Annotated in this window: 65 protein-coding genes; 28 read left to right on the top strand and 37 right to left on the bottom strand. The window is 49.9% G+C overall.

All coding sequences use genetic code 11. The features are described from left to right. From VFS25_RS04345 to VFS25_RS04335, 3 genes are all read right to left on the bottom strand, one after another. Positions 1-394: hypothetical protein (locus tag VFS25_RS04345; protein WP_326460894.1), on the bottom strand; the 394-nt coding region annotated here is incomplete at its 3' end. A 49-nt stretch (positions 395-443) separates the two neighbouring features. Next, complete coding sequence (locus tag VFS25_RS04340) at positions 444-677, bottom strand: helix-turn-helix transcriptional regulator (RefSeq protein ID WP_326460893.1); 234 nt, start codon at positions 675-677, stop codon at positions 444-446. Between the two features lie 391 nt (positions 678-1,068). Next, positions 1,069-1,248 (bottom strand): hypothetical protein, encoded by a 180-nt coding sequence (locus tag VFS25_RS04335; RefSeq protein WP_326460892.1) that lies wholly within the window; start codon positions 1,246-1,248, stop codon positions 1,069-1,071. 234 nt (positions 1,249-1,482) lie between these two features. Between VFS25_RS04335 and VFS25_RS04330 the strand changes: the two genes are divergently transcribed. Further along, positions 1,483-2,121, top strand: a complete 639-nt coding sequence (locus tag VFS25_RS04330) for a 4'-phosphopantetheinyl transferase family protein (RefSeq protein WP_326460891.1) — start codon at positions 1,483-1,485, stop codon at positions 2,119-2,121. 361 nt (positions 2,122-2,482) lie between these two features. Here VFS25_RS04330 and VFS25_RS04325 read toward each other — a convergent pair whose 3' ends face one another. The 3 genes from VFS25_RS04325 to VFS25_RS04315 all read right to left on the bottom strand — a co-directional run bounded on the left by VFS25_RS04325 (position 2,483) and on the right by VFS25_RS04315 (position 4,612). Beyond that, the gene (locus tag VFS25_RS04325) at positions 2,483-3,109 is read right to left on the bottom strand and encodes a response regulator transcription factor (RefSeq protein ID WP_326460890.1); all 627 of its coding nucleotides are present in this window, start codon (positions 3,107-3,109) and stop codon (positions 2,483-2,485) included. A 55-nt stretch (positions 3,110-3,164) separates the two neighbouring features. Then, positions 3,165-4,358: a lanthionine synthetase C family protein gene (locus tag VFS25_RS04320; RefSeq protein WP_326460889.1), complete on the bottom strand. Its 1,194-nt coding sequence runs from the start codon at positions 4,356-4,358 to the stop codon at positions 3,165-3,167. A gap of 80 nt (positions 4,359-4,438) precedes the next feature. Further along, entirely contained in the window at positions 4,439-4,612 is a 174-nt protein-coding gene (locus VFS25_RS04315; RefSeq protein WP_326460888.1) for a class I lanthipeptide, read from the bottom strand. Positions 4,613-4,825: 213 nt separating this feature from the next. On the opposite strand from VFS25_RS04315, the gene VFS25_RS04310 reads away from it, so the two are divergent. Both VFS25_RS04310 and VFS25_RS04305 read left to right on the top strand, forming a co-directional pair. Next, a complete protein-coding gene (locus VFS25_RS04310) occupies positions 4,826-7,033 on the top strand; it encodes a peptidase domain-containing ABC transporter (protein WP_326460887.1) in 2,208 nt (735 codons plus the stop codon). Between the two features lie 15 nt (positions 7,034-7,048). Beyond that, positions 7,049-8,326 carry an HlyD family secretion protein gene (locus VFS25_RS04305; RefSeq protein ID WP_326460886.1) on the top strand — a complete coding sequence of 426 codons (1,278 nt, stop codon included), beginning with the start codon at positions 7,049-7,051 and terminating at the stop codon, positions 8,324-8,326. On the opposite strand, the gene VFS25_RS04300 is transcribed toward VFS25_RS04305, so the two are convergent. Both VFS25_RS04300 and VFS25_RS04295 read right to left on the bottom strand, forming a co-directional pair. Next, on the bottom strand, positions 8,299-9,171 hold the full coding sequence (locus VFS25_RS04300) for a sugar phosphate isomerase/epimerase (protein ID WP_326460885.1): 873 nt from the start codon (positions 9,169-9,171) through the stop codon (positions 8,299-8,301). The two genes, VFS25_RS04305 and VFS25_RS04300, sit on opposite strands and share 28 nt — an antisense overlap. Before the next feature lie 128 nt (positions 9,172-9,299). Further along, positions 9,300-9,953 carry an NAD(P)-dependent oxidoreductase gene (locus VFS25_RS04295; protein WP_326460884.1) on the bottom strand — a complete coding sequence of 218 codons (654 nt, stop codon included), beginning with the start codon at positions 9,951-9,953 and terminating at the stop codon, positions 9,300-9,302. An 834-nt stretch (positions 9,954-10,787) separates the two neighbouring features. On the opposite strand from VFS25_RS04295, the gene VFS25_RS04290 reads away from it, so the two are divergent. After that, positions 10,788-12,512 carry a hybrid sensor histidine kinase/response regulator gene (locus VFS25_RS04290; protein WP_326460883.1) on the top strand — a complete coding sequence of 575 codons (1,725 nt, stop codon included), beginning with the start codon at positions 10,788-10,790 and terminating at the stop codon, positions 12,510-12,512. On the opposite strand, the gene VFS25_RS04285 is transcribed toward VFS25_RS04290, so the two are convergent. Beyond that, the gene (locus VFS25_RS04285; protein ID WP_326460882.1) at positions 12,500-13,630 is read right to left on the bottom strand and encodes a terpene synthase family protein; all 1,131 of its coding nucleotides are present in this window, start codon (positions 13,628-13,630) and stop codon (positions 12,500-12,502) included. The two genes, VFS25_RS04290 and VFS25_RS04285, sit on opposite strands and share 13 nt — an antisense overlap. A gap of 190 nt (positions 13,631-13,820) precedes the next feature. Here VFS25_RS04285 and VFS25_RS04280 point away from each other — a divergent pair, with 190 nt between their 5' ends. After that, the gene (locus VFS25_RS04280) at positions 13,821-15,089 is read left to right on the top strand and encodes a sorbosone dehydrogenase family protein (RefSeq protein WP_326460881.1); all 1,269 of its coding nucleotides are present in this window, start codon (positions 13,821-13,823) and stop codon (positions 15,087-15,089) included. Between the two features lies 1 nt (position 15,090). On the opposite strand, the gene VFS25_RS04275 is transcribed toward VFS25_RS04280, so the two are convergent. The 6 genes from VFS25_RS04275 to VFS25_RS04250 form a co-directional block, all read right to left on the bottom strand. Continuing rightward, positions 15,091-15,735, bottom strand: coding sequence for a hypothetical protein (locus tag VFS25_RS04275; RefSeq protein WP_326460880.1), 645 nt, complete (start codon positions 15,733-15,735; stop codon positions 15,091-15,093). Positions 15,736-15,925: 190 nt separating this feature from the next. Then, positions 15,926-16,960, bottom strand: coding sequence for an arabinan endo-1,5-alpha-L-arabinosidase (locus VFS25_RS04270; protein WP_326460879.1), 1,035 nt, complete (start codon positions 16,958-16,960; stop codon positions 15,926-15,928). A gap of 110 nt (positions 16,961-17,070) precedes the next feature. Then, a complete protein-coding gene (locus tag VFS25_RS04265) occupies positions 17,071-18,141 on the bottom strand; it encodes an aldose epimerase family protein (RefSeq protein ID WP_414647699.1) in 1,071 nt (356 codons plus the stop codon). Positions 18,142-18,158: 17 nt separating this feature from the next. Continuing rightward, the gene (locus tag VFS25_RS04260; RefSeq protein WP_326460878.1) at positions 18,159-20,378 is read right to left on the bottom strand and encodes a hypothetical protein; all 2,220 of its coding nucleotides are present in this window, start codon (positions 20,376-20,378) and stop codon (positions 18,159-18,161) included. 24 nt (positions 20,379-20,402) lie between these two features. Then, positions 20,403-21,926 carry a RagB/SusD family nutrient uptake outer membrane protein gene (locus tag VFS25_RS04255; protein WP_326460877.1) on the bottom strand — a complete coding sequence of 508 codons (1,524 nt, stop codon included), beginning with the start codon at positions 21,924-21,926 and terminating at the stop codon, positions 20,403-20,405. An 18-nt stretch (positions 21,927-21,944) separates the two neighbouring features. After that, positions 21,945-24,983 (bottom strand): SusC/RagA family TonB-linked outer membrane protein, encoded by a 3,039-nt coding sequence (locus VFS25_RS04250; protein ID WP_326460876.1) that lies wholly within the window; start codon positions 24,981-24,983, stop codon positions 21,945-21,947. Between the two features lie 167 nt (positions 24,984-25,150). Between VFS25_RS04250 and VFS25_RS04245 the strand changes: the two genes are divergently transcribed. After that, positions 25,151-26,056: an AraC family transcriptional regulator gene (locus VFS25_RS04245; protein ID WP_326460875.1), complete on the top strand. Its 906-nt coding sequence runs from the start codon at positions 25,151-25,153 to the stop codon at positions 26,054-26,056. A gap of 30 nt (positions 26,057-26,086) precedes the next feature. Here VFS25_RS04245 and VFS25_RS04240 read toward each other — a convergent pair whose 3' ends face one another. The 10 genes from VFS25_RS04240 to VFS25_RS04195 form a co-directional block, all read right to left on the bottom strand. Then, the gene (locus VFS25_RS04240) at positions 26,087-26,884 is read right to left on the bottom strand and encodes an SDR family oxidoreductase (RefSeq protein WP_326460874.1); all 798 of its coding nucleotides are present in this window, start codon (positions 26,882-26,884) and stop codon (positions 26,087-26,089) included. Positions 26,885-27,086: 202 nt separating this feature from the next. Then, positions 27,087-28,733, bottom strand: coding sequence for a sodium:solute symporter (locus VFS25_RS04235; protein WP_326460873.1), 1,647 nt, complete (start codon positions 28,731-28,733; stop codon positions 27,087-27,089). Then, positions 28,730-29,959, bottom strand: a complete 1,230-nt coding sequence (locus VFS25_RS04230; protein ID WP_326460872.1) for an enolase C-terminal domain-like protein — start codon at positions 29,957-29,959, stop codon at positions 28,730-28,732. The genes VFS25_RS04235 and VFS25_RS04230 overlap by 4 nt, the downstream gene beginning before the upstream one ends. Positions 29,960-30,058: 99 nt before the next feature. Further along, positions 30,059-30,958 (bottom strand): AraC family transcriptional regulator, encoded by a 900-nt coding sequence (locus tag VFS25_RS04225; RefSeq protein ID WP_326460871.1) that lies wholly within the window; start codon positions 30,956-30,958, stop codon positions 30,059-30,061. A gap of 24 nt (positions 30,959-30,982) precedes the next feature. After that, positions 30,983-32,185, bottom strand: a complete 1,203-nt coding sequence (locus tag VFS25_RS04220; RefSeq protein ID WP_326460870.1) for an SGNH/GDSL hydrolase family protein — start codon at positions 32,183-32,185, stop codon at positions 30,983-30,985. Positions 32,186-32,188: 3 nt separating this feature from the next. After that, a complete protein-coding gene (locus tag VFS25_RS04215; protein WP_326460869.1) occupies positions 32,189-34,306 on the bottom strand; it encodes an alpha-galactosidase in 2,118 nt (705 codons plus the stop codon). Between the two features lie 117 nt (positions 34,307-34,423). Then, the gene (locus tag VFS25_RS04210) at positions 34,424-36,769 is read right to left on the bottom strand and encodes a glycoside hydrolase family 95 protein (RefSeq protein WP_326460868.1); all 2,346 of its coding nucleotides are present in this window, start codon (positions 36,767-36,769) and stop codon (positions 34,424-34,426) included. A gap of 148 nt (positions 36,770-36,917) precedes the next feature. Next, positions 36,918-38,435 (bottom strand): RagB/SusD family nutrient uptake outer membrane protein, encoded by a 1,518-nt coding sequence (locus tag VFS25_RS04205; RefSeq protein WP_326460867.1) that lies wholly within the window; start codon positions 38,433-38,435, stop codon positions 36,918-36,920. A 4-nt stretch (positions 38,436-38,439) separates the two neighbouring features. Continuing rightward, on the bottom strand, positions 38,440-41,553 hold the full coding sequence (locus VFS25_RS04200) for a TonB-dependent receptor (protein ID WP_326460866.1): 3,114 nt from the start codon (positions 41,551-41,553) through the stop codon (positions 38,440-38,442). Positions 41,554-41,865: 312 nt separating this feature from the next. Further along, positions 41,866-42,828, bottom strand: a complete 963-nt coding sequence (locus tag VFS25_RS04195) for a zinc-dependent alcohol dehydrogenase family protein (RefSeq protein WP_326460865.1) — start codon at positions 42,826-42,828, stop codon at positions 41,866-41,868. Between the two features lie 197 nt (positions 42,829-43,025). Between VFS25_RS04195 and VFS25_RS04190 the strand changes: the two genes are divergently transcribed. The 3 genes from VFS25_RS04190 to VFS25_RS04180 are packed head-to-tail and all read left to right on the top strand — an operon-like array spanning position 43,026 to position 44,769. After that, the gene (locus VFS25_RS04190) at positions 43,026-43,961 is read left to right on the top strand and encodes an AraC family transcriptional regulator (RefSeq protein ID WP_326460864.1); all 936 of its coding nucleotides are present in this window, start codon (positions 43,026-43,028) and stop codon (positions 43,959-43,961) included. Positions 43,962-43,993: 32 nt separating this feature from the next. After that, positions 43,994-44,458, top strand: a complete 465-nt coding sequence (locus tag VFS25_RS04185; RefSeq protein WP_326460863.1) for a hypothetical protein — start codon at positions 43,994-43,996, stop codon at positions 44,456-44,458. A gap of 2 nt (positions 44,459-44,460) precedes the next feature. Beyond that, on the top strand, positions 44,461-44,769 hold the full coding sequence (locus tag VFS25_RS04180; RefSeq protein WP_326460862.1) for a DUF3817 domain-containing protein: 309 nt from the start codon (positions 44,461-44,463) through the stop codon (positions 44,767-44,769). Between the two features lie 15 nt (positions 44,770-44,784). Here the strand turns inward: VFS25_RS04180 and VFS25_RS04175 are convergent, their stop codons facing one another. Then, entirely contained in the window at positions 44,785-45,678 is an 894-nt protein-coding gene (locus VFS25_RS04175) for a PfkB family carbohydrate kinase (protein WP_326460861.1), read from the bottom strand. Positions 45,679-45,864: 186 nt separating this feature from the next. Between VFS25_RS04175 and VFS25_RS04170 the strand changes: the two genes are divergently transcribed. Further along, on the top strand, positions 45,865-48,252 hold the full coding sequence (locus VFS25_RS04170) for a CehA/McbA family metallohydrolase (protein WP_326460860.1): 2,388 nt from the start codon (positions 45,865-45,867) through the stop codon (positions 48,250-48,252). A gap of 7 nt (positions 48,253-48,259) precedes the next feature. On the opposite strand, the gene VFS25_RS04165 is transcribed toward VFS25_RS04170, so the two are convergent. After that, positions 48,260-48,685 carry a VOC family protein gene (locus tag VFS25_RS04165; RefSeq protein WP_326460859.1) on the bottom strand — a complete coding sequence of 142 codons (426 nt, stop codon included), beginning with the start codon at positions 48,683-48,685 and terminating at the stop codon, positions 48,260-48,262. Between the two features lie 125 nt (positions 48,686-48,810). Beyond that, complete coding sequence (locus VFS25_RS04160) at positions 48,811-49,581, bottom strand: DeoR/GlpR family DNA-binding transcription regulator (RefSeq protein ID WP_326460858.1); 771 nt, start codon at positions 49,579-49,581, stop codon at positions 48,811-48,813. 353 nt (positions 49,582-49,934) lie between these two features. On the opposite strand from VFS25_RS04160, the gene VFS25_RS04155 reads away from it, so the two are divergent. The 12 genes from VFS25_RS04155 to VFS25_RS04100 all read left to right on the top strand — a co-directional run bounded on the left by VFS25_RS04155 (position 49,935) and on the right by VFS25_RS04100 (position 70,238). Then, entirely contained in the window at positions 49,935-51,527 is a 1,593-nt protein-coding gene (locus VFS25_RS04155) for a glycerol-3-phosphate dehydrogenase/oxidase (RefSeq protein ID WP_326460857.1), read from the top strand. Between the two features lie 57 nt (positions 51,528-51,584). After that, the gene (gene glpK / locus VFS25_RS04150; RefSeq protein ID WP_326460856.1) at positions 51,585-53,081 is read left to right on the top strand and encodes a glycerol kinase GlpK; all 1,497 of its coding nucleotides are present in this window, start codon (positions 51,585-51,587) and stop codon (positions 53,079-53,081) included. A gap of 35 nt (positions 53,082-53,116) precedes the next feature. Further along, positions 53,117-53,845: an MIP/aquaporin family protein gene (locus VFS25_RS04145; RefSeq protein WP_326460855.1), complete on the top strand. Its 729-nt coding sequence runs from the start codon at positions 53,117-53,119 to the stop codon at positions 53,843-53,845. Positions 53,846-54,027: 182 nt separating this feature from the next. Beyond that, the gene (locus VFS25_RS04140) at positions 54,028-54,963 is read left to right on the top strand and encodes a glycerophosphodiester phosphodiesterase family protein (protein ID WP_326460854.1); all 936 of its coding nucleotides are present in this window, start codon (positions 54,028-54,030) and stop codon (positions 54,961-54,963) included. A 287-nt stretch (positions 54,964-55,250) separates the two neighbouring features. Further along, positions 55,251-58,244, top strand: a complete 2,994-nt coding sequence (locus tag VFS25_RS04135) for a TonB-dependent receptor (RefSeq protein WP_326460853.1) — start codon at positions 55,251-55,253, stop codon at positions 58,242-58,244. A 21-nt stretch (positions 58,245-58,265) separates the two neighbouring features. Continuing rightward, positions 58,266-59,834, top strand: a complete 1,569-nt coding sequence (locus tag VFS25_RS04130) for a RagB/SusD family nutrient uptake outer membrane protein (protein ID WP_326460852.1) — start codon at positions 58,266-58,268, stop codon at positions 59,832-59,834. Positions 59,835-60,000: 166 nt separating this feature from the next. Beyond that, a complete protein-coding gene (pafA, locus tag VFS25_RS04125; RefSeq protein ID WP_326460851.1) occupies positions 60,001-61,638 on the top strand; it encodes an alkaline phosphatase PafA in 1,638 nt (545 codons plus the stop codon). A 151-nt stretch (positions 61,639-61,789) separates the two neighbouring features. Next, positions 61,790-62,350, top strand: coding sequence for an RNA polymerase sigma factor (locus VFS25_RS04120; RefSeq protein ID WP_326460850.1), 561 nt, complete (start codon positions 61,790-61,792; stop codon positions 62,348-62,350). A gap of 115 nt (positions 62,351-62,465) precedes the next feature. Beyond that, on the top strand, positions 62,466-63,662 hold the full coding sequence (locus tag VFS25_RS04115; RefSeq protein ID WP_326460849.1) for a FecR family protein: 1,197 nt from the start codon (positions 62,466-62,468) through the stop codon (positions 63,660-63,662). Positions 63,663-63,817: 155 nt separating this feature from the next. After that, complete coding sequence (locus tag VFS25_RS04110; RefSeq protein ID WP_326460848.1) at positions 63,818-67,468, top strand: SusC/RagA family TonB-linked outer membrane protein; 3,651 nt, start codon at positions 63,818-63,820, stop codon at positions 67,466-67,468. A gap of 34 nt (positions 67,469-67,502) precedes the next feature. Continuing rightward, positions 67,503-68,939, top strand: coding sequence for a RagB/SusD family nutrient uptake outer membrane protein (locus VFS25_RS04105; protein ID WP_326460847.1), 1,437 nt, complete (start codon positions 67,503-67,505; stop codon positions 68,937-68,939). Between the two features lie 30 nt (positions 68,940-68,969). Beyond that, entirely contained in the window at positions 68,970-70,238 is a 1,269-nt protein-coding gene (locus tag VFS25_RS04100) for a TlpA disulfide reductase family protein (protein WP_326460846.1), read from the top strand. Positions 70,239-70,349: 111 nt separating this feature from the next. Here VFS25_RS04100 and VFS25_RS04095 read toward each other — a convergent pair whose 3' ends face one another. From VFS25_RS04095 to VFS25_RS04080, 4 genes are all read right to left on the bottom strand, one after another. Beyond that, entirely contained in the window at positions 70,350-70,772 is a 423-nt protein-coding gene (locus VFS25_RS04095; protein WP_326460845.1) for a VOC family protein, read from the bottom strand. 33 nt (positions 70,773-70,805) lie between these two features. Then, a complete protein-coding gene (locus VFS25_RS04090; RefSeq protein ID WP_326460844.1) occupies positions 70,806-71,348 on the bottom strand; it encodes an SRPBCC family protein in 543 nt (180 codons plus the stop codon). Positions 71,349-71,388: 40 nt separating this feature from the next. Continuing rightward, positions 71,389-71,964 (bottom strand): dihydrofolate reductase family protein, encoded by a 576-nt coding sequence (locus VFS25_RS04085; protein ID WP_326460843.1) that lies wholly within the window; start codon positions 71,962-71,964, stop codon positions 71,389-71,391. A 293-nt stretch (positions 71,965-72,257) separates the two neighbouring features. After that, a complete protein-coding gene (locus VFS25_RS04080) occupies positions 72,258-72,674 on the bottom strand; it encodes a VOC family protein (protein WP_326460842.1) in 417 nt (138 codons plus the stop codon). 110 nt (positions 72,675-72,784) lie between these two features. Here VFS25_RS04080 and VFS25_RS04075 point away from each other — a divergent pair, with 110 nt between their 5' ends. Beyond that, positions 72,785-73,024, top strand: a complete 240-nt coding sequence (locus VFS25_RS04075; RefSeq protein WP_326460841.1) for a hypothetical protein — start codon at positions 72,785-72,787, stop codon at positions 73,022-73,024. A 178-nt stretch (positions 73,025-73,202) separates the two neighbouring features. Here the strand turns inward: VFS25_RS04075 and VFS25_RS04070 are convergent, their stop codons facing one another. Genes VFS25_RS04070 through VFS25_RS04055 form a run of 4 tightly spaced genes read right to left on the bottom strand, consistent with a single transcriptional unit; the run spans position 73,203 to position 80,244 of the window. Next, positions 73,203-73,616 (bottom strand): response regulator, encoded by a 414-nt coding sequence (locus tag VFS25_RS04070; protein WP_326460840.1) that lies wholly within the window; start codon positions 73,614-73,616, stop codon positions 73,203-73,205. A gap of 9 nt (positions 73,617-73,625) precedes the next feature. Next, positions 73,626-78,101, bottom strand: a complete 4,476-nt coding sequence (locus VFS25_RS04065) for a chemotaxis protein CheB (protein ID WP_326460839.1) — start codon at positions 78,099-78,101, stop codon at positions 73,626-73,628. A gap of 12 nt (positions 78,102-78,113) precedes the next feature. Then, complete coding sequence (locus tag VFS25_RS04060; RefSeq protein WP_326460838.1) at positions 78,114-79,637, bottom strand: GAF domain-containing protein; 1,524 nt, start codon at positions 79,635-79,637, stop codon at positions 78,114-78,116. After that, positions 79,615-80,244: a biliverdin-producing heme oxygenase gene (locus VFS25_RS04055; RefSeq protein ID WP_326460837.1), complete on the bottom strand. Its 630-nt coding sequence runs from the start codon at positions 80,242-80,244 to the stop codon at positions 79,615-79,617. The genes VFS25_RS04060 and VFS25_RS04055 overlap by 23 nt, the downstream gene beginning before the upstream one ends. Before the next feature lie 69 nt (positions 80,245-80,313). On the opposite strand from VFS25_RS04055, the gene VFS25_RS04050 reads away from it, so the two are divergent. The 5 genes from VFS25_RS04050 to VFS25_RS04030 all read left to right on the top strand — a co-directional run bounded on the left by VFS25_RS04050 (position 80,314) and on the right by VFS25_RS04030 (position 84,126). Next, positions 80,314-80,727, top strand: coding sequence for a c-type cytochrome (locus tag VFS25_RS04050; protein ID WP_326460836.1), 414 nt, complete (start codon positions 80,314-80,316; stop codon positions 80,725-80,727). Positions 80,728-80,897: 170 nt separating this feature from the next. Further along, on the top strand, positions 80,898-81,305 hold the full coding sequence (locus VFS25_RS04045) for a Plug domain-containing protein (RefSeq protein ID WP_326460835.1): 408 nt from the start codon (positions 80,898-80,900) through the stop codon (positions 81,303-81,305). 461 nt (positions 81,306-81,766) lie between these two features. Next, positions 81,767-82,531 (top strand): helix-turn-helix domain-containing protein, encoded by a 765-nt coding sequence (locus VFS25_RS04040; RefSeq protein ID WP_326460834.1) that lies wholly within the window; start codon positions 81,767-81,769, stop codon positions 82,529-82,531. A 154-nt stretch (positions 82,532-82,685) separates the two neighbouring features. Further along, positions 82,686-83,480 (top strand): DUF1398 domain-containing protein, encoded by a 795-nt coding sequence (locus VFS25_RS04035; RefSeq protein ID WP_326460833.1) that lies wholly within the window; start codon positions 82,686-82,688, stop codon positions 83,478-83,480. 145 nt (positions 83,481-83,625) lie between these two features. Continuing rightward, positions 83,626-84,126: a molybdopterin-dependent oxidoreductase gene (locus VFS25_RS04030; RefSeq protein ID WP_326460832.1), complete on the top strand. Its 501-nt coding sequence runs from the start codon at positions 83,626-83,628 to the stop codon at positions 84,124-84,126. A 65-nt stretch (positions 84,127-84,191) separates the two neighbouring features. On the opposite strand, the gene VFS25_RS04025 is transcribed toward VFS25_RS04030, so the two are convergent. After that, positions 84,192-84,589 (bottom strand): hypothetical protein (locus tag VFS25_RS04025; protein ID WP_326460831.1); only part of this gene is annotated, 398 nt, incomplete at its 5' end.

The raw sequence follows: 84,589 nt of genomic DNA, 5'->3' as shown, positions 1-84,589 counted from the left end.
GCCCGCTGCTGCTGCCTGCAGTAAGTATTTCCAGGTCATGAATATATTTATTGCGCTGCTCCAGCTCCCAGGAGTTCTGCTGCAGCCTGCTGTTGCTCACAGCTTCCTGCAGGCGCAGTATCTCCTGTCCTTTCCGTACCTTTTGCCCGTCTGTTGCCAGCACACTGTCAATGGTGCCGGCTACCAGGTTACGCAGCTCATGCTTTTCCGCTACCGGGCGTACCAGCCCGGCGGCTCTTACAGCAACATCTACTTTAATAAAAGGCAGGGCTGCCACAGCCAGCATTACGGCTATCAGCACCGTGGTGTACAGCAGCTGGGTGCGCACTTTTACCTTGGGCAGCCAGGTATAGGTGGAATATTGCATCATCTCCATAGGGAACAGCCGGGACATAGTTTGTTTTTTATGGTTAAGATATACCGGAACAGTATGGCGCTGCAGGCTAGTTTATTTCTATTTTGCCCAGCAGCTCTGCGGGATTAATGTCCAGTATACGGGCTACATCACAAAGCCGGTCAATAGAGATGGATATTTTACCGGTTTCCAGCTTGCTGTATGCATTCTGGGATATATCCAGGTGTGCCGCCATATACTCCTGGGAATATTCTTTCCTTCTTCGTAAATGTTTGATCAGGATGGCCACCTGCCGGGTGCATCTTAATTTTCTGCCTTCCATATATAGTGTTGGTTAATAGGAATAAGGATAGCTGGTAATGCTACCGTATATTAAGCCTTTGCTTAAAAATACGTACGGGTAAACGATCCTGCCGGATTGCTTAAAGGCAAATTTCAGCAAGCTTACCTTGCAGGCAGCTATTACCAACACTCCCGGGAAGGAACAGAAAAGCGCCCCGTTCCATTTACGGGAGCGGGACGCTTTAAACCTTTTGGCTAAGGATGTTAGCGTGAATATTTATACCGGTTGTATCAGGTACGCTATACAGGGCGCTCAGTAGCTGCAGAACAGATGGCGCAAGGCCGGTTGCAAGACCTGTTAACAATCCGCCGCCTTTCTGACAATTCTTCCTGCTCTTCAGCACCCGCTTGAGCCGCATGGTTATGCCGCCCTAAACCAGGTAATCCACAAGGTTTTTGAGCGTTCCATTTGCATTATGGGTAATGCTTGGGAGGTTCAGTACTACTGCAGTTGCGGTGGCCAGTACATTGGTTAACAAACCGCCGCCCTGCACTTCAGTTAATTCATTGGCGGAAAGTTCTGTAAGATTTTCCAGGGAAAAGTTTTTCATAGTTCTTATTTATTTGGTTACTGTTATGCCTACTCTATCAAAGCTTTTCGGCATCCGCTTATGAAAATGAAAATTGCATAAAATAACCATTTGAAACAAAAACCATCAGTTTTAAATTATAGCATTTGGTTTTAAAGTGGGATAATTTATGTAGGAAATGTACATTATAATTTATGTGAGAATTTTCTAAACTTGCAGGCGCAATTTATTTTTACAACCTAATTATCCTATTTCATGGCGGGAACCATTTACTATGCCCACTACCCTATGCCGCTGCCTACCGCTACCTTTCAGTCGCTGGCGGAACAACTACCGGTTTACCTGCAAAAAAAGATTGCACAGTTCAGAAGGTGGGAAGATGCCCATGCCAGCCTGCTGGGCAAGCACCTGCTGCTTACTGCATTAAAGGCGTACGGCCATACCGCCAACCTGCACATGCTGCGCTATACCATTTACGGGCGCCCCTTCCTGGAAAACAATATGGATTTCAATATTTCCCACGCCGGCCGTATGGTGGCCTGTATTGTTAGCCCCCGGGGCCGTGTTGGGCTGGATGTAGAGGCCATACGCCCTATTGATATTAGTGACTTTAAAGGACAGTTCACTGATACGGAATGGGCTGCTATTCAAAACGCTCCTAACCCGCTGCACGCATTTTATGCCCACTGGACCTGCAAAGAGGCCATCCTTAAAGCAGATGGCAGCGGCCTGAACACGGCGCTGAACCACCTGGATGTAACCAATAAAAGCAGCGTTACCCTGGAAGGTAACCAATGGTATTTGCATGAAATAAAAGCCTTCCCCGATTATGCCTGCCATGTAGCCACCGATCAGAAAGGGTTACAGGTAAAAGTGGAGGAGGTCCGGTTTTAATGAATAATGAATAATGAAGAATTAATAATTGGGGAGGTGTTTGCTTTAAGCAATGCGTTATTGCCGGTTATTGCTCACTGGATTTCAAGAGATAATAATCGAAGATTAATATTGTTTGAGGTGTTTGCTTTAAGCAATGCGTTATTGCCGGTTATTGCTCACTAAATTTTAAAGAGATAATAATCAAAAACTAATAATATTGGAGGTGTTTGCGTCAGATAATGCCTTACTGCCCAGTTATTGCTCACTAAATTTTAAGATAACAATCAAGGTTAATAATATTGGAGGTAATACCCCACCGCCTTTATTTAAATAGCACTCCTCCTTTATTATTAATTCTTCATTCTTCATTATTAATTATTCATTTAACCAGCTTGTGCTCCAGGGCAAAACGGATCAATAGCGCGGTGTTCTTAACATCCAGCTTGGCCAGCAAGCTTTTGCGGTGGGTGTCAACAGTAGAAAGACTTATAAATAATTTTTCTGCTATCTCGGGGTTGGTATAGCCTTCGGCTATCAGCTGCAGCACTTCTTTTTCCCGGCGGGTAAGGGGTGGCAGCTGGGTAACAGCATTGCTGTTTTCCCTGCGGGCCGCATGCCCTGCTTCAAAGCACAGGTAGGTTTTGCCTTTGTTCACTTCATATATCGCTTCCAGCAGCACTTCCTTATCAGCATTTTTGATCACGTAACCGCTGGCGCCCTTTTCCATCATCTGTTTTACATAATGGCCTTCGTTAAAGGAGCTGAGGGCCAGCACCATCACTTCCGGAAACCGGGTTTTAATAATACCGCAAAGCTCTATGCCGGTCATATCCGGCAGGCCTATATCCATCAGTATTACATCGGCCTTTTGATCCGTGAAATAATCCAGGCATGCCTGGCCACTGGGAGCATAACCGGTGAGCGCAATATTTTTTTCAGTACCAAGCAGGGAACGGAGGCCTTCTGATACCAGGGGATGATCGTCTACAATGAAAACGCGTACCATAATTATTATGAGCTGTTTTCAAAGCTACAAAATTACCCCCCATTTTCACAACCTTTCAGGACAGCAGCATACAGCGGTCCCAGGCAGCCGCCTGCGGATTTAGTACGGCCATCAGGCCCAGCCCTATGCCGGCAATGCCTTCCAGCACATTATAGCTGTTTTCCTTACCGCTCATAGTATGGCTTTTGAAACCCGCAGCACCGTCCTTCCAGGTGCGGAAATCCAGTGTTTGCTGCAGCCAGTACGCCATGCCCTCCCGCATAACCTGCTCACCGCTACCGGCATATATACGGTTATAAATATGCACCAGTCCCATGCTGCCATGGCACAGGCCTGCATCGTTAATGCTCCCGTTGGCTGCATTGCGGTATTGCAGCACCTGTGTTAAAATCCGGCAGGCTTCCTGTTTGTACTGGTCATTTTGCAGGCGTACGCCAATATTCCATAAGGTAACGGCAATACCAGGATCGCCATAGCACCAGCCCAAACGGCTGTTGGCGCTGCCAATGGGTGTATTGTCGGCGGTAACCATACCAGGATAACAGGATATGCCCGGCGCGGCAGCTGTATTACGGGTGCTGAGCAGCCATTCCACCCCGCCTTCTATTAGCGCCCGGGTACGTTGCAGGCAAATACCGCGTTCATATAACAATGCCAGCACAGCCAGTATGGCCGGCATACCATGGGCAAGGCCCAGGTTAAAATGGTTCCCCGGCTGGTGCTTCCATACAAAACCATCTTTCCAGCTAATACCGGTTATCATGGGCATAGCTGCCTGCGCAAGGTGTGTAACCACCTTCTCAAGGTATGCGTTCACGTTAGCATCCGGCTCCCGTTCCAGGAAATAAAGCACCGCACCTAAACCTTCATGTAAAAAATCGTAATGTCGACCGCTTAGCTCTTCATCAATATATGCATGCAGCAGCTTATCGGTTTCTGCAAAAGCATCGGCGCCTTCCTCCTTTTCAATAAAGCCCTGCCGCATCAGGTGCTGCAGGCACCAGGCCATACCGGCAATACCATTACAATGCGAATGCTCCATTTCAGTAGTGGCCATAGCATGCAGCATTTGCATTACCAGCTGCTCCATTTTCCGCAGGTGCGCCTGCCGGCCGGTAAGCCGGTGATAATAAGCATAAAACAATGCATACCCGCTGTAGCCGCTTAAAAGGCCGGGCGTTGTTTCCTGTGCTGTAAAGCGGTCCAGCGCAAGGCTGATCTCCGCCAGTATTTTTTGTACCTGTTTCATAATTGTTCGATATGCTGCTGTATAAAAAAAGCGGATGTGCCTTCATGAACACATCCGCTATAAATGAGTTACCGTAATGCTTACAGGGTACGGCATTGAGCGTTAACGTCGCTTACGCAGCAGGCTTCGGCGCATACGCTTCTCTTGGTGTACTGAATAGGCAAACCGCCTTTTACCATTTGCTGGTCAGCTTTGCTCAGGTGTGCTACAGTAATTTTTCCCAGGGTTAATTTCTTTTGGGATTGTTTTTTCATACAATGCGCTGCTTTTATAATCTTAAAAAACAGTAAAAACTTTAAGTGTGTGATTAATGATGATGATGACGCAAAGGTATTGCCGGCAATACCTGCCGGCCTCCCCGGAAAGGGTGATTTTTAAAAAACAGGCGACGAAAAAAATCACCTTTTCCGGTGAGCATGTACAAAAGGCCGCCTGTTACCTTCGTGCCCGGTCTTATATATATCTATATGCGTTTCCCCATATACAAACAATTAGATACCATGGATTGCGGCCCCACCTGTTTGCGCATGATCGCAAAACATTACGGGCGGCATTATTCTTTAGACAGCCTGCGGCAGATGAGCCCCATGAGCCGCGAAGGCGTTTCCCTGCTGGGCATCAGCGAAGCAGCAGAAAAAATAGGCTTCCGTACACTGGCTGCAGCGGTAAGCTTTGAGCAGCTGGATAAAGAAGTTGCGTTGCCCTGCATCCTGCACTGGAACCAGGATCACTTTGTAGTGCTGCCCCCGCAGAACTATGACGGTAATAAAGCGAATAATAAATTACTGATCGCTGATCCCGGGCATGGATTGGTAAAAGTAGATAAGTCATTGTTCCTGGAAAGCTGGGCCGGCAAAGCCGGGGAGCAAGGCGTTGTATTAATGCTGGAGCCCACACCGTTGTTTTACCAGCATGAAGAAGATGTTACAGCCCGCAAAGGCTTTCATTTCTTATTCCAGTATTTAAAACCTTACCGTAAATACATAATGCAGCTGATACTGGGCATGCTGCTGGGCAGCCTGTTGTCGCTGGTGCTGCCCTTTCTTACGCAAAGCCTGGTAGACTATGGCGTGAATTACCGGAACATGGGCTTTATTCAGCTGGTGCTGGCATCGCAGCTGGTGCTGTTCATTGGCACCGCAGCAGTTGAAATGATACGCAGCTGGATATTGCTGCACATGAACAGCCGCATTAACATGTCTATTATCTCCGACTTTCTTACCAAGCTAATGCAGCTGCCCATCCGTTTTTTTGATGCAAAAATGATCGGTGATATTACGCAGCGTATAAGTGATCATGGCAGAATTGAACAGTTCCTAACCACGCAAACGCTGCACACCCTGTTCTCCTTTATAAGCTTGCTGGTATTTTCCGTGGTGCTGGGCATTTACAGCTTAAAGATACTGTTCATATTCCTGGCAGGCAGCGTGCTGTCTGTTGCATGGATCGTATTCTTCCTGCAAAAGCGCAAAGAGCTGGACTACAAACGCTTTCAGCAAATGAGCAATAACCAGAACAGCCTGTACGAGCTGATCACCGGTATGCAGGAAATAAAGCTGAACAACTGTGAAACGCCCAAGCGGTGGGAATGGGAGCGCATACAGGCGCGCCTGTTCCGGCTGAACATCAGCAACCTTACACTGGAGCAATACCAGCAAACCGGTAACCTGTTTTTCTCCCAGCTTAAGAACATCCTGATCTCTTACATTGCTGCGCGGGAGGTGGTAAGCGGAAACATGACCCTGGGCATGCTGCTGGGCGTAAGTTATATAACAGGACAGCTAAACAGCCCGCTGGAGCAGTTGCTAGCCTTTTTCCGCTCTGCGCAGGATGCACGTATCAGCCTGGAGCGGCTGGGAGAAATCCATAACCGCGACAACGAAGAACCTGCCGGCGCTGCTGCTATGCCCGCGCTGCAAACGCCCATGCTGCAACATGGCAACCTGGAGCTGCAAAATGTTTCATTCCAGTACAGCGGCGGCAGCAGTCCCTATGTGCTGAAAGATGTTAACCTTACTATTCCCGAAGGAAAGGTAACTGCAATTGTAGGCGGCAGCGGCAGTGGTAAAACCACCCTGCTGAAAATGCTGCTGCGCTTTTACGAGCCGGTGGCCGGCAATATACGGGCTGGCCATGCAGACCTGTACACGCTTTCGCCGAAATGGTGGCGGCAGCAGTGTGGCGTGGTAATGCAGGAAGGATTTATTTTTTCAGACACCATTGCCCGCAATATTGCGGTAGGCGATGAAAGAATTAATGAGCGCAAGCTGCTGCATGCCGCCAGGGTAGCCAACATTGAAAGTTTTATACAACAACTGCCCAACGGCTATGCCACCAAAGTAGGCAACATCGGCAATGGCCTCAGCACCGGGCAAAAACAACGCCTGCTTATTGCCCGCGCGGTGTACAAAAACCCGCAATACCTGTTCTTTGATGAAGCTACCAGCGCGCTGGACGCCAATAATGAAAAGATCATAATAGAAAACCTGCAGCAGTTTTTCCAGGGCAAAACCGTAGTGGTAATAGCACACCGCCTGAGCACTGTAAAACATGCCGACCAGATTGTAGTGCTGGAGCAGGGCCGCATTGTGGAAACAGGTAACCACCAAACCCTGACCCGTAAAAAAGGAAAATATTTTGAGCTGGTGAAAAACCAGCTGGAACTGGGAGATTAAAAACACTTATTTATTATGCCGCAATATCAACACCATCATGAGGAAGTACAGGATATTATGAGCAAAATGCCGCACTGGATAGTGCGCAGGGGCATTGCCCTTTTGTTTGCCGTTATTATGCTGCTGTTCGCGGGCGCCTGTTTTATACACTACCCGGATGTGATCACCACCCAGGTAAACATTACCTCTGCCAACCCGCCGGTAAAAATTGTGGCGCAAGGCAGCGGCAAGATCAGCGAAATATTTGTGCCGAATAACAGTACAGTGCAGGAACATACGCCGCTGTACCTGCTGGAAAATGCCGCCCGCTACTCCGACATACTTGTGCTGCAAAACCTGTTAAACCAGCTGGACACCTCCTTTACGCTGGCCCCTGCCCTGCGCCGGGTTAACTTTGCGCAGCCTTTGCAGCTGGGCGCCCTGCAGGCCGGCTATGCAGCGCTGTACCAGGCTGCCAATCAATACCTGTTTTTCATAGATAAACATTTTACAGCACAGAAGGTAGGACAGCTGCAATCGCAGCTGCAAACCCAGCACCAGCTGAATGAGGAGCTGCAACGGAAAGATATGCTGCTGCAGCAACAGCTGCAGCTGGAGCAGAAGCGCTTTAAGATAGACTCTATGCTGGCAAAGGAAAAGGTAATAGCCCCATTGGAATTTGATAACAGCAAACGCCAGCTGTTGGATAAGCAAATGACGGCAGACGCTACCCGGGCCAACCTGCTGCAAAACAAGCTGCAGCAAACAGAATACCTGAAAAACATTACAGATTTGCAGCAACAGTCGCTGCACCAGGAAAACGATCTGCAGCAGCAGGTGCGGGAGCAGGTAAAGCAGCTGCAGGGGCAGCTGGAAATGTGGGAACAGCAATACCTGGTAAAAAGCCCGGTGGCCGGTAAAGTGAGCTTCTTTAAGATATGGAAGGCGCACCAGTTTGTGAGCAGCGGCGAAGCAGTGCTGATGATAGTACCGCCGGTGCAGCGCTACGTGGCTAAAGCAACCTTGCCGGTGCAGGGCGCCGGCAAGGTTAAAAAAGGTCAGAAAGTACTGATAAAATTAGCCGCTTATCCCTTCCGGGAGTTTGGCATGATCAGGGGAAGCATCAGCAACGTATCTGCGGTAGCGTTAGATACAGCATATGCTATGGACATACAGCTGGCCAATGGCCTGTTAACAACGGCGCACCGGCAGATACCCTCCCAGCCGCAGCTGCCCGGCATAGCCGAAGTGCTTACGGATGATAAAAGCATAATGGAACGGCTGTTCTACTCTTTAAGGGCCAGCAGGTATTGAACGCTTTGAGGTACCTGCGTTTCCACGTTGCTGCTTTCATCTTCAATATAATAATGCATTATTGCAGATTTTTTGGCAGCTTTCAGGATAGCCGGGATATTCAGCTGGCCGGTGCCCACAGCTACATCGTTCTCGCCGGAAGTGCCGCCGGAAAGGTTGCCTTCTACGCCTTTCTTCAGGTCTTTCACATGCATGGCCTTAAAGCGGTTGCCGTATTTTTTAAGCAGGGCTACCGGGTCCTGGCCGGGGAAAAACACCCACAGAATATCCATTTCCAGGCTTACATAACGCGGGTTGGTATGCTGCACAATGTAATCGAACAGGGTACCGTTCTCATACGGTTGAAACTCAAAGCCATGGTTATGGTAAATAAGGGTAAGGCCGTACTGGTCTTTCAGTATTTTGCCTACGCGGTTAAACTCGGAAACAGCCTGTTTGGCCTCATCCGGCGTTAAACCGGTTTTACTGTGCGGAAAGCCGGCCACCCGTACGTATTGGGCGCCCAGGATTTTGGCGTTCTTTGCCACTTCGTCTGTTTTGCCGGTAAGGTCTTCATAACCCACACCAAAGGAAGAGCACTTAATCCCTCTTTCATCTATCATTTTACGTATATCCTGCGCCGTTTGTCCGAACAGGCTGGAAAATTCGATATCCGTAAAGCCGTTCTTCTTCACAATGTCCAGCGTGCCGGGCATATCTTTGGCAAAGGATTTACGGTAGGTGTAAGACACTACCCCCGGATGTTTTTTCAGCAGGGGCTGGCCTTTTTGCGCGTTAGCGGTAAAGGAGCCGGTTAGTACGGTAAACAGCAGGCAGCTGCAAAGCGCTAGTTTCCTTAAAATCATAAGTGGCAATTTATCTGGTTATAGCGCTAATATAATAGTTCCGGCTCAAAGATGGTAGCTGAAAAAGGCTGCCTGCCAGGCAAACAGCCCTCCTGTTCCCATTGTTCTGCCAAAGACCAGGTAATATCTCAGTAAGCAGCAGTAAAGCGCTGGCGGATGTGCTGCGGTTTTTCCAGCTCGTCTGCAATTACAACTGCCAGGTCTTCTACCGAAAGGCGGCTGCGGTTTTCAGTATCAAACACCGGGTTATCCAGGGCAGTACGGTAGGTGCCTTTACGGCCATGCGGCGCAGCTGCGCTCATTTCTATAGCCGGGCTAATGAAGGTCCATTCCAGGTCTTTTTCCTGTTTAATAACATCCAGGTAATCACGGGCTGCAGTGGCGCCGGGCAGGTACTCCTTTGGAAATTCAGGCGTATCTACCAGCTGCCTGCCGGGCGCTATCTCCAGGCTACCGGCTCCGCCTACAGTAATGAACCGCTTTACGCCGGACTTTTTCACACCGTTCTGAATGGCTTTGGAACCGTTCATGAAATCGGCATACAGGTTGGGATTATGCCAGCCTGCATTAAAGGTGCTGATCACAGCATCCAGCCCGGTAACCAATCCGGCAATTTCCGCCTCATTATATGCATCACCCTTTTTAACCACCAGGTTAGGATGTTCCAGGGTTACTTTCGCGGGGTCCCTTACAATAGCGGTTACCTGGTGCCCGCGTTCCAGCAGTTCCGGTAAAAGATGCGATCCAACAAAGCCGGTTGCGCCTATAAGTGCTACTTTCATCTTAATGTGCATTTAGAATTAACTGTAATCAAAAATATTACAGTACAAAAGTAGGATTATTTAGATAAACACCAAATTTCCTGCCGGTACGGTGTATTATTAACTTCCGCGCCAGGCCACCGGGGCAAAAACCACGGATGCGAAAAAAATACCGGATTTGGCCGCAGGTGGGCCTATTGCGACGGCTTAGGGGCCTGTAGCTTACCAGTTTTTTCTGACATTCTTAAACAGCGAGTAAGCGGGTAACCTTTATGTAAGTATTTCACTATCAGTATTAATAGCAAGCCTCCTTACTTCCGGCAACTACGATGCCCGTTAAATGCCCTATTTTTGAAAGCACAAATACTTTATTAATAAATATTTATTTAAGTAAATTCATTAACCATTGTTAATCAGAATAAAACGCGTTATTCATATAGACGAGGCTGTTGGCATCCTGAAAAAAGTTGCTTTTAGCTAAGTCCTAAAATCATTTTATCTCGTATATAGGGACATAACACTTCGAGGTTAAGGCTACAAGACTCGTTTTGTTATCATATTTTAATGACATTATCAAGCTTCCCCGGTTTTTCAAGGCCGGGGAATTGTTTTGTAAGCACAGTGAGCACAAGGCCTTTTGTAATTATAAATTCAGTAAATTGAGGAGGGATAATACAATTTTAACAACGCCCCGACCTTTAATATCGTATAACGATCGTAAGCCTGTCGGACAGCGCGGGCTCCAATTGCCGTTTAACAAAATAACTATCGAAAGACAAGTAAGGGATTGCCTATGCCACTACAATAAGTCTGCAACAAAAAAGCTCTCTGAACGTCGCCTGCAAACAAACTGTTATGAAGACGCACCAAATCTGGCGCTCCATCCGTAGAACCGGCATTCATGGTATTGCCGATGAAGAGCTCGTGCAACGGATCATGATGGTGAACACCCTCAGTCTGTCACTTTGCTGCCTTATTTTCCTGGTAGGGAGCGTTTATTATATGTTATCAGCAAAGCTGTCTATTCTTATACCGGCTGCTGTTGAATGTGTGCTTGCTGCATCGGCCATTGTATTTAACCGCTACCGGTATTATCATATCGCTGCCCTGGTTACTTTTTTTGTGCAGTGCCTGGCCTCCCTGTATTTCGGGCTGTTGCTGGGCAACGTAATTGAGCTGCAGGCCATGGTGATCTTTTTATTCCTCATCACTTTCCTGCTGTTTAAAAATTCCGTCACACGGCTGGTTTGCCTTATATCGGCGGTAGTAATACTGGTGGTTATTGAAGGCAATTACTACTTTAATTTTGTGAAACAGGTGCCCCTGGATAGCCAGCTCACTGTAATATTTAAGGCGCTTTCAATAGCCGGTGTGCTGCTGGTGATCACCGTGGTGGGCAGGCCTTATGTGCTTAGCAAAGACTATCTGCATAAGATCAATCATTCCAAAAAAATATTCATTTACCAGGTTACCCATGAGCTGCGTACCCAGCTGAACGCAGTGTATTATGTAGCGCAGCTTATAAAACGGGAGATCCGGCTGGACCCGCACCTGAAAAAAATTGATCCTTACATTGACCTGCTGTTTACCGTAGTGGGCAACACGCGCAACATTATCAACAATGTGCTGGATATGTCAAAGATCGAAGCAGGCAAAATGGAAGATGTGCAGGAAGAGGCTTTTGAAGTAAATGCCTTTTTTGAAAGACTGATAGCAGTGCATAAGGTAACTGCCAAAGCACGGAACATACAAATACAGCTGCATACAGATGCCAGGCTGCCGCCGGTTATAATATGCGACAGCTTTAAACTGAGCCAGGCTGTTGCCAACCTGCTGAGCAACGCTGTTAAATATGCCGACCGTAACAGCACGGTGCACCTGAAGCTGGCCGGCACCAATGCACAAAGCTGGAACATACAGGTGATAAACAAAGGTGTTGGTATTGAAAAAGGTAAGCTGAACAGCATTTTTGAGCTGTTTGTAACCAATAAGCCTAACCGTTATACGGAGAGCACCGGCCTTGGATTATTCATAACCAGGAACATGGTACAGGCGCTGCAGGGCAATATACAGGTGGAAAGCCAGCTCCAGGGTACTACCACCTTTACCATAGATCTGCCCCTGAAACCCGGTAAAATAGCCAGTGTGCATGAAGGCCCGGAGGAAGATACTGACCTGAGCCAGGTGTATATTATGGTGGCCGATGACAACGAAATGAACAACATCCTTTTCTCCAAATACCTGAGCATGTGCGGCTGTGAAGTAACCAGCGTAAGCAACGGCGCCGAAGTATTGCAGCAGCTGCAACCGGAACGCCGCCTGCCGGACCTCATACTGCTGGACCACCAGATGCCCGAACTGGACGGCGCCGCCACCCTGCATCACCTGAAAAAAGATGCGCGGCTGAAAAATATACCCGTGATCATTTGTACGGGCAGCTTTGAGTTCCAGGATGTATTAATTGCTGCAGGCGCCAGCGATATTGTTATTAAGCCTATTGACCAGCCATCCCTGTTCCAGGTAATCCGCCGGCACCTGCCGCATTTAACAACCGCAAATGCCGGCTCTTACCGCGAATAGGTTAATGCGGCGCGGGTTTCCCGGAATATGGAATGCTCAGACTTATAACGCTGTGTATGCACCTGCCATATCCATGATGCCTGTACACAGCGCTCCAGCCCCTGCAGGTGCGATTGCATAATAACCGCCTGTTCCGGCGCTTCCTTTGCCGCCTGCTGCACAGCCGTGCGTACATAATCCATTAATGACAGGAATGCGATAAGCTGGTTACGCACAATATCCGCTGCCCTACGGATGCCCTGCTCCAGCGTAAGCCCGGGTTGGTTGCACAGGATCACCATTACGAGGTTGGAGTCGGCATTATTGCGGATCACCTCTTTTTCAAAAGAGAACAGGTCGTTCATTAACCCGCCGATAGCAGCCGTAATGAAATGCAGCCTTTCCAGCTGTTCGCCGATGCCGTTAGCAGCCAGCCATTCCCAGTCCAGGAACCGGCCTTCACTGTACTCAATGAACTTTACCACGTGATGCATACCCGAAAGATGACAGCGGCTGTCTATATACTCATCTACTCTGGCCAGCCTGCCTGCGGCGTTCATGTTACAATCTTTATGCGCTACATAGATGTGGTAGGCATACAAGCGTAAAAATCCGCTGAACCAGCTCATAGGCGCCGTACCCCGTATATACTCCAGCACCGTTGCATTGGCCTGCTCAACGGGCGTGGCATTGTCTTCATCAATATACAGGTCTTCCCGCAGCTGGTACATGCGCTTTTTCATTTGCGTGGCCGCTTCCTGCGCTGCAGGTGAAAGGTGCGCAAAAATATCGCGCCCCATGGTATCATTCAGATAGTAATCAATGGCCAGGTTTTGTACGATGGCCCGCATACGCTCTATACCTGCATTGGGGTACAGGAAAGTGGCGCAGCTGATGTAATGCGCCGCGCTGTCAAGCCAGATGCCGTACTGCCGGCCAAATTCCTGCGCCTCTTTCAGCAGGGATTGGATGTGTGGATGTGGTTTAAATGTTTTGCAATAGTTGTTCAGATTAAACCCCTCAAAGTTGAACAGCTCCTGCAGTGAAAACAAGGGAACATCTTTTGACAATTGGTTGTAAGACAGCTGCACACCTGACAGCACAGCTGCGCTGATCTGCTGAAGATTGTTTGTGGACATGACTAATTGATTTATGGTTATTATAAATGGTTATTTCTAATGGTTACTGTAAATATGACTGGGGCGTATAGAGCATCAAACCACCAATAAGTTACGCAATTTTTACGGCGGGGGTTGCCGCATTTTTCCTGTTCCCCAAACTGTAGCGGGCATGCCTTTTGTGTTCCCTTACAGGTAAAATAATCTTGTTATGAAATTAACAGCGGCCGTTATCATATTAGGCGTTCTGCCCCTTGCCCTGGCAGCTCAAAAGCAGCATGATACGCTGCCTCCGCCATTTGCAACCAAGTCTGTAAAGAACTTTAGCAACGTGGTTGGCTGGAAAGAGGGAGAAAAGCCGGTGGCGCCGGATGGCTTTACGGTAAGCCTGTATGCAGACGGCCTACAGAACCCTCGCTGGACGTATGTTACACCTAACGGCGATGTGCTGGTAGCAGAAGCCAATACTATTAAAAACACCCTCATGCAGGCAGGCGCCATAGTGCTGGGCGCATCCAAGGCAGAAAATATGAAAAAAAGCGCCAACCGTATTTCCATACTCCGCGATACTACGGGCGACGGGCACCCGGATATTAAGGAGGTGTTCCTGGAAGGCCTGAACCAGCCTTTTGGAATGCTTATTATGAATAATTACCTGTATGTTGCCAATACCGATGCATTAATACGCTATCCATACACACCGGGACAAATGAAAATGGAAGCAGCAGGAGAAAAGCTGCTGGACCTGCCGGCTGAAAAACGGAACCAGCACTGGACGCGCAATATTATTACCAATGCCGACAGCTCTAAAATTTACATTGCGGTTGGCTCCGCAGATAACCTGGGCGATAATGGCAAGGAAGTAAATCCCCGCCGCGCCTGCATACTGGAAGTAGATCCCGACGGCTCCAACGAGCGTGTATATGCCTCCGGCCTGCGCAATCCCGTGGGCATGGACTGGGCGCCTGGCACCCAAACACTGTGGGCAGCTGTAAATGAGCGCGACGAGCTGGGAGATAACCTGGTGCCGGACTACCTCACCAGTATTAAAGAAGGCGGCTTTTACGGATGGCCTTACTCTTACTTCGGGCAGCATGAAGATCCGCGTATTGAAACGCCCCGCCCGGAACTTGTAAAAAAGGCAATTGTGCCGGATGTATCGCTGGGCTCACACACCGCTTCTTTAGGGCTGGCATTTTATACTAAAAAGGCATTTCCGGCCAAATACCGGGGCGGCGCTTTTGTGGCGCAGCATGGCTCCTGGAACCGCGCTGAGCTGGCAGGCTATAAAGTAGTATTTGTTCCTTTCAAGAACGGCAGGCCAGCCGGCCCGCCGGAGGACTTCCTGACCGGCTTTACGATAGATGCGCACGAAAAAGTGCATGGCCGGCCGGTAGGTGTTACCATATTACCCGATGGCTCTATGCTGGTAACAGATGATGTGAATGACAAAATATGGCAGGTAAGCGCCAATAAATGATTTATTGCGCTGACAGCACCGCTATTTCCGCAGCAATATTTTCACGGGCCTGTTTTTCATAACGGGTCCTGAAAATTTCTGTACCATAGATATGCGGCATTTGCCTGAACTGCTGCAGCACTTTGCTTCTGCCCAGGTTATACACACGGTCGGTATAGATGTAATATTCTTCGCGTATCTGCTGCGCATATTGCCGGTACTCATCTGCCGGGCTGCCTAAAATAGCCATATCAAAATCGAGGAACAGGGCCAGGTCGTTATCCTGTATATCCCCGCTGCTATGTGACTGTGTGGCGCGGATGTAGCTCATTATCTTCTGTATCTGCAGCTCGGGCACGCGGGTTTGGTGCAGGAAACGGGCCGCTGCCAGCGCGCTTTCTTCCTCATTATTATTTTTCTGTACGTCATATACCAGGTCGTGGTAAAAAATGGCAAAGCTGATGGTGTCATGGTCATGAATGGCATCGTCATATTGCTGGCGCAATTGCAACATGGAACGGATATGCTGCAGGTTATGATAATGCCTGTCAATGGTGGTATAATGGGTTACCAGGTGGTCAAACTCCTGCAACAGCAAAGCTTCATCTGTACTATACTGTAAGGTAAGGGCAAGCCACTGTTGTTTTAAATCGGAGATTAGCTGCATAATGGTTTTAGTTTATCAGGCTTTAAATTTAATGTTTTTGGTAAAAGCTGACCGTTAACGGATAGCAGAAAGTGCATTAAATCTTTATTTAACGGAACCATCTCTCATGCATGCTTAACGCTCCAAAAGAATGCCAGACCATGCAGGCGTTGTAAGATCATGGCCGGAATTTACATTAAAGAGCGCTCATTCATCGTACCAGCGGCCATCCTTCCTTATCCCAGTCCAGCTCCCTTACCTGCAGCTTTGCCCTGCCTTTATCAGCCGCATCATAGCCATGAAAGATAATATAATCCTTACCGTCCCAGGTGTACGCGGCGTTGTGCCCTACACCATACCATTGTGCATTGCCCTGCAGCACAAGGGTACCGCCGCCCTGCAGCATGGGGATATTGTTCCTGTCAACATAAGGACCAGTGAGCTTTTTGCTGCGGCCAACCATGATCTTATACGTACTGGCCGGGCCGCGGCAGCAATAATCAAAGGAAACAAACAGGTAATAGTAACCGCCCTTTTTAAAGATAAACGGCGCTTCAATGGCTGCATCGCCAGCCAGGGTGTCGGGGATGTTGGCGGTACGCGTACGGGCAGCAACACTATACCATTGTTCCGGTTTAGCCATAGCTGTTAGACTGTCTGCCAGCTTTACCAGCTTAATGCCATTCCAGAAAGAGCCAAATGCGAGCCAGGGAACGTTATTTTCATCGAACACCAGGTTGGGATCAATGGCGTTCCACATATCGCGGCCGGGTACAGACTGTACCACTTTCCCATGATCCGTCCATTTGAAACCAGGAGCGGTATGATCCAGGGTTTTATTGGTGGCTACGCCAATACAGGAAGTATTTTTGCCAAATGCAGACACTGCATAGTATAAATAATATAACCCGTTATGATAGCTAATATCCGGCGCCCATATATGTCCACGGAAACCAGGTATTGTGGCGGCGGCCCATGCAGGCGCAGCGCTGAAAACAGGCGGTTCCTTTTCCCAGTGCCGCCTGTCGGGCGATGACCATACTGTAATACCATTCCCGGTGCAGAACATGTAATACCGGTTGCCCTGCCGTATCATTACCGGGTCATGTGCAGGAATGGAGGTTTGCGCCAGTGCAGGCAAAGCTACCAGTATAAACAGTGTGCGTAGCGTTCCCGCACAAAGGCGATGCCTTTTTCTTTCATATTCCCTTACTACCAGGGTTATATGTGCAATATATTGCCGCATATAATAAAGTTAAAGGCCTTTTTTGCAATTTTATGTTTTATTACACCTGTTTAAAAAGTACAGTAATGGCTTACATTATGGTAGATGTGGAAAGTGACGGCCATCAGGTTTTAACCCCTCACCCCAAACGCATACACCGTTGTGCTTTCATATACTGCATCCGGCTCAAGTATAGTATTCGGAAATGCAGCATGGTTAGGACTATCCGGGAAGGCCTGCGTTTCCAACGCCACAGCGCCGTGCTGTACATATGCCTTACCCTGCTGGCCGGTAATGCTGCCGTCCCAGTAATTGGCGGTGTACACCTGCATGCCCGGGCGGTCGGTGAATACCTGCAGATAACGGCCGGTTAACGGGTCTTCTAAAATAGCCGCTGGTGCTGAAAAACCGTCTTGTTTCAGCACGTAATTATGATCAAAGCCTTTGTCCTGTGGAAACTGGTGGATATTGTCACCAATGCGGGTAGCAACAGTAAAGTCGGCACAGGTGCCCGCCAGCGGCAAAATGCGGCCGGTTGGCGCATTGTGCTCATTTTTTTCCGTGTAATGGCCGGCGTTTACCTGTAGTATGTGGTCCGTAATCAGCGGTGGTTCAAAACCGCCCAGGTTAAAGTAGCTGTGATTGGTAAAGTTAACGGGCGTTCGTTTATCCGTTACCGCTGTATAACTGATAGCCAGCTGGTTTTGCTGGTTCAGCGTATATTTTACCTGCGCCTTCAGGTTGCCGGGATAGCCTTCTTCCCCATCCCTGCTGGTATATGCCAGTACTACACCAACACGATCATCTTCACGTAGCAGTGCTTCCAGTGTCCACACCCGGGTGTGGAACCCTTCAAAACCGCCATGCAGGTGATTATTGTTGTTGTTTACCGATAACTGTACCGGCTTACCATCCAGCATAAAACGGCCGCCGGCAATGCGGTTGGCGTAACGGCCAACAACGCAGCCAAAATACCAGGGGTTATTGGCATAGTCCTGCGGATGTGCAAAGCCGGCCACAATGTTTTTCATCATACCATTGCGGCCGGGTGTATAAATGGCCATTATAGCGCATCCCAGGTTAGTGATGTGTATTGTAATATGGTCGTTCTGAAGTGTAATTAAATGCAAAGGCCCGCCATGTAGCGCGCCAACTTGTTTGCTGTTTAATTCCAGTGCTGTTGTTGATTGCCGCGTCGTCAATTTTCCTGTTTTAATGGCTAGTCATTTACCGGCACCAACTTTACGAGCACTGCATCCTTTACCGGCACCGTCAGTAAAATAGATGTTTGCCCACGTGTTATTTGTCCTAATGACCGACCAGTTAACAAATCCTTTATGGTATAGGCCCGGCTGCTATCCAGACCTATTGTTCCTGTATTAAACGTTTCCTTAAATACTTTTTGTGTATCAAAATTAAAAGCAGCCAGCATGGTAGTATCTCCCTGCAGGTAAAAGCTAAGCTGCTGATCCATGGTTTCTCCGTCGGACATGCGCTGCGGGGTAAATACTTTTGGCTGGCTAAAGAAAGCACAAATTTCCGGGTTATTCAAGTACCGCTGCGCTCTTTCTGCCGCCACCTTATCACGGAAGTCGGACCCATCACCCAAAATGCTGCCCATTACCATCATGGCATACAGCCTTACTTTGATTTCCTGTTCTGTAAGGTCTGGATTTTTCTGGAAATGCTTCATAATGGCTACGTCCAGGTTGGTATAAGGCCATAAGGTACCTTGTACCCACCACATATGGGAGCCGCTGGCCAGCGACGCTCCGGTGCTGCCCCATGCAGGAAAGCCCAGCTGGTCGTCGCGCAGATGAGAGTACACGTCTGTTGACACAAACCGCGTATGCGCGTACTGGTGGGGGAACATGGGCGATATAGCCATGGTAATAAAAATATCCGGTCCCATAATAGAATCCACCAACCCTTTCAGCATTTTCATGCCGTAGTTGTATGCTTGCATACCGGTTCGCACGCGTGAGTCATACCGGGTGGTGGATTCCAGTGAACCTGCGGTTAAAAAATCTATCTTGATAAAAGATGCATGAATGGCTTTGGCTTTTTGCAGCTGCCCGATAATATATTCCCTTACTGCAGGATGAGTAGGATCAATGGCAAATGCGCCCCAGTCACCGTCTTTATAAGCAATAGGCCGATGATTTTTATCTTTCAGCACAACATCGCGCAGCAGTACATTGGTGCCATGCAGCTTTGTCTGGTCCATATTGTTTTTCCAGGTCCACACCGCAAAGGGGATGAAATAAAAGCCCAGCTGCTGGTGCCTTTTTGCAGCATATTTCCCTAAAGACGCCAGCAGGTCCGTAGTGTAGATGCTTTGATCATAAGAGTCGATGCTTAATACCGGCTGCGCATATTTGTTGAAATTATTAAGCGTGGCAATGAAGTCGGATATTTTGGCTACGCCCGGCGGCATCATCACCTTTTCATATCCCAGCACGCCTTCCACGCCAAAGCTGTTCCAGTAAAAGGGCGCATAACCCTGCCATTGCAGATGGCCGGCCTGCAGTACATTCACTTTGCCATAACCAACGAAATCTTTACGGGTATCATTACCTGCCGCCAGGTAAATCACCGGCGAATAAACTGCTGTACCTTGTATAGTGCCATGCGGCGCGTGATCATGCGTGCCATCCAGCCCGCCATAGGAAGCAGGCAGCGCCTTGTTGTCTTCCGTGGCAGCACCGCCGTAAATATTCAGCGTGTCCAGCACTCCTTTTGCGGCGCCGGTGCGGTAGGTGATACCTGTTTTCCAAACGTCGTGTGTAATACTGCCGGCTACCAGGCCGGAGAAAGTATTGTTGTCGTACAGGGATGCAAACTCATAGCTGGTGCCGCGTACCGGCATGCCGGTATCTGCCGGCCAGGGCCGGGCCAGCACTTTTACCCAGTTATCATTATCAAAGGGCACATCCAATATGCGGGGTGCTGTACCTGGAATGTAGGCGCGGCCTTGTTGTGCAGCGTCTACAAATAGCGGCGATATATTACGGGTTTCCGGTAAAACGCTGGTGGTTTTACCGGAAACTGCCGCTGCACTGATCAACAAAAATGGTTGGTTTTCGTAAAGGATGATATGTTGTACCAGGCTCAATGGCTGCTTATCACCGGCATGGGTAATGCGCAGGCTGATGCCTTTGCCCAGCGTTCCCTGTAAGGTATCTGCAGCGGTAGTATGGCTGCTGAAATCTGCGGTGCCCAGCATGCCGGCATGTACATCTTCTACATAAGCAGTGGTATGCTGCAGCTGCACGCCGTTTTGAAAATAGTAGCTCACCTTGCCGGAGGCATGATCAACTACTATACGTACCTGGCTGTTAGACAATACCAGGCTATCCGCGCTGTCCTGCACCTGTTGGGCCGCTGCCTGCCCTGCCAGTAACAAGCTAATGAGTGGTAATAACGTTCTTTTATACATGGTTCATCTTTTCACACTTCAGTATTAGTAGCCCGGGTTCTGGTCCGATGGCTGTAACGACTGGTTATTCTCAAACTCCCTGGTGGGGATGGGATATAGCAAATGCTTTTCCTGGATGTTGGGTGCGGCATCTATGTTATGCGCCTTTACTTCTGTAAGCAGGGTGCCGGTACGTTTCAGGTCAAACCAGCGCCAACCTTCAAAGCCCAGCTCGCGCATACGTTCCATCATTATTTCCTTTGCCATCTGATCTTTGTTAAGTGTAGTACCGTGCACGGTTTCATAGTTATCCAGGCCGGCCCGGTTGCGGATCTTATCCAGGTTTTGCATAGCTATACCGGTGTTACCCAGCTCATTCTGCGCTTCTGCATACATCAGTATTACATCTGCCAAACGCAGGTAATACAGGTTGCGTGATGAAAGACTGCCGCTAACAGACGCGCCTTTGGTAATATCGAACTTTTTGATGTGCGGCTTACCCACATCCGACCACCAGGAATAATCTACCGGGTTGCCGTCTTTATCATAGAACAGGGTGCGAAAGGTGGCATCCTTGCGTTTATCGCCTTCTTCAAAGCTGTTGAAATAATAATCGGTGGGGATGATCACATGGCCGCCTGCGCCGGGCAGCTCCGGTGAGTTGATCTGCCAGCAGCCCAGGTTAGCGGCCAGGTTGCTGGTGTTGTTCAGCTCATTGGAGAACTGTATCTCAAACAGCGACTCTATATTGTTTTCATTTGCTTCTACAAACAGGTCGGCGTAATTGGGCATCAGGCTTACGTTGGATGCGCTTAACAGCGGCTCCAGCGTGTTCTTGGCATTGGTCCAGTCTTTACGGGTAAGATACACTTTGCCCAGCAAGGCCGTGGCGGCTTCTTTGGTGGCGCGGCCTGCATTGCCGTCCGCGCCTTTAGATGCCAGGTTAGCCGCGGCAAACTGCAGATCATCCAGGATAAGCTTATACACTTCATCTTCGCTGCTGCGTGGCAACCCGCCTTTAGCGTCGGCCGCCAGGTTCTCAACTTCAGTAGGCATGGGCACGCCGCCATACACCTGCACCAGGTAAAAGTAGAACAGTGCGCGCAGGAAACGGGCTTCGCCCAATGCCTGGTTCTTCACCGCATCGCCCACCGGCGCTTTGGGTATGCTGCGGATGGCTACATTAGCGTTGCCGATACCTCTATAACAATCTATCCAAAAACCCTGCACCACATCGTTTTGTGCGGTCATCAGCGTAGAGTAAGTATTTACGGCGCAGAAGTTCTGCCAGTAAGTACCCCAGGTGGGTACGAACAAAGTGGTTTTACCTTCGTCGGTACCTACCATGCCTACAATTACATAATCGGAACGTTTCAGCTCCAGCAGCTGGCGGTAAATGCCTACAACGCCTGATTTCACCCCGGCTTCGTCTTTATAAAGCTCTTCCGGCGATATAAACACTTCGGGTTTTATATCCAGCTGTTTGGAACAGCCGGCCAACAGCATGCCCGTTATGATAAAGATCAGTGAGATCCTGCCTACATTGGAATATTTATGTGTAAATAACATGAGATCGTAGTTTTAAGATTATAAGCCCAGGTTTACGCCAAACAAAAAGGTGCGGTACCGCGGGTAAATGTCCACTGCCTGGCTGGGATCAGTGTTACCATTGATCTCCGGATCAATACCATGGTAGCTGGTGAACAGGAATGGCTCCATTACCTGTACGTATGCACGCAGCGATCGTACCTTGATCCTGCTGAGCAGGTTGGGAGAAAAATCATATGCCAGCGTAATGTCCCGTATGCGGATGAAATCGCCTTTTTCTGTTGCATAGCTGGAGGAGCCCTGCGGCAACATGCGCAGCGAGCTGCCAAAGGCATTGGGCCGTGGAATATCCGTATTCGTATTGGCAGGCGTCCAGTAGTTCAAACCGGCTTTTACAATTACGTTGCGGCCCGCGCCCATATACAGGTAGTCTGTATACGCTTTGTTGTATATATCATGCCCGTACATGTAGGTGGCAAATACTGTCATGGATATACGTTTGTAGCGGAAATAGTTCCAGAAACCACCCCATCCTTTCGGAGTAGTGCGGCCTACTATGGCGCGGTCGTACTGGTTAATAACGCCATCGTTATTAATATCTTTCACTCTTATGTCGCCGGGATGGCCGGAGGGATTGAGCTTAAAGTCGTCGCCCTCCTGGTACAAACCGTCATACACATAATCCACTATCAGGCTGTTGGGCGCCTCACCCACCTTCAGTGTGGGGCTTAAAGAGTCGCGGCCCGGCAGCAGTGACGTGATCTTTGATTTGTACTTCGACCAGTTAAGGTTCACCTGCCAGTCGAAGTTGGGCGTTTTAACCGGGTACAGCTTCAGGCCAATGTCTACGCCGCGCGTGTTCATGGCTGCCACGTTGATCATCTTGTTGCTGTAGCCCTGCGAAGGCGCCAGGTCCTGGTTCAGCAGCAGGTTGTGAATATCCTTGTTATAGAAGTCAAACGTTAGCTGAATGCGGGAGCTGTACAGGGCCAGGTCAAAACCGGCGTTGAACTGCCGCTGGCTTTCCCATTTCAGCGCGCTGTTGCCCGCATTGCCGCCTAACTGGTAACCGGTGGACTGGGAGCTGCCGTTAAAGGGATAAGCCGCAGCATCCATACGGGTATAGATACGGTCGTAGCTAATATCCTGGTTACCTATAACGCCGTAGCTTACACGTATTTTAGCATCGTTCACTTTCGATTTCATCTTAAACCCAATGAACGGCTCATCTATCAAACGCCAGGCGCCGCTTACAGAGGGGAAGAAACCATGGCGGTTTTCCGCACCAAAGTTGGAAGAGCCATCATACCGGGCCGTTACATTGAAGATGTAGCGATCCTTGAACTTATAAATTACACGGCCTAGTACGGAATTGATAACACGGTTCCAGTAATCGCTGGAAATATTATCCCGCCTGGCGGCCAGGCTCATATTTTTATACGTTAGTTCATCTGTAGGGAAACCGGAAGCCTGTTCAAAATTGTATTCCTGCCTTCTTTTTTGCGTAGTATAACCTGCCAGTATGTTCAGCGCGTGATTCTCCGAAGGCTTGTAGTCATAGGTAAGGGTGTTTTCCCAAACCCAGTCGCGGTAGCCGAAGTTCTGTACTTTGGCTACGCCCAGCTGCGCATACCCGTCGTACGTATTACGCGGGTAGTATTCAAAGCGCTGGTTTTTGTACACATCCAAACCCAGGCTGGAACGGAAGTTCAGCCCACTGAGCACTTTATATTCCAGGAACAGGTTGCCGATGAAACGGTCGTCTACACTGTGGTTAATGGCATCTTTAGCCAGCGCCACGGGATTGTCGGCGCCTATTTTACCAGTGTTGGGATCTACTTCTACCAGCGGTTTGCCGGTGGAGTCATAAATAGGACGCAGCGGGCTCATGGTAACGGCATTATAATAAGCAGCCTTGCTTACGCCGTCTGTTTCTATATGGGAGAAGTTGGTATTCAGCCCCATGGTAAGCTTATCGGTTACCGCAGACTCCATGTTCCCTTTCACAGAATAGCGTTTCATGTTAGAGCCGATGATAATGCCGCCCTGGTCCAGGTAGTTACCACTCAGGTATATTTTGTTACGGCCAATACCGTTTGATATGCTGAGCGTATGGCTTTGCATAGGCGCTACCTGTGTAATGGCATCTTCCCAGTTGTAGGATTTGCCGGCGGCCAGGCTTTGCAGCTCACGTGGGCTAAACACGGCGGAATCTGTTTTAGGATCGTTCAGCGGCCAGGCAACAGGATCTTCATCACTCAGCGCAATCCTGCGCAGGTTGGCGTAGTCTTTTGCATCAATAAAATCATAGCTGCGGGAAATCTTTTGTATACCGTAATAACCATTGTAGTCGATGCTGGAGCGGCCGGCCTTTGCCTTTTTGGTAGTAATAATCACTACGCCGGCAGCGGCGCGTGCGCCATAAATAGCAGCGGCAGATGCATCTTTCAGCACATCTATCGATTCAATATCATATGGGTTGATCTCGCGGATGTCGCCGGTCATGATCACGCCATCTACCACATAGGTGGGGCCATCGCCTGATTGAATAGAGTTGATACCCCTGATCTTTATATTAGTACCGGCGCCCGGCTCAAAGCCGCCGCTGGTTACCTGTACCCCTGGCACCCTTGATTGCAGCGCGCTGTTGATATTGGTAACCGGCATCTCTGCCAGCTCTTTACCGGAAATGCTGGCTACAGCGCTGGTAAGGTCTTTTTTCTGTTGCTGACCGTAACCAATTACCACTACTTCGTTAAGGCCGGAAATATCTGCTTCCATAGCCACGGTAATAGCCGTATCGCCGGGTGAAACGGTTACTGTCCGGTTTTTATATCCTACATAACTGAACAGCAGATTGGTTCTGCCGTTAACAGTGATAGTGAAGCTCCCCGCTGCATCTGCTTTCTGCGATGCTTTTTTGTTCGCCATATTAGTGACAGTAACAAACGGAAGGGGATTTTTAGTGGCGGCATCCAGCACCCGCCCATGCAGCTGGCTGGTTTGCGCCTGTACCGTGACCTGCATTCCAAGGCACACGTATAGCAGTAAAAGGTAAAAGGATGTAAAATTTTTCATAACCAGAATTTTTAGTGCACCGGGCGGTTGGGGCCCGGCATAGATTGTCCCACGGTGGATTTGAGCCAAAATTCGGGATTGAGAATAAGACTAAGAATAGTGATTTTTGCGATCATGATGGATTTTTATACGGTTTTTCGGAACTTCCCAACTTATTATATTTGCGCATGAAAGAGAAAGTGGCGAGAAAACGCGAAGGGTTTGAAGGGCAGCGGCTTATTGTTTTGCCTAAAAAAATAAGCACTGATTTTTTAACAAAAGATCCCATTACCCGGCAAATCTACATCACTGATATTGGCTATTATCCAAAGGCGAAAGGGCACTATATGAAGCGCTCTACCGGCATTGGACAGCACATTATTATTTATTGCGTGGAGGGCAGCGGCTGGATGGAAATTAACCGCAAACGGGTAGATATTTCTCCTTCTCAATTCATTACCATACCAGCCAATACCCCGCACACCTATTCGGCCAATGAAGACGATCCATGGACTATTTACTGGATTCATTTCAAAGGTGAGCTGGCCGCCTATATTGTAGATCTTATACTGCAGCATGCCAAAAACTACAAGCCGTATTTGCCGTATAGCGATAACCGTATTAAGCTGTTTGAAGAGATTTACAGCAACCTGGAACGGGGTTATACCGCAGATAACCTGCGGTATGTAAATATGATATTCTATCATTTCCTTTCTTCGCTGCTGTACGAAGACAAGTTCAATTTTGTGAAGCAGCATGATGAAAAAGACGTAATTGCCGCTACGCTTGACCTGATGCAGGAGAAAATACACACCCGTATTACGCTGAACGAGTTTGCGGAATTTGCGAATTTATCCGTGTCTTATTTCTCTACTATTTTCAGGGAGCGTACCGGTTATGCGCCGGTGGAATATTTTAACCACCTTAAAGTACAGAAAGCCTGCCAGTACCTGCTGCTACCGGATATTACAATCAAAGAAACAGCAGAGAGTTTGGGTATGGATGATCCTTATTATTTTTCGAGAATGTTCTCGAAGCTGATGGGGGTATCGCCGAAGGAGTACAGGAGGAGGAACAGGCCGGAGGGGATGTAACGTATTCTTCCAGGGTGATATTATTCGGCGTCACTTCCCTTCCATTATCCTTTCACTCCCATTCAACACCCTTCTATACCCCAGCTCCGCGCCGCCGCTTACCTGTAAAATACACCCTGTAATAAACCGTGCTTTCTCCGACAGCAAAAATACGGCTGCATCTGCAATCACATCACCTTCGGGGCAGTAGCCCAGCGGATGAATATGTTTCAGGTATTCTTCCATGGCTGCTTCGCTGGCCTGCTCGCTGTTCCACTTGCGCAGCATGGGCGTCCATACAGCAGCAGGAGCAACGGCGTTTACCCGTATATGATAGGGAGCATAGTCCAACGCCATGGATTTGGTAAGACTGTTCACCGCGCCTTTAGTGGCGGTGTAGGCTGCATGGTTCTCCTGCCCTATTTCGCCCACCAGGCTGCTGGTGTTAAGAATGCAGCCACGGGAAGCAATCAGCGCATCCAGTCCGTATTTGGTAGTATGATAAATACCCTTCAAATTCACCCGGAACAGCTGCTCCCATTCTTCATCTGTAGTTGAATGTAAAGGCTTGGAAGGCGCGGCAATACCGGCATTATTATGAATAGCATCTATTTTGCCGTAACGCTGCAGTGTTTGGAGCACAGCGGCTTTTACTTCAGCGGGTTTAGCTACGTCGCATAATATAGCGGCGTGCTCACTACCCAACTCTTTAATGGTTGCTTCAAGCGATACCGGCTCATTGGCCACCACTATTACTTTAGCGCCTGCCGCTGCATACTTGCGGGCACACTCGTATCCAATGCCCATAGAACCACCCGTTAAAAAAATCACTTTATCTGCTAAGAACATAATATTAGTTTTAAGAGAGCAGAAAGCCGAAAGCATAAAGCTAAAAGCTTAATGCAGCGGATACCTGCTGTTTACTTTATTTCTATTACCTGTGCCTGCTATTTCCTTACGGCACCCCTTTCTTTGCTTCATTCATTACCATTTGCTTTGTGCTTTAGATTTCACGCTTCCAGCTTCTTGCTTTATGCTTTCTGCTTTACACTTACCTAAACCACCAAAACAACACCGCCATTACACCCAACAACACTCCCGCCAGCAGCTTATAGTTGCCAATGCCCCGCCAGCCCGGCGATTGCAAGGGAGCAGACGGCGATTGCCAGTATAATACACGGTTGCCAACCGCCTGCGGCGGCGCCGGAAAAGCAAACGTAAATATTACCTGCAGCAGCACGCATATACAAAACAGGTAAAAAGCCATCATCATAAAAGGTATATGCCCCACTACTGTACCGGGGAACAATTTATTGATGGCGAATACCAGCGCACCTAAAGCAGAGCCTATCCACAGCGTTAGCTTGGCGGAAACCGCTGATGCTTTGCTCCAGAAAATACCTAGCAGGAACACGCAGGTAATAGGCGGCGCAATATGCGCTATTACATCGTTCAGGCCATTGAAAATGCTTTCATAGCTGTTCAGTAACGGCATTAACGCCAGGGAAAACACCAGCGCCAGGCCGGCTGCCATCTTGCCTGCTTTTACCAGCTTTTGGTCAGATGCCTGCGGGTAATAGCGTTTGTATATGTCATAGCTACACAGCGTTGCAATGGCGTTAAGCGCGCCGGAGATCTGGCTCATTAAGCCCGACAGCAGCGCAGCCGCTACAATACCTGTTAATCCACCCGGTAGCAGCTGCGTGATCATAACCGTGTAAATGCCCTTACTGTTCACCGCTCCGTTGCTGCCCGTAAGCGCGCTTACATCCAGCAAACCGGCTTTGGTTAAGGTGTAGGCAAATAAACCAGGCATTACAAAAATGAACACCGGCAGTATTTTAATGAACCCGCAAAACAACGCGCCCACACGGGCATGGTCTTCATCTTTTGCACCCAGTACGCGCTGCACAATGGTTTGATCGGCGCACCAGTACCAGATGCCCAGCACCGGGTAACCCAGGAACACCGCATACCAGGGCATGCCGCTGCCATCGCCATGCGGGCGCAGCATAGATAGTTTGTTTAAAGCGCCGTCATGCTGCAGCACATTTACCATAGGTTGCCAGCCGCCCATCTTATGCCAGGCAGCTATGGTAATGATAACAGCGCCTGCCAGCAGTACAATGGTTTGCACAGACTCTGTTATTACCACGGCTGTTAAACCGCCTACAATCGTGTACAGCGCCGTAAGCAAAGAGATCACGATCACGCTGGTGTATATATTCACGCCAAACAGGGTATGCAGCACAATGCCGCCTGCCAGCAATGAAAATGCAATGTGTATGATGATGGCCGATACTACAGATACAATGGCCAGCCAGTCGCGGCTGGCACGGTCGTAGCGCTTTTCAAGGAAGTCAGGCAGCGTGGCTACGCCTGAGCGGATGTAAAACGGCGCAAAGAACAACGCCAGCAGTATAAGCGTAAAAGCGGCCATCCACTCAAAGTTGCCGTTCAGCAAGCCGGTGTCAAACCCGCTCTGCGCCAGGCTTACCAGGTGCACACAGGAAATATTGGTGGCAAACAGCGCCAGGCCAATCATGGGCCAGCGCAACGTTTTACCGGCCAGGAAATATTCCCCGGCGGCATTGCCGTTTGCATGTTTTCTCCGGTGTTGTATACCGCTCCACAGCCCTATGGTTACAATACCTATTACATACAGGATAGCTATGGTCAGGTCTAATGGCTTGATCATTGGTATGCTTTAAGATCGCAGCTGCTGCCCGGCTCCTGCGGCGTAACATAAACGCCATTGAGCACCTGCACCGGGTGTACGAAATGTTTTTGTAAATGCGGAATGTGCTCCAGGAAAAGCGCCGGGTGCCCTATGGCAATATGGTTAAACAATACCAGGTGCTGGTGCAGCTGTCCCATATCGCCCACATGCGGCACTACCGGTATGCCATACTTGCGGCACAGCAGGCTAACGGTTATAAATTCGCTTACGCCTCCTACCCTTACAGCATCTGCCTGTATAAAGCCGGCGCAGCCTGTTTGCAGGTAGTTCTTAAAGATAACGCGGTTAGGCACATGCTCGCCCAGGGCCAGCTTAACAGGTGCAATGGCATCTGCCAGGGTTTTATGGCCCAGCACATCATCCGGGTGGGTGGGCTCTTCTATCCAGTATGGATGCATAGATTGCAGTGTTTTACAAATATGCAATGCCTGCGGCAGCGTCCATTGCTGGTTGGCGTCCAGCATTACCTTTACCCGGCTGCCGGCGGTTTCGCGCACAATATGCGCACGGCGTATATCCCGTTCCGGGTCGGCGGAGCCTACCTTCAGCTTCATGGCTGTAAAGCCTTCAGCCACGGCTATACGTGTGTTTTCCCTTACCTTATCATCTGAATAATTGAACCAGCCAATGGAAGTGTCGTAACCTGGATAGCCCTGCTGTAAAATACCATAGCGGGCGGGCGCAGTGGGCAGTGCCTGCTGCAGCAGCTGCAGCGCTTCTTCTTTTGTCAATACATCTTCCAGGTAAGAAAGGTCCAGCGTATTAATCACCTGTTCCGGCGAAAGATCAATAAGCAGCTTCCATAACGGCACGCCTCTTTTTTTAGCCCACAGGTCGTAACAGGCATTGGTTACGGATGCCAGCGCCAAATGCACCACGCCCTTATGCGGGCCCAGCCAGCGGAACTGCTGCTCATTGGCAAAGCGGTTGAACACAACGCCAAAACCGGCCATCAGCTCCTCAATATCCTTTCCTTTTAATTGTTGCGCATAAAACTGCGCGGCTTTGCATACCAGGTCGTTGCCCGCACCCAGCGTAAATGCAAATCCCTGGCCGGTTAGCCCGCTGTCATCCTTCAACTGCGTTACGGCGTAGGAGTAAACAGGGTTGCGGTGCACCGCATCGCTGCCGGTTCCTTTATCCAATGGAAAACGTGCATCAAACGTGAAAACATCCGTGATCATGACTACATCTTACAACGTGAAATTAAAACGTTGGGGATGCATACAAAATGATCTATTCTTTCATTATGATGAATTATCCGATTATGATACTAAAATCGCTTATTCTTCCCGGCGGCTGGCTGCCTTGTACTGTTCGGGAGATACGCTCATGTGTTTTTTAAACAGGCGGGAAAAGTGGTAAGGATCATCATACCCGATGGCTGCTGCCACATCCTTTACCTTGAGGTTATTCTGAAACAGCAGCTGGCAGGCCTTCTGTATCTTCAGGTGAATAAAATAATCAATAGGCGGCATGCCGGTAGCTTTGCGGAACAAGGTTGAAAAATAAGAGGCCGACAGGTTATGCGTGGCTGCCATGTCCTCTACGGTGAGCTTCTCATGCAGGCGGCTGCGCATGTATAAAATGGTTTGGGTAATATAATCTTCCGGTGCAGGGCTTTTACGCTGCTGGTGCTTATCAGGGTACAGGAAAGTAGCTATAAACTGGTACAGGCAAAAGTTGGCATTGTTCAGGTTATCGGTGCTGTAGCCCATTTCGAGGCTTTGGTACATGTTCTCCCATACCTGTAATCCTTTTTCATTCAGCAGTATTTCACGCGGGCCATCGTCTGCCCGGATGTTCAACGATTTATTAAACCCGTCCATATCAGGCCCGCTGAAGTGCACCCAGTAAATAGTCCAGGGATCTGCTTCATCGGCGCCGTAACAAAGGTATTGCGTGGTGGCGGGTATAATGGCAAACTGGTTGGGCCCTACGGTATAGGTGCGGCTGCCAATGCGGTACCAGCCCTTGCCGCGCAGGCAGTAAATAAGAATGTTATCCTTACAGCCGCTCTTGCGCAGGCGGTAATGTGCAATGGCTTTGGGAAAGTACCCGATGTGGGTAAGGTACACCGGGCTAAGCGCTGTATTTTTCTTTGCATGGTTCAGGCATACTGCCTCCGGTAAGCTGATCAGCTTTTGCCCTTCAAATCCATCGCGTCGTTTGTGTTTATCCATATCGCTACTGGCGCAGCGGCAGGCCTACTTATTCACCAGGAAGTAAACAATGCGGCATACATTTTTGGTGTTGCCTGCATGCGGCCCGCCTGTTTGCAACCTTAAATTATGATTTTCCTTGCTTAATCCGTCGCCAAGTATCAAATACCAGGGCAGGTACAGGCTGTTGCTCCACTCTGTATACAAATCTATTTCCTGCTCCGGGCCGCCGTCAATACTATATTTGATGAAACCCGCATCCGGACCGGATAGTACGCCTATGCCCACCGCACGGCCGGTAAACGGAAAGTTGAGCGAGGCGTGGCCACTGCTGTCAGATACCAGCACGGGCACATGCACAAAGCCGGGGCGTGTAGGCGTGCCGTCTGCCGGCTTCCAGTCCTCATCCAGGGTAAAGCCCTGTAAATGATTAGCATTGTGAATATCTGCATAATCAGCCTGTGCATAGTTGAGCGTATCAAGAGGCGGCATCAGCGATACGCTTACCGGGTGAGGTGGCGCCGGCCTGGTGAAAGCCTTGCTCAGCAGCTGTTTGATGGTATTGAAATACAAGCCCTGTCCAAAAGGCGCCGGATGCAGGTCTTTAAAATCATCTTCCCAGGTAAACTCCTTTGCATCAATACGGTCGGTAATTTCTTTGGCCAGGTTGATAAAAGGAAGCTTGTATTTTTTCGCAATTTCCGCATGCACCTGCACTTCCGCCGGTATTTTACCGGCACGGTAGGTAGCCATTTTATCCGGGTCTACGAATGCCATGAGCACAATATTCACAGCAGGATTTACACGGAGCATATGCCTCACAACACCTTCCAATGCCCGCCGCTGCTGTATTTCCGGGGTACCGTTCACATGGTCGTTCACCGCTGATTCCACAAACAGCAGGTCTACCGGTCCTTTGTCCAGCACATCGCGCTGAAAGCGGAAAGCATGCGGCACGCTGCCCAGGGAAGGAATACCTGCGTTGCGGAAGCTGAACTTAACAGCAGGATAGGTTTGCTGCAGGTACTGGCATACCAGGTTGCGCCAGCCTTCCATATGCGTAATAGAACCTCCCAGGAACACCACGTTGATCTTTTTACGCTTTTGAATGCAATACCAGGCATTATCCAGGTTACCGTTGCGGGTAATATAATCTTCACTTTTCAGCGGCGCCTTTACCCGCGCGGTTTGCGCACGCAGCGTGCAAACCATAAGCAGGCAAAGGGCCAGGCAAAACAATTGCTTCATGTGCTAAATTTCATCTATTTGCAGTACCACACTGGTCCTGTGGCTGTTCACATCCGGGTTATAACCTACTTTCATCAGGAAATCGCCGGAATAGGTTTTACTATCATCAATTGTGGATTTTGTGCCAGGGTACAGGTCCACTTCCTTTATCCTGTATTGCGCATTCGCCTTTAAACCCTTTAAACGTATGGGTGTAGCGCTGTGCATACCATAACGGTTATTGACCAGGTAATTGAAAATTACGCCGGACGATTGCTGCCCGTTGAGATATAACATGGCCGCTACATTATCGTGCCGGGGGTTGGATAAACGGTACTGGTTGCCCTGCCAGATGATAGACTTGAACCCGTTGTAAGTTTTAACAGCCTGCTGCGCATATTGCAGGTCTTGTTCCGGCAGCTTGCTCACTACAATGTCAAAACCCAGTTTACCCATCATCGCTACGTTTGTACGGAACTTCAGCGGCTGCTTGCCCCAGTCTGTAACGTGGTTAGAGCTGCTGATGGCCGGGTAAAAATAGGAGTATTCCCATTGGATGAAAATGCGCTCCATAGGATCGGTATTATCACTGGGCCAGTACTCGGTGAAGTACTGCAGGGCTGCATAATCTACCCGGCCGCCACCGCCGGAGCACAGCATCATGGGTACTTTGGGATATTTAGCGCGTATTCTTTCCAGCACCTTGTACAAACCGCGCATATACTCAATGTAAAAATGCGACTGGTTTTTCAGGTAGGCCGAATGCGCGTTGTAGATCACCGCATTACAGTCCCATTTAATATAGGCCAGCTGCGGATTTTTGGTGAACAGGTTATCAATTATACCAAATACAAAATCCTGCACCTGCGGGTTGCTGAGGTCCAGCACCAGCTGGTTGCGGAAATAATATTCATCGCGCTGCGGCTGCCGCACTACCCAATCTTTATGCTTTTCATACAGCTCGCTTTTAGGGCTTACCATTTCCGGCTCTACCCATATGCCAAACTTAACGCCATCCTGCTGCGCTTCTTTTACCAGTGAGGCAATGCCGTTAGGCAGCTTGGTTTTGTTCTCCTGCCAGTCGCCCAGGCCAGTATGATCGTTGTTACGCGGGTATTTGTTGGCAAACCATCCATCATCCAGCAGGAAAAGATCCACCCCTAATTCTTTGGTTGCTTTTAACAGCTGGAATAACTTACTTTCATTAAAATCAAAGTAGGTAGATTCCCAGTTGTTCAGCAGCGTAAGGCGGGTGCCTTTTCCATCGAGCAGCTTGTAGTTACGCGCCCAGGTTTGCAGGTTGCGGCTGGCCATGCCCTTACCATTACCGGATAAGGTGTACAGGAAGGCCGGCGTGGTAAATGTTTCACCGGGCTGCAGCGTATAGTCAGAGGCGTAGTTATTAATCCCGGCAATAATGCGCAGGTTATCCTGGGGGTCCAGCTCCAGGTCTATACGGAAGTTGCCGCTGTATTCCAGCGCGCCGTACAGCACCTCTCCTTCATCTTCCGTAGCAGGCTTGTTCATAGCAACCATGAACACCGAAGGCTGGAACAGGTTGGCACGGGTACCGAGCTTGGTATCAAGCGTGCGGATGCCGTGCGTGATCCTGGATTCTTCCGGCTGCATTTCCCTGGCCCAGTCGCCATGATACTGTGTAAGCCAGAAGCCGTCTGCTGCCTGCAGGTGCAGGTTGGCCGATGCAAATTTGTGCAGCACCACAGCGCCTTTTTCCTTATGCCGGATGGCGCTCCACTGCTCCACCACATCTTCCTTAAAATAGGTTTTATAGTACAGCGTTACCTCAAAATCATACACCGGGTCCCTCAGCACTATGGTCAGCAGGGAAATGTTATCATCTACCTTTGTTACAGTGTGACTTACATAACGCAGGTCAAGCGAATTATTGCCGTCTGCATGGGTAACCGTAATGGCGGGCTCCAGCAGGTTGCGCGATCCTGAAGGCGTGTAGGCGGCGTTCAATATGCCGGTATAATCGTGCGCCTGTTTGTACACAGCAGGCACCTGCTCATATTCGGCAGCATTGGCCAGCTTTTGGCCAAAATAAATGGTGCTGAGATCTTTTTGCTTGTTCACCTGTAATACCATGGCATTGTGCGCGGTTTCAACAGGTATATTCATGTGCTGGGCCTTTGCCGTGTACGTTATGAACGGTACGACCATTAACGTGGCGAAATGTTTAAAGTGCATGTTGACGGTTATTCCTTTCCTGAATGGGTTTTAAAGGCTTTCAATATACTAAATTTTAACTGCCGTTACTGCTTTCATTTCACCATTCACCTTCACCTTTACTTTGCGCGGCTGCGGCGATGTAATAGTGTAATGAGTAATCTTACCATCCTTCCAGGTCATACTAACGGTGAAGTTGCCACGGGCTTTAAGGCCGCTTACGCTGCCGGCCGCCTTCCACTGGTCCGGTATAGCGGGCAGCAGGTCAATGTAGCCTTCGTGGCTTTGCAGCAGCATTTCGGCCAGGCCGGCGGCACCGCCAAAGTTACCGTCTATCTGGTAGGGCGGTCCTGCTGTAAGCATATTGGGATAGGTGCCGCCGCCCGCGCCGTAGTTGATGTTGGTTTTCAACGTAGGCTTCATCAGGTCAGCGAATAATTTATAAGCGCGGTTGCCATTATGCAGCCTTGCCCAAAACAGCTGTTTAATGGCAATAGACCAGCTGGGGCCATCGTCGCCCCTGGCTTCCAGTGTTTTTCTGCACGCAGCCGCCAGCTCCGGCGTTCCGTCCGGCGTAATTAACGGCGCAGGAAACAGGCCATATAAATGAGAGATATGCCGGTGGTGCGGCTCTGCTTCCTTGTATTCTTCCAGCCACTCCATCAGGCGGCCATCGCTGCCAATGCGGCCTGCAGGCGGTACTTTCTGCAGCTGGGCAGCCAGCTTTTCACGCAGGGCAGCATCGGTGTTCAGCACTTTCGTAGCGGTGATTACGTTAGTAAACAGCTCCCGCACGATCTGGTTATCAATAGTAGGGCCTACGCATATGCTGGCATGTTTGCCGTTTGGCATTACAAAACTGTTTTCCGGCGATGAGGAGGGCGATGTTACCAGCCAGCCGGTAGCGCTGTCCGTTACCAGCATGCTGCTGTAAAATTCCGCCGCGCCTTTGAGCACCGGGTAAATATCCTGCAGGTATTTTTTATCGTTGGTAAATGCATAGTGCTCCCACAGGTTATTGCATACCCACCCTGAACCGGATTTGGTAACGCCCCAGGAAGCGCTTTCGCCCGGTTCTGTAAAGCCCCATACATTGGTAATCACATGGGCTACCCAGCCATCCGCATTATAGTAGGCTTTGGCGGTTCTTTCGCCGGGCTTTACCAGGCCTTTTATGAGGTCGGCCAGGGGCAGGTTCAGTTCAGGAAGATTGCTCACCTCTACCGGCCAGTGGTTCATCTGCACATTTACATCCAGGTGGTAATCGCCGTTCCAGGGCGTTTGTACCTGGTTGGCCCACAAGCCCTGCAGGTTAGGCGGCAGCAAACCCACACGGGTACTGCTGATGCTGAGGTAACGCCCAAACTGGAAGAACAGCGCGGGCAAAGCATCGTCTGAAGACGGCTGCTCATGAAAGGCCGCCAGGCGTTCATCCGTAGGCAGCTGCTCTGCATGTGTAGTGCCTAACTGCACCTGCACGCGGTTAAATAATTGCTGATAGTTGGTGATATGCTGCTGTTTTTGCGCAGCATAGCTTTTTTTCATGGCTGCCGCCATGAGCTGCTGTGTTTTTTGCATAAAGCCGGGATTACGGAAATCCGTACCCATGGAAAGGATGAGGATAGCCTCCGTGGCATTTTTTATCACCAGCGTATTATGCTCCATTGCCTGCGTACCGCCGTTCAGCTTTGCCTGCACACGGGCTATGTAGCGCATGCCCGGCGTATCAGTGCCGCTTTTCAGCTGGCCGTACATTTGCAGCTCGTTGCCTTCGGTTTTTACAGCAAACCGTTCCGGGCGGTCAATAGACACGCGAATATTCAGCTGCCCGGGCTTGCTGGCCGTAAGCCTTACAATGCCCACATCATCACCAAAGCTGGTAAAGTACTCCCGCGTATAGGTAACGCCGTTCAGCTCAAAGCTGGTAGCTGCTACCGCATTGTTCAGCAACAGCTCCCGCTCATATTTTGCCGGCTGCAGCTGAGTGGTATCTATATTATTGTAATCGTATTGCAATGTTAAGGTGCCTAATACCTGGAAACAGCCAAAAGGCACGTCTGCCGAGCCTTTGCCGGTACATACGAATGATTTGTCCATCAGCGCCTGTGCTTCATCATTCCTATGCTCCGCCAGCAGCCGCCGTATTTGCGGCAGCAGCTTATAGGCATCGTAGTTATTAGCATCCTGCGGCGCGCCGGACCACAGGGTAATATCATTCAGCACAATCTTTTCCTTGCGTACCTGCCCGTCGGGCATCATGCCCAAACGGCCGTTGCCCAGGGGAATGGTTTCCTCCCAGGCAGTGGCAGGCTGCCGGTACCACAAACGCAATGGCTGCTGCGCCAATGCCGGGAGTGCGCTGGCGCTGCTTAACAATAAGATCAGTAATGTCTTCCTAAAAAACGGTCGGCTCATTTCTAAAAAATGAAAAATGTTAACTGTAAAATCTAAAATGCAAAAGGCGAACGAAATGTAAAACGTTAACTGTAAAATCTAAAATATAAAAGTTGGAGCGGTGCTATTTAGCTATTAGTGGCCTCCTCCAACTTTTACATTTTACATGCTATTTATAATCCGGGTTCTGCACCAGCACGCCGCCGCTTTTATCTATTTCGGGCTGCGGCAACGGCCAGTGGAAGAATTTATCTTCATAATGGTACGGGTTAATGCCATCTTTCACATTATTCAGCACCTCACCGGCTATATGCCAGCGGCGCAGGTCAAAGTAACGCAGGCCTTCAAATGCCAGCTCTATCCTTCTTTCATGCCGTATGCGCCCGCGCATCTGGTCTTTGGTTAAGCCGGCGGGATAAGGCGGCATTCCAACACGGGCGCGCAGGTCGGTCATAGCTTTGTATACCGATGCATCCGGGCCGGCCAGCTCGTTCTGCGCTTCTGCATACATGAGCAGCACTTCTGCCAGGCGGAACACCACGGCGTTCTGCTGGCTTAAAGTAGAAAAGCCATATGGTATATTTTCCGGCACCAGGAACTTCAATACACCGTAGCCTGTAGGCCGGCTGTTGGAAGGCGTATGAATTTTGCCGCCGCCAAAATCCGGGTGATCCACAAACACCGTCTTCTTCAAACGCGGATCGCGGTTCTCAAAAGGCGCATTGGGATTGGTCAACGGCGATACACCCCAGGGCAACCCATCTGCACATTCAAAATCATCTACAAAATTCTGCAGGGGGCTGGCCACTATCCAGTCGCCATAGTACATATCCCAGGGCGCGGTGTTATTGGGCGCCAGGAAATTGATGGAAAATATGATCTCTGTATTGCCCTTTTGGGTAGCATCGCGGAATACATCTTCAAAGTTGGCGCTGAGTGTGTATTTTGCCTGTATCTGCTGTGTAAGGTCACGTACCTGTGTAAGCAGCGCGGCATCGGGCACGCCATTATTACCATATGCGGCAAATATCAGCGTGCGGGCTTTTAACGCCTGTGCGGATGTAACGCAGGCATGGCCGCTGTTCTGGTAGTAAGGTACGTCATTCAGGTTGGCAATGCAGAAATCCAGGTCGGCCAGTATCTGCGTAAGCACGTCCGCGGCCGGCGCCTTGGGCTGGTTCTGCGTTTCCAGCGATAAGGGCTGCAGCACCAGCGGCACATCCCCGTAAATATTATACAGCTGAAAATAAAAGTACGCGCGCAGGAAGCGGGCTTCTGCTTCATACTTTGTTTTATCCGCATCGGGAAAATCAGTACCGGCATATTTGCTTAGCTGGTCCAGGAAAATGTTCACGCGGGCAATACCTGCATAAGCATCCTTATACAGCTGCGGCACATAGCCGCCAGTGGTAGGACTAATGCTGCCGGACACTACTTCCTTGGCAGATCCGGAGTTGTGCTGCGCAAAACCATCGTCTGTAAAGCAGTCCCACACAGGCAGCTCCACGGCAAACTCCGCCGGTTGCAGCGTAGCGTAGCAGGCGGCCAGCGCCTGGTCAAAGTCGCTTTTCTTTTGCCAGAAGTCGGTGGAGGCCAGGGCATCCTTTGGGTTCTGGTCCAGGTATTTCTTACAGGATGTACCTGCCAGGCACAATAAGAGGCATATATAGATGGTGTACTTTTTCATAACCTTAGAACTTAACATTTAAACCAAAAGAATAGATCTTATTCTGCGGGTACTGCACAAAATTGCCGCTGCCGGCGCGTTCCGGGTCAAGGCCACGGTATTTGGTGGCGGTAAACAGGTTGTCGCCGGAGAAGTACACCCGCACATTATCAATACCCATGCGGCTGGTAATGGCTGCCGGTATGGTGTACCCGATGGTGAGGTTCTTCAGGCGCAGATAAGAGGCATCCTGCAAATAGTAAGAGGAAGCGCGGCGTATTTTTTCCGGCGCGCCCCAGCCCCAGTAAATGCGCGGCATGGTGGCAGAGGGATGCTCAGGCGTCCACCGGTTACGCCAGTCAGTGGTAGGCGGCGCACCCTGCACAAAGGGAATGGTGCCCCATTCGCTTACATAAAACCGGGTGCCCTGCACACCCTGCGCCATGGCCGAAAAGTCAAATCCTTTGTACTGCAGGGCAATGTTAAAAGAGTAGTTAATATTGGGATAGTTGCCTTTTATATAAGTACGGTCAGCATCGTTGATAACGCCGTCTTTATTCACATCTTCATACTTCAGGTCACCCGGCTGCGTATCATCATTATACTGCCTGGGCGAGTGCTGCACCTCATCCTCCGATTGGAAAATACCAATCCACTTCAGCGTATAATACGCGTCATATTCCAGCCCTTCGTCGCGGATGCGGTAGCTGGTGCTGCTGATGTCGCGCTGACCATAACGCACCAGCTTATTTTTATAATGCTCCAGGTTACCGCCAATCGTGTAGTTCAGGCCTTTTAAACCGCCGTCCTTAATGAGATGGTTATACGAAATGCCCAGCTCAATGCCGGTGTTATCCATCGTACCATCGTTAATGGTAGGCGCATTTAAACCTACTACACCAGTTACCTGGGATGGCCGCAGGATGTCCGTGGTACGTTTCTTATACCAGTCGGCAGTAATATTCAGCCCCTGCAGCACGGTCATATCCAGCCCTACATCTGTGATAGTGGTGGTTTCCCAGCGGATGGAAGGATTGGCCAGGTTCAGCTGCGCTGCACCGGAAGTAAGCGACGCATCATCAAAAGAGTAGTTGCCGGTAAAGTTCAGGATCGACTGGTAGGGATAGTTGCCGATGTTCTGGTTACCCAGCTTGCCCCAGGAGCCACGCAGCTTAAAGTTATTCAGCCAGCCCAGCTCCAGGTCTTTTATAAAATCCTCTTCTGTTACGCGCCACCCTGCGGAGAACGAAGGGAATACGCCCCAGCGGGAGCCGGGTGTAAGCTTGGAAGAGCCATCGTAACGCATGTTGGCCTCAAACAAATATTTCTCTTTGTAGTTATAGTCTAACCGGCCAAAGAACGACAGCAGGCCCCAGCCGTTTTGCGTACCGTTGGCATATTGTATGGCCGGGCTGCCGGCATCCAGCTCCGTGAGCTTGTCGGTGGAGAACTGTTTGCGGCTGGCCTTCAAATACTGGTAGGTGCTTTGCTCCGCGCTGTAGCCTGCCTGCAGCTTAAAGCCATGATCGCCAAAAGTACGGTCGTAGCTGAGGTAGGAATACAGGTTAGTGTAAATGTTCTGCTGGTCCTGCACTTCCAGGCCGCCGCCCAGGTCCAGCGTGGTCATGAACTCATTCGTGCGGAAATTATACAGCTGCAGTGGCGGGCGGAAATCATGGTATTTATCAAAAGAAGCATTCACAGCGCCTTTGGTGTACCAGGTAAGGTGCTTCAGCAGCTCCACCTCTACCCAGCCCTGCGCCATTACCGAGTAGTCGTCCGTATTATGATTGATCTTGCCATCCAGCAGTGCCACCGGGTTTTTGTTATTATACTCCAGGTCATACGCTTTGTAGGTGTAATGCCCGCTGCCGTCAGTAAGATAGGGGCCGTAAGTGGGCGCCTGCGCCATGGCGGAAAGAAACATATCTTCGGAGCCAAACACCGGCGCTTCGCGATGGCCGTATTTTAAGGCAATGTTAGCGCCAAAGCGGATGCGGTCATTCACCCTGGAAGTGATGTTTAAGCGCGCATTGTACTTCTTATAGTTAAAGCCCTTCATTATACCTTCCTGGTTTACGTAGCCGATAGAGGCGTCGTACACCGTGCCGTTACGGCCGCCGCTGAAGCCCAGGTTATGTGTTTGTACCGGCGCAGTCTGGAATATAAGGCTTAACCAGTCCGTATTCGGGTAGTGCATCCGGTCGGTGCTGTTACGGTAAGCATTTATCATTTCCTGTGTGTACAGGCCGGAGTTAAGACCGGAGTTGATACGTGCTTCGTTGAACAGCTCCATGTATTCTGCCGAGTTGGTGATCAGGTCAAACAGCTTGGTGGGTTTGTAAATGCCGTAGTTAAAATCATACTGCACGCGCATTTTGCCTTCTATGCCCTGTTTGGTGGTAACCAGTATAACGCCGTTGGCGGCACGCGCGCCGTAAATAGAGGCGGATGCCGCATCTTTTAACACAGATACGCTCTGGATGTTATTAGGGTTCAGGTCAGATAGCTTGCCTTCTACCCCGTCTATCAGCACCAGCGGATCTACTCCCGCGCCGCTGAAAGTGCCGTTGCCACGTATACGGATGTACGCATTTTCATTCCCCGGCTCGCCGGTGCCCTGTACTACCTGCACGCCGGGCATAGTGCCCTGCAGCATGGCCGAAGGGTTGGTAACAGGGCGTTTCAGCAGCTCTGTACCGCTTACCGTGGCAACCGCGCCGGTAAGGTTTACCTTCTTTTGTGTACCATAGCCTACTACTACCACCTCTTCCAGTGATTTCGGGTCTACTTCCAGGGCCATGTCAATTACGGTGCGGCCGCCTACAGGCACCGTTTGCGGCTTATAGCCCGACATAGAAAAGATAAGCGTGGCATCGGCAGGCACTGTTAGCTTATACAGGCCGCCCGCATCTGCGGCAGTACCTGTGGTACCGCCCTGTACACGCACCACTGCACCGGGTAAGGGATTGCCGCCGCCGGTGATCTTACCTTGCACGGTAATGGATTGTGCCTGTGCAACAATAGAAAAGTGCAGCAACAGGATGGTAAACAGCGCCACCAGTACGCTTTTTACAAGAGTACGGAGATAACTGGAATTTTGCGCATACAGCAGGCTGCGCGTAGGTAAAGAGTGCATTTTTGTAAGTTTTATTTTCAAAACATGGAAGTCCTGCCCCGCAGTTTTATGCTGCAGTAAGGCCTTCATAACGCCGGATGTCCTTATTTTACTGAGTGTATGGTTGATAGCCCTCCAAAGTGTGCATTCACCAGGATGTTGTCCGTTATGCAGGTAAAAATATCGGGAACCGGGGGAACAGGAAATAGATAAATCTTTTATGTTGATGGATTATACTATTATTTGGGGATGTACGGCAAAACATAATGCCCCGGAACATAATAGTCCCGGGGCATTATCATTCCGGCCCAAACCAGCTGCTGTTATACGTTTTTAAACAATAATGGGTTTGGCGTTATGCAACAGCCCCGGATAATCTGTAATGAATTTTTCAAGCGGCACCGTAACCGTTTGCCGGAAGCTGAGCGTTCCATCATACAGGCTGTCTACAATAGTACGGTAAGCCTGCTGTACCTGTTCCCTTGTTTGCCCCGACAGCCAGTGGTCAATTCCAAAGCCCTGCAGGGCAAGATTTTTGTAAATAATGGCGCTGTTGGTAAAGGCGGCCGGCGCATTGTTGCTAAGGTTACCATATACAGATATATAGCCGTAAGGAGCCATTAGCGGTATAACCGTAGTGAGCACAGGACCGCCTACTGCATCCAGAAAAGCATTAAATCCCTTGCCGCCGGTGATCGTTTGCAGCTGTTCCGCCAATGCAGCATCATCCTGCAGCAGCGCCTGCGCGCCCAGTGCCTGCAAGGCCGGTATATGCTGCGCATGGTGCAACAGCCCAACCACCTGTATGCCTTTATGCACTGCCATTTGTATGATAATGCCGGCCAGTGACGAAGAGGCCGCGTTCAGCAGCAGCCAGTCGCCTGCCTTTAGCCTGGCCTCCTGCAGCAGGGCTATTGCAGTAATGGGGTTCAGCGGTACCTGGCACGATGTTGTAAAATGTATATTACGGTGTATGGGTATAAGCGCCTCCTGCTCCACAGCGCAATAGTCCGCCCAGGTACCCGCAGCACGGAAAGCCACATGATCGCCGGGTGCAAAGCCGCTTACCGCGCTGCCGCATTCCACAATGGTGCCGCTGCCCTCCAGCCCTGCTGTTTGCGGGAGCACCGGCTTTTTACGGTACACTCCTTTTACAAACAGCTGGTCGGCGGGGTTTACCGGCCGTGCTTTTACCTGTACCAGCACCTGGGTAGAAGAAATGGCTGGCATAGCCGTTTCCGTTAGCTGCAGCACTTCTTCCAGCTTACCTGTTTGCTCAAATTGTAATGCTTTCATATCCTTATTTGTTTTTGCCAGCATAGCATAGTGCGCAAGGGTTTGGGTTGTATCTTCCGCCTTCCCGGCGCTGTATGGCCGTTCATGTCTGTAGCGGTATAACCCGGGCATACGCGGTATTACCCAGCATAAAAAACAATTGCGGGTACTAAAATAAACCATCTGCCTCAATCGTCATCACTGCAGCGTGTTATACCATGACAAACCATTCCTTTAAAGTGTACGATCCGCCGGCATTCACTGCCAGGCATATGCAGCCCAGGCAGGAGCTGAACGCCATGCTGCAGCCCGATTTCGACAAATTCTTTATAGTAAGGGTTGAGGAGATGTACCGGCTGGTGCAGCGCCCTGTAAATGCCTGCCGCGCTACCACGCACAGCTGCCTGTTCCTCACTTCCGGTGAGGCCATCATGAAAATAGGCAGCCGTACCTACTGCCTGCATCCACATGAAATATTATTTGTGCCTGCGGGGCAGGTATTCTCATTCCAGCCCGGCGATGTAAATACCGGTTTCCTTTGCAATTTCCATAACGATACCCTTACCGGCCCTTTTGGCAAAACCGCGGTGCTGCAGGCCTTTGATTTTCTGAAGGTATGGGGTAACCCGTTGATACAGCTGCCGCAGGAAACATCGGCTTTTATATTGCAGCTTTTTCAGCGGCTGCTGCTCGATTATTCCCGGCATGGCCTGCAGCACCCGGATATTATTCAAACCTGTTTAAACACCCTGCTATGTGAGGTGAACCATGTGTACCGGCCCGCCGGCAGCCACGCGCCGCTGACAGGGCTGCAGATCGCACGCCGGTTCCAGGAGCTGGTATTTACACACATCCGCGACAAACACCGCGTTACCGATTATGCGGCAATGCTGCACATCAGCCCCAACCACCTCAATAAAACCGTAAAAGCCATTACCGGCCAGTCGCCCACTAAATGGATAGACGAAGCCATTATTCTGGAGGCCAAGGTGCTGCTTAACCAAAGCGGCATGAGCGTACAGGAGGTGTCGGCTGCAGTGGGCCTGGAAGATCCTTCCTATTTTACCCGCCTGTTTAAAAAATATGAAGGCTGCACCCCCACCCAATTCCGCCGGATGATTGAAAAATCCGGTTATTCCCTGCATATGTCCTAACAACAGGCAGCTGCACGCCGGAACTTTGCAGCATGTATCCGTACCTGTTATTCTTTCATTCGCTTGTACGCTGGCTGGTGCTGTTAAGCGTTGTTTACGCCCTGGTGCGGAGCGCCAGGGGCTGGGCCGGCAGGAGAAAGTTCACCGCCGCCGATAATACCGTGCGCCATGTAAGCGCCACCATTGCGCACATACAGCTGTTCCTGGGTTATGTGCTGTACTTTAACAGCCCGCTGATAGCCTATTTCCGGGCACACTATCATGAGGCGGTACAGCATTTTGAATTTCTTTTCTTTGGACTGGTACATATTGCGCTAATGACACTGGCCATTATCTGTATCACCATTGGCGCTTCCGTAGCCAAACGGCAGGAGGCTGCTGCTAACAAATTCCGCAGCATAACGCTTTGGTACGCCCTGGCGCTGCTGCTCATATTAATCGCCATTCCGTGGCCGTTTTCGCCGCTGGCGCACCGGCCTTACATCCGAACCTTTTAACTATGCTGCTGAAAACAAAGCTCGGAAGGCTGCGTATTATCGCCTTCCTGGAAGGGATTTCCCTGCTGATACTTGTGGGAGTGGCCGTACCCTTGAAATACGGCTGGCATAACCCGGCCCTGGTAAAGATCATGGGGCCTGTTCACGGGCTGCTGTTCCTGTTCTTTGTGCTGAATACGATCAGCGTGGGCATTGCCTATAAGTGGGAGTTTCGTATTACTACCTGGAAAGTGCTGCTGGCCTGCATTATACCATTCGGTACTTTTTACATTGACCGTAAAATATTATCCAGGCTGCCGCCGGTGATCTGATGCCGGCGCGCGATATTAACGGATGGCGATCACCCGCTCTTTGCTGTTGGCCAGCAGGGCTTTCACATCATCTTCCGTACCGGTAAAAGGCCCGGACGACTCAATCTTGAGCGTGGCCATGGCAGCGGCAAATTCCCCGGCTTCTTTAAAACCGGCGCCTTTGCTGCGCTGGTACAAATAGCCGGCCATATAGGTATCGCCGCAGCCGGTGGCATCTACTACGGTAGTGGGGCTGTATGCAGGTATGTGGTAAAAAGTATTGTTATGATAGATAACGGAGCCCATGCTGCCCAGGGTAATCACTACCTCCTTTACCCCCCAGCCGGCCAGCTCCCGGGCTGCTTCACTAACGGTACTGTAGCCGGTAAGCACTTCCATTTCATGCTCATTGGCTTTTAAAACATCTATGTACTGCAGCGCTTCTTTTTTTGCCGGCCAGTCAATAGCAACCACATTCCGGTTCTCTACCTTGCGCAGGTAGCCCTGCGCATCCAGCGATATTTTACCTCTTTCAGACAGGGCTTTGATCAGCGCCACAGGCATATCATCGGCCAGCAAAGGCCCCAGGTGGTAATATTTTGCGTGTATGGCCGCCAGCTGCTCCTTGGTAAACGGATCTGCTTTTTGCAGCACACGCTGCGTGCGGTGATCCTGGTTCTCTGCATAAATATTTTCAAAATACACCGTATGTGCGCTGGGCGTTACATGCACTTCAATGCCTTTTGCCCGCAGGGCCGTTACCACATGCATTTCACTTTCCGCCAGCCCGGTAACCAGGGTGTATTGCACATCCATATTACAAATGGCGTTGGAAAAGTAAAAAGAAGTACCGCCGGCCATATGCACTTCGGCTTTGGTGGTAACTACTTTATCCAGGGTAATGTGGCCTACGCAGCAAATATCGTACATGGGTAACGGTATGAAAGTAATGGTTTGTTGTTTTTTGCAATGCACAAAAGTAGCTAAAGCAGGGTTGATTGCCAATATTTATATATGGCAGGATTGTAACCTGTAGGTAACCAGCACTTTATTTACCCTGCCCGGCTTGACTTTCCGGGCTTTTTTCGCCATTTTTGGTAAGCATAACTACTGCTTATGAAGCTGTTTCTGCTAATAGGCACTTGCCTGCCCCTTTTCCTGTTTGCACAGCACACCCATACACCTGCCAACCCTGCAGCTGTTATTGAAGATATAGACCCCCAGCCATTGCTGGCCCAGGCATTACGGCTGCAGGATGCCCTTACTTTCCTGGGCAGCGCCTTACCGCCGGCAGCTGCGCAACAGCTGCATAACCTGCAGCAGCAGGCCCTTACGCCGGCTACGGCCATACAGGTGCAAAAAATATTGGACCCGTATTGCCTGGCCATGGTAGACATTAATCCCGAAGCACGCGTAAAGGTGAGCCGCGGCCAGGCCAAAGCTGTGCTTACGCAGGGCGGCTGGACCAGCTTCCTGGTAAAAGTGCACAACCAGGCCGGCGTCACCGCCCGGCTGGAGGCCACCAGCGCCAATGCCCTGCCCGACCTCCACATAGGCACCTTTACCGACCGGCCCGTGCCCGAAGCCCGCAAACTTACAGCGGGGCAGGTACAGCAACGTTTCCTGGAAATACAGCTGTACCGCAACCCGCCCCTGCTGCCCAACCTCTCCGGCTTTCCGCTGGAATATGCTGTTGTGCAGGTATACAGCAAAACCGCAGGTCCACGGGAGGCTGACCTGGGTTTTAATATAGGCCACGGCACGCAGGATATTGGTTTCCGCAACAGCATACCGGTGCTGTTTAACATACGGCCCGCGGTAAAAGTAATGCTGCAGGTGCAGGATGATGACGGCGCCCCGGCAATGGCCGCCTTCACCATTACCGACGGGATAAACCGCATACCCTATGATAAAGACAACGATTACCGTTTAAACCTTGCCCGGGAAGAATATGGCGAACCTTCCAATGCGCTCACCGGTATTTATCCCCTGCCCTCCCGGCGCGTGGCGGCTTATGATGAGTACCCCGATTTCTTTTTTCAGCCGCAGGTGTACCGCAGCAGCGGCGAGCATGTAATGCTGGCCCCCGGCCGCTACCACATTACCTTTACACGCGGCCCGGAATATAAAACCCTGTCCCGCGAGCTGGTGATCCCCGAAGGTAAAAACACCATTACCGCTACCTTTCGCCTGCAACGGTGGGTAAATATGGCAAAGCTGGGCTGGTACAGCGCAGATCATCATGTGCATGCAGCCGGCTGCAGCCATTATGAAAGCCCGCAGGAAGGCGTAACGCCGGCAGATATGTGGCGGCAGGTGCTGGGCGAAGACCTGAATGTAGCAGCCGTGCTTACCTGGGGCCCCGGCTGGTATCACCAGAAACAATATTTTACCGGGCAAACAGATACGCTTTCCACTGCCAGCAATGTAATGCGTTATGATGTGGAGGTTTCCGGTTTTCCCTCCTCCCACTGCGGGCACCTGGTGCTGCTGCGCTTAAAGGAAGATGATTATCCCGGTACTAAGATCATAGAAGACTGGCCCAGCTGGACACAGCCCGTGCTGCAATGGGCGCATGCCCAGGGCGCTGTTACCGGCTATGCGCACTCCGGCTGGGGACTGGAGCCCACGCGCCCCACCACCGCGCTGCCTAATAATGTGCTGCCCAAAATGGACGGCATAGGCGCCAACGAATATGTAGTAACCGTAACAAAAGGGCTGGTAGATTTTTACAGCGCCGGCGATACGCCCGCCCCCTGGGAGCTGAACATGTGGTACCATACGCTGAACTGCGGCTTTCGCACACGCCTGAGCGGGGAAACAGATTTTCCCTGCATTTTTGACGAGCGCGTAGGCATTGCCCGCAGCTACTTTAAGCCCAACGGCCCTTTGAGCTACGAAAGCTATGTAGCTGCTATTAAAAAGGGCCGCTGCTATGTATCAGACGGGCGCTCCCATATTATTGACTTTAAAGTGAACGGCCTGGAAGCAGGTACAGACAGCAGCGTGCTGGATATAAAAGCGCCGCAGGCACTGCACATCAGCGCACGTGTGGCCGCTATGTTGCCCGAACAACAGGATGCCGCCGGCCGGCATATTGCAGAACGCCCGCTGGCGGCGCCCTACTGGCATATTGAGCACGCGCGCATTGGCAACAGCCGCAAAGTAGCGGTAGAGCTGATTGTGAACGGTGTGCCTGCAGATACGGCATTGATTACGGCAAACGGCAGCTGGAACAATATACAGTTTACCTGCACGCCGCAGCAATCATCCTGGGTGGCGCTGCGCATTCTTTACAGCGCACATACCAACCCCGTGTTTGTAACCATTAACCATCAGCCCGTGTGCGTACAGGAAAGCGCGGCCTGGTGCAGCAAAGCAGTTGACCAGTGCTGGAAAATGAAGCAGCAGAACATACGCCCCGCTGAACGTGCGGCCGCAGCTGCGGCCTACGAGCAGGCGCGTAACGTGTATAATGCCATGATTGTGCAAAACAAAAGATAGTGTAACACTATGCTTCCCCGCCTTCAAATTTAATCAGCCATTGCACGCTGAACCGGTCGGCCAGCATCCCAAACCAGGCGTTGCTGGCTACCATTTTTAAAGGACAAATAACATGGCCGCCTGCTGAAAGGCGGTAAAACAGGCGGTGCGCCTCCTGCCGGCTGCCGGCGCTGATAGCCACGGCAAAATTTTCACCGGGCATATGATCGCCCATGTCTGCGGGCCGGTCGCTGCCCATTAGTGTGGTAAGGCGCCCCACAGGCAGGGAAATGTAAATGATCTTTTGCCCTTCATCATCCGGCAAAATCACGTCGTCTGTTATCTCATGCAAACGGGTTTTCTGATAGAACTGGCCGCCGAACACAGACTGGTAAAAGTCAAAGGCCTCTTCACAATTACCGTCAAAAGTGAGGTAAGGGCTTACTGCTGCCATTATCGCTGTTGTTAGTTAGTAAATAAAAGGATAGCCGCTTTTATTAAACCGGTCAATGTAAAGCTAGGGGGATGCGGTTAATTGTATGGGTTGTTACCGCGACAATATTGGGGTGCTATGCGACATTACACCACCGTTACTTTAATGCCGGTATCTTCCAGGGTTTTAAGGATGTGGGCAGAGATACCTTTGTCGGTAATGATCTCGTCCACATCTTCCAGCCCGCAAATACGGCCGAAACCGCGTTTGCCGAATTTGGTGGAGTCGGCCAGCACAATGGTCTTTTGCACGGTGGCAATCATTTTCTGGTTCAGGTGGGCTTCCATAATATTGGTAGTGGTAAGGCCAAATTCCGTGTCAATACCATCTACTCCCAGGAATAATTTACTGCAGGAAAAGTCTTCCAGTATTTTTTCGGCATAAGGCCCGGTCACGGATGAAGAGCTGTTGCGCAGCAGTCCGCCCAGCTGTATCACTTCTATTTCCGGGAAGCGGAGCAGCTCCAGGGCCACGTTCAGGGCAGCCGTTATTACGGTCAGGTGCCCTTTAGGGTGAATGCTGCGCGCCAGGGAATGCACGGTGGTGCCGGAAGCAATAATAATAGCGTCGTTAGGATCAATAAGGGCGGCAGCGGCCTGGCCTATATCGTGCTTTTCATCCCGCCGTATCTGTTCCTTTTCATTTACCGGCTTATCATTGGTATAAGGGTTATGCATCATAGCCCCGCCGTGCGAGCGGAACAACAAGGCCCTGTCCTCCAGTAGTTTCAGGTCCTTACGAATGGTTACACCGGAAACATCCAGCTCTTTACACAAGTCTACCACGCTCACATACCCCTTTTCATACAGCTTGTCCAGTATAAATTTATGGCGTTCAGCAATATTGATCATAGACATGCCCCTAATTTAAAATATTAAGTCCTGTTGCAACAGAAAATTTTCCGAATTGCCGGTTTGGTGCTTTTATATACAAAGATGACCATTCTTTGCTTTCGTTTTATTTCATAACAGTTATTTAACGCAGGCAATTGAAATACAAATAAAAGCAATCAGTAACATTCATCCAAGCCCTCAGGCTAATTAGTATATACGCGGAACCAGTTAATTTATCTTGTAATTCCGGCCAGGCTTCCATTCAACCAAAATATTTTTGCTTTTTCATATTATTTTATATTTTGGTTTCGATTTGTTTTATTTTGCATCCAAATATAACGCAAATCGAAAGCTTATAAAAGCAAGCACCTAATAAAATGAACAGAACGGATTATATCACACAACTCAGGCAAGCCCCCGCACGGCAATGGGATATTGTGATCATCGGCGGCGGCGCTACCGGCCTGGGAATAGCCATGGATGCAGCTACCCGCGGTTACCACACCTTATTGCTGGAACAGGCCGATTTTGCCAAAGGCACCTCCAGCCGCAGCACCAAGCTGGTACATGGCGGCGTACGCTACCTGGCCCAGGGCGATGTGGCCCTGGTACGGGAAGCCCTTTATGAAAGAGGTCTGCTGCTGGCCAACGCACCGCACCTGGCCCACAACCAGGATTTCATCATCCCGCAATATGCCTGGTGGCAGGGTCCTTTTTATACCATTGGTTTAAAAATATACGACCTGCTCTCCGGCCGTTTAAGCCTGGGACGTTCCCGCCACATCGGTAAAAAGGAAGTGCTCCGCAGGCTGCCCAATATTTACCAACAGGGCCTGAAAGGCGGTATTGTTTACCACGACGGGCAGTTTGATGATGCCCGCCTGGCCGTGAACATGGCCCAAACTGCTGCAGAGCATGGGGCTGCGCTGCTGAACTACTTTAAGGTAACCGGCCTGCATAAGGACGCTAACGGCCGCATTAACGGCGTACAGGCCAAAGACCTGGAAAGCGGCAACACCTATAATATACCTGCCAAAATAGTGATCAACGCCACCGGCGTGTTTGTAGACGAGATACTGCAGCTGGACAATCCCGGCGCACGGCCCATGGTAAAGCCCAGCCAGGGCGTGCATGTGGTGCTGGACGCCTCTTTCCTGCAAAGCAGCAGCGCCATTATGATCCCTAAAACCGACGACGGGCGTGTGCTCTTTGCCGTACCCTGGCACAATAAAGTGCTGCTGGGCACTACTGATACGCCGCTGGACGAGCATAGCCTGGAACCAGTGGCGCTGGAACAGGAAATAGATTTTATCTTGCGTACTGCTGCCAGGTACCTCTCCCGCCCGCCGGCCCGCAGCGATGTGCTGAGCGTATTTGCCGGCCTGCGGCCGCTGGCTGCGCCGCAAAAGAGCACGGGCAGCACCAAGGAGATTTCGCGCAGCCATAAAATACTGGTGGCGCCTTCGCGTTTGATCACCATTACCGGCGGTAAATGGACCACCTTCCGCCGCATGGCGGAAGACACGGTTAACCAGGCCATTGCCACCGGCGGCTTACCCGCAGCTGCCTGCCATACCAAAGATCTTCACATTCACGGCTATACGGAACATCCGTCGGCAACGGAACCCATGAACGTGTACGGCAGCGATGCCCCGTTGCTGGAAGCGCTCACGGCTATGCAGCCCGAGCTGGCGCAGCCTTTGCATGCCCGCCTGCCCTATATAAAGGCGCAGGTAATATGGGCTGTGCGCAGTGAAATGGCCCGTACCGTAGAAGATGTGCTGGCGCGCCGCCTGCGCGCGCTGTTCCTGGATGCGCGGGCAGCCATGGACATGGCCCCGCAGGTAGCCGCATTAATGGCGCCGGAGCTGGGCAAAGATGAAAGCTGGCAAAAAGCGCAGGTACAGGCCTTTAATACCGTGGCCCGGCATTACCTGCTGCAGCAGGAGCCGCACCGGGTAACTGCATAGGTTATACGAATATGAATTTTGGAATACTGATACATCCACGTAGTTAAAAAGGAAAACATGAACAAATACATTATGGCCCTGGACCAGGGAACTACCAGCTCAAGAGCCATCTTATTTGACCATTCAGGCGCTATTGTTTCCGTTGCGCAAAAAGAGTTTACCCAGCTTTTTCCACAACCGGGATGGGTGGAGCACGACCCGGCAGAGATCTGGAGCAGCCAGATAGGCGTAGCTACGGAAGCTATTGCCAAAGCAGGTACAGACGGCGCTCATATTGCCGCCATCGGCATTACCAACCAGCGCGAAACCACCATCGTATGGGACCGCAAAACCGGTAAGCCGGTGCACAACGCCATTGTTTGGCAGGACCGCCGCACCGCGGCTTACTGCGACTCGCTGAAAGCAGCAGGACACGAAAAAATGATCCGCGAAAAAACAGGCCTGGTAATAGACGCCTATTTTTCCGGTACTAAAATAAAATGGATACTGGATAACGTACCCGGCGCCCGCGAACGCGCACAGAAAGGCGAGCTGGCCTTTGGTACGGTAGACAGCTGGCTGATATGGAACCTCACACACGGCGCCGTACATGCCACCGATATTACCAACGCATCGCGCACCATGCTGTTTAACATTCATACACAGGCATGGGACAATGAATTACTGCAGCTGCTGGAGGTGCCCGCCGCTATGCTGCCGGAGGTAAAGCAATCCAGCGAAGTTTACGGGCAAACCACGCCCGGTATGTTTGCAGCGCAAATTCCTATTTCCGGTATTGCCGGCGATCAGCATGCCGCCCTGTTCGGGCAAATGTGCACAGCGCCCGGCATGGTAAAGAACACCTATGGCACCGGCTGTTTTATGCTCATGAACATTGGCGATAAGCCCATCATCAGCAGCAACAACCTGGTAACCACCGTGGCATGGAAGGTAAATGGCAAGGTGCAGTATGCGCTGGAAGGCAGCATTTTCATTGCCGGCGCCATTGTACAGTGGCTGCGCGACGGGCTGGGGATCATCCGCTCCTCATCTGAAGTGGAAGCGCTGGCCAACCGCGTTGCCTGCAACGACGGTGTGTACCTGGTGCCTGCTTTTGCCGGCCTGGGCGCACCTCACTGGGAGCAGCATGCGCGCGGCACGCTGGTAGGCATGACCCGCGGCACCACTGCCGCACATATTGCCCGTGCAGCGCTGGAAAGCATTGCCTACCAAACAGTAGACGTATTAAAAGCAATGGAAGCCGATGCCAATATGCAGATAAAAGAGCTGCGGGTAGATGGCGGCGCTACTGCCAACAACCTGCTGATGCAGTTCCAGGCCGATGTGCTGAACACCACAGTTGTGCGCCCGCGCATTACAGAAACCACTGCCATGGGCGCCGCTTACCTGGCCGGCCTGGCCACCGGTTACTGGAAAAGCCTGGAAGAAATAAGTAGCCAGTGGCAGGTAGAAAAAACCTTTACGCCGGATGGCGGGCAAGCCCGCCGCGATGAGTGTATCAACGGGTGGAACCGCGCAGTAAAAACTGCCAAGGTATGGGCCGCTGCTGAATAAAAAACGTTATGCTAAAACTAAACTGAACCAATAACATGCATCCTTTACTGGCAGAATTCCTCGGTACTGCATTACTGATACTGTTGGGCAACGGCGTTGTAGCCAACGTGGTGCTCCACAAAACAAAGGGCAACAGCAGCGGGTGGATAGTGATTACCACCGGCTGGGCGCTGGCCGTATTTGTAGGCGTGGTGCTGGCCACCCCTTACAGCGGCGCTCACCTGAACCCCGCTGTAACCATTGCGCTGGCCGTTGCCGGCAAGTTTGCCTGGGCAGCAGTGCCCGGCTTCATTGCCGCACAAATGGTAGGCGCCATGGCAGGCTCATTCCTGGTATGGCTGAACTATAAAGACCACCTGGATGAAACGCCCGACGCAGGCTTGCAGCGGGCCGTATTTTGCACAACGCCGGCTATACGTAAAATTGGCCGTAACATGATATGCGAGATCACCGGCACCTTTGTGCTGCTGTTCACCATCTTTTACTTTACCAATGCGGAAATGGGGCCGGATAAAACGCCGGTAGGCCTGGGCTCCCTGGGCGCGCTGCCTGTGGCTTTGCTGGTATGGTCAATAGGGCTGTCATTAGGCGGCACCACCGGTTATGCTATTAACCCGGCCCGCGATCTTGGCCCGCGTATCATGCATGCGCTGCTGCCCATTAAAGGCAAACAGGACAACGACTGGAGCTATGCCTGGGTACCCGTAATAGGGCCTGTTATAGGCGGTGTACTGGCCGCGGCATTGTACCTGTGCATAAAATAAACAAGGGAACCAGTCGGCATATATTAATGTCATGTGAAATGTATCAACCAAGTTAAAAAGTAGTAGCATACACTACTCCGGAGGAGGACAAAAGACAGGTTATAAGACATACAGCGGCACGGCTAAAGCCGGGCATGGGGATATTTTTTTCAATTTTCTTTTCTACACTAAAACATATGCAGATGAAAAAGCGTACCACCATGGCCGTTATGGCCGGTACCCTGGCCCTGGCCGGCTATTGCCTGATGGGCTGCAAAACAGCAAAACATGCTACTGCCTCCGGCAACAGCATGCCGGCTTTTTATAAGGTAGGGCACCGGGGCACCCGCGGGCTGATGCCGGAAAACACCATTCCCGCCATGATAAAAGGTATTGAAACCGGCGCCAACACCATTGAGTTTGATGTGCATATTACGCGGGACGGAAAGGTAGTGGTGTATCACGATGCCTCCCCTACCCCTTCCTATACCACCATGCCTGATGGCAGCGATATTAATCCTGCAGACCGCGGCAAGTACACTTTTTATAAGATGGACTATGCAGACATACGCCGCTTCATCATAGGTGAAAAGCCTTACCCGGCTTTCCCGGAACAGCAGCGCATGCGCAGCTATGCTCCCCTGCTATCTGAAATGATCGACTCGGTAGAAGCCTATACCACGGCGCATCACCTGCCGGCGGTATATTACCTGCTGGAAATTAAATCATCTGAAAAAACAGATGGTACAGAACAACCGGCGCCGGAGGAATACTTACAAAAGCTGATGTCCGTGAAACAGCTGGCTCCCCTGGGCAAACGCCTGCTTATACAGTCGTTTGACATGCGCCCGCTGCAAATACTGCACCGCACGCACCCGGATATTAAGCTTGGCTTCCTGACCAGCGATAAAAAGCACACTTTTGAGCAGCACCTGGAGCAGCTTGGCTTTACGCCCTACTTCTACAACCCGGAATACCACATGGTTACCAAAGAGCTGGTAGATAAATGCCATGCCCAGCACATACAAATTGTTCCGTGGACCGTGGAAACCGCTGCCGAAATGCAAAGCCTGAAAGCGCTGGGCGTAGATGGCATTATTACTGACTATCCAAACAGAATAAAAGAAGCAGGCCTGTAATTACATGGAGCAGGCTAAAAAGAATATAAAATGTAAAATTTTAAATACTAAATGTAAAGGTAAGATACTACGACACCAGGTACAGCACTATGTTAACCGGGTTTCACTTTTACATGCTGGGCTTATGATTTTACATTCTTTGGGTGGGCTCCATATACTATATCCTGTATCAACCAAAATAAAAACTGTCTAAAACAAACACAAAACAAACGTTTATGAAACTGCTACCAAGATTCCACACATTAAGCCGGCTAAGGGTCTTGATGTTATCGATGGGGATCATCTGCATGCAAGCATTATCCCTTCAGGCGCAAGACCTGCCTGTTACCGGAAAGGTTACCGCCGCCAACGACTTACCGTTGATAGGCGTGAATATCCAGGTGGCCGGTACCTCCCACGGCACTGCTACCGGCGCTGATGGGTCATTTAAGATTAACGCTCCTGTGGGCGCTACCCTTAAGTTTTCCTTTATCGGGTACCTGCCCAAAGAAATAAAAGTAACCAACGCGGGTCCGCTTACCGTAAAGCTGGAAGAAGACGTACAAAAGCTGAACGACGTAGTGGTGGTAGGTTACGGCACACAAAAGAAAGCCACCCTTACCGGCTCTATTACTACTGTTGAAATGATTGACAAGGCAGGGCAGCCGATCACCAACGTTAGTAACGCCCTGCAGGGTGTTCCCGGCGTGTTTGCCAGCCTGGGTAACAGCCAGCCCGGTGTGGACAGGAGCACCATCCGCATCCGTGGTATGGGTACCTTAAGCAACAACGACCCGCTGGTGCTGGTAGATGGTATTGAATATTCCATGGACGAGCTGAACCCGAATGACATCGAAAGCGTTACGGTGCTGAAAGACGCTGCTGCCGCTATCTACGGTTCCCGTGCCGCCAATGGCGTAATACTGGTAACCACTAAAAAAGGTAAAGGCGCTTCCCGCGTAAACTACAGCTACTATTACGGACAGCAAAAGACCACTTACCTGCCGGATGCAATTGATGATCCGATTGTTTACATGAAGCTGAAGAACCAGGCCAACATCAATGAAGGCAAAGCCCCGGATTATTCCGATGCTGAAATTGCCGAATACGAGCAGGGCATGAAAACAGATCACTTTACTTATCCGGCGAATAACTGGTACGATATTGCGCTGAAAAACGGCGTTATACAAAAGCATGACCTGAGCGTATCAGGCAGCGGCGATAAATACCAGTACCGCCTGTCATTAGGCTACCTGGACCGTGACGGTATACTTTTCGGCCCCGGTAACCACGAGAAAAAATACTCCGTTGGCATCAACACCAGCGTACAGGTAAACGAGCGCCTGAAAGTAGGGATGACGTTGGATGGCTACTACCGTAATTATACCATTCCGTTTTATAACAGCATTTGGCAGTACCTTTCCCGCACCCTGCCCATTCTTTCCGATACGCTGGCAGATGGCCGCTACGGTAACTCCTGGCTGCGCACACCCGGCCGCAACAACTGGGAGCACCCGCGCATGCTGGCTTACAACGGCCTGCAAACAAAAGTGGTACAGCGCTTCCTGAGCACTGTATTCGCAGAGTACAAGCTGCCGTTTGACATTACCTATAACATTAAATTCGGTGTTGACAAATATGACGGCCTGCTGAGCGGCTTTACACCCAGGATGCAGACCTTTAACCCGAAAACCGGCGCCGCCACCAACTGGAACAGCCCGGCCACCGCGCCCCGCGCTGCCAAGGACGATTACAACGACATGAACATTCACTTCTACAACACGCTGAACTGGCAGCACACGTTTGTGCAGAAGCATAATGTAGCGGTGATGTTAGGCGCCTCTTACGACAACTACGATTCAGATACCTGGGGCACCAGCATGTACGGCTTCCTGGATAGAACGCTGGATGCCTTTGACGCCGCTACTACATGGAATGCGACTAACGGCAACACCACCCGCGATGTGCTGGAGTCTTACTTTGGCCGTTTGAACTATGATTATGATGGCAAATACCTGCTGGAGCTTGCTTTCCGCAGTGACGGCTCCTCCCGTTTCAGCCCTAATGGCCAATACCGCTGGGGCTTCTTCCCATCTGCATCTGCCGGCTGGCGTATAGATAAGGAAAACTTTTTCAAGTCAAACTTTATTGACCTGTTGAAGCTCCGCGTATCTGCCGGCTCCATGGGTAACCAGGCAGTGCCCCTGTACAGCTACCGGTCTTCCGTGCAGCTGGGACAAGATTACAGCTTCCACGGCGTGCTCAACTCCGGCGCTGCTACCTTAAACTATGTAGATCCTACCATTCACTGGGAAACTACTACTACCTATAACGCCGGTGCAGACATCAATTTCTGGAAAAACCGTATAGGCGTTACGTTAGATGCATATAAGAAACATACCACCGGCATTTTGCGCCAGGTACAGATACCGGCACAGGTGGGCAACCTGGGCGGCCCGCAGCGCAACATTGGTGTAGTGGACAACTCCGGCCTGGAGCTCACGGTACAATACCGCAATAACATCGGTGCTTTCGACTATGGTATTAACGGTAGCGTATCATATAACAGCAATAAAATATCAGACCTGAACGGTGAAACCGTTATCAATTCCGACGGTACCATCCTGAAAGAAGGCTACGCCATCAACTCCTTCTACATTCTGCAGGCAGAAGGCCTGTTCCAGTCACAGGAAGAAGTAGACCACAGCGCCACACAAAGCGTGAACACCAAACCCGGTTACATTAAGTTCAAAGATGTGGATGGCAACGGCATTATCAACGGCGACGACCGTGTGATCGTTAACACTTCATCCATGATACCCAAAGTGACGTATGGCTTTGGCATTAACCTGGGTTATAAAGGCGTTTCACTCAACGCTTCTTTCCAGGGCGTGGCCGGCGTAAAGGTACTGCCTACCGCTAACCTGGCCTATCCGTTCAACAACGGCGCCAACGCTACCTGGGAATGGACCACCGATGCCTGGACCCCGGAAAACCCGAACGCCAGGCTGCCTATCGTAACTACCAGCACCGGCTCTGCCGACAACTTCCAGCGCTCTACCTTCTGGTTAAGGGATAACTCTTACCTGCGTATGAAAAATATACAGCTGGGTTATGCACTGCCCGAAAGGTGGCTGTCAAAGGTTAAGATCAGCAAGCTCTCTGTTTTCGTTAATGCGCAGAACCTGCTGACCTTTGCCAAATACAAAGATTTTGACCCGGAAGCCATACTGGACCGCAATGACCTGTACAGCTACCCGATGCTGAAAACCTACAGCGGTGGCCTGAACGTTACTTTTTAAACCACGAAAAAAAACAAACTGATGAAAAAGATATTTCTTTTAATAGCTGGCGCCGGTTTCCTGGCAATGGGCTGCAACAAAAGCCTGCTGGACACTTCCCCGCATGACCGGTATACCGAAGATATTTTCTGGACCACGCCCGAAGCTGCGGCCGCAGGGCTTGCAGGCTGCTACTCTGTGCTGCGTAACGATGGTGTTTACGGCGGCAAAGGCAGTAACAACGCCACTGCTTTGTGGGATGAAACGCTCTCTCCTAACGCCTACAACTACAGCAATACCCTCAGCTTTAATTTCATTGCCGAAGGTCAGCAAATGGCCAGCACTACCGGCATCATCTCCAGCCGTTACGGCGACTGCTACAGCGGTATTGGCCGTTGCAATACTTTCCTGGCTAAAGTAGATGAAGTGGCCGACATGGATGAAGCCCTGAAAAAACGCATGAAGGGAGAAGCCAAGTTCCTGCGCGCATTGTACTACTTTACGCTGGAGAACTATTATGGCGATGTGCCGCTGATCCTGGACCCGCCGAATAACGAAACCCAGGGCCGCCTGCCCCGCACACCCCGTGCAGACGTGGTGAAACAGGTATTGGTTGACCTGGACAGCGCCGCGCAGATACTGCCCGCCAAATACTCCGGCAACGACATAGGCCGGGCTACCAAAGGCGCAGCCATGGCTTTAAAGGCCCGCGTACTGTTGTATGAGGCCAGCCCGCTGCTGAATACCGGCAACGACGTAACCAAGTGGCAGGCAGCTGCAGATGCCGCAAAAGCAGTAATGGGACTGAGCTACGGCCTGTTCGCGGATTACCGCTCTTTGTTCCTGCAGCCCAATGAGAATAACAAAGAGGTGATCTTTGACGTGCAATACCTGTTCCCGAACCAGGGCAGCTCTTTTGACCTGATTTGTACACAGTACAACACCAACGCTCCCCTGCGCGACCTGGCGCTGGCCTATTACATGAAAAACGGTTTGCCGATCACTGATCCGGCATCCGGCTACGATGCGGCTAACCCGTACCAGAACCGCGACCCGCGCCTGTATGCGACCTTTACCTATCCCGGTGATGTGTACAAAGGCGCCAAAATAGACTCTAACCGTTTTGCCATTACCGGCTACGGCATGAAAAAGTACAGTATTTATGACAGCATTGCGCCTCCCTCTGACAAATCAGATCTGAAAGGCGGCCAGTCAGACATCAACTTTATTGTACTGCGTTACGGCGACATCTTGCTGATGTACGCCGAAGCACAAAATGAAGCAGCCGGCCCGGATGCTACCGTATATGATGCGCTGAACCAGCTCCGCGACCGCGTGAAGATGCCGCATATACCTGCCGGCTTAACCAAAGACCAGATGCGTGCGGAAATACGCCATGAAAGACGCATTGAGCTGGCCGGCGAAGGCTTGTATTACAATGATGTGCGCCGCTGGAAAACGGCTGAAACAGTGCTGAACACACCCATCTACAGCTGGAGCGGCAAGTACCTGGAAAAACGCGCCTTTAACCCCCAAAGGGATTACTGGTGGCCTATTCCGCAGAATGAAAGAGATCTGAACCCCGAGCTGACACAGAACAACCTGTACTAGTGTGCAGATGTGCAAATATGCAGATGTACAGATGATGGGATGATGAGACGATAGAATAATGGATGTGCAGGTGTGTAAGTGTGCGAATGTGCAAATAATTATATTTGCACATCTGCATATTTGCACATCTGCACATCTGCTTTTAATGTGCTAAATCAAAACAATTATGAACGGATTAAGCAAAACATTTTCCGCCATGTTACTGGCAGGCGCTCTTGCGCTAACACAGGGCAATGCCGTTATGGCGCAGGCTATTGAGCGGCCCAAGCTGGTGGTAGGCATTGTGGTGGACCAGATGCGCTGGGACTACCTGTACCGCTATTATGACCGGTATGGCACCGGCGGTTTTAAACGGATGCTGGGCGAAGGCTTCTCCTGCGAGAACACGTTTATCAGCCACCTTCCCTCTTTTACAGCAGTAGGCCACAGCACCGTGTACACCGGCAGCGTGCCCGCCATCCACGGCATTACCGGCAACGACTGGCAGGACCAGGTGACCGGCCGCCACTGGTACTGTACCGAAGATACCACCGTACAACCTGTAGGCACCAGCAGCGCTGCCGGCAGAATGTCGCCGCATAATTTGCTGGCCACTACCATTACCGACGAATTACGTATAGCCACCAACTTCCGTTCCCGGGTAGTAGGCGTTTCGCTGAAAGACCGCGCCTCCATACTGCCTGCCGGGCATACGCCTACCGGCGCTTTCTGGCTGGACGACAGTAACGGTTGTTTTGTTACCAGCACCTGGTATATGAATGAGCTGCCCGGCTGGGTGCAACAATTCAATGCCCGCAAAGAGCCTGCACAGCTCATGTCTAAACCCTGGGAAACCCTGTACCCTATTAACACCTACGTGCAAAGCACGGCAGACGACTCCAGATGGGAAGGCGCATTTACAGGAGAAAAAGCGCCGGTGTTCCCGCATAACATGCCGGTTATTTATGCTAAAAGCCGCGGCACGCTGCGAACTACCCCTTTCGGCAACACGCTTACGCTGGACTTTGCCAAAGCAGCTGTTGCCGGCTACCGGCTGGGCAACGGCGCAGCCACGGATTTCCTGACCATTAACTGCGCTTCTACGGATTATGTAGGCCACCAGTTCGGCCCCAACTCCATTGAGGTGGAAGATACTTACCTGCGCCTGGATAAAGACCTTGCGGCCTTTTTCACTTATCTCGACGAGCATGTAGGTAAAGGCAAATACCTGGTGTTCCTGACTGCGGACCATGGCGCCGCTAACTCCGTAGGCTATTTGCAGGAACATAACATACCCGCCGGCTTTTTAGTTGAAAAAGGCGGACTAAGTGATGCGCTGAAAGAAAAATTCGGCGTTGGCGGGCTGGTACGCAATTTTATGAACTATCACATCAGCTTTAATGTAGATCGTATTGACTCTGCAAAGCTGGATTATGATACTGTTAAAAAAGAAGCGGTAAAATGGCTGCAGCAACAACCCGGTATACAAATGGCTGCCGATATTGATAATATTGGCAACAGCCCTATACCGGAGCCCATTAAGCACATGATCGTAAACGGGTATAATCCCAAACGCTGCGGCCCTGTAATGGTTATACCGGAGCCGGGCTGGTACCAGGGCTTTACCAAAGGCACCACGCATGGCAACTGGAACCCTTATGATATACATATCCCGCTGGTGTTCATGGGCTGGCATGTAAAACACGGCGCCAGCAACGAGAACGCATATATGACCGATATTGCACCCACTATTGCCGCCATGCTGCATATTCAAATGCCCAGCGGATGCGTTGGCAAACCGGTTAAGGCCGTTACCGGCCAGTAAGATATTAAATCAGTATTGCCATATTAAAATATAAAAAGCGGTCCCGGTGACCGCTTTTTAGTTTATGTACGGCAACGGCTGCAGGAGGTATGCGACATTTGAAAGTTTTATTTAAGTTTACAACATTGTAAAAGAAAATATGGACAGCTGATTGACTGATTATTTACCAGGGAATGAGAAAGAATTGCTTTTGGGCATTGCTGAAGGGGATGAAACAGCTTTCAGTCAGGTTTTTTATGCTTATTATCCCAGGCTTTTCAGCTTCATAAGCAAATTCGATCAGCAAACCGATAATATTGATGAAGCCATCCAGGAAACCTTTATCCGGGTTTGGATGTCGAGGGACCAGCTTCCGGGCATTGAGAATTTCAGGGCATGGATCTTTACGATTGCTTCCCGGGAGGCCATTGCCCTCATCCGCAAAAATTTACTTAAACAAAAGACCAGCGAAGCATATCAATCCAAACAAACTGCACAAGATCCTGAAACGCCCGCTGAAATTGTTCAGGCAGGAGAAATAAAAAGATTGGTAACAAAGGCAATCGAAGAGATGCCGCCTGCCCGCCGCCGCATTTACCAGATGAGCCGTGAGTTAGGTCTGAAACCTTCGGAGATTGCCTCCCGCCTGGGCCTGTCTGTAAACACCGTCAAAAACACACTTGTAACAGCCTTGCAGGATATCCGCAAATTCCTCTCCCAACATGGGCACTAGCCCCCGTTCCGGCTCCGGCGCCACCCCGCAATACCCGGTTTTTATAAATTTCTTCTGATCACAATAGTACGTTCTGAATTTTCATTCTTCTATAATATAAAGCAGGCAACAGGTTATGAAATATGAAACTGCCAGGCAACTGATTGAAAAGTATCTGGATAATGCCCTTTCCAGGGAGGAAAGGCAGCAGTTGCTGGATATGACGGAGGCCGGAAATGACGAAACGCTCATCCGGCTGTTCCAGGAGATGCTTGCAAATGAAGCATTTGCGGGAGAAGCTGCAGATGGGCCAAGGATGAAACAATCGCTGCTGGATGTACTGGCAGTAGACAAAAACCCGGATGCGGGCAAGGTACATTCCATGCACCGGCGCAAAAGCAACTGGATGCGTTATGCCGCCGCAGCTGCAATATTGGCCTGCGCCCTGGGCACTTTCCTGTGGCTGCAGCAAAAAAGCCCTATTCCGGCGCCGCTGGCCAATAAAACTGCAGCTCCTGCAACCGACATATTGCCCGGCGGCAAAAAGGCCCAGCTTACCCTGGCCGATGGAACAGTTATTCAACTGGACAGCGCCGGCAATGGCGCTTTAGCAACGCAGCCGGGCAGCCAGGTTGTTAATAAAAACGGCGAAGTGATTTATACGCCTAATGGCAATGCACAGGATATGATCGCTTACAATACCCTGCGTACGCCCAGGGGCGGTATTTATCAGCTCAGTCTTCCGGATGGCAGCAAGGTTTGGCTGAATGCAGCCAGCTCTATCAGCTACCCGGTGGCCTTCCGCGGCCGCGAACGCCTGGTGGAAATAGCGGGGGAAGCCTACTTTGAAGTAGCGCCACATGCAAACATGCCCTTTAAAGTAAAGGTAAATGACAAAAGTATCATTGAAGTTTTAGGCACGGCGTTCAACGTAATGGCTTATCATGAAGCGCCCTTCATCAATACAACTTTATTACAGGGCGCTGTACGGGTAACCAATAATGGCAAACAGGTAACGCTGCAACCCGGCCAGCAGGCAAAAGCGGCCGCAGGGCAGCTTTCCGTGAAAACACTGGACCAGGCCGGCATTTCAAAAGCGCTCGCCTGGAAAGAAGGCCGGTTCAATTTCCAGGATGCCAGCCTGCAGGAGATCATGATGCAGCTGTCGCGCTGGTACGATATTGAAGTAGTATATGAAAAGGATATTCCGGACATAGAATTTATCGGGGAAATAGAGCGGTCTTTGCCACTGTCGGATGTATTAAAAGGCTTGAAAATGTCGGGGGTGAATTTCCGGCTGGAGAATGGAAAACGGTTGATCGTATCACCATAATGAGAAATTTATAACGCAATAGCTTGAATTTATCCCTTTACAGCGAATAAGTAAAAACAAACCAACCAACCAAACTGTGATCGTGGCGGGCGCCAGCCATGGTACAGTTGCTTATTGTTCGGTTTTACTCATTTTATCAACTAAATGTACATTTAATGGTTGCTCAACCAAAACTTGCCGTATTTCACCGGCAGGCCGGATGGCTTTTTGTAATACTGCTGCTGGTGAATTGTTCCAGGATCAATGCACAATCCAAAGGACCGGAGATCAGCTTTACCGGGAAAGATGTTCCGCTGGTTAAAGTGTTCCAGGTAATCAGGGAGCAAACCGGTTACAGCGTATTTGCCAGCAAAAACCTGCTGAAAGAAAGCCAGGCCGTAACCTGCGCGGTGCGCAATATGCCGCTTACCGCATTCCTGCAGCTCATACTGCGTAATCAACAGCTCTCTTACGAGATCAGTAACAAAACAATTTTCCTGAAAGCCGTCCCTCCTTCAAACAGCAGCGGTAACAGCGCCGAAACCGGGGCTATCAGGGGAACGGTTAAAAATGAGGCCGGCGCTCCCATTCTCACAGCCTCAATTGTTTTAACATCGGAGAAAAAGGGCGTGGCTACGGATGAACAGGGGCAATATCAATTCCCGGACCTCCAGGAAGGGTTTTACACCATCCGGGCCTCCTGCCTGGGTTACAGGGCTGAAGAAAAGAATGTTTTCGTAAGCAAAGGAAATACTTTATATCTCGATTTTGTGCTGAGCGAATCTTCCAGCCAGTTAAAGGAGGTGGTGGTAAACAGCGGTTATCAAACTTTTTCTGTTAAGCAAAGCCCCGGTGCCTATGCCAAACCAGACATGCAAACCTTACACAACCGCACTACATCCATGAACATCCTGCAACGTTTGGATGGCCTGGTGCCGGGCCTAACGGTGAACAACGCCCCTTCCGCCAGTTCCACACCAGTGCTGATCCGCGGCCTTACCTCCATTAACAGTAATAAATCTCCGCTCATTGTTGTGGATGGCGTTCCGCTGGATAATATTACCACGCTGAACCCGCAGGATGTAGACGACATCACCGTATTAAAAGATGCTTCCGCCGCTTCTATCTGGGGCGCCAGGGCGGCCAACGGCGTCATTGTCATCTCTACGCGCAAGGGCAGCAGGAATGAAAAACTATCAGTTGAATACGATGGGTTTGTGAATTTCCAGGGTAAACCAACCATTAATTATTACCCGGTTTTAAACAGCCGGCAGTTTATACAGGCAGCGGAGGAAATTTTTAGTCCGGATGTATACCCGTGGTCTAACGTAAGCGCCTATACTGGCCTGGGCAATACCGGCGTGCCGCCGCACAATGTGATTTTATATAACCGTTACCGCGGCCTTATTTCGGATGCGCAGGCCAGGGCCAGCCTGGACAGCCTGGCTTCCATCAATAATGTAAACCAGGTCCGCGATGTTTGGTACCGCCCCGCCATGCTCACCAACCATACGCTTTCTGTCAGAGGGGGTGGCAAATCATACGGTATTTATGGCTCCCTTGCATATACAGGCACGCAGAGCAACCGTCCCGGGGAAACCAATAACACTTATAAGATCAACATCCGGCAGGATTACAGTGTTAACAAGCGCCTTGATGTTTACCTGATTACCGATTTAACGAATACAAGAACCAGCTCGCCCAGGAACATTGAGGCCGACAACCGTTTCCTGCCCTACCAGCTGTTCCGCAATGCCGCCGGCAACCCGCTTTCCATTCCCTATGTAAAGCAGCTTTCAGACTCTACACGCCATGCATTTGAAGAAAAAAGCGGTATTAACCTGGACTATAATCCGCTGGAAGAAACCAAATACGGCTATACGAAAGGCGATCTATTCGCCGCGCGGATTACAGGGGGCCTCACATTTAAAGTGCTCGATGGCTTAACGTTTTCAGGGGTATACGGCTTATTCAAAACGGCTGAAAGAATCCGCTCTTTCGACGACAGCCGCAGCTACCTGGTTCGCAGCGAAGCCGTCCAGTTTACCGTACCGGCTTCCGCACCGGGGCAGCTTCCCACCTATTATTTACCGGTTGACGGCGGAAGATATTCACTCACCAATGCCACACAAAATAACTGGACCATCCGCAACCAACTGGCCTATAAACGCGGCTGGCACCATCAAAAGCACCAGGTTTCGCTCCTGGCCGGACAGGAGTCGCAGGAACAGGTAGCCATCACCAATCAATCTTTCATACGCGGGTATAATGAATTGCTGCAAACTTACCCCGCCATTGATTATGCAACACTTACCACGAAAGGCGTATCTAACCCGGTAATGCCCAATAATGGCACCAGGAGCCTGTTAGCCAATGCGCAGCCATTTGGTGAAACAGAAATACGCGTACGTTTTGTTTCCTATTACGGCAATGCGGGCTACACCTACAACAACCGCTATACCATTAGCAGCAGCATCCGCCTGGATCAGTCCAACCTGTTTGGTAAAGACCGCTCATCGCAAAACAAACCTGTGTGGAGCGCAGGCGCGCGCTGGGATATAAGCGAAGAGGAATTTATGCAGCAACAGCCGTTCAACAATCTTGCTTTAAGGGTTTCCTACGGCTTAACCGGCAACTCGCCTATTCCCGGAACAGCTGCATCCTACGACATTTTATCAGCGCAATCCGGCAGCACCCTGCCGGGCAACACCGGGCTTTCCATTACCACGCCCGCCAATGCGGCATTAACCTGGGAAAGCTCGCGTACCTTGAACATCGGGGTTGATTTTGGCGTGTTAAAAGGAAATCGCCTCAGTGGTTCAATAGATTTTTACAGCAAGCAAGCCGAAAATTTAATTGGCATGATGGAAGTGAACCCCCTGACAGGATATAGCACTGTTACCGGCAACTTCGGTAATATGCGCAACACGGGCATCGAAATTTCCGCACGCTCGCTGAACGTGGAGGCAGGACGTTTCAGGTGGGTTAGCCAGCTGGCGCTCGCCTACAACCACAACACCATTACCAAACTTAATCAGCCGGCTGTTATTGCAACAGGCGCGCAAAAAGCCAGCTCCGTTTACCTGGCCGGCTACCCGGCTTACGCCATTTTCGCCTACAAATATGCCGGCTTAGATGCGTTGGGAGATCCGCAGATTATGCTGCGATCCGGAAAAATTACCAAAGACAGGAATACCGCTTTGCCGGATGATGTGGTATATATGGGCACCTACCAACCTGTATGGAACGGCGGTCTTACCAATATTTTCACCTTCGGGAATATTGAGCTGGCCGCCAACATTGTTTATAACTTCGGCAATGTGATGCGCCGCGATGTAAATGATTTTTATTCCGGCAACGGCCTTATCCCGCTTACGGCCAACAATGCCATGCAAAGCGGCGACCTGAGATTCCGCAGCGGTAATGTGCACGCCGAATTTGCCAACCGGTGGAAGCAGCCCGGCGATGAGCAGTTCACCAATGTTCCTTCCTGGGTACCTGTTAACAGTGTTAATAACAGCCGCAGAGACACCCGTTATTATACACAGGCCGATATTAATGTGATCAGCGCCGCATTTATAAAGCTGAGGGATATAACGCTTTCCTACGGGCTTCCGCATAAGCTGATCTCCCGTGCCCGGCTCAATGCAGTAAGACTACGCCTGCAGGTATCGAACCTCATGCTGTGGAAAGGCAATCATTACGGTATAGACCCGGAATTCCAGGATGCATCCGGTGGCATTACAGCAGGTGAAAGGGCCGGCGGCATCCGTTACATGCGCGCCAACCAGGGTACGGTAACGGCAGGTTTAAATGTCCGCTTTTGATAAGGAACCTGTAAAAAACATTTAAACAAAGCACATGAAAAGATATACAACCGTTCCTGCAATAATAATGCTCCTGGTGCTGGCAACCGGCAGCTCCTGTAAAAAGAGCTTCCTGGAGGTGCTTCCGAAGGGAAAGGTGATTGCGGTTAATTATAAAGACTACGAGCTATTGCTCAATAATACCAACCTGCTTAACGTAGGTACAGATGCACAGCTGATGCTGGGTGGTGAGGTAACTGCGGAAGAGCCTTACTATAGCGCGCTTACTTTAAGGGAGCAACGCCTGTTTTCGTGGAGCGACCAGGTGTATCAACCTGATGAGGAAAGCCCCGAAACATCCGGCCCGCTGTACAGCATTTACACTTACAATAAGATCATTAACGAAGTGATGGATGTAGCAGATGGCACAGCCGCGCAAAAAAAAATGGTACATGCCGAAGCCCTTGCCGGCCGCGCCTGGACCTATTTTCTGCTGATCAATTATTACGGTAAGCCGTACCAGGCGTCAACAGCCGCTACCGACCCGGGATTTCCCATTATTACATCAGCGGATATTACCGGGAATAAATTCAGCAGGGCCAGTGTTCAGCAGGTGTATGATTTTATTATAGATGATTTAAAGAAAGCCATACCCGATGTATCGCCACAGGTTTTTCACCGCCTCCGTATGAGCAAGCCTGCAGCAGCAGCTTTGCTGGGTAAAGTATATGTATTCATGCACCGGTATGAAGAGGCCTTGCCGCTCCTGGAGTCTGCATTACAGGGATTATCCGGAGCCCAGGCAGCAGTAGGGCTGTATGACTACAATGAAACCTTTGCACCGGATGGGATCTTTATGCCCATCAGCATGTTTGGGCCTAATTACCCGGTAACGGCCGACAATGAGGAAGCCCTGTACCTGCGCCAGTTCTCCAATTTTCATGTATTGTTCAACACTTTACAGGTTAACAGCGCTACAATGGCATTGTACGCCCCCTCTGATCTCAGGCTGCTGCTGTACTCCAACACGCCTTTTCCAACCGGCGCGCCGTTTCAGGCAGGAGCTTACCGCAGAACAGCGCCCAGCATTGTGCCATTCGGCGTAGTGATTCCCGAGATCTATTTATTAATAGCAGAATGCAGGGCCAGGCTTAATGACCCCCAAGGCGCCGTTAACATCCTGGAAGAATTCCGCAGGCACAGGATGCCGCCGGCCGATGCTGCTGTTCCTGCTGCCGTAGCAAGTGATCCTGTGAAGCTTTTGCAATTCGTGATGGATGAAAGGCTGCGGGAATTTGCAGGGTTGGGCTTTCACTGGTTCGACATGAGGCGGCTTTCCGTAGATCCGTTATTCAGCCATCCTGCATATACACATACCCTGCGGCAGCCCAACGGCAGCCTTACAACCTATGCGCTGCAACCGGCGCGGTTGGTGCTTAAAATACCACCAAAGATATTATTAGCCAACCCCGGTATGAACGACAATCCTTAATCATTAAACAACCAGCATAAATTAACAGACATGAGAAAGCTCAAACTAGCGATGCTTGCTATACTTAGCTGCTTATCCCTGGTGGTATGCGCACAGGCGCAAAATACCATGATGGAACAAATAAAGGCGATGTCAAAGGAACGTGACCCGCAGCAATGTATAGCAATGATGAATAAAATTATTTCAGAAAACAAACTGGATGCCGTCAAAGACGCGGAAACCATTGATGTGCTGAAAGGCACCGTAGCACTGGCGTTCCTGCGTAAAGGCGAATATGCCGGTTTTGAGAAATATATTGGTGAAATTAAAAATAAATTCAACCGGACTTCCTATATGGATATGGGCGCCAATATGCTTACCCGGGAAAACATGGATGTAAAAAAGGCGGAGGATTTGGCCAGGGCAACCATAGACCTGTACCTGTCATACAAAGACGATCCCCGGGCAAAACCGGCTGATATGCCCGCAGGCGACTGGGAACGTTTCATGAATTTTGCCCAATACCCGTATTATGATACCTATGCCGCGGCGCTATTCGCCAACAAGAAATATAAAGAAGCATTGGTTTACCAGGAAAAAGCCTTCCAGGGACCGCCGGAAGAAGGGCTACCCTCCTCCGTGGAAAGGTATACGCAATTGCTGGTAAAAAATGGCCGGCAGGATAAGGCGTATAAGATATTGGAGGATTTAACCAAAACAGGTAAATCTACCGCTGCCATGAATGCCCAGCTAAAAGAGCTGTACACCCGTAAGCACGGCAGCTCCAATGGATTTGATGAATATTTATCCGGCTTACAGGCAGGCGTGCAATCTGCTGTAAAGGCTGAACTGAAAAACAAAATGCTGGACCAGGCTGCTCCCACATTCAGCCTGAAAGATTTAAGCGGTAAAGCAGTATCGCTTACCGACTTCCGTGGGAAAGTAGTGGTAGTGGATTTTTGGGCCACCTGGTGCATGCCTTGCATTGCCTCTTTTCCGGCCATGCAAAAAGTGGTAAGCAAGCACCCGGAGGTTGTATTTCTTTTTATTGCAACACAGGAAAAACCGGAGGGAGCTGTAGCCAGGGTGAAAAATTTCATTGAAAAGAAACAATACCCGTTCCATGTATTAATGGATGAACCCATCAGCGGTAAGCCCAACAACTTCCGGGTAGTGGCAGATTATAAAGTTAAAGGCATTCCTTTCAAAGCGGTGATTGATGGGGAAGGAAAATTGCGCTTTACCAGCAGCGGTTTTACCTCAGATTCCGAATTGATCAACGAGCTGGAAGCAATGATTGAACTGGCAAAAGAAAAGTAAAATGTAAAATGTAAAATGTAAAATACTAAATGTAAAAGTTGGGGCAGTGGTGCTAACGGCTATTAGTGTCCTTGCCCAACTTTTACATTTTACATTCCCCTGTTTTACATTTTACGGTCTGTTATAGTCATAGCTCACCATCCACTGCACGCCAAACTTATCGGTGAACATGCCGAACAAAGAACCCCAGAATGCCTTTTCCAAAGGCATGGTTACTGTGCCGCCGGCAGAAAGGCTGTTGAATAGCTTTTTGGCTTCTTCTTCGCTGGCCGCGCTGATGGCAATGGAAAGGTTATCGCCCACTTTCAGCGGACCAAATTCCTTTGGACTGTCGCTGCCCATTAAAATGGTACCCTGCCCGATGGGTAATGCCACATGCATAATTTTCTTTCCCTCCTCAGCATCATACTTTGAGTCGGGAACTTCGCTGAACAGCATGCGGGTCAGGAACTCGGTACCGAATGCGGACCGGTAGAAGTCAAATGCCTCTCCGCAGTTGTTACTAAAGGTCAGATAAGGATTAACGGCTGCCATATGTAATGTTTTATGAGTGAAAGAACGAATGCTTTATTGTTTTTCCAGTATTGCTTTCAGGTTATTCAAACCTGTTTGCAGGTCTTTACCTATCATGCCTTCCATATCGGTCATCAGCAACATAATATTCATGGGATAAGGCATGCTGCTGCTGAAGCGCCATTTTACAGTAGTTTGTGTACCGGATGCAGGAGTAGTACGCAAAATAGCATCTGCCCTGCCTGCAAAGGGTCTTATAAACCGGATCTCGTAATCTACCTCCTGCCCGGGCACCACCTTTTTAATTTCCTGCTCGCCCTGGCCGGCGTCTTTATGCTGGCTGTCCCAGCTGTATACAAAGCCCGGCGTAGCATCAGTGCCTTTGTATTCCCGTTTCATGGCAGGATCAATTTTGGCCCAAACACTGTAAGTGTCCTGGTTCTTCAGGTATTTAACGTAGTCAAAAACTTCACCAACCGGCTTATTGATGGTTACCTCCCGCTCCACTGTATAATCTTTACGGGTGAACAGGGCTATTATCAGCGGAATAGCCACCAGGATAACTATGACAATTAAAATACGTTTAACAATTTTCATGGTATGTTGTGGTTTAGGTAAACTAACGTAGAGCTTTGGCTCAACTGCGCTTGGTTTCATAATGCAGGCCTACTACGCCTGTTTTAAAGGTTACAGCCTTCAGCAGCTGCAGATTGGTTCGCTGCCGTGCATGCGTAAATAAAGGAATGCCTTCGCCCAGTATCACGGGATTTACCTGTATCAGGTATTCATCAATCAGGCCCTGTTCCATAAAGGAGTGTGTTAAACCCGGGCTGCCAAAAATCATGAGCTTTTTACCGGGCTGCTGTTTCAGCCGGGTTACAGCGGCAGCTGTGTCGTTGCTGTTTATTAAGGTAGTATTATTCCAGGTAACTTTTTGCAGCGTGGTAGAAAAAACCACTTTATGCACTTCCTCTACCCATTCCGCATGATGGCGGCCCAGGGCGCTGGCATTGGGATTGTTGCGCACAGTAGGCCAGTACTCTTCCATCATGCCATAGGTGGTGCGGCCGTAAATGGCGGCATCAACATCCTCCAGGTGATCTGTCACGTATTGAAAGATCTCATTATCGTGGCATACCCACTCAAGGGAGCCGTTGGTGTCTGCCACAAAACCGTCCAGCGAAACATGCATCAGCAGTATTACTTTTCTCATATCAGTTTTAATAATTAACAGGTTTACTAAATTCAAATTAATTTAAGCGGGCCCGCTGCACAATATACCGGCAACAGTACAAATATAGCGGAAGGTTTTGGGCCGGTGCGGGTGTAAATCCGACAATTTAAAGGGCGCTTTCCGGCAGCTACAGGCAGGAAAAATGCAGCAAACACAATCAGGGCCTGAGCCGTATCATAACCGCTGCTTTATGCGGCAGTGCAAAAAGGCTGCACCATTGGGGCACAGCCTTTTACAGCACAGGTTATAGCAGGCGTTGTTGTGCAGGAATGTTAAGACTGCGAAACACCGTAATAAAAGATCCAGTTAATGCCATACTTATCCTGCACCGCACCTATTTTCCCAGCAAAAAAATCATGTATTTCACGCTGTACTTTTCCGCCGGCGCTAAGCCGGGCAAAACAGGCGTGCAGCTCCTCTTCTGTACTGCAGGTAAGTGACAATGAAATAGCGCTACCCCTGCCGCCTTCTCCTTCCACAGCCATATCGGAACCAAACAGCACCAGCGGGCCTTTTACAAGAGAGGCATGCAGCACGTTGTTTTGCATGGCTGCCGGGAACTGGCTGCCCATAGGCGACTCTCCTACCGTTTGCACCGTAAGCTCTCCACCCAGGCAGCTTTTATAAAAGTTCATGGCTTCGCGGCACTGGCCGCTGAAGGTCAGGTAAGGATTGATCTGTGTTGTCATATCAATACGGTTTGCTGTTTATGGATAATGTTTTATACCACACAAATCTATTACGCCGGGCTTATTCGCCTGGGGGGGTAATCCGACAATAAACGGGGGTATTCTGAAATATGGGGGGTGCTATCGGGCCTGGGCGAAAAGAAGCGCAGGAATGTGAGCAGATCGTAATGCAGGCAGGCGCCAGCTGGACCATTATACGCGCCAGCCGGTTTAGCCAGAACTTCAGTGAAGGCTACCTGCCGGAGCCTGTGCAGGCCGGTTATGTAGCCCCGCCTGCCGGCGATACAGGCGAGCCTTTCACCGATGTTGATGATATTGCCAACGGCGGCAACAGGTGTGTGGAGCGTTGAATAAAGTAAAAGTTAAAAGGTGAAAAGTAAAAATAAAAAAATGTGAAGCAGAACACATAAGCCAACAGGCTACAGTAAACGCAATTTTTTAACCTTTACTTTTTAACTTTTGCTTTATGCTTTTTAACTTTTACTTTTTGCTTTTTAACTTTTGCTTTTTAACTTTTGCTTTTTGCTTTCAGCTTTCTGCTTTATGCAGGTATTTATCTACCAGCGTAACGATCATTTGGCGGAAACCTTCAAAAGAGTCTGGTTTGGTAATGATTTGGGTAGCGCCAATGCTGAAACATTCATTGGAAAGGCGGCTATCGTTATAGGTGGAGTAAATAACAACAGGTATATGATGCAAACGGGCATCGCCGCGGATGGCTTCCAGCGTTTCCTTGCCGCTCATCTGCGGCATGTTCTGGTCCAATACTACAAGGTCCGGCAGCGGCTCCCCGTTATTCAGCAGCTGGATAATCTGCAAACCGTTATCCACGGCATCAAAGTGAAAATTGTTATGTGCTCTCAGCTCATTCAGTATCTCGCTAAAGATCATCTTATCATCTTCATCGTCCTCTGCCAGTAATATTCTTTTTGACCGTATCATTATACCTGTTTATTTATCCTGCTCCAGGGGTAATATAAGTGTAAAAATGGAGCCCTCCCCTTCTATGCTGTCAGCAGTGATCAGCCCGTTATGTTTTTCTATTATCTTTTTAACAATGGCCAGGCCAATGCCGGTTCCTTCGTATTTGTCCTTTGAGTTTAACCGCTGAAAAAGGTCAAATATACGATTCTTAAATTGTTCATTAAAGCCTATGCCGTTATCCCTTATTTCAATGCGGCACCAGCGCCCGTTATCATCTTCCGGTGCATCAAAGGAGCGGGCAGCCACGCGGCAGGCCTCAATGCGTATTACAGGCGGCACACCGGGGCGGTTAAACTTCAGCGCATTGCCCACCAGGTTCTGGAACACCTGGTGTATATGGGAGCGTATCACCTCTATCGGGCAAATATCATTTGCTATAATGGTGGCATTCTTTTCCTTGATGATCACTTCAAAGTCTTCCCGCACTTCGCGCACCACCTGGTTAATATCTGTAATCTCAAAACCGGAGCTGTCTGCAGAAAGCTTGGAAAAGTGCAGGATATTGTTCACCAGGGCTTTCATGCGCATGGCAGACTGCATGATCTTATTCAGGTACACCAGCGTTTCCTGCGGCAGGTTGCTCTCGTGTTTATCCTTCACCATTTTGGAGAACATATGTATTTTGCGCAGCGGCTCCTGCAGGTCATGGGATGCCACGGAGGCGAACAGCTGCAGGTCGTTGTTGCTGGATTCCAGCTCCCGGTTTATCTCCTGCAGCTGCCGGGTACGTTTTTCCACTTTCTCTTCCAGCACCTCATTCATCACCTTTTGTTCATGCACATCCATATTGGTAATTACCCAGCTTACCAGCTGATCCTTTTCGCTGGTGCGTGCTTTGGCGCGCAGCAGGTTCCAGCGGAAGTCGCCGCCGGCCACGCGTATACGTACTTCACAGTCGAAGTCTGACTTATTGCGGGCGGCTTTTTCCCAGGTGTTCAGCAGGCGCTGGCGATCATCTTCATGCACCACTTTCAGCCATTCGTTGCCTAATGCTTCATCATAATGCAGGCCGGTGTAGTATTCAAACTGGCGGTTCACAAAGTCTATCCTGCCCGCAGCATTGGCGGTCCATACCATCAGCGGCATAGACTCGGCCATGAAAGTTTTTTCCGCTATGTTGGAAGCTATTTCCTTTTCCGCCCTGCGCAGGGCGGTGAGGTCCATCATAGAGCCCAGCATCCGGTAGGGCACGCCAAACTCGTTGTGCATTATATAGCCACGGTCAAGTATATACGCATATTCGCCGTCGGCACGGCGGAAGCGGTATTCGTGGCTCCACTGGCTGTTATTATCATTAATGGCGGCGTATATGCTTTGCTGCACCTGCTGCCGTTCTTCTGCGGGAATATGGCTCAGCCACTGCGCGCGGGTCATGCCGTCTGTTTTGTAACCGAGCATGCCTTCAAAGGCATCGCTCCACCAGATCTTATCGCTTGTAAGGTCCCAGTCCCACAGCGCATCGTTGGTGGCGCGGGCCACCAGGCGGAAACGCTCTTCACTGAAGGCCAGCTCCCGTGTTCTTTCCTTTACCTTATCTTCCAGCTCGGCATTCAGCTTTTTCAGGTTCTCCTTTGCTTCATTCAGTTCCGTGTAGCTGCGCCGTATCTTTTGCTCGCCTTTCTTTTTATCGGTAATATCTGTATAGGTAACTACCAGGCCCTGGGGCATTTTAGCAGCTATCAGCTCAAACCATTTTTCCTGCACCTCCAGGTAAATATCGCGGTGCACAATCTTATCGTCCCTTATAGCAGCCAGGTATTCGCGGAACAGCTCAGGGGTAGCCAGCAGTGGCAGCGCAGCTTTAAGGTTTTTGCCCGCCAGGAAGGTATCGGCATCGGCAAACAGCTCATGTGCGCGGTTGTTTGCGGTTTCGATTATAAAATCGCTGATGTTGCCGGGCATATCTGAAACGGTGCGCAGCGCAAAAATGGCGCTGATGCTGGCATTGAATACGCTGCGGATAATGTTATTAAGGTTGGTGATGGTGGTTATATCCACAAACGTGATAATGATGCCTGCATACTTATCGTCGCGCGTAATATAGGGCATAATACGCATCAGGTAATTCCGGCCTTCGCGCAGCATTACTTCTTTTTCCACTATCTGGCGGGAGTGCTGCACCTGGCCAATATCGTCCAGCAGCTGGTCGTACCTGATGTTGCTGGAAATATGCGCAATGGGGCGGCCCAGGTCCGTGTCAATAAAATTAATCATGCGGGCAGAGGCCGGGTTAAACTTGCGGATGTTCAGCTCCCGGTCCAGGAATATCTGCGCAATATCGGTGCTGCGGAAGTAGTTGTTCAGGTCATCATTCAGCTCTATCAGCTCCTTGATCTTTACCTGGTGCTCTGTATTCAGCGTGTATAATTCTTCATTGAGCGACTGCAGCTCTTCGTTAGAGCTTTGCAGCTCTTCATTGGACGACAGCAGCTCTTCATTGGAGCTTTGCAGCTCTTCGTTGGCTGTTTCCAGGTCTTCCACCGCTACCTGCAGGCTTTTACGGGTTTCGGCCAGCTCCTGCTCCAGGCTATGCACATAGTCGGCATCCAGCCCGGGCATTATGGATTGCTGATGGTGGCTGCTTTCCGGCGGCGGCGCTGCTTTGCTAAGCACTACCAGCGTATAGTCGCTGTCTGCAGCTTTTACCTGCGGGTTAATGAGCACGTTTACTGCACGGGTATGCCCATCCTTTCCAAACACTACGTTCTCCAGGTGCACCTTCTCCTGCTGTTTCCAGGCTTTGCGCACTTCCTTGTTCAGTATTATGGAAAGGTCCTGCGGCAGCATGCGCATCAGGTTCAGGTTCAGAATGCGTTTGGGCAGGGTAAGCAGCTGATCGTAATTACCCATGGTTTCACGTATCTCAAAGTTACGGTCGATGTACAGCGCTATAAGGCCCATGTCTTCCGTAAGCGCATTGCGCAAATCGGCCCACAGCGCTTTCTGGCTTTTGGTATCAAAGCTCTTCTCCACATCCGCCTCTTTTTCTCCGCGCTGCACTTTCAGGAGGGGTACCATTTGCTCGCCAAAGTGCATGCGGGGCTTAATATCGGCCACCTTGCGGTATATTTTCCATTTGGAGCTGACCTGCTGCATGGTGCCGCCCTTGCTGTAAGGCGGGTTTTCACTGGGGCCCAGGAAAAGGAAGCCGCCTTTGTTCACTGCAAAGTGCAGCAGCGCATAAATGCGCTCCTGCAGCACGTGGTTCATATATATCAGCATATTGCGGCAGCTAACCAGGTCGCTCCTGATAAAGGGCGGGTCTTTGGTAATATCATGCCGTGCAAATACAATTTGTTTGCGGATGCGCGGGGATATAAGGTAGCCTTTGGATTTGCGTATGAAATATTTTTCCAGCAGCGGCGCCGGCACATCTTTTTCAATGGATGCGGGGTATAGGCCGTTGGCAGCAATATCCAGGTTGGCGGCATCTATATCCGATGCAAATATCTTTACCTGCAGGCGGCTGCCGTGGCTTTCCAGCACCTCATCCATTACAATGGCAATGGAATAAGCTTCTTCCCCGGTGCTGCAGGCAGCTACCCATACTTTCAGCTGCTCGCCGCCTGCATTGGCAACAAGCTCCGGCACCACTTTCTGCTGCAGCACCTGAAAGGCCTCCGTGTCGCGGAAAAAGCGGGTTACCCCTATCAGGAAATCATGCGCCAGCTCCTTACATTCATCGGGGTGCTGCTCCAGGTAGTGCGCATACTGCACCGGGTCTGTTATGCCCAGCTGCGTCATGCGCTTGCTGAAACGGCGCAGGATGGTGGGTGTTTTATAATAATAGAAATCATGACCAACGGTTTGATGGATCAGCTCAAAAACATGGTTGAGCGTTTCATCGTCCGGCTCCTTTACATGCGTATCTATATCTATGGTATGGATCTCATTTACAATGGCGGCCGCAATGCCGGCGGGCGGGGCCACCACATCTGCATTGCCCGAGCTGATGGCGCTGTTGGGCATACCGTCGAATTTGGCGGTGGCAGGCTCCTGCACCATTACCAGGCCGCCGTTTTCTTTAATGGCGGCAATGCCTTTGGTACCGTCTGTGCCGGTGCCCGACAGGATAACGGCAATGGCCCGCTTCTTTTTATCCTGCGCAAGGGAATTGAGGAATACATCTATTGCATTATTGGGAACCTTATCATGTGTTTTTTCCGACAGCAATAGCTTGTTACGTTCTATGCGTATCTGCTTATTGTTGGGTATTACATAAATATAGTTCTTCATTACCGGCAGGTTCTGCGTGGCTTCCAGCACTTTCATATGCGTTCTGCGGCTCAGCAGCTCTACCAGCAGGCTTTTATAATCCGGCGACAGGTGCTGTATCACTACAAAAGACAGGTTACCTGTTTGGGGCATATGATCAAAGAACTCCTGGATAGCCTCCAGGCCTCCTGCAGATGCGCCTACCGCCACTACAAAATGTTGCTGCATTGATTTCATAAATCACTCCTGTGAATACTCGCTTGTCAGAAATTCATAAATAAAGCTGCGCAGGTTTTCTGCTGCCGTTACCTCTTCCGGCAACCAGGGTTTGGAAAATCCTTTCACATGCTCCTGCCATAATTTAAATGAATGGCGGGGATGATAAATGCGGGGATTTTCGTCGAAGAAAATACGTTCCTCCGGGTTGCCGCCCCAATTGGTAGTGCGGATATATTCCCTGCGGAAAAGAATAATGTACTGGTCCTGCGCCGGCTGTATGGGTATTACCAGCATGCCGCCGGCTATTTCCCGGAACTGCTCTGTAATGTCGTACATAGATGGCAGTGAGTCGGTATAGAACACCTTGCGCAGCTGCTTTACATGCAGCCATAGCAGCAGGTCTTCCAGCTGCGCAGCATCGGGCACTTCACCGGCGGTGTAGGTGCGGTTGTTATAGGTGATGATGGCGCCGGAGGCATCCAGCAGCGCAAGAATATTGGGCGACGGGTCCAGCAGGCCGGGCACCAGTTCCTCTGCCTGGCAGATATTTTCGACCAGGCCGGCGTAAATACCGCTCAGGTATGACGAGCGGTCGCTGATAGCCTGGTGGTGAAGGGCGCTGATGCGCGCGGAAATAACGCTGGAAAACAGCTCCATTACTGCGCGCAGCTCTCCGTTGATGGCGCGGGCGGTTTTATGATGGCAGGCGATAAGCCCCCATAATGCATTGTCTTTAATTAAACGTACCGACATGGAGGCCATCACGTTCATATTCTTCAGGTACTCCACGTGCACCGCTGCCACAGCCCGCAGGTTACACTCCGACATATCCAGGAAGGTGTTGGAGATGGGGTTAATAACCGGGTATAGCTTTACCGGCGTAAAACCGCGGTCCGGTATAAAACGGTAGGGGTTGCGCAGGTACATGTCGCGCGCGGGTTTGGGAATATCCGACGCGGGGAAGGTAAAGCCGATGTACGACTCCATGTCCGGCTCCATGGCTTCCGCCAGCACATTGCCGTTCCAGTCACTGTCAAAGGTATAGATCATCACCTTGTCAAAGCCCGAGATCTTCTTCAGCTCATCTGCCGATGTTTTACAAAGGCCGGGAATGTCTTTTGACTGTTCTAAAAGGCCAATGGAATTTTTGATCTGCTGGTACAGTGCGGTAAAGGAAGCGCTGCCTTCTGCTAGGGCAGACGCTATTTCGATTTCCGCCAGCACCATATCTTCCCGTATGTGCAGCAGGGTAAAGTGGTCGTGGCCGCCCAGCTGCCAGGTGGTGTTGATCTTATTGCCCGAGCGCTCCTGCAGCTGCTTTTCCAGCACGGCATAACTAGCGGCGCTTATAAATTCCTGTATTGGTTTGCCCGGCAGGTCCCTGAAGGGCATGTTGAACAGCGTTGCTGCATTTTCACTTACCTGCTCAATGGTGAGCTTTTCTTTATCCAGTACCAGCAGCACGCCGTATTCCTGTATGGTGTTAATAATATGGATCGGAATGTTTCCGCAAAACTCTGAGTCATACTTTGAAAACTGCGTCATAGTAGTTCGCCCATTCATTAAATTTTAAAAATGTTTCCCTGGCTGTATAGGCCGCCTGTTGTTGTGCTGTTTCACCGGCTAACGCACCCAGGTACATGTGGAACTTTCTCCACATATCCTGTACAGCTTGTCCATAGCTGGTAAAGAACGCAAACCCTTCCGGGGCGGATAACTGCAATTGTTCCCGGATCATGCCGGCAATGATCATACCTCCGAGAGTAGACCCTTCCAGCACATAGGCCGCGCCCAGGGCCTGCGGGTATGAATGGATGGCAGGAACCGGTACGGCCGGCAAATACGCCGGAGGGGCACCTCCCAGGTCCTGTATGTCTTTTAAAATAGCTGTGGATTTACGTCTTTCGGCAATGTCCGGTATTTGCTCTTCGGTCAAATATTGGTCCATTTTAGCCTCCAGCGCATGGTAATAACCGTAGCACATTTCCAGCAGCTGCAGGTACTGTGCTGTGCTGCGTGTGCTGCGGATCATGCCAATGAGCTTTTTCTCCAGCTGCGCGTGCTCCCGCTTCGTATAGTCTTTCAGGTATTGCGCAAAAGAAAGCGAAGCCTCCCTGTGAGGTGGAGGGATAATTTTTCCGCCAGACATCATATTTATTATTAAAAGTCATAAAAAATCAATAAGTTACTTTTCAATTAGGTCAAATCAAATAAGGATAAAATGAAAAGAAGCATTGTATTACTAATGACACTGCTTGTTGCAGTAGCGCTTTGCTCCCTGTCACTGCCCCAGGAGGGCCCGAAACAGCAGCAGCATCCTAAACCACAAAACCTGAAGGTATTACCTAAAGACATCAGCCATGAGGAGCTGGACAAAGTAATGGACGGTTTCAAAAAATCATTAGGCGTTAAATGCGGCTTTTGCCATGCTCCGCGTAAAGACAATCCTCAAAAGCTCGACTTTGCCAGCGATGACAATGAACACAAGGATGTGGCGCGGGCAATGATGCGTATGACGGCCAAGATCAACAAAAAGTACTTTAAGGGTAACCAGCCAGTGGCCATTACCTGCTACACGTGCCACCGTGGTAATGAAGAGCCTAAATCCGTGCCGGAAATGGCAGACGCTCACTAATATAAACGGAAGCTTATATAAAGAAAGGCCTGTAAACATTGGTTTACGGGCCTTTTTTTGCCCCATACTTCCGGGACATGCCACAAAACATTAAATGTCTGCCGGCCATTGTTGGAAATACTGCCAAAATCGTTATATATTTAATAATACAACGCAGAATACCCGGAATTATGATGCAAAAACTACTCATTGCACTTTGCTTTACCACCACTTTCGCTTACGCGCAAACGCCCGCCCCGCGGGCAGATACTACTGCTGCCGGCACCTTCACGCTGGGAGAAGTGGTGGTGAGCGGCCGGCAACACCAAAACATTAATGTCGTTGTAAGCGCGGCGCAGCTGAAGGCCTTTGCCAAAAACGACGTGGCCAAAGCCATTAACCTGCTGCCCAGCGTAAACCTTTCGGCTGTAGGCCCGCGCAATGAAAGCATGGTATATGTAAGGGGATTTGACCTGCGCCAGGTGCCCCTGCTTATAGACGGCATACCGGTATACATACCTTATGATGGTTATGTTGACCTGGCGCGCTTTACCTTTATTACTGACAAACGCCTTTCCGATCCGTTCTTAAATCAATAAGCAGGTGGCAGAAAAAAACCCTTATGGGATCGGGCTTTCCATCGTACAAGGTACTTGCTGTAATCCCTAATGCAAAAACAGGTGCGCTATATTAGTAAAAATGTTAGCCTTATCCACTCATTTTCATTAAAAGGGGGAAGATCAAATATCTGAACTGAATTTTCCATAAGCAAATACATTTTTATTAAACAATAAGATTGCCCTTGCCGTGTTGATTTTAGTATTTTTAAACACGCTATTTAAAGCGTTATATTTGTTACGGTAAAAATGTAGCCCGTTTCCGCCAATGCCGGGCTGAAGCAAGATTTGCCGGTACCCATAACGGGTGGTGATTGAACGCAAATAAAAGTTCCGTTTGGAAACAAAAGAAGAAATTGATGACGAAATTTTGGATGAATTGACCGCTTTAGCGGTGTAATGGTTAATGAATAAGATAATAAACAACAGTTGAAAATTGCAAAATGAAATTTGACAAACATTTTCCAACTGAACAACTAAAACCTTACATCAAGTATTTTGCAGTATCGGAGAATGAACTGGAAAGCGAGTACAAAGTTTTCCCGTCTTCGGGACTTGTTATCGGTTTTCAATACAAAGGCAAGCTCTCAACCATTAAAGATCATACTGAAAGCAAACTAACGGCAGCAGGAGTTACGGGCATTTCTGACAGTTACAAGATATTTAAAAATTCAAATAACATCGGATCCATTTTAGTGTTTTTCACCGAAACCGGGTTTACACATTTTGCCTCGCATCCTGCAAATGAACTATTTAATTTAAGCATATCGCTTGACAATATTTTTGAGAAGAACGGCGTAGCGGAAGTAGAAGAAAAACTGGCAAATGTAACTACAGATAAGCAACGAATAAAAATTGTTGAACAGTTCCTGCTTGCTCAACTAAAAGATATCGCAACTGACAAACTGATTGTAGAAGCCGTTAAACTAATTTACCAAAGCAATGGAACCATCAGGATTAAAGAGCTGAATGAAAAGCTGTTTATCAGCCAAAGTCCGTTTGAAAAGCGGTTTAGAAAAGTGGTTGGAACAACCGCCAAAAAGTTTGCATCTATTATTCGTTTCAATACAATCCTTAATAATTTAAGCGGAACAAAAACACTAACTGAAATCTGCTACGAAAACAATTTCTTTGACCAGGCCCATTTCATCAAAGACTTCAAACAGTTTACAGGCGACACCCCCGAAAATTTTAAACGCTTCCTGTAAAAAACGATTTTTTACAATTACAAGGATTCCAGGTATTGCAGTTTTGCATCGTAATCATAAAGCAAAAAAGCAAAATCCTCGCAATTTTCGCAGGTCTAAGCATTATGGTTGCGTGTAATTCAACAAATCGTTTGATAATTAAAAATCAAGAAAAATGTTTACCGCAGAACAAATCAAAGAAAAGCTTACGCAGGTAAGAACCGGTGCCGACTTTCCTGCTTTGGCAATGAACCTGAAAAATATCGGGGTAACCTGTTACGAAACCAGGATGGAAGATGCAAGCAGTGTTTATCACGGTGAAAATGGGTACGAAGTATTTGCAGGGGCAAACTATGCGCCAATTGTAGTTGCCGGCAAAGTAAATCTGGAACAGCTGAAAGTTAATATTGCAAATCATCAGCAGGGGAAATCGGATTATTTTGAGATCAGCCGCCAGTGTGCAGACAATGGAATTCAAAAGTGGGCAGTATGTTTAATCGCTATGACTTGCACCTATATTGACAAAGCAGGCAACAAAGTCCTGGTGGAGCATATTCCTGATATGCCTGTTCAAAAACCATCGTTTACAGTAGAGGAAGTCAAGGCTGCCCACAGCAAAGTGAAGTCGGGTGCAGACTTTCCATCTTACATCAAAGAAATTAAAGCATTGGGGGTTACTCATTATGAAGCATACGTATTAGATGGCCATATCGACTATCACGGCGCTAATGGTTATACAGCAAAAGTGCCTGAAAAATATGAACCGTTAACAATTGCTGATACTGTAAAGGCTGGAGCATTTAAAGCAGAATTGACCGCTCATCAACAGGGTAAAACGGACTTCCTGACTTTCATTAGAATGTGTGCAGAAACAGGAATTGAAAAATGGGAAATTTGTATGAACAAAATGACCTGTACGTATTTCGATAAAGCAGGAAATGAAATTTTAGTAGAAAAAATACCTCAATAGTTCCCGGTGTACAGAACTTCATAGTAAATGGGGCTACTTATTACCGGAAACCTTAATGCGGGATAATATTAAATGAAAAAAGAGGGCGGTTGCCCTTTTTTCATTTATAGCAGGTAATTTTGCCTGTCAACTACCATCAATAGCTATGAGATCATATACCTGGTGCTGCTTACTATTTTTCATATATACATTACCGGCGGCTGCGCAGCAAAAAGCCGCCCGCCCTGCCGTAAAAATAACCGGGGAGGTAATAACGCCCCTTACTATTTATGCAGACAGCCTGGCGCAATGGCCGCGGGCCACTATAACCATGAACGACCGCGATAACAAAGCGCATAGCTACACCGGCATTCCTGTGCAGGTCATATTTGAAAAAGCAGGCGTTACCACCGGCAAGCAGCTGCGCGGCAAAAATCTCACCAAGCTTGTGCTGGTGAAATGCGCCGATGGTTATGAAGTAGTGTTTTCACTCGCTGAGCTGGACAGCAGCTTTACCAACCGGCAGGTGATACTGGCCACTGAAACCGACGGCCATACCCTGCCCGCGGAAAAGGGCCCTTTCCGCCTGGTAGTGCCGGGCGAGAAAAAGCCGGCCCGCAGCTGCTTCCAGGTAACGGATATAATAATACAGTTTGCAAAGGAGTAGGCATGCTGTTATATTCGAATAGCGGCATAGCCCATGGCGCAGCTAAAACATAAAGCGTTTGCCTGCTAATCCATATTCTTAACAGGGAATGGCGGAAAGCTGCTCCAGGTAAGACCAATGCTGCCCTGCGTGCCCGCATCTACAAAACGGAAATTGTAATTGTCGTGCCCGCGAATGAATTTGGCTACAAAGCCAAAGGCGCGCATCTTGCGGAAGGGATAAATGCGGTAGCCGGTTTCGCTGCGGAAAGGGTTTACCCAGTTATGGGCGCCGAATATCCACTCCACGCTTTCAAAAAAACTATGCCGCACTCCTTTGGGGCTTACGGTCGTGTATTCATAACCGCCCGACAGCCTTACCCGTCCGTATATTTTAATGTCGGCATCGGAAAAGCCGCCAAAATCAAACAGCTGCAGGAAACGGTCGTGGTAAAACAGGGCGCCCAGGCTCAGGGAGTGAATAC

Origin of the sequence: Chitinophaga sp., assembly GCF_035761305.1 — a bacterium.
In the GTDB taxonomy this organism is placed as follows: Bacteria; Bacteroidota; Bacteroidia; order Chitinophagales; family Chitinophagaceae; genus Chitinophaga.
The sequence above is the reverse complement of the archived record's forward strand: the minus strand, read 5'-3'. Positions and strand labels throughout refer to the sequence as shown.

What these genes read in the sequence shown, in the direction of transcription:
- VFS25_RS04035 (WP_326460833.1), top strand. Translation starts at nt 82,686, where the DNA reads ATGTTTACCGCAGAACAAATCAAAGAAAAGCTTACGCAGGTAAGAACC.
- VFS25_RS04310 (WP_326460887.1), top strand. Translation starts at nt 4,826, where the DNA reads ATGCGTTTCCCCATATACAAACAATTAGATACCATGGATTGCGGCCCC.
- VFS25_RS04175 (WP_326460861.1), bottom strand. Translation starts at nt 45,678, where the DNA reads ATGTACGATATTTGCTGCGTAGGCCACATTACCCTGGATAAAGTAGTT.
- VFS25_RS04260 (WP_326460878.1), bottom strand. Translation starts at nt 20,378, where the DNA reads ATGTATAAAAGAACGTTATTACCACTCATTAGCTTGTTACTGGCAGGG.
- VFS25_RS04085 (WP_326460843.1), bottom strand. Translation starts at nt 71,964, where the DNA reads ATGAGAAAAGTAATACTGCTGATGCATGTTTCGCTGGACGGTTTTGTG.
- VFS25_RS04230 (WP_326460872.1), bottom strand. Translation starts at nt 29,959, where the DNA reads ATGATCACGGATGTTTTCACGTTTGATGCACGTTTTCCATTGGATAAA.
- VFS25_RS04320 (WP_326460889.1), bottom strand. Translation starts at nt 4,358, where the DNA reads ATGAAACAGGTACAAAAAATACTGGCGGAGATCAGCCTTGCGCTGGAC.
- VFS25_RS04295 (WP_326460884.1), bottom strand. Translation starts at nt 9,953, where the DNA reads ATGAAAGTAGCACTTATAGGCGCAACCGGCTTTGTTGGATCGCATCTT.
- VFS25_RS04095 (WP_326460845.1), bottom strand. Translation starts at nt 70,772, where the DNA reads ATGGCAGCCGTTAATCCTTATCTGACCTTTAGTAACAACTGCGGAGAG.
- VFS25_RS04300 (WP_326460885.1), bottom strand. Translation starts at nt 9,171, where the DNA reads ATGATTTTAAGGAAACTAGCGCTTTGCAGCTGCCTGCTGTTTACCGTA.
- VFS25_RS04135 (WP_326460853.1), top strand. Translation starts at nt 55,251, where the DNA reads ATGCAAGCATTATCCCTTCAGGCGCAAGACCTGCCTGTTACCGGAAAG.
- VFS25_RS04335 (WP_326460892.1), bottom strand. Translation starts at nt 1,248, where the DNA reads ATGAAAAACTTTTCCCTGGAAAATCTTACAGAACTTTCCGCCAATGAA.
- VFS25_RS04285 (WP_326460882.1), bottom strand. Translation starts at nt 13,630, where the DNA reads ATGTCCACAAACAATCTTCAGCAGATCAGCGCAGCTGTGCTGTCAGGT.
- VFS25_RS04170 (WP_326460860.1), top strand. Translation starts at nt 45,865, where the DNA reads ATGAAGCTGTTTCTGCTAATAGGCACTTGCCTGCCCCTTTTCCTGTTT.
- VFS25_RS04155 (WP_326460857.1), top strand. Translation starts at nt 49,935, where the DNA reads ATGAACAGAACGGATTATATCACACAACTCAGGCAAGCCCCCGCACGG.
- VFS25_RS04190 (WP_326460864.1), top strand. Translation starts at nt 43,026, where the DNA reads ATGACAAACCATTCCTTTAAAGTGTACGATCCGCCGGCATTCACTGCC.
- VFS25_RS04205 (WP_326460867.1), bottom strand. Translation starts at nt 38,435, where the DNA reads ATGAAAAAGTACACCATCTATATATGCCTCTTATTGTGCCTGGCAGGT.
- VFS25_RS04225 (WP_326460871.1), bottom strand. Translation starts at nt 30,958, where the DNA reads ATGGATAAACACAAACGACGCGATGGATTTGAAGGGCAAAAGCTGATC.
- VFS25_RS04080 (WP_326460842.1), bottom strand. Translation starts at nt 72,674, where the DNA reads ATGACAACACAGATCAATCCTTACCTGACCTTCAGCGGCCAGTGCCGC.
- VFS25_RS04130 (WP_326460852.1), top strand. Translation starts at nt 58,266, where the DNA reads ATGAAAAAGATATTTCTTTTAATAGCTGGCGCCGGTTTCCTGGCAATG.
- VFS25_RS04055 (WP_326460837.1), bottom strand. Translation starts at nt 80,244, where the DNA reads ATGATGTCTGGCGGAAAAATTATCCCTCCACCTCACAGGGAGGCTTCG.
- VFS25_RS04100 (WP_326460846.1), top strand. Translation starts at nt 68,970, where the DNA reads ATGAGAAAGCTCAAACTAGCGATGCTTGCTATACTTAGCTGCTTATCC.
- VFS25_RS04220 (WP_326460870.1), bottom strand. Translation starts at nt 32,185, where the DNA reads ATGAAGCAATTGTTTTGCCTGGCCCTTTGCCTGCTTATGGTTTGCACG.
- VFS25_RS04270 (WP_326460879.1), bottom strand. Translation starts at nt 16,960, where the DNA reads ATGCGGCAATATATTGCACATATAACCCTGGTAGTAAGGGAATATGAA.
- VFS25_RS04200 (WP_326460866.1), bottom strand. Translation starts at nt 41,553, where the DNA reads ATGCACTCTTTACCTACGCGCAGCCTGCTGTATGCGCAAAATTCCAGT.
- pafA (WP_326460851.1), top strand. Translation starts at nt 60,001, where the DNA reads ATGAACGGATTAAGCAAAACATTTTCCGCCATGTTACTGGCAGGCGCT.
- VFS25_RS04030 (WP_326460832.1), top strand. Translation starts at nt 83,626, where the DNA reads ATGAGATCATATACCTGGTGCTGCTTACTATTTTTCATATATACATTA.
- VFS25_RS04275 (WP_326460880.1), bottom strand. Translation starts at nt 15,735, where the DNA reads ATGCAGCTAATCTCCGATTTAAAACAACAGTGGCTTGCCCTTACCTTA.
- VFS25_RS04325 (WP_326460890.1), bottom strand. Translation starts at nt 3,109, where the DNA reads ATGGTACGCGTTTTCATTGTAGACGATCATCCCCTGGTATCAGAAGGC.
- VFS25_RS04060 (WP_326460838.1), bottom strand. Translation starts at nt 79,637, where the DNA reads ATGACGCAGTTTTCAAAGTATGACTCAGAGTTTTGCGGAAACATTCCG.
- VFS25_RS04040 (WP_326460834.1), top strand. Translation starts at nt 81,767, where the DNA reads ATGAAATTTGACAAACATTTTCCAACTGAACAACTAAAACCTTACATC.
- VFS25_RS04240 (WP_326460874.1), bottom strand. Translation starts at nt 26,884, where the DNA reads ATGTTCTTAGCAGATAAAGTGATTTTTTTAACGGGTGGTTCTATGGGC.
- VFS25_RS04090 (WP_326460844.1), bottom strand. Translation starts at nt 71,348, where the DNA reads ATGAAAATTGTTAAACGTATTTTAATTGTCATAGTTATCCTGGTGGCT.
- VFS25_RS04180 (WP_326460862.1), top strand. Translation starts at nt 44,461, where the DNA reads ATGCTGCTGAAAACAAAGCTCGGAAGGCTGCGTATTATCGCCTTCCTG.
- VFS25_RS04330 (WP_326460891.1), top strand. Translation starts at nt 1,483, where the DNA reads ATGGCGGGAACCATTTACTATGCCCACTACCCTATGCCGCTGCCTACC.
- VFS25_RS04315 (WP_326460888.1), bottom strand. Translation starts at nt 4,612, where the DNA reads ATGAAAAAACAATCCCAAAAGAAATTAACCCTGGGAAAAATTACTGTA.
- VFS25_RS04075 (WP_326460841.1), top strand. Translation starts at nt 72,785, where the DNA reads ATGGGGGGTGCTATCGGGCCTGGGCGAAAAGAAGCGCAGGAATGTGAG.
- VFS25_RS04210 (WP_326460868.1), bottom strand. Translation starts at nt 36,769, where the DNA reads ATGAGCCGACCGTTTTTTAGGAAGACATTACTGATCTTATTGTTAAGC.
- VFS25_RS04045 (WP_326460835.1), top strand. Translation starts at nt 80,898, where the DNA reads ATGATGCAAAAACTACTCATTGCACTTTGCTTTACCACCACTTTCGCT.
- VFS25_RS04105 (WP_326460847.1), top strand. Translation starts at nt 67,503, where the DNA reads ATGAAAAGATATACAACCGTTCCTGCAATAATAATGCTCCTGGTGCTG.
- VFS25_RS04070 (WP_326460840.1), bottom strand. Translation starts at nt 73,616, where the DNA reads ATGATACGGTCAAAAAGAATATTACTGGCAGAGGACGATGAAGATGAT.
- VFS25_RS04305 (WP_326460886.1), top strand. Translation starts at nt 7,049, where the DNA reads ATGCCGCAATATCAACACCATCATGAGGAAGTACAGGATATTATGAGC.
- VFS25_RS04255 (WP_326460877.1), bottom strand. Translation starts at nt 21,926, where the DNA reads ATGTTATTTACACATAAATATTCCAATGTAGGCAGGATCTCACTGATC.
- VFS25_RS04065 (WP_326460839.1), bottom strand. Translation starts at nt 78,101, where the DNA reads ATGCAGCAACATTTTGTAGTGGCGGTAGGCGCATCTGCAGGAGGCCTG.
- VFS25_RS04250 (WP_326460876.1), bottom strand. Translation starts at nt 24,983, where the DNA reads ATGAAAAATTTTACATCCTTTTACCTTTTACTGCTATACGTGTGCCTT.
- VFS25_RS04290 (WP_326460883.1), top strand. Translation starts at nt 10,788, where the DNA reads ATGAAGACGCACCAAATCTGGCGCTCCATCCGTAGAACCGGCATTCAT.
- VFS25_RS04115 (WP_326460849.1), top strand. Translation starts at nt 62,466, where the DNA reads ATGAAATATGAAACTGCCAGGCAACTGATTGAAAAGTATCTGGATAAT.
- VFS25_RS04280 (WP_326460881.1), top strand. Translation starts at nt 13,821, where the DNA reads ATGAAATTAACAGCGGCCGTTATCATATTAGGCGTTCTGCCCCTTGCC.
- VFS25_RS04195 (WP_326460865.1), bottom strand. Translation starts at nt 42,828, where the DNA reads ATGAAAGCATTACAATTTGAGCAAACAGGTAAGCTGGAAGAAGTGCTG.
- VFS25_RS04145 (WP_326460855.1), top strand. Translation starts at nt 53,117, where the DNA reads ATGCATCCTTTACTGGCAGAATTCCTCGGTACTGCATTACTGATACTG.
- VFS25_RS04050 (WP_326460836.1), top strand. Translation starts at nt 80,314, where the DNA reads ATGAAAAGAAGCATTGTATTACTAATGACACTGCTTGTTGCAGTAGCG.
- VFS25_RS04160 (WP_326460858.1), bottom strand. Translation starts at nt 49,581, where the DNA reads ATGTCTATGATCAATATTGCTGAACGCCATAAATTTATACTGGACAAG.
- glpK (WP_326460856.1), top strand. Translation starts at nt 51,585, where the DNA reads ATGAACAAATACATTATGGCCCTGGACCAGGGAACTACCAGCTCAAGA.
- VFS25_RS04215 (WP_326460869.1), bottom strand. Translation starts at nt 34,306, where the DNA reads ATGAATATACCTGTTGAAACCGCGCACAATGCCATGGTATTACAGGTG.
- VFS25_RS04140 (WP_326460854.1), top strand. Translation starts at nt 54,028, where the DNA reads ATGAAAAAGCGTACCACCATGGCCGTTATGGCCGGTACCCTGGCCCTG.
- VFS25_RS04185 (WP_326460863.1), top strand. Translation starts at nt 43,994, where the DNA reads ATGTATCCGTACCTGTTATTCTTTCATTCGCTTGTACGCTGGCTGGTG.
- VFS25_RS04235 (WP_326460873.1), bottom strand. Translation starts at nt 28,733, where the DNA reads ATGATCAAGCCATTAGACCTGACCATAGCTATCCTGTATGTAATAGGT.
- VFS25_RS04165 (WP_326460859.1), bottom strand. Translation starts at nt 48,685, where the DNA reads ATGGCAGCAGTAAGCCCTTACCTCACTTTTGACGGTAATTGTGAAGAG.
- VFS25_RS04110 (WP_326460848.1), top strand. Translation starts at nt 63,818, where the DNA reads ATGGTTGCTCAACCAAAACTTGCCGTATTTCACCGGCAGGCCGGATGG.
- VFS25_RS04340 (WP_326460893.1), bottom strand. Translation starts at nt 677, where the DNA reads ATGGAAGGCAGAAAATTAAGATGCACCCGGCAGGTGGCCATCCTGATC.
- VFS25_RS04245 (WP_326460875.1), top strand. Translation starts at nt 25,151, where the DNA reads ATGAAAGAGAAAGTGGCGAGAAAACGCGAAGGGTTTGAAGGGCAGCGG.